At 70.2% G+C, this 109333-nt stretch carries 108 protein-coding genes, 4 tRNA genes and 1 pseudogene (1 of these 113 cut by a window edge); 51 read left to right on the top strand and 62 right to left on the bottom strand.

Annotation, left to right across the window (positions count from 1 at the left end; translation table 11 throughout):
• The 5 genes from HDC36_RS13560 to HDC36_RS13540 all read right to left on the bottom strand — a co-directional run.
• Window positions 1–229: the start of an ABC transporter ATP-binding protein gene (locus HDC36_RS13560; protein WP_179568309.1), read on the bottom strand. The gene continues 635 nt to the left of window position 1, outside the view; 229 of the gene's 864 nt are visible here — the first part of the coding sequence; its start codon is at window positions 227–229; the stop codon falls past the left edge of the window.
• 1 nt (window position 230) lies between these two features.
• Window positions 231–1295, bottom strand: coding sequence for an ABC transporter substrate-binding protein (locus HDC36_RS13555; RefSeq protein WP_179568307.1), 1065 nt, complete (start codon window positions 1293–1295; stop codon window positions 231–233).
• 55 nt (window positions 1296–1350) lie between these two features.
• On the bottom strand, window positions 1351–2244 hold the full coding sequence (locus tag HDC36_RS13550; RefSeq protein WP_179568305.1) for a TauD/TfdA family dioxygenase: 894 nt from the start codon (window positions 2242–2244) through the stop codon (window positions 1351–1353).
• Window positions 2245–2521: 277 nt separating this feature from the next.
• On the bottom strand, window positions 2522–5005 hold the full coding sequence (locus tag HDC36_RS13545) for an FtsX-like permease family protein (RefSeq protein WP_179568303.1): 2484 nt from the start codon (window positions 5003–5005) through the stop codon (window positions 2522–2524).
• The gene (locus HDC36_RS13540; protein WP_004426017.1) at window positions 5002–5604 is read right to left on the bottom strand and encodes an ATP-binding cassette domain-containing protein; all 603 of its coding nucleotides are present in this window, start codon (window positions 5602–5604) and stop codon (window positions 5002–5004) included. The genes HDC36_RS13545 and HDC36_RS13540 overlap by 4 nt, the downstream gene beginning before the upstream one ends.
• Window positions 5605–5729: 125 nt before the next feature.
• Here HDC36_RS13540 and HDC36_RS13535 point away from each other — a divergent pair, with 125 nt between their 5' ends.
• The 3 genes from HDC36_RS13535 to HDC36_RS13525 all read left to right on the top strand — a co-directional run bounded on the left by HDC36_RS13535 (window position 5730) and on the right by HDC36_RS13525 (window position 8607).
• Window positions 5730–6395 (top strand): arylesterase, encoded by a 666-nt coding sequence (locus tag HDC36_RS13535; RefSeq protein ID WP_179568301.1) that lies wholly within the window; start codon window positions 5730–5732, stop codon window positions 6393–6395.
• A gap of 92 nt (window positions 6396–6487) precedes the next feature.
• On the top strand, window positions 6488–7201 hold the full coding sequence (locus HDC36_RS13530; RefSeq protein ID WP_003481607.1) for a response regulator transcription factor: 714 nt from the start codon (window positions 6488–6490) through the stop codon (window positions 7199–7201).
• A gap of 125 nt (window positions 7202–7326) precedes the next feature.
• The gene (locus tag HDC36_RS13525) at window positions 7327–8607 is read left to right on the top strand and encodes a HAMP domain-containing sensor histidine kinase (protein ID WP_179568299.1); all 1281 of its coding nucleotides are present in this window, start codon (window positions 7327–7329) and stop codon (window positions 8605–8607) included.
• Between the two features lie 108 nt (window positions 8608–8715).
• Here the strand turns inward: HDC36_RS13525 and HDC36_RS13520 are convergent, their stop codons facing one another.
• The 6 genes from HDC36_RS13520 to HDC36_RS13495 form a co-directional block, all read right to left on the bottom strand.
• On the bottom strand, window positions 8716–10155 hold the full coding sequence (locus HDC36_RS13520; protein ID WP_179568297.1) for an efflux transporter outer membrane subunit: 1440 nt from the start codon (window positions 10153–10155) through the stop codon (window positions 8716–8718).
• Window positions 10142–11314 carry an efflux RND transporter periplasmic adaptor subunit gene (locus tag HDC36_RS13515; protein ID WP_179568295.1) on the bottom strand — a complete coding sequence of 391 codons (1173 nt, stop codon included), beginning with the start codon at window positions 11312–11314 and terminating at the stop codon, window positions 10142–10144. The genes HDC36_RS13520 and HDC36_RS13515 overlap by 14 nt, the downstream gene beginning before the upstream one ends.
• On the bottom strand, window positions 11304–14516 hold the full coding sequence (locus tag HDC36_RS13510; protein ID WP_179568293.1) for an efflux RND transporter permease subunit: 3213 nt from the start codon (window positions 14514–14516) through the stop codon (window positions 11304–11306). The genes HDC36_RS13515 and HDC36_RS13510 overlap by 11 nt, the downstream gene beginning before the upstream one ends.
• Before the next feature lie 136 nt (window positions 14517–14652).
• Window positions 14653–16125, bottom strand: coding sequence for a HAMP domain-containing sensor histidine kinase (locus HDC36_RS13505; protein ID WP_179568291.1), 1473 nt, complete (start codon window positions 16123–16125; stop codon window positions 14653–14655).
• Window positions 16103–16789: a response regulator transcription factor gene (locus HDC36_RS13500; protein ID WP_179568289.1), complete on the bottom strand. Its 687-nt coding sequence runs from the start codon at window positions 16787–16789 to the stop codon at window positions 16103–16105. The genes HDC36_RS13505 and HDC36_RS13500 overlap by 23 nt, the downstream gene beginning before the upstream one ends.
• A 79-nt stretch (window positions 16790–16868) precedes the next feature.
• On the bottom strand, window positions 16869–17579 hold the full coding sequence (locus tag HDC36_RS13495; RefSeq protein ID WP_179568287.1) for an SGNH/GDSL hydrolase family protein: 711 nt from the start codon (window positions 17577–17579) through the stop codon (window positions 16869–16871).
• A 202-nt stretch (window positions 17580–17781) separates the two neighbouring features.
• Between HDC36_RS13495 and HDC36_RS13490 the strand changes: the two genes are divergently transcribed.
• The 8 genes from HDC36_RS13490 (at window position 17782) to HDC36_RS13455 (ending at window position 24070) form a co-directional block, all read left to right on the top strand.
• The gene (locus HDC36_RS13490; protein WP_179568285.1) at window positions 17782–18162 is read left to right on the top strand and encodes a diacylglycerol kinase; all 381 of its coding nucleotides are present in this window, start codon (window positions 17782–17784) and stop codon (window positions 18160–18162) included.
• A gap of 39 nt (window positions 18163–18201) precedes the next feature.
• A complete protein-coding gene (locus HDC36_RS13485; protein ID WP_179568283.1) occupies window positions 18202–18951 on the top strand; it encodes a TerC family protein in 750 nt (249 codons plus the stop codon).
• Window positions 18952–19027: 76 nt separating this feature from the next.
• Window positions 19028–19657, top strand: a complete 630-nt coding sequence (locus HDC36_RS13480; protein ID WP_179568281.1) for a LemA family protein — start codon at window positions 19028–19030, stop codon at window positions 19655–19657.
• Between the two features lie 244 nt (window positions 19658–19901).
• On the top strand, window positions 19902–20801 hold the full coding sequence (locus tag HDC36_RS13475; protein ID WP_255432770.1) for a TPM domain-containing protein: 900 nt from the start codon (window positions 19902–19904) through the stop codon (window positions 20799–20801).
• Window positions 20801–21292, top strand: a complete 492-nt coding sequence (locus tag HDC36_RS13470) for a TPM domain-containing protein (protein ID WP_179568277.1) — start codon at window positions 20801–20803, stop codon at window positions 21290–21292. Before HDC36_RS13475 ends, HDC36_RS13470 begins: the two co-directional genes overlap by 1 nt.
• Window positions 21293–21837: 545 nt before the next feature.
• The gene (gene lgt / locus HDC36_RS13465) at window positions 21838–22719 is read left to right on the top strand and encodes a prolipoprotein diacylglyceryl transferase (protein WP_179568274.1); all 882 of its coding nucleotides are present in this window, start codon (window positions 21838–21840) and stop codon (window positions 22717–22719) included.
• Window positions 22716–23510: a thymidylate synthase gene (locus HDC36_RS13460; RefSeq protein WP_179568272.1), complete on the top strand. Its 795-nt coding sequence runs from the start codon at window positions 22716–22718 to the stop codon at window positions 23508–23510. The genes lgt and HDC36_RS13460 overlap by 4 nt, the downstream gene beginning before the upstream one ends.
• Window positions 23511–23527: 17 nt before the next feature.
• Window positions 23528–24070 (top strand): dihydrofolate reductase, encoded by a 543-nt coding sequence (locus tag HDC36_RS13455; RefSeq protein WP_179568270.1) that lies wholly within the window; start codon window positions 23528–23530, stop codon window positions 24068–24070.
• 134 nt (window positions 24071–24204) lie between these two features.
• On the opposite strand, the gene HDC36_RS13450 is transcribed toward HDC36_RS13455, so the two are convergent.
• The 9 genes from HDC36_RS13450 to HDC36_RS13410 form a co-directional block, all read right to left on the bottom strand.
• The gene (locus tag HDC36_RS13450) at window positions 24205–25128 is read right to left on the bottom strand and encodes a symmetrical bis(5'-nucleosyl)-tetraphosphatase (RefSeq protein WP_179568268.1); all 924 of its coding nucleotides are present in this window, start codon (window positions 25126–25128) and stop codon (window positions 24205–24207) included.
• 10 nt (window positions 25129–25138) lie between these two features.
• Complete coding sequence (gene apaG / locus HDC36_RS13445) at window positions 25139–25522, bottom strand: Co2+/Mg2+ efflux protein ApaG (protein ID WP_145705570.1); 384 nt, start codon at window positions 25520–25522, stop codon at window positions 25139–25141.
• A gap of 214 nt (window positions 25523–25736) precedes the next feature.
• Window positions 25737–26531, bottom strand: a complete 795-nt coding sequence (rsmA, locus tag HDC36_RS13440) for a 16S rRNA (adenine(1518)-N(6)/adenine(1519)-N(6))-dimethyltransferase RsmA (RefSeq protein ID WP_179568266.1) — start codon at window positions 26529–26531, stop codon at window positions 25737–25739.
• A gap of 109 nt (window positions 26532–26640) precedes the next feature.
• Window positions 26641–27618 (bottom strand): 4-hydroxythreonine-4-phosphate dehydrogenase PdxA, encoded by a 978-nt coding sequence (gene pdxA / locus HDC36_RS13435; protein ID WP_179568264.1) that lies wholly within the window; start codon window positions 27616–27618, stop codon window positions 26641–26643.
• A 3-nt stretch (window positions 27619–27621) separates the two neighbouring features.
• Window positions 27622–29001 carry a peptidylprolyl isomerase gene (locus HDC36_RS13430; protein ID WP_179568262.1) on the bottom strand — a complete coding sequence of 460 codons (1380 nt, stop codon included), beginning with the start codon at window positions 28999–29001 and terminating at the stop codon, window positions 27622–27624.
• Window positions 28998–31391 (bottom strand): LPS-assembly protein LptD, encoded by a 2394-nt coding sequence (gene lptD, locus HDC36_RS13425; RefSeq protein WP_179568261.1) that lies wholly within the window; start codon window positions 31389–31391, stop codon window positions 28998–29000. The genes HDC36_RS13430 and lptD overlap by 4 nt, the downstream gene beginning before the upstream one ends.
• 61 nt (window positions 31392–31452) lie before the next feature.
• Window positions 31453–32358, bottom strand: a complete 906-nt coding sequence (locus tag HDC36_RS13420) for a histone deacetylase family protein (protein WP_179568259.1) — start codon at window positions 32356–32358, stop codon at window positions 31453–31455.
• A 34-nt stretch (window positions 32359–32392) separates the two neighbouring features.
• Window positions 32393–32947 (bottom strand): cob(I)yrinic acid a,c-diamide adenosyltransferase, encoded by a 555-nt coding sequence (locus HDC36_RS13415; protein ID WP_179568257.1) that lies wholly within the window; start codon window positions 32945–32947, stop codon window positions 32393–32395.
• Between the two features lie 21 nt (window positions 32948–32968).
• Window positions 32969–33553: a hypothetical protein gene (locus HDC36_RS13410; RefSeq protein WP_179568255.1), complete on the bottom strand. Its 585-nt coding sequence runs from the start codon at window positions 33551–33553 to the stop codon at window positions 32969–32971.
• Between the two features lie 423 nt (window positions 33554–33976).
• Between HDC36_RS13410 and HDC36_RS13405 the strand changes: the two genes are divergently transcribed.
• From HDC36_RS13405 to HDC36_RS13370, 8 genes are read left to right on the top strand one after another with little or no spacing between them, the layout of a single operon-like run.
• Window positions 33977–34486: a GspH/FimT family pseudopilin gene (locus HDC36_RS13405; protein WP_255432745.1), complete on the top strand. Its 510-nt coding sequence runs from the start codon at window positions 33977–33979 to the stop codon at window positions 34484–34486.
• The gene (gene pilV, locus HDC36_RS13400) at window positions 34479–34958 is read left to right on the top strand and encodes a type IV pilus modification protein PilV (RefSeq protein WP_179568251.1); all 480 of its coding nucleotides are present in this window, start codon (window positions 34479–34481) and stop codon (window positions 34956–34958) included. Before HDC36_RS13405 ends, pilV begins: the two co-directional genes overlap by 8 nt.
• The gene (locus tag HDC36_RS23660) at window positions 34955–35869 is read left to right on the top strand and encodes a PilW family protein (protein WP_179568249.1); all 915 of its coding nucleotides are present in this window, start codon (window positions 34955–34957) and stop codon (window positions 35867–35869) included. The genes pilV and HDC36_RS23660 overlap by 4 nt, the downstream gene beginning before the upstream one ends.
• Complete coding sequence (locus tag HDC36_RS13390; protein WP_241093165.1) at window positions 35866–36405, top strand: PilX N-terminal domain-containing pilus assembly protein; 540 nt, start codon at window positions 35866–35868, stop codon at window positions 36403–36405. The genes HDC36_RS23660 and HDC36_RS13390 overlap by 4 nt, the downstream gene beginning before the upstream one ends.
• On the top strand, window positions 36402–39692 hold the full coding sequence (locus HDC36_RS23505) for a PilC/PilY family type IV pilus protein (RefSeq protein ID WP_179568247.1): 3291 nt from the start codon (window positions 36402–36404) through the stop codon (window positions 39690–39692). The genes HDC36_RS13390 and HDC36_RS23505 overlap by 4 nt, the downstream gene beginning before the upstream one ends.
• 2 nt (window positions 39693–39694) lie before the next feature.
• Window positions 39695–40117, top strand: a complete 423-nt coding sequence (locus HDC36_RS13380) for a type IV pilin protein (RefSeq protein ID WP_179568245.1) — start codon at window positions 39695–39697, stop codon at window positions 40115–40117.
• Between the two features lie 51 nt (window positions 40118–40168).
• The gene (ubiH, locus tag HDC36_RS13375) at window positions 40169–41383 is read left to right on the top strand and encodes a 2-octaprenyl-6-methoxyphenyl hydroxylase (RefSeq protein WP_179568243.1); all 1215 of its coding nucleotides are present in this window, start codon (window positions 40169–40171) and stop codon (window positions 41381–41383) included.
• Complete coding sequence (locus HDC36_RS13370) at window positions 41380–42558, top strand: UbiH/UbiF family hydroxylase (RefSeq protein WP_179568241.1); 1179 nt, start codon at window positions 41380–41382, stop codon at window positions 42556–42558. Before ubiH ends, HDC36_RS13370 begins: the two co-directional genes overlap by 4 nt.
• Before the next feature lie 142 nt (window positions 42559–42700).
• On the opposite strand, the gene HDC36_RS13365 is transcribed toward HDC36_RS13370, so the two are convergent.
• From HDC36_RS13365 to HDC36_RS13350, 4 genes are all read right to left on the bottom strand, one after another.
• Window positions 42701–43018 (bottom strand): hypothetical protein, encoded by a 318-nt coding sequence (locus HDC36_RS13365; RefSeq protein ID WP_179568239.1) that lies wholly within the window; start codon window positions 43016–43018, stop codon window positions 42701–42703.
• Between the two features lie 139 nt (window positions 43019–43157).
• Window positions 43158–43568: an EF-hand domain-containing protein gene (locus HDC36_RS13360; protein WP_179568237.1), complete on the bottom strand. Its 411-nt coding sequence runs from the start codon at window positions 43566–43568 to the stop codon at window positions 43158–43160.
• A 49-nt stretch (window positions 43569–43617) separates the two neighbouring features.
• The gene (locus tag HDC36_RS13355; protein WP_179568235.1) at window positions 43618–44340 is read right to left on the bottom strand and encodes a hypothetical protein; all 723 of its coding nucleotides are present in this window, start codon (window positions 44338–44340) and stop codon (window positions 43618–43620) included.
• A gap of 96 nt (window positions 44341–44436) precedes the next feature.
• Window positions 44437–45351 carry an SMP-30/gluconolactonase/LRE family protein gene (locus HDC36_RS13350; RefSeq protein WP_179568233.1) on the bottom strand — a complete coding sequence of 305 codons (915 nt, stop codon included), beginning with the start codon at window positions 45349–45351 and terminating at the stop codon, window positions 44437–44439.
• A gap of 133 nt (window positions 45352–45484) precedes the next feature.
• Between HDC36_RS13350 and HDC36_RS13345 the strand changes: the two genes are divergently transcribed.
• Window positions 45485–46600 (top strand): Gfo/Idh/MocA family oxidoreductase, encoded by a 1116-nt coding sequence (locus tag HDC36_RS13345; RefSeq protein ID WP_179568231.1) that lies wholly within the window; start codon window positions 45485–45487, stop codon window positions 46598–46600.
• Window positions 46601–46779: 179 nt separating this feature from the next.
• Here the strand turns inward: HDC36_RS13345 and rlmM are convergent, their stop codons facing one another.
• The 7 genes from rlmM to HDC36_RS13310 form a co-directional block, all read right to left on the bottom strand.
• Entirely contained in the window at window positions 46780–47820 is a 1041-nt protein-coding gene (gene rlmM / locus HDC36_RS13340; protein WP_179569387.1) for a 23S rRNA (cytidine(2498)-2'-O)-methyltransferase RlmM, read from the bottom strand.
• A gap of 34 nt (window positions 47821–47854) precedes the next feature.
• On the bottom strand, window positions 47855–48415 hold the full coding sequence (locus tag HDC36_RS13335; protein WP_179568229.1) for a nucleoside deaminase: 561 nt from the start codon (window positions 48413–48415) through the stop codon (window positions 47855–47857).
• Window positions 48415–48795: a hypothetical protein gene (locus HDC36_RS13330; RefSeq protein ID WP_179568227.1), complete on the bottom strand. Its 381-nt coding sequence runs from the start codon at window positions 48793–48795 to the stop codon at window positions 48415–48417. The genes HDC36_RS13335 and HDC36_RS13330 overlap by 1 nt, the downstream gene beginning before the upstream one ends.
• A 61-nt stretch (window positions 48796–48856) precedes the next feature.
• Window positions 48857–49090: an STN domain-containing protein gene (locus HDC36_RS23500; protein ID WP_338123743.1), complete on the bottom strand. Its 234-nt coding sequence runs from the start codon at window positions 49088–49090 to the stop codon at window positions 48857–48859.
• A 201-nt stretch (window positions 49091–49291) separates the two neighbouring features.
• Window positions 49292–50245: a DMT family transporter gene (locus HDC36_RS13320; RefSeq protein WP_179568223.1), complete on the bottom strand. Its 954-nt coding sequence runs from the start codon at window positions 50243–50245 to the stop codon at window positions 49292–49294.
• 70 nt (window positions 50246–50315) lie between these two features.
• Window positions 50316–51059, bottom strand: coding sequence for an AraC family transcriptional regulator (locus HDC36_RS13315; protein WP_179568221.1), 744 nt, complete (start codon window positions 51057–51059; stop codon window positions 50316–50318).
• Window positions 51060–51204: 145 nt separating this feature from the next.
• Entirely contained in the window at window positions 51205–52959 is a 1755-nt protein-coding gene (locus HDC36_RS13310) for a glutamine--tRNA ligase/YqeY domain fusion protein (RefSeq protein WP_179568219.1), read from the bottom strand.
• Window positions 52960–53057: 98 nt separating this feature from the next.
• Between HDC36_RS13310 and HDC36_RS13305 the strand changes: the two genes are divergently transcribed.
• Together HDC36_RS13305 and HDC36_RS13300 are read left to right on the top strand one after the other, a co-directional pair.
• Complete coding sequence (locus HDC36_RS13305) at window positions 53058–53699, top strand: glutathione S-transferase family protein (RefSeq protein WP_179568217.1); 642 nt, start codon at window positions 53058–53060, stop codon at window positions 53697–53699.
• Between the two features lie 9 nt (window positions 53700–53708).
• Window positions 53709–53936, top strand: coding sequence for a DUF2007 domain-containing protein (locus HDC36_RS13300; RefSeq protein ID WP_010340670.1), 228 nt, complete (start codon window positions 53709–53711; stop codon window positions 53934–53936).
• Window positions 53937–54032: 96 nt separating this feature from the next.
• Here the strand turns inward: HDC36_RS13300 and HDC36_RS13295 are convergent, their stop codons facing one another.
• The 3 genes from HDC36_RS13295 to HDC36_RS13285 are packed head-to-tail and all read right to left on the bottom strand — an operon-like array spanning window position 54033 to window position 57096.
• Window positions 54033–54494, bottom strand: a complete 462-nt coding sequence (locus HDC36_RS13295; RefSeq protein WP_179568215.1) for a response regulator — start codon at window positions 54492–54494, stop codon at window positions 54033–54035.
• The gene (locus HDC36_RS13290; RefSeq protein WP_179568213.1) at window positions 54491–56401 is read right to left on the bottom strand and encodes an ATP-binding protein; all 1911 of its coding nucleotides are present in this window, start codon (window positions 56399–56401) and stop codon (window positions 54491–54493) included. Before HDC36_RS13290 ends, HDC36_RS13295 begins: the two co-directional genes overlap by 4 nt.
• A complete protein-coding gene (locus HDC36_RS13285; protein WP_179568211.1) occupies window positions 56398–57096 on the bottom strand; it encodes a LuxR C-terminal-related transcriptional regulator in 699 nt (232 codons plus the stop codon). Before HDC36_RS13285 ends, HDC36_RS13290 begins: the two co-directional genes overlap by 4 nt.
• Before the next feature lie 127 nt (window positions 57097–57223).
• Here HDC36_RS13285 and HDC36_RS13280 point away from each other — a divergent pair, with 127 nt between their 5' ends.
• Entirely contained in the window at window positions 57224–57739 is a 516-nt protein-coding gene (locus tag HDC36_RS13280) for an SgcJ/EcaC family oxidoreductase (protein WP_179568209.1), read from the top strand.
• Window positions 57740–57865: 126 nt separating this feature from the next.
• Window positions 57866–58516: a peptide-methionine (S)-S-oxide reductase MsrA gene (msrA, locus tag HDC36_RS13275; RefSeq protein WP_179568200.1), complete on the top strand. Its 651-nt coding sequence runs from the start codon at window positions 57866–57868 to the stop codon at window positions 58514–58516.
• 69 nt (window positions 58517–58585) lie between these two features.
• Here the strand turns inward: msrA and HDC36_RS13270 are convergent, their stop codons facing one another.
• The 7 genes from HDC36_RS13270 to ahpC form a co-directional block, all read right to left on the bottom strand.
• On the bottom strand, window positions 58586–59155 hold the full coding sequence (locus HDC36_RS13270) for a type 1 glutamine amidotransferase family protein (RefSeq protein ID WP_179568198.1): 570 nt from the start codon (window positions 59153–59155) through the stop codon (window positions 58586–58588).
• Window positions 59156–59464: 309 nt separating this feature from the next.
• The gene (tal, locus tag HDC36_RS13265) at window positions 59465–60430 is read right to left on the bottom strand and encodes a transaldolase (protein WP_179568196.1); all 966 of its coding nucleotides are present in this window, start codon (window positions 60428–60430) and stop codon (window positions 59465–59467) included.
• Between the two features lie 47 nt (window positions 60431–60477).
• Window positions 60478–60906, bottom strand: coding sequence for a nucleoside diphosphate kinase regulator (gene rnk, locus HDC36_RS13260; RefSeq protein ID WP_179568194.1), 429 nt, complete (start codon window positions 60904–60906; stop codon window positions 60478–60480).
• A 98-nt stretch (window positions 60907–61004) separates the two neighbouring features.
• A complete protein-coding gene (locus HDC36_RS13255; protein WP_179568192.1) occupies window positions 61005–61799 on the bottom strand; it encodes a tetraspanin family protein in 795 nt (264 codons plus the stop codon).
• 103 nt (window positions 61800–61902) lie between these two features.
• The gene (locus HDC36_RS13250) at window positions 61903–62868 is read right to left on the bottom strand and encodes a LysR substrate-binding domain-containing protein (RefSeq protein ID WP_179568190.1); all 966 of its coding nucleotides are present in this window, start codon (window positions 62866–62868) and stop codon (window positions 61903–61905) included.
• A 100-nt stretch (window positions 62869–62968) separates the two neighbouring features.
• Window positions 62969–64558, bottom strand: coding sequence for an alkyl hydroperoxide reductase subunit F (gene ahpF, locus HDC36_RS13245; RefSeq protein ID WP_179568188.1), 1590 nt, complete (start codon window positions 64556–64558; stop codon window positions 62969–62971).
• 202 nt (window positions 64559–64760) lie between these two features.
• Window positions 64761–65324 (bottom strand): alkyl hydroperoxide reductase subunit C, encoded by a 564-nt coding sequence (gene ahpC, locus HDC36_RS13240; protein WP_039007575.1) that lies wholly within the window; start codon window positions 65322–65324, stop codon window positions 64761–64763.
• Window positions 65325–65539: 215 nt separating this feature from the next.
• Here ahpC and prmC point away from each other — a divergent pair, with 215 nt between their 5' ends.
• Both prmC and pip read left to right on the top strand, forming a co-directional pair.
• Window positions 65540–66373, top strand: a complete 834-nt coding sequence (gene prmC / locus HDC36_RS13235; RefSeq protein ID WP_179568186.1) for a peptide chain release factor N(5)-glutamine methyltransferase — start codon at window positions 65540–65542, stop codon at window positions 66371–66373.
• 128 nt (window positions 66374–66501) lie between these two features.
• Complete coding sequence (gene pip, locus HDC36_RS13230) at window positions 66502–67443, top strand: prolyl aminopeptidase (RefSeq protein WP_179568184.1); 942 nt, start codon at window positions 66502–66504, stop codon at window positions 67441–67443.
• A gap of 142 nt (window positions 67444–67585) precedes the next feature.
• Here the strand turns inward: pip and HDC36_RS13225 are convergent, their stop codons facing one another.
• The 6 genes from HDC36_RS13225 to HDC36_RS13200 all read right to left on the bottom strand — a co-directional run bounded on the left by HDC36_RS13225 (window position 67586) and on the right by HDC36_RS13200 (window position 72922).
• Window positions 67586–68641 (bottom strand): hypothetical protein, encoded by a 1056-nt coding sequence (locus HDC36_RS13225; RefSeq protein WP_179568182.1) that lies wholly within the window; start codon window positions 68639–68641, stop codon window positions 67586–67588.
• A gap of 15 nt (window positions 68642–68656) precedes the next feature.
• Window positions 68657–69550, bottom strand: a complete 894-nt coding sequence (locus tag HDC36_RS13220; RefSeq protein ID WP_179568180.1) for a transglutaminase family protein — start codon at window positions 69548–69550, stop codon at window positions 68657–68659.
• 77 nt (window positions 69551–69627) lie between these two features.
• A complete protein-coding gene (locus tag HDC36_RS13215; protein WP_179568178.1) occupies window positions 69628–70413 on the bottom strand; it encodes an N-formylglutamate amidohydrolase in 786 nt (261 codons plus the stop codon).
• A gap of 7 nt (window positions 70414–70420) precedes the next feature.
• Window positions 70421–70972: an NUDIX hydrolase gene (locus HDC36_RS13210; RefSeq protein WP_179568176.1), complete on the bottom strand. Its 552-nt coding sequence runs from the start codon at window positions 70970–70972 to the stop codon at window positions 70421–70423.
• Window positions 70973–71426: 454 nt separating this feature from the next.
• Window positions 71427–72350, bottom strand: coding sequence for a 5'-3' exonuclease H3TH domain-containing protein (locus tag HDC36_RS13205; protein ID WP_179568174.1), 924 nt, complete (start codon window positions 72348–72350; stop codon window positions 71427–71429).
• Window positions 72347–72922 (bottom strand): nitroreductase, encoded by a 576-nt coding sequence (locus HDC36_RS13200; RefSeq protein WP_179568172.1) that lies wholly within the window; start codon window positions 72920–72922, stop codon window positions 72347–72349. Before HDC36_RS13200 ends, HDC36_RS13205 begins: the two co-directional genes overlap by 4 nt.
• Window positions 72923–73077: 155 nt before the next feature.
• Between HDC36_RS13200 and HDC36_RS13195 the strand changes: the two genes are divergently transcribed.
• The 3 genes from HDC36_RS13195 (at window position 73078) to HDC36_RS13185 (ending at window position 79185) form a co-directional block, all read left to right on the top strand.
• Complete coding sequence (locus HDC36_RS13195) at window positions 73078–75318, top strand: DUF1631 family protein (protein WP_179568170.1); 2241 nt, start codon at window positions 73078–73080, stop codon at window positions 75316–75318.
• 223 nt (window positions 75319–75541) lie between these two features.
• Entirely contained in the window at window positions 75542–77872 is a 2331-nt protein-coding gene (locus HDC36_RS13190) for a DUF1631 domain-containing protein (RefSeq protein WP_179568168.1), read from the top strand.
• Window positions 77873–78105: 233 nt separating this feature from the next.
• Window positions 78106–79185 (top strand): NAD(P) transhydrogenase subunit alpha, encoded by a 1080-nt coding sequence (locus tag HDC36_RS13185; protein WP_179568166.1) that lies wholly within the window; start codon window positions 78106–78108, stop codon window positions 79183–79185.
• A 465-nt stretch (window positions 79186–79650) separates the two neighbouring features.
• Here HDC36_RS13185 and HDC36_RS13180 read toward each other — a convergent pair whose 3' ends face one another.
• From HDC36_RS13180 to HDC36_RS13170, 3 genes are read right to left on the bottom strand one after another with little or no spacing between them, the layout of a single operon-like run.
• Entirely contained in the window at window positions 79651–80139 is a 489-nt protein-coding gene (locus tag HDC36_RS13180; RefSeq protein WP_179568164.1) for a DUF3106 domain-containing protein, read from the bottom strand.
• A 5-nt stretch (window positions 80140–80144) separates the two neighbouring features.
• Window positions 80145–80501 carry a hypothetical protein gene (locus HDC36_RS13175; protein WP_179569385.1) on the bottom strand — a complete coding sequence of 119 codons (357 nt, stop codon included), beginning with the start codon at window positions 80499–80501 and terminating at the stop codon, window positions 80145–80147.
• A 38-nt stretch (window positions 80502–80539) separates the two neighbouring features.
• On the bottom strand, window positions 80540–81121 hold the full coding sequence (locus HDC36_RS13170; RefSeq protein WP_179568162.1) for an RNA polymerase sigma factor: 582 nt from the start codon (window positions 81119–81121) through the stop codon (window positions 80540–80542).
• A 169-nt stretch (window positions 81122–81290) separates the two neighbouring features.
• On the opposite strand from HDC36_RS13170, the gene HDC36_RS13165 reads away from it, so the two are divergent.
• Genes HDC36_RS13165 through HDC36_RS13155 form a run of 3 tightly spaced genes read left to right on the top strand, consistent with a single transcriptional unit; the run spans window position 81291 to window position 83529 of the window.
• The gene (locus HDC36_RS13165; RefSeq protein WP_145705660.1) at window positions 81291–81590 is read left to right on the top strand and encodes an NAD(P) transhydrogenase subunit alpha; all 300 of its coding nucleotides are present in this window, start codon (window positions 81291–81293) and stop codon (window positions 81588–81590) included.
• A complete protein-coding gene (locus tag HDC36_RS13160) occupies window positions 81587–82084 on the top strand; it encodes a hypothetical protein (protein WP_179568160.1) in 498 nt (165 codons plus the stop codon). Before HDC36_RS13165 ends, HDC36_RS13160 begins: the two co-directional genes overlap by 4 nt.
• The gene (locus tag HDC36_RS13155) at window positions 82081–83529 is read left to right on the top strand and encodes an NAD(P)(+) transhydrogenase (Re/Si-specific) subunit beta (protein ID WP_179568158.1); all 1449 of its coding nucleotides are present in this window, start codon (window positions 82081–82083) and stop codon (window positions 83527–83529) included. Before HDC36_RS13160 ends, HDC36_RS13155 begins: the two co-directional genes overlap by 4 nt.
• Before the next feature lie 101 nt (window positions 83530–83630).
• On the opposite strand, the gene HDC36_RS13150 is transcribed toward HDC36_RS13155, so the two are convergent.
• On the bottom strand, window positions 83631–84050 hold the full coding sequence (locus HDC36_RS13150; protein WP_179568156.1) for a hypothetical protein: 420 nt from the start codon (window positions 84048–84050) through the stop codon (window positions 83631–83633).
• Window positions 84051–84156: 106 nt separating this feature from the next.
• Here HDC36_RS13150 and sufT point away from each other — a divergent pair, with 106 nt between their 5' ends.
• The 4 genes from sufT (at window position 84157) to HDC36_RS13130 (ending at window position 90347) form a co-directional block, all read left to right on the top strand.
• The gene (sufT, locus tag HDC36_RS13145; protein WP_179568154.1) at window positions 84157–84708 is read left to right on the top strand and encodes a putative Fe-S cluster assembly protein SufT; all 552 of its coding nucleotides are present in this window, start codon (window positions 84157–84159) and stop codon (window positions 84706–84708) included.
• A 101-nt stretch (window positions 84709–84809) separates the two neighbouring features.
• Window positions 84810–85910, top strand: coding sequence for a branched-chain amino acid aminotransferase (locus tag HDC36_RS13140; protein ID WP_179568152.1), 1101 nt, complete (start codon window positions 84810–84812; stop codon window positions 85908–85910).
• Window positions 85911–86494: 584 nt separating this feature from the next.
• The gene (locus HDC36_RS13135; RefSeq protein WP_179568150.1) at window positions 86495–88258 is read left to right on the top strand and encodes a S8 family peptidase; all 1764 of its coding nucleotides are present in this window, start codon (window positions 86495–86497) and stop codon (window positions 88256–88258) included.
• Between the two features lie 385 nt (window positions 88259–88643).
• Window positions 88644–90347, top strand: a complete 1704-nt coding sequence (locus HDC36_RS13130; protein ID WP_179568148.1) for a S8 family peptidase — start codon at window positions 88644–88646, stop codon at window positions 90345–90347.
• A 6-nt stretch (window positions 90348–90353) separates the two neighbouring features.
• Here the strand turns inward: HDC36_RS13130 and ybaK are convergent, their stop codons facing one another.
• The 4 genes from ybaK to wrbA form a co-directional block, all read right to left on the bottom strand.
• Complete coding sequence (gene ybaK, locus HDC36_RS13125) at window positions 90354–90827, bottom strand: Cys-tRNA(Pro) deacylase (RefSeq protein ID WP_179568146.1); 474 nt, start codon at window positions 90825–90827, stop codon at window positions 90354–90356.
• A 6-nt stretch (window positions 90828–90833) separates the two neighbouring features.
• Window positions 90834–91319: an asparaginase domain-containing protein gene (locus HDC36_RS13120; RefSeq protein ID WP_179568138.1), complete on the bottom strand. Its 486-nt coding sequence runs from the start codon at window positions 91317–91319 to the stop codon at window positions 90834–90836.
• Between the two features lie 79 nt (window positions 91320–91398).
• Window positions 91399–91767 (bottom strand): DUF2069 domain-containing protein, encoded by a 369-nt coding sequence (locus HDC36_RS13115; RefSeq protein WP_179568136.1) that lies wholly within the window; start codon window positions 91765–91767, stop codon window positions 91399–91401.
• Complete coding sequence (gene wrbA / locus HDC36_RS13110) at window positions 91764–92360, bottom strand: NAD(P)H:quinone oxidoreductase (RefSeq protein ID WP_179568135.1); 597 nt, start codon at window positions 92358–92360, stop codon at window positions 91764–91766. Before wrbA ends, HDC36_RS13115 begins: the two co-directional genes overlap by 4 nt.
• Before the next feature lie 80 nt (window positions 92361–92440).
• On the opposite strand from wrbA, the gene HDC36_RS13105 reads away from it, so the two are divergent.
• From HDC36_RS13105 to HDC36_RS13095, 3 genes are read left to right on the top strand one after another with little or no spacing between them, the layout of a single operon-like run.
• Window positions 92441–93715, top strand: a complete 1275-nt coding sequence (locus HDC36_RS13105; RefSeq protein ID WP_179568133.1) for a YihY family inner membrane protein — start codon at window positions 92441–92443, stop codon at window positions 93713–93715.
• Window positions 93712–94347, top strand: a complete 636-nt coding sequence (locus tag HDC36_RS13100) for a TlpA disulfide reductase family protein (RefSeq protein ID WP_179568131.1) — start codon at window positions 93712–93714, stop codon at window positions 94345–94347. Before HDC36_RS13105 ends, HDC36_RS13100 begins: the two co-directional genes overlap by 4 nt.
• A complete protein-coding gene (locus tag HDC36_RS13095; protein WP_179568129.1) occupies window positions 94347–94613 on the top strand; it encodes an acylphosphatase in 267 nt (88 codons plus the stop codon). The genes HDC36_RS13100 and HDC36_RS13095 overlap by 1 nt, the downstream gene beginning before the upstream one ends.
• A 285-nt stretch (window positions 94614–94898) precedes the next feature.
• Here HDC36_RS13095 and ppk2 read toward each other — a convergent pair whose 3' ends face one another.
• The 7 genes and pseudogenes from ppk2 to hemA all read right to left on the bottom strand — a co-directional run bounded on the left by ppk2 (window position 94899) and on the right by hemA (window position 101628).
• Window positions 94899–95675, bottom strand: a complete 777-nt coding sequence (gene ppk2, locus HDC36_RS13090; protein ID WP_179568127.1) for a polyphosphate kinase 2 — start codon at window positions 95673–95675, stop codon at window positions 94899–94901.
• Window positions 95672–96010: a helix-turn-helix domain-containing protein gene (locus HDC36_RS13085; RefSeq protein WP_046980479.1), complete on the bottom strand. Its 339-nt coding sequence runs from the start codon at window positions 96008–96010 to the stop codon at window positions 95672–95674. Before HDC36_RS13085 ends, ppk2 begins: the two co-directional genes overlap by 4 nt.
• A gap of 13 nt (window positions 96011–96023) precedes the next feature.
• Complete coding sequence (gene moaB / locus HDC36_RS13080) at window positions 96024–96542, bottom strand: molybdenum cofactor biosynthesis protein B (RefSeq protein WP_053841088.1); 519 nt, start codon at window positions 96540–96542, stop codon at window positions 96024–96026.
• Between the two features lie 98 nt (window positions 96543–96640).
• A complete protein-coding gene (locus HDC36_RS13075; RefSeq protein ID WP_255432743.1) occupies window positions 96641–97267 on the bottom strand; it encodes a hypothetical protein in 627 nt (208 codons plus the stop codon).
• A 255-nt stretch (window positions 97268–97522) separates the two neighbouring features.
• A pseudogene (locus tag HDC36_RS13070) lies at window positions 97523–99238 on the bottom strand (tetratricopeptide repeat protein); the annotation flags it as partial.
• 43 nt (window positions 99239–99281) lie between these two features.
• Window positions 99282–100367: a peptide chain release factor 1 gene (gene prfA / locus HDC36_RS13065; RefSeq protein WP_053836197.1), complete on the bottom strand. Its 1086-nt coding sequence runs from the start codon at window positions 100365–100367 to the stop codon at window positions 99282–99284.
• Complete coding sequence (gene hemA / locus HDC36_RS13060; RefSeq protein ID WP_179568123.1) at window positions 100345–101628, bottom strand: glutamyl-tRNA reductase; 1284 nt, start codon at window positions 101626–101628, stop codon at window positions 100345–100347. The genes prfA and hemA overlap by 23 nt, the downstream gene beginning before the upstream one ends.
• Window positions 101629–101694: 66 nt before the next feature.
• Between hemA and HDC36_RS13055 the strand changes: the two genes are divergently transcribed.
• From HDC36_RS13055 to HDC36_RS13000, 12 genes are all read left to right on the top strand, one after another.
• Window positions 101695–103392 (top strand): tetratricopeptide repeat protein, encoded by a 1698-nt coding sequence (locus tag HDC36_RS13055; RefSeq protein ID WP_179568121.1) that lies wholly within the window; start codon window positions 101695–101697, stop codon window positions 103390–103392.
• Window positions 103389–104042 (top strand): lipoprotein insertase outer membrane protein LolB, encoded by a 654-nt coding sequence (lolB, locus tag HDC36_RS13050; protein ID WP_179568119.1) that lies wholly within the window; start codon window positions 103389–103391, stop codon window positions 104040–104042. The genes HDC36_RS13055 and lolB overlap by 4 nt, the downstream gene beginning before the upstream one ends.
• Complete coding sequence (ispE, locus tag HDC36_RS13045) at window positions 104039–104902, top strand: 4-(cytidine 5'-diphospho)-2-C-methyl-D-erythritol kinase (RefSeq protein WP_179568117.1); 864 nt, start codon at window positions 104039–104041, stop codon at window positions 104900–104902. The genes lolB and ispE overlap by 4 nt, the downstream gene beginning before the upstream one ends.
• Window positions 104903–104916: 14 nt before the next feature.
• A tRNA-Gln gene (locus tag HDC36_RS13040) sits at window positions 104917–104993 on the top strand.
• A gap of 148 nt (window positions 104994–105141) precedes the next feature.
• Window positions 105142–106101 (top strand): ribose-phosphate diphosphokinase, encoded by a 960-nt coding sequence (locus tag HDC36_RS13035; protein WP_179568115.1) that lies wholly within the window; start codon window positions 105142–105144, stop codon window positions 106099–106101.
• 167 nt (window positions 106102–106268) lie between these two features.
• Window positions 106269–106916, top strand: a complete 648-nt coding sequence (locus HDC36_RS13030) for a 50S ribosomal protein L25/general stress protein Ctc (protein ID WP_179568113.1) — start codon at window positions 106269–106271, stop codon at window positions 106914–106916.
• Window positions 106917–106970: 54 nt separating this feature from the next.
• Window positions 106971–107555 carry an aminoacyl-tRNA hydrolase gene (gene pth / locus HDC36_RS13025; RefSeq protein ID WP_179568111.1) on the top strand — a complete coding sequence of 195 codons (585 nt, stop codon included), beginning with the start codon at window positions 106971–106973 and terminating at the stop codon, window positions 107553–107555.
• Window positions 107556–107629: 74 nt separating this feature from the next.
• Window positions 107630–108721, top strand: coding sequence for a redox-regulated ATPase YchF (gene ychF / locus HDC36_RS13020; RefSeq protein ID WP_179568109.1), 1092 nt, complete (start codon window positions 107630–107632; stop codon window positions 108719–108721).
• A 168-nt stretch (window positions 108722–108889) separates the two neighbouring features.
• Window positions 108890–108975 (top strand) — tRNA-Tyr (locus tag HDC36_RS13015).
• A 32-nt stretch (window positions 108976–109007) separates the two neighbouring features.
• Window positions 109008–109081: transfer RNA gene (locus HDC36_RS13010), tRNA-Gly, on the top strand.
• Between the two features lie 30 nt (window positions 109082–109111).
• Window positions 109112–109187, top strand: a tRNA-Thr gene (locus HDC36_RS13005).
• A 45-nt stretch (window positions 109188–109232) separates the two neighbouring features.
• Window positions 109233–109333, top strand: a 101-nt coding sequence (locus HDC36_RS13000; RefSeq protein WP_031270842.1) for a GTP-binding protein, incomplete at its 3' end; no start/stop codon positions are given.

Here is a 109333-nt window from a genome sequence, read left to right as displayed (position 1 = left end):
GTCCGTCCAGGCGGATCTGTCCCTCGCTCGGTGCGACGAAGCCGGCGATGGCCTTGAGCAGGGTCGATTTGCCGCATCCCGACGGGCCCAGCAAGATCAGGCGGTCGCCGGCGTACACGTCGAAGCTGACCTGGTGCGTGGCACGCACCACGCGCTGTCCGGTGGCGTATTCCAGGCTGACCCGCTCGACCTGCAGCAGCGGCGCCGGCGCCAGTGCGAATGCGCTCATCTCAGCTGCCTCCGGCGACCTGCGCGCTGTCGAAGAAATACTCCTTGACCGCGCCGGGCGCCTGCTTGATCGCGCCGATCCGGTACAGGAACTGGCCGAGCTTGAGCGTGTTCTGCGGTGCGGTCTTGAACTGCACCTTCGGGTCCTTGAGGATGCGCAGCACCAGCGCGCGGTCGATCTTGCCGCCGTTGGCGCGCACGAACAGGTCCGCCGCCTGTTCCGGCTGGCGCTGCACGAAGCTGGCGGCCTCGGCCAGCGCGGCGACGAAGGCCTGGTAGGTCTTGGGATTGTCGCGGCGGAATTTCTCGGTGGCGTACAGCACCGTGGCCGAGGTCGGGCCGCCTTCGATCGCGTACGAGTCCAGCACGATGTGCGCCTTCGGATTGCGCGCCAGTTCCTGCTCCTGGAACGGCGGGCTGGCGAAGTGCGCGGTGATCTCGGTGCCGCCGCGGATGATCGCCGCGGCCGCGTCGGGATGCGGCAACGCCACCTGTTGCGTATCCAGCCGGTTGTAGGCCTTCTCGCCCCAGCGCTGCGCCGAGGCGTGCTGCAGCAGCCGCGATTGCACCGACACGCCGACCGCCGGCACCGCGATGCGGTCGCGCGGGCCGAAGTCGTCCAGGGTCTTGATCCGCGGATCGTTGCTGATCAGGTAGTAGGGAAAGTTGCCCAGCGAGGCCACGCCGCGCACGTTCTGGCGGCCGCGGGTGCGGTCCCACAGCGTGAACAGCGGGCCGACCCCGGCGCCGGCCACGTCGATCGAGCCGGACAGCAACGCATCGTTGGCGGCGGCGCCGCCGGACAGCTGCACGGTTTCCACCGCGATGTCGATGCCGGCGGCCTTGCCGTGCTTCTCGATCAGCTTCTGCTGCTGGGCCACGTCCAGCAGCAGGTAGACGATGCCGTACTGCTTGGCGATGCGCAGCCGGCCTTCGGCGTGCGCCGGCAGGCTGTGCAGCAGTGCGATCGCCAGCAGCGCGGCGGCGCACCAGAGCGGCCTGCGCTGCGGCGCGGCAGCGGACCGCGATGCGGCCAGGGAAACAGCAGGTGAATCGAAAGCGGTCATGCGTCGCTCCGTTGCGGGGAAGGGCGGAGTGGCGGGGCAATGCGCTGTTGCTGGGCTAGAACGGCACGTCGCCTTCGATGGTGGTGCGGTGCAGGCGCCGGCGCAGATGGTCCGGGGTGCCGCCGGCCAGGTGGGTGACCGCGCGGTTGTCCCAGAACACCATGTCGTGCGCCTGCCAGCGATGCCGGTAGACCAGCGGATCGGCGCTGCTATGGGCGAACAGCGCCTGCAGCAGCGCATCGCTTTCGTCCTGCGGCAGGCCGACGATGCGGGTGGTGAAGTGTTCGCTGACGAACAGCGCGCGGCGCCCGGTTTCCGGATGGGTGCGCACGATCGGATGGCGCACCGGCGCCACCTCGTCGATCTGCGCCTGGGTCAGCGGCGGCCGCCACGGATTGCGCGCACGCAGCGCTTCGTACTTGGCCAGGTAGCTGTGCTCGGCCAGGCGGCCGTCGACTGCGCGCTGCAGTTCCGGCGGCAGCGTGTCCCAGGCCAGGTGCTGGTTGGCGAACAGGGTATCGCCGCCCTCGGCCGGCAGCTCCTGCGCCAGCAGCATCGAGCCCAGGCTCGGGGTCGGCTTGTACGACAGGTCCGAGTGCCAGTAGTGCCCGGCGTCGCCCAGCCCGATCGGCTGGCCGTTCTCCTTGATGTTGGACACCACCAGCACTTCCGGCTGCTCGCGCAGCTGGAACTGGCGCAGCACATGGATCTGCAACGGGCCGAAGCGGCGGCTGAAGGCCACTTGCTGTGCCGGGGTGATGCGCTGATCGCGGAACACCAGCACGTGATAGTGCAGATGCGCGCGATGCAGCAGCGCGAACGTGGCCGCGTCCAGCGGTTGCGACAGGTCCAGACCCAGCACCTGCGCGCCCAGCGGCGCAGCGAACGGTTCGATGCGGACTGCCGATGTCGCGGGGGCAGGCCGTGTTGCGGTGGAGGCGCGTGCCATCGTCTGACCTCGTCTGCGAAAGATGCAGCGCCGCGCGCACGGCACGCGGCATCGATTGCACTGTAGGCAGGGTCAGGCGTGCGCTGAAGCAACGATTCGGATGGTGCTTATACGCAACGGGCATATGTTGCTTGCGCGGGATTGGGGATTGGGGATTGGGGATTCGTAGTGCACCGCCGATCTCCATCGGCGGTGCACATCGCTGCTGCCGGCCGCGAGCGTGCGTTAGCCGACGCCTGGGCCTCGCCACGCACACGCATGCCGGGCCGCGCTGCGCTCAGTTCTCGCGCAGCGCCAGTGCCGGCGGCGTGCGCAGGATGCGGCGCGTGCCCGACCAGCCGGCGAGCAGGCTCAGCAGCACGCCGCCGACCCCGCCCAGCAACAGCGCCGGCCACGGCGGCGACAGCGTCAGCTGGAACGCCTGTTTCGCCACCACTACGCCGATCCCCGCCGCCGCGCCGACCGCCAGGATCGCCGCGAGCAGGCCGAGCGCGCCGAATTCCACCAGCACCGCGCCGCGCAACTGGCCGCGGCGCGCGCCCAGCGTGCGCAACACCGCACTGTCGTAGCGGCGCTCGCCGGCGGTGGCCTGCAGCGCCGCCAGCAACACCAGCACGCCGGCCAGCAGGCTGAAGCCCATCACCAGCTGCACCGCCTGCGCCACCTGGTCGATCACCTCGCGCACCCGCCCCAGGATCGCGTCGATGTCCAGCAGCGACACGTTCGGATAGGTGCGGCTGAGGCCGCTCAACTGCGCCGCGGAACCGCGCGGCAGGTGGAACGCGGAGATCAGGTTGTACGGCGCGTCCTGCACCGCGCCGGCGTTGAGCAACAGGAAGAAATTGACCCGGAACGAATCCCAGTCGGCCTTGCGCACACTGGTGACGGTGAAGCTGCGCTGCTGCTCGCCGAGCAGAAGGGTGATGCGGTCGCCGAGCTTGAGGCCGTAGCGCTGCGCCCAGGCTTCCTCCACCGACGCTTCCGCCGCGGTGCTGTCGGCGGCCCAGAAACGGCCCGATAGCAGGCGGTTGGCGGCGGGGAATGCGTGCCGCCAGGAGAAGTTGATCGGGCGATCGACGCCATCGCCGTCGTCCTCCGGGCCTTGCTCCTGGCGCTGCGGCGGCTTGCCGTTGATGGCCACCAGCTTGCCGGTGCTGAACGGCTCCACCGCCGCGTCGGTGACGCCGAGTCCGCGCAGCGTGCCGAGCACGTGCTCGGCCTGGTCGGGCTGGATGTTCATCAGGAAGTAGTTCGGCGTGTCCGCCGGCAGCCGGTCGCGCCATTGGCCGAGCAGGCCCGGGCCGATCACCGCCAGCAGCAGCAGCGCGCACAGCGACAGCGACAGCCCGACCAGCTGCACCACGCTCAGCGCGCGGCGCCGGGTCAGCGCCGCCAGGCCCAGCTTCCAGGGCCCGCGCAGGCGCGACTGCAGCCGCCGCAGCAGGGCCAGCAACAGGCCGCCGACCGCTGCGGCGAGCGCGGCCAGCAGGGTCAGCCCGCCCAGCACCCAGGCCGCGAGCACGCCATCGCCGGTGGCGTACACCGCCAGCACCACGGTGGCGACCAGCGCGGCGGCGTAGACCAGCAGCGAGGTCGGCGGCAGCGCGGCGAAGCTGCGGTTGAGCACGCGCATCGGCGGCACGTTGCGCAGCCGCAACAGCGGCGGCAGGCCGAAGCCGAGCAGCAGCAACAGGCCGATGCCGGCGCCGGCCAGCGCCGGGGTCGCCTGCGGCAGCGGCAGCCGGTTCGGGATCAGGCTGCCCAGCGCTTCGACCAGGCCGATCTGCGCCAGCATGCCCAGGCCCACGCCGAGCGCGCAGGCCGGGATCGCCAGCAGCAGCAACTGCAGCGCCAGCGCGCCGAGGATGTCGCGCTGGCGCGCGCCCAGGCAGCGCAGCACGGCCACGCTGTCGATGCGGCGCAGCGCGAAGCGGTTGGCCGCCAGCGCGGTGGCGACGCCGGCCAGCAGCACCGCCAGCAGCGCGGTCAGGGCGAGGAAGCGGCCGGCGCGGTCGAACGCGCCGCGCACGCCGCGCTGGGTGTCCTCGATGCCGACCAGGCGGAACGCCTTGGCGCGCGGCTGCAGCCATTCGCGCAACGCGGCGATCTCGCCCGGCGCGCCGGCGAACATCAGCCGGTACGAGGCGCGGCTGCCGGGGCCGAGCAGGCCGGCGGCATCGACGTCGGCGCGGTTGACCAGCAGCGGCGGCGACAGCTGCATCAGTTCGCCGGAAGCGTCCGGCTCGGCGCGCAGCACCCGGGTCACGCGCAGCGTGCCGGCACCGAATTCCAGGTCGTCGCCGAGCTTCAGCCCCAGCGCTTCGAGCAGGCGCGGATCGGCGTAGGCCTGGCCGCGCGGCGGCGGGCCGGCGCGCTCGCTGCCGGCGCCGGCGGTGTCGCGTGCGACCAGCAACTCGCCACGCAACGGATAGCCGACGTCGACCGCCTTGATGTTGGCCATCTGGCTGGCATCGCCATGGAACAGCACGCTGGGAAAGCTGACCAGGCGCGTGTGGCGCACGCCGCGGCGCTGCGCCTGTTCGGCGAACGCGGCGGGGATGTCCTGGCGCCCGGTCACGCCGAGGTCGCCGCCGATCACCTCGGCGGCGCTGCCGGTCAGCGCCAGGGTGACGCGATCGACCAGGGTGCCGACCGCGGTCATCACCGCCACGCCCAATACCAGCGCGGCGAACACGGTCAGCAGGTCGCCGGCGAACAGCTCGCGGCGCAGCGCGCGTGCGGCGTGGCGCAGCACGTTCATGCGTCGGCCACCGCTTCGGCCTGGCGCAGGCGCCCGCGGTCGAGCCGGTAGCGGTGTTCGCAACGTTGCGCCAGGCGCAGGTCGTGGGTGACCAGGACCAGGGTGGTGTCGCTGCCGGCGTTGAGCGCGAACAGCAGGTCGCTGATCTGCTGGCCGGTGGCCTGGTCGAGGCTGCCGGTGGGTTCGTCGGCGAACAGGATCCGCGGCCGCGCCACGAACGCGCGCGCCAGCGCCACGCGTTGTTGCTCGCCGCCGGACAGCTGCCGCGGGTAGTGCCGCGCCCGCGCGGTCAGGCCGACCGCCTCCAGCACCTCGCGCACCCGCGCCGGGTCCTCGCGCCCGGCCAGTTCCAGCGGCAATGCGATGTTTTCGGCGGCGGTCAGCGACGGCAGCAGGTGGAAGCTCTGGAACACGAAGCCGACCTCGCGCGCGCGCAGCGCGGCGCGCGCTTCCTCGTCCAGCGCGTTGAGCGACTGCCCGGCGAGCACGATCTCGCCGCGCGTCGGCAGGTCCAGGCCAGCGAGCAGGCCGAGCAGGGTAGTCTTGCCGGAACCGGAAGCGCCGACGATGGCGACGCTGTCGCCTTCACCGATGGTCAATCCGACGTTGTCGAGAATGTGGACCGTGCCCTCCGGTCCGCTGACGGATTTGCCGACATCGCGCACGTCGATCGCGATGCCGGTGTGGGGAGTGGGGGCCAGACTGTCGATGAGGAAATCTCCGGATGCGTGGCAACGATACGAAAGGAACGCCTGCCTGGACGCGCAGCGCCTGGCTCCTGGCCTGTCTGGCATGGTGTCTGCTGCTGCCCGCCATCGCCTGTGCCAAAGGTGCGACGGGGCCGGTGCTGGTGGTCGGCGACAGCCTCAGCGCTGCGCACAACATCCCGGTCCAGTCCGGCTGGGTGGCGCTGCTGGAGCGCCGCCTGCAACAACAGATGCAGGCGCCACCGGCCGTAGTCAATGCCAGCATCAGCGGCGAGACCTCTTCCGGCGCGCTGACCCGGCTGCCGGCGCTGCTGCAGAAGCACCGGCCGGCGGTGGTGGTGATCGAGCTCGGCGGCAACGACGCGCTGCGCGGGCTGACCCCGGCGGAGCTGCGCGGCAATCTGGAGAAGATGATCGTGCTCAGCCGTAATGCCGGCGCGAAGGTCTTGTTGCTGGGGATCGACGTGCCGCCGAACTACGGGCCGGCCTACCGGCAGCGGTTGCGTGCGGTCTACGCCGACCTGGCCAAACAGTACCAGACCGAGTTGCTGCCGTTCCTGCTGGAGGGCGTGGCGCTGAACCCGGCGCTGATGCAGGACGACGGCCTGCATCCCACCGCCGCCGGCCAGCCGAAGGTGCTGGACAATGTGTGGCCCAAGCTCAAACCCTTGATCGGCGGGTGATTCTTGCGCCGGTCAGGCATATGAAGCGGTCTTCACGCGGTCACCACCGGGTTTCCGGCATGTTTCACAAAGCTGAAGACTGAGGAAGCTCTATGCGTCAGACCAAGGAAACCTCCGGACTCGTTCTGGTCGTCGAGGACAACCGCAACATCTCCGAAATGATCGGCGAATACCTGGAAGGCCGCGGATTCGAAGTGGATTACGCCTGCGATGGCCTGGACGGCTATCGCCTGGCGGCGGAGAACAGCTACGACGTGGTGGTGCTGGACCTGATGCTGCCGCGTCTGGACGGCATCGAGGTGTGTCGCCGTTTGCGCAACGATGCGCGCAAGTCCACGCCGGTGCTGATGCTGACCGCGCGCGACACGCTCGACGACAAGCTCACCGGCCTGGGCTTCGGCGCCGACGATTATCTGACCAAGCCGTTCGCGATCCAGGAACTGGAAGCGCGGCTGCGTGCGTTGATCCGCCGCGAGCGCCGCCAGGTGGGCTCGGAAGTGCTGAAGGTGGCCGATCTGGTGCTGGATCCGGTGAGCATGCGGGCGACCCGTGCCGGCACCGAGCTGCAGCTGTCGCCGATCGGCCTGCGCCTGCTGACCATCCTGATGCGCGAATCGCCGCGCGTGGTCACCCGCCAGGAGATCGAGCGCGAGATCTGGGGCAACGGCCTCCCCGATTCGGACACGCTGCGCAGCCATCTGTACAACCTGCGCAAGATCATCGACAAGCCGTTCGACCGGCCGTTGCTGCACACCGTGCAGAGCGCCGGCTACCGCATCGCCGACATCGCCCAGCCGATGAGCTGAGCGGCGCCGGCTTTCGTTAAGAGCCGGCGTTCGTTACGCGGCAGGCCCCGGCAACGGGGCCTGCTTGCACGGCGGATTCACCATTCGCCCTCCTATAATCGCGGCGACGTCACACGGAAGCTGTAATGCCGCACGGTTTGCCGCGCAAAATCCGCCTTGCCCTGATCGCCCGGATCCTGTTCGCTGGCTGCATCGTCGCGTTGGGCAGTTACCTGGTGGTGGCGGTCGTGCAGCACTCGCTGGTGGGGTCGGTGATGCGGCAGGAAGCCGCGCACTATTGGCGCCTGTACGCGCAGTCTCCCTCGCAGCCGCCGCCGAACAGCCACACCCTGCACGGCTACCTGGTGCCCGCCGGGCAATCGGATGCGGCGGTGCCGGCGAATCTGCGCGGCCTGGAGCCTGGCCTGCACGAGAACCGCCCCGGCGGCGAGATGGTCCTGGTCGACGACACCAAGGCCGGGCGCCTGTACCTGGTGTTCCTGCGCGCGCAGGCGCAGCGCCTGGCGTTCTGGTTCGGCATCGTGCCGGCTCTGCTGACCCTGGTCGCGGTGGTGGTGGTGGGGTGGCTGACCCATCGCGCCTCGCGGCGCCTGCTGTCGCCGGTGAACTGGCTGGCGCGGCGCGTCTCGCAATGGGACCCGCGGCATCCGTCCACCGCCGACCTGGCGCCGGAAAACCTGCCGGCCGACGTGCAGGGCGAATCGCGGCAACTGGCCGCCGCGCTGCATGCGCTGGCCCTGCGCGTCACCGACCACGTGTCGCGCGAGCGCAACTTCACCCGCGACGCCAGTCACGAATTGCGCACGCCGCTGACCGTGATCCGCGTCGCCAGCGACATCGCGATGACCGATCCCGACCTGCCGCCGCGGCTGGGCCGCAGCCTGCAGCGCATCCAGCGCGCCGGCCGCGACATGGAGGCGGTGATCGACGCGTTCCTGATCCTGGCGCGCGAGGCGGACGTGGTGCCGCAGAGCGAGACCTTCGAGGTCGCCGACGTGGTCGAGTACGAGGCAGAGAACGCACGCGAGCTGTTGACCGGCAAGCCGGTGACGCTGAGCGTCAGCGTGCTCGCCGCCACGCGCCTGCACGCGCCGCCGCGGGTGCTGCACGTGGTGGTCAGCAACCTGCTGCGCAACGCCTGCAGCTATACCGATGCCGGCAGCATCGTGGTCGAGATCGACAGCGACCGGATCAGCATCCGCGATACCGGCATCGGCATGTCGCACGAAGCGCTGCAGCGCGCGTTCGAGCCGTTTTTCCGTGCCGAGCCCGACCGCCCGCAGGGCACCGGGCTGGGGCTGTCGATCGTGCGCCGGCTGTGCGAGCGCTTCGGCTGGCGGATCGGGCTGGAAAGCACGGAAGGCGGCGGTACCACCGCCACGGTCAGGTTCGATCCAGCCAAGTGACCGGCGCTGGCGTGACGCGCCTTCGGCAGGGCGTTTTCTGGGGCGATCGCCATTGCAGGCCCACGCCGGCGACAAGGCAGGATGTTCCCGGGCGCGATCGACGCCACGTCAGGTTTTTTCGCCTGCCTCCCAGCCGCCACCCAGCGCGCGGATCAAGGCGACGCTGGCCCGCAACTGCCGGGTTTCCAGATCGATGACGCTGCGCCGCGCATCGAGTTCGGCCGTCTGCGCCTGCACCACCTCCAGGTAGCCGACGGCACCCTCGCGGTAATGATTGAGCGACAGGTCGACCGAGCGCTGCGCGGCATCGGCCGCCGCGCGCTGATCGGTCAACGCCGTGCCCAGGTCGTGCAGCAAGCTGAGGTTGTCCTCGACCTGGGCGAAGGCAGTGAGCACCACGTCGCGGTATTTCGCGCCGGCCTCGGCGGTCGCGGCCTGCGCCGCTTTCACGCCTGCCTTGCGGCGACCACCATCGAACACGTTCAGCAGCAGGCTGGGGCCGATGGCCCAGAACCGGTTGGGCGCGGTGGCGATGCTGCCCCAGCGATCGCTCTGCCACCCGCCTTGCCCGTCGATGGTCAGTTGCGGGAAGAACGCGGCGCGCGCGATGCCCACCTGGGCGTTCGCCGCTGCGGTACGCCGCTCCGCGGCGGCGATGTCCGGGCGACGCTGCAACAGCGTCGAAGGCACCTGCAGCGGGATTGTCGGCACCGGCACCCGCACGGTGTTGGCCGCGAGCTGGAAGCTGGACGCGGAATCGCCGACGAGCGCCGCGATGCCATGCAGCACCAGCGCGCGTTGCGCTTGCGCCTGCGTGCGCTGCGACTTGGCGTTGGACAACTGCGTCTGCGCGCGCGCCACGTCCAGGGCCGAGGCGATCCCCCCGGCATGACGCGACCGGGTGAGCTGCAAGGCCTTGCCGAACGCGTCGATGCTCTCGCTCAACACCTGGATCTGGCGGTCGTAGCCGTTGAGTTGCAGGTAGCTGTCGGCGAGCTGCGCCTGCAGGCTCAGGCGCGCCTGTGCGAGATCGGCGGCGGAGGCGGCCTGCTGCGCTTCGCCAGCGGCGACGGTGTCGCGCACGCGGCCCCACAGGTCCACTTCGTAGTCGAACTGGGCACCGACGGTGTACGCGTCGTAGTAGGCCGGCGAAGTGGCGCCGCGCAGCGGACGCGTATCCGATTGGCGGTTGCGCGTGGCGCTGCCGTCGAGGCCCAGGGTCGGGAAGTACCCGGCGCGGGCCTGCTGGGTGAACGCCTCGGCCTGCTGGTAATGGGCAAGCGCGGCGGCCAGCGTGGCGTTGTTCGCCAGCAGGCGCGCCTGCAACTGGTCGAGCCGGTCGTCGCCGTAGACCTTCCACCAGCCGTCGCGGTCGAGACGGTCGGCGGGCTGCGCTTCCACCCACGGCGACCGGGAATCGCTGTACTGCGCCGCCACCGGCACCTCGGGTGCCTGGTAGGTGGGCGCCAGCGAGCAGGCCGCCAGGCCCAGCGCCGCCAGTACCGCGGTCGCGGCAAGCCGTGCGCGGACGCGATCAGACCTTTGCATGTTCGCCTGCCGGCTTGGGCGCAGCGATGCGCACGCGATCGCCTTCCGCCAGGCCATCCGGCGGGCTCTCGATCAGACGGTCGCCGGCGGCGATGCCCGAGCCGAGCTGCACGGTCTTGCCGAAGTCGCGGGCGATGGTCACGGTCTTGAACGCCACCGTGTCGTGCGCATCGACCACCGCCACGCGCAGGCCCTTGTCGTCGAACACCAGCGCGCTGGCCGGAACGCGCAGCAGCGTGGCGTTGGCGGCAAGCGCGAAGGTGACGCTGGCATAGCCGCCCGAAAGCAGCTTGCCGTCCTGGTTGTCCACGGCCACCTGGACCAGCGTGGTGCCGGAGGCGGCGTTGATCGCCCCCGACGACCTGTCGACGACACCGGCGAAGGTCTGGCCCGGATACTCCGGCACCGTCAGGGTCACGCTGGTGCCCGGGCGCACCGACGGCGCGTAGTTCTGCGGCACGTTCACGTACATGCGCAGCTTGCGCGTGTCGGACACCACGAACAGTTCCTGGCCGCCGCCGCCGGCGTTGACCAGCGCGCCGACATCGGTCTCGCGCGCGGTGACGGTGCCGTCGAACGGCGCCACCAGCTTGGCGAAGCCCTTCAGCGCCTGGATGCGTTCGACGTTGGCCTGCGCGGCCTGCGCGAGCGCGCGCTTGGCCGCGTAGTCGCCGCTCTTCTCGTCCACTTCCTGCCTGGAGACCGAGTCGGAATTGCCCATGGCCTGCCAGCGCCTGGCGGTGGTCTGCGCCAGTGCCGCGTTGGCGCGGGCGCTGGCCAGGTCGGCCCTGGCCTGGAGCAGTTGCTGGTCCAGGTCGGGGGTTTCGATCTCGGCGAGCACGTCGCCGGCCTTCACCTTGCTGCCGATGTCGGCCTTCCACCATTTCAGGTAGCCGCTGGTGCGGGCGTAGATCGGCGCGCGCGCATACGCCTGCAGGCGGCCCGGGAGGTTGAGCGCGCTGTCGCCCTGGCCAGCCTCCGGGGTCACCAGTTGCACCGTCGGCATGGCCTGGTCGTCGGTCCACACGCGCAGCGTGCGTGCGTCGTTGGCGCGCGTGGCGACCCCGGCGACGACGATGGCCAGGACCACGATCAGCGCGATGATGCCGGCCAGGCGAAGGCGGCGCGGTGGCCGGGTGTGCGGGATATCAGGCGACATGCAGGGACTCTCCGGAGGCGTTCGCCGGGGGGGAAGACGGATGGGCGCGACGGCTGTGGATCATGCTGAAGACGATCGGCACGAAGAACAGCGTGGCCGTGGTGGCGAAAATCAGGCCGCCGATGACGGCGCGGCCCAGCGGCGCGTTCTGCTCGCCGCCTTCGCCCATGCCCAGCGCCATCGGCGCCATGCCGATGATCATCGCCAGGGCGGTCATGAGCACCGGACGGAAGCGGACGAAGCCGCCCTCGAGCGCGGCCTTGGCCGCGTCGCCGTGCTCGGCCAGGCGCTCGCGGCAGAAGCTCACCACCAGGATCGCGTTGGCCGTGGCCACGCCCATGCACATGATGGCGCCGGTCAGCGCCGGCACCGACAGGCTGGTATGCGTGGCGAACAGCATCCACACGATGCCGGCGATCGCCGCGGGCAACGCGGTCACGATCACGAACGGATCGCTCCACGACTGGAAGTTCACCACGATCAACAGGTAGATCAGCACGATCGCGCCGAGCAGGCCGAAGATGAGCCCGGAGAACGCGTTGTTCATCGTCTGCACCTGGCCGAGCAGTGCGGTGCTGGACGCCTTGGGCAGGAACTTCTGGTTGGCGTCGACGATCTTCTGGATGTCGGCGGCGACCGCGCCGAGGTCGCGGTCCTGGGTGGCGGCGAAGATCTCCACCATCGAATTGATGTTGTACTGGCTGACCACCGCGTTGGTCGCGGTCCGCGACACCGTCGCCAGGCCGCCGAGGATCTGCGCGCCGCTGCTCCCCGAGCTGGGGCTGATCGGCACGTTCTCCAGGCCCGGCAGGCTGTCGAGGCTGTACTGCGGCGTCTGCATCACGATCGGATACGACACGCCGTTCTGCGGATTCAGCCAGAAGGTCGGCGCGATCTGGCTGGAACCGGCCAGGTTCACCCCCAGGCTGCTGGTGACGTCGCGCTCGGTGATGCCGACCTGTTGCGCAAGACTGCGGTCCACGTTCACGTTGAAACCGGGGCTGGCCTGCGATTGCTGGATGCGCGCGTCCACCACGCCCGGCACGCGGCGGATCTCGCGCAGCAGGCGGTTGGCGTAGCCGAAGTTGGCCGCCAGGTTCGGGCCGCGGATCTGCAGGTCCACCGGCGCCGGCGAACCGAAGTTCAGGATCTGGCTGATGATGTCGGCCGGCGGGAACGAGAACACGACACCGGGAAACTGGCGCGGCAGGGTCTGGCGCAAGCGGCGCACGTAGTCGGCGGTGGGCGCGTGGCCCTCGTTCAGCGCGATCTGGATGTCGCCATCCTGCGAGCCGATGGTGCCGGTGTTGTTGTAGGCGTTGTTGATGCCCGAGGACGACAGGCCGATGTTGTCGACGACGCTGCCGAGCTGCTCCTTCGGAATCAGCGCGCGCACCGCGCCGGTCACGTCGGCGAACAGGCGTGCCGTCTCCTCCACCCGCGTGCCGACCGGCGCACGCACGTGCATCAGGATCTGGCCGGAATCCACCGACGGGAAGAAGTTGCGGCCCAGCATCGGCACCAGCAGGAACGACAGCGCAACGAAGGCCACGAAACCGGGCACGAACATCCTGCGTCGCACCAACGCGGTTTCGAGCAATGCGTGGTAGCTGGCCCGCAGGGCCTCGAAGCGCTTCTCGAAACCGCGCTGAAAGCGCAGCAGCGGATTGCGCGAAGGCGGTTGCCCATGGCCGTCGCCGTGCAGGTCGGTATGCGGCGCGTGCGGGTGCAGCAGGTATTTCGCCAGCGTCGGCACCAGCGTGCGCGAGAGCACGAACGAGGCGATCATCGCGAACATCACCGCCTCGGCCATCGGCACGAACAGGAAGCGCGCCACGCCCTGCAGGAAGAACATCGGCACGAACACGATGCAGATGCACAGCAGCGAGACGAAGGCGGGCGTCACGATCTGCGCCGCGCCGTCCAGGATCGCCGTCTCCACGTCCTTGCCCTGCTCCAGGTGCCAGTTGATGTTCTCGATGGTCACCGTGGCATCGTCCACGAGGATGCCGACCGCCAGGGCCAGACCGCCCAGCGTCATGATGTTCAGCGTCTCGCCGATCGCCGACAGCGCGGCGATCGAGCTGAGGATCGCCAGCGGGATCGAGGTGGCGATGATCAGCGTCGAACGCCAGCTGCCGAGGAACAGCAGGATCATCAGGCTGGTCAGCGCTGCGGCGATCACGCCTTCGCGCGCGACCCCCTCGATGGCGCCGCTCACGAACAGCGACTGGTCGCCGATGGGGACGATCTTGAGGTCGGCCGGCAATGCATCCTTCATCGCCGCGACCCGCTCCTTGACCCCGGCGATGATCGCCAGCGTCGACGCCGAGCCGTTCTTCAGCACCGTCATCAGCACCGAACGGTCGCCGTCGACGTGCACGATATTGCTCTGCGGCGGCGCGCCGTCGCGGACGTGGGCCACGTCGCGGATGAACACCGTGGCGCCGTCGACCACCTTCACCGGCAGGTTGCCCAGTTCCTCGATGTCGGACGGCGAGTTGTTCAATTGCAGCGTGTATTCGTACCTGCCGATCTTCTGCGTCCCCACCGGGGTGATGAGGTTCTGCGCGGCGAGGGCGTTGGCCACGTCCTGCGCCGACAGCCCGCGCGCCAGCAGCGCCGGCGGATCGATATCGATCTGCACCTGGCGGGTCTTGCCGCCGAACGGATACGGGATCGCCGCGCCGGCCACCGAGGTGAGCTGCGGACGGATGATGTTGAGGCCGAGGTCGGCCAGGTTCTGTTCGGTGAGGCCTTCGCCCGACAACGCCAGCTGGATGATCGGCACCGTGGACGCGTTGTAGTTGAGGATCAGCGGCGGCGTGGTGCCCTGCGGCAACTGGCGCAGCATGGTCTGCGCGACGGCGGTGACCTGTGCGTTGGCGGTGCGGATGTCCGCGCCCGGCTGGAAGAAGATCTTGACGATGCCGAAGCCCTGGATCGAGCTGGCCTCGATGTGCTCGACATCGTTCACCGTGGTGGTGAGCACGCGCTCGAACGGCGAGGACACGCGCCCGGCCATCTGCTCGGGCGGCAGGCCGTTGTACTGCCAGACCACGGCGATCACCGGGATCCTGATGTCGGGGAAGATGTCCGTGGGCGTGCGCAACGCGGCCAGCGGTCCCACGATCAGGATCAGCAGGGCGAGAACGATGAAGGTATACGGTCGCGTCAGGGCGATCCGGACGATGCCAATCATGGAGGGCGGGTTCCGTGCGCGAATGTTGCGTCGCGGCGGATTCTGCTCCCGGACCTTCCCTGGGCGTAGTTAAGATTTATTTAGACGCGCGGGCGGCGGCCGAAAAAACGCGATGGCTGAAGGGCTTGCCTGCCGATCACGGCGCCAGTGGGCGTGCATCCGGCACGCTTTCGCCCAGTGCGTCGAGGCTGGCCGGTTTCGCGCGGCAGGACATGGCCGCGCGGCTTTCCGGCGGCGGGGCGGCGGCCGGGCAGAGCACCGAGAACACCGCCCCGCGCGCGTCGCCACCCACGCGCAGCGCATAGCCATGCAGGCGCACGATGGCGCTGACGATCGCCAGCCCCAGTCCGCAGCCCGGTTTGGCACGCGTCTGGTCGCCCCGGTAGAACCGGCGGAAGACGGCCTCGCGCTCCTCGGGCGGAATGCCGGGTCCGGTATCGGCGACATCGATGCGGGCGTTGCCGGTCTGGTCGGTGAATGCGATCAGGCGGATCGTTCCCCCGTCTGGCGTGAATTTGATGGCGTTGCCGACCAGGTTGGCCAGTGCCTCGAACAGCAGATGGGGGTCGCCGCGCACGGCCGGCAGTGGCTCCAGCGCCAGCTCGAAGGCCTGCCCGCGGTCCTCCGCCAGCGGTGCATAGAAGTCATGGACATCGTTCAGCAGGGCGCCGAGGTCCATCGTCGCGAAGCAGGCGCTGCGCTGGCGGTCTTCCAGCTCCGATACCCGCAGCAGGGCGCGGAACCGGGTCAGCACGGTGTCGATCTCGCCGACGCAATCGTCCAGTTGCTCGCCTTCGGGACGTCCGGCGAACTGCTGCTGCAGGCGGTACAGGCGCGTGCGCATGCGCGTGAGCGGGGTGCGCAGGTCGTGGGCGATGTTGTCGGTGACGCCCTTCACTTCGCCGAGCAGGCGCTCGATCTCGCCGAGCGTCTGGTTCACGGTGGCCGCGAGCAGGTCCACCTCGTCGCCGCCGCGCGACACCGGCAGGCGCACGCTGAGGTCGCCCTGGCGAATGGGGTCCATGGCGTGCTGGATGGCGCGGATGCGCCGCGCGGGGCCGCGCGCGATGAGGATGCCGCCGAGCACGCCGGGCAGCAGGGTCAACGACAGTCCCCACAGCAGTCCGCGGCAGATGATCCCGCTGAGCCCGTCGATGACGGTGCTTTCCTTGGCCACCACCAGGCGCCGGCCGTCCGGTAGCTGCCGGGCGATGCCGCGCGCGCGGGTCTGGCTGCCGTGCCCGGCGTCGATCAGGCTGGCCTCGATGGGGCTGACCGTCCCGTCCTCGGCCATGCCCTTGGGCACCGCGTTGATGTTGCCGGCGATGCGGCGCCCCTGCGCGTCGAACAGGCCCACCCACATGAAGCCCTGGATATCGATGGCGCTGGCCGCGGCCACGGTGTCGGCCAGGCGCCTGGGATCGGTGTTCTCCAGGTAATGGATGCGCGCGGCCAGCATCTGGTCGACCACGTTCGACAGGTAGCGCGAGGACTCCCACTGCACCACGCCGAGCAGCACGATGCACCACACCGCGAACAGCGCCCCATAGATGAGGATCAGCCGCGAGGTGGCCGAACGCCAGGCGTCACTCAGCGGGCGCAAGCACATACCCCGAGCCGCGCATCGTGCGGATGAGCGGCGGCTGGCCGTTGCCGTCGATCTTGCGCCGCAGGCGGCCGAGATGGACGTCGATCACGTTGGTGCCCGGATCGAAATGGAAGCCCCACACGTGCTCGAAGATCATCTGCCGGGTCACCACCTGGCCGGCGTTGCGCATCAGGAATTCGAGCAGGCGGAATTCGGTGGGCAGCAGCGCGAGCGGCTGGCCGTTGCGCAATGCGTTGTGGCGGACCAGGTCGAGTTCGAGGTCGGCCACGCGCAGGCGGGTTTCCGGCGTGGCGCTGGCATTGCGACGGCGGCGCAGCAGCACTTCGGCGCGCGCGGCGAGTTCGTCGGGCGAGAACGGCTTGGTCAGGTAGTCGTCGCCGCCGGCGCGCAGGCCGCGCACGCGCTCGTCCACCTCCGACAGCGCGCTGATCATCAGCACCGGCGTTTCCACCGCGCGCTTGCGCAGTTCGGAGACGACGTCGATGCCGTCCATGCCGGGCAGCATGCGGTCCAGGGTGATGATGTCGTAGCCGTCGGCCAGCGCGTGCTGCAGGCCGTCGCGGCCGTTGGCGATCCATACGGCGGTGAAGCCATGCGCGCCGAGTTCCGCGACGATGTCGCGGGCGGTCACTTCATCGTCTTCGATGACCAGGGCCCTGGGCATCCTGTGCAACTCCACGCTGGGGATAACGGAAAACGCCCGCCAAGGGTAGCCCTTCGGGCGGCCGGGCGGGCGCTATGTCCTATTTGCGCTGCAGGTACGGCCGCACCGTGTCGCGCCACAGCGCATAGCCGGCGGCGTTCATGTGCAGGTGGTCCGGGCCGAACAGTTCGCCGCGCGGTTGCCCGTCGGCGCCGAGCATCGGCGTGGACACGTCGATGAAGTCCACCCGCTTCAGTCCGGCGGCGGCCTTGCGGATCAGCGCATTGGCTTCGGCCACCTGCGGCAGCAGCGCCGCGCGCGCCGGGCTCGGCTTGATCGAGATGTAGGCGATGCGGGTGGTGGGCAGGTCGCGGCGCACCCGCGCGACGAAGGCCAGGAAGTCGTCGCGCAGCTGCTGCGGGCTGCGGCCGCTGTTGAGGTCGTTGTCGCCGGCGTAGAACACCACCAGGCGCGGTCGGTACGGCACCACGATGCGGTCGGCATACCAGGTGCTGTCGCGGATCTCCGAGCCGCCGAAGCCGCGGTTGAGCGTGTCCACGCCGGGGAAATCGCTGGCCAGCGAGGTCCAGAAGCGGATCGAGGAACTGCCGACGAACAGCACGCCGCCGGGCTTGGGCGGATGCGCGGCATCGGCCTGGGCGAAGCGCTGCATGTCCTGTTCCCAGTCCGGGCTGGAGACCTGTTGCGGAATCTGCGGCGGTGGCATCAGGGTGAGCGCCAGGGCCGACTGCAGGCCCAGCAGGAACAGGCAGGTGGCGAGCAGCGCGGTGCGCAGCGGCGAACGGGGCATGAAGCACCTCCTAACGACAACGGAGCGGCGATGGTGCCGCAGGCGCCGCGCCGCAGGCAAATCCGCCGCCGGCGGCGGCCCGGCTCAGCGGCGAACGGGGGCTTGTGGCAAAATTGGCGCCTAGCCCGCTTCGCCATCGCCCATGACCGTTCCCTTCCGGCCGTCGCCGTCGCGTCTTCGTTCCCCAGGCCGGGCCTGAGCCATGGCCGATCAATTCGGGCACCTGCCGCGCGGACCGCGCCGGATGCTGATGGCACTGCGCTGGTCGTACCAGGGCCTGCGCGCGGCCTGGCTGCACGAATCCTCGTTCCGGCTGGAAGTGTGCCTGTTCGTGCTGCTGGCGCCGCTGGCGCTGTGGCTGGGCGACGGAGCGGTGCAGCAGGCGCTGATGATCGGCTCGCTGCTGCTGGTGCTGGCGGTGGAACTGCTCAATTCCGCGATCGAGGCGGTGATCGAGCGCTATGGCCCGGAACACCACGAACTGGCCGGTCGCGCTAAGGACATGGGCTCGGCGGCGGTGCTGCTGATGCTGGCCAATGTCGTGCTGTGCTGGGGCCTGATCCTGCTGCCGCGCGTGCTGTGACGTCCGCCTGTCTTTTTTACCGTTAAAGGATTCGACCCCATGGCTTTCGAGTTTCTCGCCGATCCCAACACCTGGCTGACGCTGCTGACGCTGAGCGCGTTGGAAATCGTGCTGGGCATCGACAACCTGGTGTTCATCTCCATCGCGGTGGGCAAGCTGCCGGAGGCGCAACGCCCGGCCGCGCGCAAGTTCGGTATCGCGGTGGCGTGCCTGACCCGCATCGCGCTGCTGGTGTCGCTGGCGTTCCTGGCGCGGATGCAGGGCGAGCTGTTCAGCGTCGCCGGCATGGGCATCTCGGTGCGCGACCTGGTGCTGATCGTCGGCGGCGTGTTCCTGCTGGTGAAGGGCACGATGGAGATCCGCGAGATGATCACCGGCGGCGAAGACGCCGACCCGACCACCAGCAAGGCCTCGGGCGTGTTCTGGATGGTGATCGCGCAGATCGCGGTGATCGACATCGTGTTCTCGCTGGATTCGGTGATCACCGCGGTCGGCATGGCCCAGCACATCCCGGTGATGGTGGCGGCGGTGCTGCTGGCGGTGGCGGTGATGCTGCTGGCGGCCAACCCGCTGGGCCGCTTCATCGACGCCAACCCGACGGTGAAGATGCTGGCGCTGGCGTTCATCCTGATGATCGGCGTGGTGCTGATCCTGGACGGCCTGGACGTGCACGTGCCCAAGCCCTACATCTACGCGGCGATGGGCTTCTCGGTGCTGGTGGAATGGCTGAACCTGCTGATGCGCCGCCGCGCCGCCGCGCACAACGTGCCCGGCGCCGGCCAGTGGTGAACGGCTGACGCCGCCGCGGCTGCGTTTTCACGGGGGGCGTGGCAAGCTGCGCCCTGTCTTTACCCCGGAGAGCGCCATGCGCCTGTTGTCCCGCTCGTTGTTCCTCGCCGCCGTGGTGGCGCTGTTGTCCGGTTGCGGCTACAACGCGATCCAGCAGAAGGACGAGGCGGTCAAGGCCGGCTGGTCCGAGGTGCTGAACCAGTACAAGCGCCGTGCCGACCTGATCCCGAACCTGGTCAACACGGTCAGGGGCTATGCCGACCAGGAGCGCCAGGTGCTGACCGACGTGACCAATGCGCGCGCGCGGGTCGGCCAGGTCCAGGTCAACGCCGACGATGCGGCCTCGCTGCAGCAGTTCCAGCAGGCGCAGGGCCAGCTGTCCAGCGCCCTGTCGCGGCTGCTGGTGGTCACCGAGAACTACCCCAATCTCAAGTCCGACCAGTCGTTCCGCGATCTGCAGGCGCAGCTGGAAGGCACCGAGAACCGCATCACCGTGGCCCGCGGCCGCTACATCCAGGCGGTGCAGGACTACAACACCTACATCCGCTCGTTCCCGCAGGTGATCACCTCGAAGATCTTCGGCTACAAGGAAAAGCCGAACTTCAGCGTGGCCAACGAGGCGCAGATCTCCGAGGCGCCGGCGGTGAATTTCGGCGGCCAGCCGGCGCAGACTGCGCCGCAGCCGCAGCCGGCACCGGCGCAGTAAGCGCGCTGCAGCGCATCGCGGTGCCGACGCTGGCGCCGCGTCGCGCCGGCCCGCGCTGCGGCGTTCAGCCGGTGTGTGCAGCCGGGCCGGCGGCGTGAGCCCGCCGGTCGCTTCCCGGGCCACGCCACCGTTGTGGTGTCCACCCTTCGATGCCGCCGCGCGATTGCGTCGGCAGGAGTCCGCAATGCGCGATACCACCACCCGCCACCGCCCCGCGCGCCGCGGCCGGCATGCCTGGCTCGGGATGCTGCTGCTGGCGCTGTTGCCGCTGCTGGCCTGGGCGCAGGCGACCGGCGAGGCGCCGATCCCGCCGCTGGACACGCCGGTGGTCGATACCACCGGCACCCTGCAGCCGACCCAGCGCCTCGCGCTGGAGCAGCAGGCGGTGCAACTGCAGCAGCGCAAGGGCAGCCAGCTGCAGGTGCTGGTGGTCGCGACCACTGCGCCGGAGACCATCGAGCAGTACACCCAGCGCGTGTTCGACCAGTGGCAGATCGGCCGCAAGGGCGTGGACGACGGGGTGCTGCTGGTGGTGGCCAAGGACGACCGGCGCGTGCGCATCCAGCCCGGCTATGGCCTGGAAGGCGCGATTCCCGACGCCACCGCCAACCGCATCATCCAGGAGTACCTGGCGCCTCGCTTCCGCGCCGGCGACTACGCCGGCGGCATCGCCGAGGCCACCGCGATGCTGGTCAAGCTGATCGACGGCGAACAGTTGCCGCCGCCGGTGAGCACGCATGCGGCCGAAGGGCGCTCCGGCGGCAAGCTGCCGTTGGGCTTCTTCGCCGGGCTGTTCGCCGCCTTCGTCGCGCAACTGCTGTTCGCGCGCGCGCCGCGGCTGCTGCGCGGCGTGCTGGCGGCGCTCGCCGGCGGCGGGGTGGGCCTGTTGCTGAGCCTGTCGCTGTTCGTCGGCGCGCTGACCGGCGCCATCGGGCTGGTGCTGGGCCTGCTGTCGGGCATCTCGCCGGGCCGCTCGGTCGGCGGCGGTGGCGGCGGTGGTTGGGGTGGCGGCGGATTCGGAGGCGGCTTCGGCGGCTTCGGCGGCGGTGGTTTCGGAGGGGGTGGTGGTTTCGGCGGCGGCGGAGGCGGCTGGGGTGGTGGCGGCGGCAGTTCGGGAGGCGGTGGCGCCTCGGGGAGTTGGTGATGCGGCTGTTGCGCCATCTGTTCGCGCCGGCGGCGCGCACGTTGTTTCCCAACGCCAGCCTGGAGCGCATCGGCGCGGCGATCGCCGACGGCGAGCGCACGCACCGCGGCCAGGTGATGTTCGCGGTCGAATCGGCGCTGGCGCCGGCATCGCTGCTGCGCGGCATGGCGCCGCGCACGCGCGCCGAGCAGGCCTTCGCGCAGTTGCGTACCTGGGACACCGAGGCCAACAACGGCGTGCTGATCTACCTGCTGCTGGCCGACCACCGGATCGAGATCGTGGCCGACCGTGGCCTGCGCGGGCGCGTCGACGCCGCGCAATGGCGCGACGTCTGCGCGCTGATCGAGCGCGACATGCGCGCCGGCCAGCCCGAGCAGGCGGTGATCGCCGGGGTGGCGGCGGTGTCGGCCTTGCTGGCCACGCATTTCCCCGCGCAGCCGGGCCAGGCCGAGCCCGATGAATTGCCGAACATGCCGCACCTGCTCGATTGAGCGCTGCCGCGGCATGACCCCCGCTGTGGTGCGGGTCGCGTCTATCCGCGCATGAAGCGCGGCGCCGCCGAGTCGACCGCGCCGCGGCGGTGGCCGGCGCCGATGGCAGACGCTTGCGCCTGCCGGCAGACGAAGCCTGGCGCAGTCCAAGTCGACCAAGACCACGGCAGTGGCCGGCGCCGATGGCAGACGCTTGCGCCTGCCGGCAGATGAAGCCTGGCGCAGTCCAAGTCGACCAAGACCACGGCGGTGGCCGGCGCCATGGCAGACGCTTGCGCCTGCCGGCAGATGAAGCCTGGCGCAGTCCAAGTCGACCAAGACCACGGCGGTGGCCGGCGCCGATGGCAGACGCTTGCGCCTGCCGGCGGATGAAGCCTGGCGCAGTCCAGGTCGACCAAGACCACGGCAGTGGCCGGCGCCGATGGCAGACGCTTGCGCCTGCCGGCAGATGAAGCCTGGCGCAGTTCAAGTCGACCAAGACCACGGCGGTGGCCGGCGCCAGTGGCAGAATAGGCGACCCCCCGCACTCCGGCCGACGTTCCCGCATGACCTATCTCCACCAGATCGACCCCATCGCCTTCTCGCTCGGCCCGGTGAAGGTGCACTGGTATGGGCTGATGTACCTGGCCGCCTTCGCCTCGGCGTGGTGGCTGGGCCGGCGGCGCATCCGCGCCGGCCGCCTGCCGGGCGTGGACATGGAGGGATTCTCCGACCTGCTGTTCTACGCGATGCTCGGCGTGGTGCTCGGCGGGCGCATCGGCTACATGCTGTTCTACGCGCTGGGCGATTTCCTCGCCAACCCGCTGCTGATCTTCAAGGTCTGGGACGGCGGCATGAGCTTCCACGGCGGCCTGATCGGCGTGCTGGTGGCCGCGGCCTGGTGGTCGCGCAAGGCGCGCCTGCATTTCTTCGACACCATGGATTTCGTCGCGCCGCTGGTGCCGCTGGGGCTGGGCTTCGGCCGCGTCGGCAATTTCGTCGGCGGCGAGCTGTGGGGCAAGTTCACCGGCGCCGGCTGGGGCGTGATCTTCCCGCGCGCGCCGGAGCTGCAGGACTGGCCGCTGGCGCAGATCCAGGCGCAGTACGCCAGCGGTGCGCTGGACAAGTTCGCGCGGCATCCGTCGCAGCTGTACGAGGCAGTGCTGGAAGGCCTGGTGATGTTCGTGGTGCTGTGGTCGTTCTCGCTGCGGCCGCGCGCGCGCTACGCGGTGTCCGGCATGTTCGCGCTGCTGTACGGCGTGTTCCGCTTCGCGGTGGAGTTCGTGCGCGTGCCCGACGCGCCGATCGGCTATCTGGCGTTCCATTGGCTGACCATGGGCCAGATCCTGAGCACGCCGCTGATCCTGCTCGGCCTGTTCCTGCTGTGGCGCTCGCGCGGCGCGCCGGTGCTGCAACCGGTGCCGCTGGCGGCGGACGCCAAGCGATGAAGGCCTACCTGGACCTGTTGCGCCACGTGCTCGAGCACGGCGCTGAGAAATCCGACCGCACCGGCACCGGCACGCGCAGCGTGTTCGGCTGGCAGATGCGCTTCGACCTCAACGCCGGCTTCCCGCTGGTGACCACCAAGAAGCTGCACCTGCGCTCGATCGTGCACGAACTGCTGTGGTTCCTGAAGGGCGAGACCAACATCGCCTACCTCAAGGACAACAAGGTCAGCATCTGGGACGAGTGGGCCGACGCGCAGGGCGAACTCGGCCCGGTGTACGGCAAGCAGTGGCGGCGCTGGACCGGCGCCGACGGCCGCGAGATCGACCAGATGCAATGGCTGGTGGACGAGATCAGGCGCAATCCGGATTCAAGGCGCTTGGTGATCAGCGCCTGGAACGTGGCCGAGCTGCCGCAGATGGCGCTGATGCCGTGCCACAGCCTGTTCCAGTTCTACGTGGTCGACGGCAAGCTCAGCTGCCAGCTGTACCAGCGCAGCGGCGACATCTTCCTCGGCGTGCCGTTCAACATCGCCAGCTACGCGCTGCTGACCCACATGGTGGCGCAGGCCACCGGCCTGGGCGTCGGCGATTTCGTGCACACGCTGGGCGATGCGCATCTGTATTCGAACCACTACGAGCAGGCGCGCGAACAGCTGGCGCGCACCCCGCGGCCGCTGCCGACGCTGCGTCTGAATCCCGCGGTCAGCGACCTGTTCGCGTTCACCTACGACGACATCGCGATCGAGGGCTACGACCCGCATCCGGCGATCAAGGCGCCGGTGGCGGTGTGAGCGGCGGGGAATCGGGAATGGGGAATCGGGAATCGGCGAGCGCCACTGCGGCGCCACGACTGACGCTGATCGCCGCGCTCGATCGCGCCAATGCCATCGGCCGCGACAACGACCTGCCGTGGCGCCTGCCGGACGACCTGAAGCGCTTCAAGGCGCTCACCCTGGGCAAGCCGGTGCTGATGGGGCGCAAGACCGCGCAGTCGCTGGGCCGCGCGCTGCCGGGGCGCTTGAACCTGGTGATGACGCGCTCGGGGCAGGTGCCGTTCGAGGGCATGCAGGCGGTCGCCTCGCTGCAGGCGGCGATCGAGCTGGCGCAGGCGAGCGGGGCGGAAGAACTGTCGGTGATCGGTGGCGGCGACATCTTCGCGCTGGCCCTGCCGCAGGCCGACATGCTGTACCTGACCCATGTGGACACCGTGGTCGAGCGCGCCGATGCGCATTTCCCGGCGTTCGATCCGGCGCAGTGGGAGGTCGTGGCGCGGCAGCCGCATGCGGCCGATGCGAAGCATGCGCTGGCGTTCGAATTCGTCGATTACCGGCGCAGGCGTAGCGCGCCATAGCGTAGGCGCGGAGTGTTGGAGGAGCGGCTTCAGCCGCGACCGGACGTTACCGGGGAGATACTGTCGCGGCTGAAGCCGCTCCTACATGTGGCAGCCTGCGTGGCCGTCACCCGCTTGCCTGCCGCCAGCCATCGTCATTCCTGATCGGGCGGCGGCGGCGACGCAGCAGCACCCGCACCGCGGCCACCGCTGGACCTGCGCCGCGGCGGCCGTGCGCGCGGCACCGGCGGCGGCCCTTCGATCGGGCGCCCCGGTACCTGCACCACCTGCAGGTCTTCGCTGTCCAGGCGCAATGCGGTGAGCTTGCCGCCCCACACCGCGCCGGTGTCGATCGCGTGCACGCCCTGGGTGATGGTCAGGCCCAGCGTGGACCAGTGGCCGCAGACGATCTTCAGGTCGCGCTCGGCGCGGCCCGGCACCTCGAACCACGGATACAGGCCCTGCGCCTGGGTGCCCGGGGTGCCCTTCTCCTCGATCGCGATGCGCCCGCGCGGGGTGCAATAGCGGGCGCGGGTGAACAGGTTGATGATCGCGCGCGAGCGGTCGTAGCCGGTCAGCCCCGGCGACCAGGCCGGGCGGTCGCCGTACATGTTGCGGAACAGCTTGCGGTAGCCGCTGCCGTGCAACTGCTGCTCGACTTCGCGCGCATGCTTCTCGGCCAGGGTGGTGGTCCACTTCGGCGCCAGGCCGGCGTGGATCATCATCCAGCCCAGCTCGCGGTCGGCGTGCAGCAGCTTCTGCATGCGCAGCCAGGTCAGCAGTTCGTCGCGGTCCTCGGCCAGCACGATGCGCTGCAGGTCCGGGTTGACCTTGCGCTGCTCGTCCGGGCTGCGCTCGCCGATCGCCAGCAGCGACAGGTCGTGGTTGCCCAGCACCACCTCGCTGTGCGCGCGCAGCGAGTGCACCAGGCGCAGGGTTTCCAGCGACTGCCCGCCGCGGTTGACCAGGTCGCCGCAGAACCACAGCCGGTCCACCGCCGGATCGAAGCGGATCTTTTCCAGCAGCCGCTGGGTGATGTCGTAGCAACCCTGCAGGTCGCCGATGGCCCACACGCTCATGCGGGCGCCATCAGTGCAGGGTCCGCGGCACGGTCAGCACGAACGGCGCGACCGGCGCGACGAAATGGGTGCCGTCGTCGGCTTCCATGTCGTAGTGGCCGCGCATCGTGCCGTGCTCGGTTTCCAGCATCAGCCCGGAGGTGTAGCGGAAGTCCTCGCCGGGCCGCAGCCGCGGCTGTTCGCCGACCACGCCGTCGCCGTCCACGCGCTCCACGCGGCCGTTGCCGTCGGTGATTTCCCAGTGCCGGGCGATCAGCCGCGCGGCGACGCGGCCACGGTTGTGGATGCGGATCGTGTAGGCGAACGCGTAGCGTCCGTCCTCCGGCGCCGATTGGTCGTCGAGGAACCGGGGCGACACTTCGACCTCGATCCGATAGGGGGCGTCATCGTTCATGCCTCACAGTGTAAGCAAAGCCGGCGCAGGAATGGACTGCGAGCCGTCTACCGGCGCACTGCGGGCAGCGCGCGCTGCGGCCGCTGCGCGTGGCGAGGCATGGCGCCGGCTGGCCGCGCAGTGCGATCTGCGACCCGCGCCGTTGCGATGTCTGCGCTGTGGCGTGCGCGTGGAGCGGATACGCGGATCGCGCCGCGACGCGCGGACCCGGGGCTCAGGCCTGCGCCACGTTGGCCAGGCGCACGAAGTCGGCGACTTCCAGCTGCTCGGCGCGGGCATCCGGGCGTACCCCGGCGGCCTCGAACTGGGCCGCATCGCAGACCCCGCCCAGCGCATTGCGCAAGGTCTTGCGGCGCTGCCCGAACGCCGCGCGCACCACGTCGGCGAAACGCCGCCGGTCGGCGATGCCGATGTCCTGCGGCGCATGCGGCACCAGCCGCACCACCGCCGAATCCACCTTCGGCGGCGGCCGGAACGCGCCCGGCGGCACCACGAACAGCGAGGTCACCTCGCAGTACGCCTGCAGCATCACGCTGAGCCGGCCGTAGACCTTGCTGCCCGGCCCTGCGGCCATGCGGTCGACCACTTCCTTCTGCAGCATGAAGTGCATGTCGGCGATCGCCGCGGCATGGTCCAGCGCATGGAACAGGATCGGCGAAGAGATGTTGTAGGGCAGGTTGCCGACCAGGCGGATGCGGCCGTCGCCGGCCAGTTCGGCGAAATCCACCGACAGCACGTCGCGGTTGAGGATGGTCAGTGCGCCGACCCCTTCCGCCGCGGCGGTCAGCGGCGCGATCAGGTCGCGGTCGAATTCGATCACGGTCAGGCGGCCGTGGCGGCGCAGCAGCGGGAAGGTGATCGCGCCCTGGCCGGGGCCGATCTCGACCAGCAGGTCGTCGGGCTTGGGATTCACCGCGCGCACGATGCTGTCGATGTAGTGGCGATCGCTGAGGAAGTGCTGGCCAAGCGATTTCTTGGCGGGGGCGCTGAAGCCGGAATAGGAAGTCATGCGGGCATCTTATCGGGATGGGGCCGGGATGGCGTGCGCCTTCCTGTAGGAGCGGCTTCAGCCGCGACAGCGCGTTACCGGTAACGCCCTGTCGCGGCTGAAGCCGCTCCTACAGATGCGCGCTGCGCGCGACCAGCTGCGCGCATTGCGCGACCGCGGCGAACAGGCTGGACGGGTCGGCGATGCCGCGGCCGGCCAGCTCCAGCGCGGTGCCGTGATCGACCGCCACGCGCGGGTAGGGCAGGCCCAGGGTCAGGTTCACCGCCTGCTCGAACCCGCTGTACTTGAGCACCGGCAGGCCCTGGTCGTGGTACATCGCCAGCACCGTGTCGAAGCCGGCCAGTTTCTGCGGCAGGAATGCGGTGTCGGCCGGCAGCGGGCCGACCAGGCGCATGCCTTCGGCGCGCAAGACGTCCAGCACCGGTGCCATCACCTCGATTTCTTCGCGGCCCAGGTGGCCGTCTTCGCCGGCATGCGGGTTCAGCCCGAGCACCGCGATGACCGGCGCGGCGATGCCGAATTCGCTGCGCAGCGCGGCGTGGACGATGCGCAGGCAGCGTTCCAGCAGCGCGGGCGTCAGCGCGTCGGCGACCGCGCGCAACGGCAGGTGGGTGGTGGCCAGGGCCACGCGCACGATGTCGTTGGCCAGCATCATCACCACCTCGCGCCCGGCATGGCGGGCGAGCAGTTCGGTGGTGCCGGTGTAGGCGATGCCGCCGTCGTTGATCGCCGCCTTGTGCACCGGGCCGGTGACCAGGCCGGCCAGTTCGCCGCGCAGGCAGGCGTCGGCGGCCTGGGTCAGCGCGCCGATCACCGCGGCGGCATTGGCCGGTTCGGTGTGGCCGAAACGGCTGGCCACGGCATTGCCGACCGTGCGCAGGCGCAGGTCGCCAGGGGCCACGGCAGGCGCGGATTCGGGAAGCAGCTGCAGCGGCAGCGACAGCGCCGCAGCGGCGGCGCGCAAGGTGTCGGGATCGGCGAATGCCAGCAGTTGGCAGTCGCGTCGCGGCTGTTGCGCCAGCCGCACGCACAGTTCCGGGCCGATCCCGGCCGGCTCGCCCGGCACCAGCGCGAGCGAGGGCAGCACGGCTTACGGCTTGGTGGCGGCCGGTGCCGGGGTCGCCGCCGGCGCGGTGGCATCGGCAGCGGGCGCGGCGGAGCTCTCGGCACCGCCGACGCGCAGGTTCACATAGGCTTCGCCGCGCATTTCCTGCAGGAAGCGGTTGTACTCCTCCTCCAGCTTGCGGCGGCCGATGGTCTCGCGGACCTGGGCACGCTGGGTGTCGCTGGTCACGTCGGTCTGGCGCGTGGCGACGCGCTGCACGATGTGCCAGCCGGCCTCGGTGCGGAACGGCTGCGAGATCTGGTTGTCGCTCAGGCCTTCGATCTGGTGGCCGAAGTCCGGGCCGAACGCGTCGGCCGGGAACCAGCCCAGGTCGCCGCCCTGACCGCGGCTGTTGGCGTCGTCGGAGGATTCCTTGGCCACGGCCTGGAAGTCGGCGCCGCCGGCGATGCGCGCGCGCAGGGTCTCGATCTTGGCCTTGGCGGCGGCATCCGGCTGCGCCTCGTTGACGCGGATCAGGATGTGGCGGGCGTGGTACTCGGTGACCGTCTTCTTTTCCGGGTTGGCCGAGGCATCGCGGATCTCGACCAGCTTCAGCAGCTGGAAGCCGCTGGGTCCGCGCAGCGGGCCGGCGACCTGGCCCGGCTTCATGTCGCGGATCAGCTGCGCGAAGGCGTTCGGGATCTCGTCCAGGCTGCGCCAGCCAAGGTCGCCGCCTTCCAGCGCGTTGGGGCTGTCCGAATAGCGCACCGCAGCCGCGCTGAAATCGATCTCGCCCTTGTCGATCAGGGTCTTGACCCCGTCGATCTTGCTCTGCCCGGTCTTGATCTGGTCGGCGGTGGCGCCTTCCGGCAGGCCGACCAGGATGTGCGCCAGGTGGTACTGGGCACCGGTGGTGGCCTGCTGCGCCAGCGCCGCATCGACTTCGCTCTCGCTGACGTTGATACGGCTCTGCGCGAAGCTCTGGCGCAGGCGCTGCACGGTGATCTCGTCGCGCACCGAGTTGCGGAAGTCGTCGAACGCCATGCCGTCGGCGGCGAGCTTCTTGCGCAGGCCGTCGACGTCGGTGCCGTTCTGCTGGGCGATGCTGCCGATGGCGCGGTTCAGTTCGTCGTCGCCGACGCGGATCCCGGTGCTGTTGGCGCGCGCCACCTGCAGCTTGACCAGCACCAGTCGCTCGAGCACCTGGCGTTGCAGCACGTTGTCCGGCGGCAGCTGCGCTTCGCGGCCGGAATACTGCGCCTTCACGTTGCGAACGGCACGATCCAGTTCGCTCTGCAGTACGACATCCTCGTCGACGACCGCAGCGATGCGGTCCAGTGGTTGGGTTTGTTGCGCGGCCGCCGGAGCGGACACGCCGGCGATCGCCAGCAAGGTGACGAGGAAAGCAGAGAGGGTATTGGTCATGGAATCAGGTTCGGATCGTAAGCGTCCGGATCGGTCGTGGTGTTGCTGGGCGGGACCAAGTACAGGTCGTCGCGGTTGTAGCCGAGAATAGCACGGCGCAGAACGCGGTCCGTGTCCTGGCCAAGCGAGGAGAGTCCCTTCAGCACGAACTCGACCTGGAACGCGGTGTCCAGATCGCCTTCGCGGTTGCGCACGTAGCGCCGCGCCAATGCGCGCACGGCGAGGCAGCAGCTGTCCCACTGCACGCCGGCGATGATTTCCAGCGGCTTGCTGTCTTCCAGCGAATAGTAGTGGCGCCCGACCAGGCTCCAGGTCGGGTTGATCGGGTAAAGCACCGACACGTCGGTCTGCTCCAGCAGGTCGCGGCGGAAGCGGTAGCTGACGTTGATGATGCCGTCGCCCGGCAGCAGATAGCGGGTGCGGAAGCTGGCCAGGTCCTTGCGCCGGTACTTGGGGTCCCACTGGTAGGTGGCGCCCATCGTCCAGCGGTCGTTGATCATGTAGTTGGCGTCGGCGATCCACGCCGACTTGCCCTGCTCGATGGTGGTGTTGCTGCCGGGAAGGCTGACCCTGGAATCGTTGAAGTACAGGATCTGGCCGAGGCTGACCGACAGCTTTTCCTTGCCGTCGTCCTGGCGCAGCAGGCGCGAGCTCAGCGCCAACGTCATCTGGTTGGCGTCGTTCTGACGATCGGCGCCGGTGTAGCGCGAGTCGCGGAACAGCTGGCCCCAGCTGAAGGTGAATTCGCGCGTGTCGAAGATCGGCAGGTCGTCCTGGTTGCGGTACGGCGTGTACAGATAGAACAGCCGCGGCTCCAGGGTCTGCAGGTAGCTGGTGTCGCCGAACTTGGCGTCGCGGTCGAAATACAGGCCGGCATCGACGGTGGTGATCGGCAGGCTGCGCGAGGGCGAGGTGTCGCCGCCCAGCGTGGCAGCCAGATCCTTGTCCAACTGATAGGCGGTGTAGCGCCAGGCCACGGTCGGCTTCAGGAACCAGGCCGCGCCGGCCAGCGGCATCGAGATGTAGGGCTTGAGATCCAGGCGGCTGCCGCCGGGCATTTCCGTGGTCACCCCGGTCCGCTCGTACAGCGCGTCCTTGGCATGCACGTCGTCGTGCACGAAGCGCACCGCTTCGCTGTAGATGCCGGCTTCGAAGTAGTTGCCGAAGGCCTGGTCCCAGTTGAAGAAGGCGCGCGGCTGGCGGTTGTACGGCAGCGCGGACTCGGTCAGGGTGTAGTCGGTCAGCTGCCAGCGGTCGGCCATCAACCCGGCGGTCCAGGTCTCGCCGGTGCCGTAGATGCCGACCGTGCTCTGCAGATTGGAGACCGCGTTGCCGAGCAGGCGGTTGGAGAAGTCTTCCGTATAGCGCTCGTCGCTGACCCAGGCCACCGAGGCGCGGGCCTGCCAGTGCGAATCGATGTTGTGGTAACCCTGGTATTCGAACTTGCCGCGGTCCTTGTCGCGCAACTGGTCGTCGGGCATGTAGGTCGCCTCGATCTCGCCCTTGCCGCCGTCGTACAGGTAGCGGAACTCGCTGCCGAGCATGAAGCCGCGCGAACTCATGTAGCGCGGATACAGCGTGGCATCGTAGTTCGGCGCCAGATTGAGGTAATACGGCTGCATGTAATCGAAGCCGTTGCGGCTGGACATGCCGATCGCCGGGAACAGGAAGCCGCTGGTGCGACGGTCGTCGATCGGGAACTTGAACCACGGCGCGTACAGGATCGGCACGTTGTAGATCTTCAGGATCGCGTTGCGCGCGGTACCGAAACCCTCGTCGTTGTCGACGTCGATCTCCGGCGCATGCAGCTCCCACACCTGCTGCGAGGGATCGCAGGTGGTGTAGGTGGAGCGGTGCATCTGCCCCAGCGCGCCCTGCAGGTCGACCGAGTCGGCCTTGCCGTTGCCGCGGCGCTCGATCAGCTGGTAGCGGATGTTGGTGATCTTGTGGGTGTCGGTGTCCTGGTTGCCTTCGGCGCGGTCGGCGACCATGCGGATCGACGAATCCTGGTAGCGCACGTGGCCCTCGGCAATGTAGTTGCCGGTCTCGGTATCCACGCGCAGGCTGTCTGTGCCCATGAACTGGTCGCCGCGCTTGAGCGCGACGTTGCCGGTGTAGTTGGGAACCGTGGTGGTGCCGGACAGCTTGTCGCCGACGATATCGGTCGGCTGCTGATCGCGGATCGCGGCCAGTTTCGGGTCGACCTTGGGCGCGTCGTCGAACTTGGGCAGCACGTCCGGGGTCGGGCACAGGCCCCAATTGGGCGGCTTCTCGGCCGCCATCGCCGGCAGGCAGAGAGCGATACTGAACGGAAGGGGTAGCAGGCGGAGGGCTCGGCGCACGCGCGTCAGGTATCGGGCTAAAACGACCGCTAGCTTGCCCCATCCCATGCATGGGGGCAATGAAGACGTCCCCCGGCCGGGGGACGGGGTTCATCCGCCCGGGCCTGCCTCAGCGCAGCGCGTCGACGTGGGCGACGCTGCATTCGCGCAGCGCCTGCAGGTCGTAGCCGCCTTCCAGCAGCGACACCACGCGGCCGCGCGCATGCCGTTCGGCCAGCGCGCGCAGCTCCGCGGTAAGCCAGCCGAAGTCCTCGGTCTCCAGCATCAGGTCGGCCAGCGGGTCGCGCATATGCGCGTCGAAGCCGGCCGAGATCAGCAGCAGCTGCGGCTTGAACGCGTCCAGCAGCGGCAGCATCTGGTCGGCCCAGGTGTTGCGGAAACGGAAGCCGCCGCTGCCCGGCGGCAGCAGCGCGTTGTGCAGGTTGCCGACGCCGCGGTCGTGGACCCCGCCCGAGTTGGGGAACAGCCCGGACTGGTGGGTGCTGAAGTACTGCACGTGCGGATCGCGCTCGAAGATCGCCTGGGTGCCGTTGCCGTGATGCACATCGAAGTCGACGATGGCGATCCGTTCCAGGCCGTGCGTGTCGCGCGCGTGGGCGGCGGCCACGGCGATGTTGTTGAACAGGCAGAAGCCCATCGCGGTGGCGGCGGTGGCGTGATGGCCGGGCGGGCGCACCGCGCAAAAGGCGGTGTCGGTCTCGCCGCGCATCACCGCGTCCACCGCAGCCAGGCCGGCGCCGGCGGCGCGCAGCGCGGCGGCGCGCGAGCCGGGCGAGATCACCGTGTCCACGTCGAGCATGCGCTTGCCGTCGATGTCGGCCAGCACGCTGTCGATCAGCTCGCGCTCGTGGACCCGGGCCAGGTCGCCGAGCTTGGCCAGCGGCGCCTCGCGCCATTGCAGGTCGGGAAAGGCCTCGCGCAGCGCCGCGGTGACGGCCTGCAGGCGTTCCGGCCGCTCCGGATGCTCCGGGCCGGGGTCATGGCCCAGGCACGCGGGATGGGTATAGATCAGCATGCCTGCCGCCCGGTCCGCGCGCCGCCGCTGCCGCTCAGGCCTGGCGGCGGTCGTGGCGCCACAGCACTTCGCCCTGGCCATCGGCCCGGGCCAGCACCCGCGCCAGCACGAACAGCAGGTCGGACAGGCGATTGAGGTAGCGCACCGCCTCCGGCCGCACCGCGTCCTGGCGCGACAGCGCCACCGTCTCGCGCTCGGCGCGGCGCACGATGGTGCGCGCCAGGTGGCAGCGCGCCGCGGCCTCGCCGCCGGCCGGCAGGATGAAGTCCTTCAGCGCGGGCAGGGTGTCGTTGTAGCGGTCCAGGTGCTGCTCGAGGGCGTCGATGTCGGCGTCGTGGATCGCCGCATGGCCGGGAATGCACAGCTCGCCGCCCAGGTCGAACAGCTGGTGCTGGATCGCGGTCAGCAGGGTGCGGACGTCGTCGGCCAGCGCACAGGCCAGGACCACGCCGATCGCCGAATTGGCCTCGTCGACGGTGCCGTAGGCGGCCACCCGCGCCGAATCCTTGCCGACCCGGTTGCCGTCGCCCAGGCCGGTGCTGCCGTCGTCGCCGGTGCGGGTATAGATCTTGGAGAGACGATTGCCCATCGGCGGCGACCCGGCCCCGGCTCAGTGGCCGGCGGGCTGGCCGCGCTGGCCCAGCCGCGCCAGCTGCTCGACGCCGACCTGGACCGCCGCGGCCAGCGCGGTGTACAGCGCCGCACTGCCCAGGTACGGCAGCAGCCAGTCGCTGTAGTTCTGCCACCAGCCGGAAACGGTCGGGTTCGGCACGCTGCGGCTGACCCAGTAGAAACTGCCCTGCGCGATCAGGTGGCACACCGCCACCGCCACCACCAGGCTGGCGGCGGTCAGGCCCAGCGCGCGCCAGTCGGCGCCGCGGTAGCGCCGCGCCAGCCAGCTGCCGCCGGCCCACAGCGCAAAGTAGGCCGGGATCAGGCACCAGTATGCCGGCGACACGCAGTAGTGCTGCCAGAAGCTCAGGCCCTGGCCACGGATCACCAGGTAGTCGACCAGCACCGCCAGCGCCATCAGTCCCGGGAACGCCCAGCGGGTCCAGCCGCGCAGGTAGAAGCCGCCGACGAAGAACACCGCCCAGGAGGCGTCCGGAATCGCGCCGAAATGGTTGATGCGGGTCGCGGCCAGCAGCGCTGCCAGCAGGAGCAGGGCGGGAAGGCGGTGGCTGGAAGGGGTCATGGCGGATCACGGCGGGCGGCGGATGGGGCCGATTCTACTGGAAGCGCCGCGCGGCGGTGGCGCGCCATCGGGGCGCCGGGCCGGAGCGGCCGGTCTGCGGCGTGGCGGGCACCGCGGACAAGCGCGGCGGAGCGTGTGCCAGAGCGTTGCCGGCAAGCGCACATCCTGGCAATGGCCTGCCACGCCCGGGCACTAGATTCGCAAGGCGCGGTGTCGCCGCTGGGTGCGGCGGTACGCCGGCGCCGTGGGATTCATGTCGATTCGTATCCAAGACGAGACGGTCCGGTCGTTCGCTGGCGGGAGGGCTTTGCCGCCCGCCAGCGACAGTGGATCGACGGGGGAGGGGGCATGCGGTATCGAGCCAAAGGCCAGGTCTGGCCCAGGGCCGGCGGGTGCGCTGGCGGATTCAGCCTGATCGAGTTGATGGTGACGATCGCCGTGCTGGCGATCGTGCTGGCGATGGCGGTTCCCGCCTTCGCCGCGCTGATCAACGGCAATCGCCTGGTGGCGCAGGCCAACGAACTGGTGGCATCGCTGCAGCTGGCGCGCTCGGAAGCCGTGCGTCGCAACGCCAAGGTGGCGCTTTGCCGCAGCAGCGACGGCAGCAGCTGTGCCGGCGCTGGCGTCGCCTGGTCCGGGTGGATCGTGCGCGTCTCCAGCAGCGGCGAGCTGCTGCGGGCGAACCTGGTCAATCCCTCGGTGCAGGTGCACGCGAGCCCTGCGGTCAACGACAACGGCGCCGCGGTCGTGTTCTATCCCGATGGCCTGGCGCGCGACGCCAGCAACGGCCTGCTGGCGGCCAGCATCGCGGTGTGCATGGCGGTCAGCCGTCCCGAGAACAACCAGCGCCGGATCGGCATCGCGGCCGGCAGCCGGGTGGCGATCAGCAGCGAGAATACCGAGGCGGCCTGTGCCGTGCCCGCCGATGAGTGAGCGTTTGCCGCCACGCACGCCGGGGCTGCGCCGCCAGGCGGGCGAGTTGCTGCTGGAAGTGCTGATCGCGGTGTTGATCCTGGGGATCGGCCTGCTCGGCATCGCCGCGATGCAGGCCACCGCGCTGCGCAACAACCACAGCGCGATGCAGCGCAGCCAGGCGGTGGTGCTGGTCACGACCCTGCTGGACGCGATGCGGGTGAACCGCAGCGTGTCCCTGACCGGAGGCTATGCGCTCAGTCGCACCTGCACGGTGCCCGCCGCCGGCACGCTGGCCGCCACCGACCTGAACGGGTGGATGCAGTCGCTGCACAGCATGGTCGGCGCCAGCGCCTGCGGCACGGTCAGCTGCAGCAGCGGCCTGTGCACGGTCACCGTGGACTGGGACGACAGCCGCGCCAGCGATGCGTCGGCCAGCGGCGTCGGCAGCGGCGCGGCGCGCTACACCGTCAGCATGAGCACCCAGCTGTGAGCGCCCGGGCGTGTTCGCGGCAGGGCGCGGCGGGATTCGGCCTGATCGAGTTGATGGTCGGGATGATGCTCGGCCTGATGGTGACGATCGCGGCGATCGGGATCTTCCTCAGCAACCAGCAGACCTACCGCAGCACCGAAGGCCTGAGCCGCATCCAGGAAAGCGCACGTACGGCCTTCGACCTGATGTCGCGCGACCTGCGCGTGGCCGGCGGCAGCGCCTGTACCAGTCGGGCCTTGACCAACACATTGAGCAGCAGCGCGTGGTGGGGCAGCCTGAGCCGCTGGGGCGACGCGCTGAAGGGCTATTCCTCCAGCACCGAGTTTTCCGATGCCACGCCTGCCTTCGGCAGCGGCAAGGGCGCGCGCGTGGCCGGCACCGCGGCGCTGCAGATGTTCTCCGGCAGCGACTACGTCGCCTCCGTCGCCGCCGACAGCGGCACCGTCTTCACCTTGAACGGCAGCGTGCACGATTTCGTCAGCGGCGACGTGCTGCTGGTGTGCGACGGCAACACCAGCAGCGTGTTCGCCGCCTCCAGCGTCGCCACGACCAGCCTCTCCCATCCCGGCACCATCAGCTATGCCGCCAATGCCGCGGTGGCGCGCTTCAATGCGCTGCGCTGGTATGTCGCCTACAACGGCAACGGCAGCACCTCGCTGTACCGCAGCCGCCTGTATGCCGGAGCGCTGAAGCAGGAAGAGGTGGCGCAGGGCGTGTCGGCGATGGCGCTGAGCTACCTGGTCAGCGGTGCGAGCGGCTATGTCGATGCGGCGGCGGTCAGCGACTGGTCGAGCGTGGTCGCGGTGCGCATCGCGCTGACCGTGGACAGCCCGGACAAGGTGGGCAGCGACGGCAAGGTGCTGCAGCGATCGCTGGTGCACGTGGTCGGCCTGAGGAATCGCGGCGGATGAACATGCCGAAAACCCCGGTCCCGGGCGCCGCGCCGCAACGCGGCATTTCGCTGCTGGTGGCGCTGATCCTGCTGTTGATCATGTCGCTGCTCGCGGTGGCGGTGCTGCGCAGCACCGCGCTGGAGGAACGGATGAGCGCGAATCTGCTCGATCGCACCCGCCAGTTCCAGTCGGCCGAGTCGGCGCTGCGCATCGCCGAGACCGCGATCTCCGCCGGCATCAGCGTGCCCAGCAGCGGGTGCAACGGCGGCGTGTGCGCCACGCCGCTCGCGGGCGCGACCGATCGCTGGCTGGACAGCGGCTTCGGCGGCTGGGCGACGGCGAGCAAGACCGGCAACAACGATGCGGCCATCACCACCAGCTACATCGTCGAGTACATGGGCGACGGCGCCTACGGGCCGAACTGCACCACCTCCAAATCCACCGCGTCCACCGATGCCAACTGCGACATGCGGCGCTACCGGATCACTGCGCGCAGCGCCGGCAACGACCGCGCCGCGGTGATCCTGCAAACCAACTACCTGGTGGCCAAATGAGCGCAATGGCGCGCGTGCGCGGCATCCGCATCGGTCTGACGCTGTTGTGCCTGCCTGTGGTGGTCTCGATGCCTGCCTCGGCGGCGACCAGCGGCCTGGAGCTTCCCGACAATCCGCTCATCACCGACACCACGGTGGCGCCCAACATCCTGTTCATCCTCGACGATTCGGGGTCCATGGACTACACCTACATGCCGGACAGCGTGCCGGCGACCAGCACCGTGTCCGACGTCGCATCGAAGACCTATGCGCGCAATACCATCTACTACAACCCGGCCACCAGCTATGCACCATGGGTGGACTCGACCGGCACGGAAATGACCGGCGGCACCAGCTACGACAGCGTCTACAGCAGCCTGGAATCCGCCTCCGGCAGTACCACCAGCCTGTATGCGAGCGTACAGACCTTCTACGTCCCCAAGAACACGGCCAGCACCGATACGGCGGTATATCTGGCCAACGGCGCCAATTACTACCGCTACCAGATCCTGACGAGCGGGGCGATCTACCGCAGCGAGTACACCACCTACAGCGCCGCCAACACGCCTGCCGGCGCCTCCTCGATGGGCTGCGCCACCTCCACGTCGGGCAGCGGCTGGCGCAACTGCGTCAGGACTACGCCGACCGGGCGCAGCGAGGCCGCCGAGCGCAGCAACTTCGCGATCTGGTACTCGTATTTCCGTACCCGCAACAAGGTCGCCAAGGCCTCGGCCGGGCGTGCGTTCAGCGAATTGGGCTCGAACGTGCGGGTCGGATTCCGCACCATCTGGGCGCGGCAACTGCATACGCTGTCCAGCAACTACATCACCAATGCGTATCCGATCCCGGTCAACAACAACGATGGACTGTTCGTCGACCCGAACGGGACCACCGGCGCCAACAACAACCGCACGCTGTGGTACGACCGCCTGTACAGCGCCAATGCCAGCGACAGCACGCCGTTGCGCGGCGCGCTGGCCTCGGCCGGAACCTACTTCAGCAGCACCACGTCCGCCGGCTCGTACGGCCCGGAGTCGGACACCAACCAATACGCGTGCCGGCAGAACTTCGCGATCCTCACCACCGACGGCTACTGGAACGAATCCGGCTACACCCCGGCCGCCGGCGAGCAGGACAACGCCAGCGGGTCGACGATCAGCGGACCCAGCGGCAATACCTATACCTACACCCCGGCGCGTCCCTACAGCAGCGCCTATGCGGACACGCTGGCCGACGTGGCGATGCGCTACTGGAAGAACGACCTGCGCAGCGACCTGTCCAACATCGTGCCGACCAACAGCGACGATCCGGCGTTCTGGCAGCACATGGTCACCTTCGGCATCTCCATCGGTGCGGCGGGCACGCTGGATCCGTCCACCGACCTGGCGGCGATCACCGCCGGCACCCTGTCCTGGCCGAAGCCGGTCAACAACACCATCGTCAACATCGACGACCTGTGGCATGCCACGGTCAACGGCCACGGCTCGTTCGTGGTCGCCAGCAATCCGGACAGTTTCGTCACCGCCTTGCAGTCGGCACTGGCCGCGATCACCGAGCGCACCGGCTCCGGATCCAACATCAGCGCCACCTCCACCAGCCTCAGCAACAGCACCCAGCTGTTCTCGGCGCTGTACGTCTCCGGCACCTGGAGCGGACAGTTGCTCGCCTGCGCGGCCACGGTCAGCACCTGCAACGCGAGCAGTGCGTCCTGGCTGGCGACGGCGGGCATGCCGGCCGCCACCGCGCGCACCATCGTCACCTACGAGAACGCGGCCGGCGCCAGCTTTCCCACCACCACCCAGCAGACCGCGCTCGGCGGTGCCGATATCGCCAGCTACCTGCGCGGCGACCAGAGCAACGAGAAGCAGAACGGCGGCACGCTGCGCAACCGCAGCACGGTGCTCGGCGACATCGTCGATTCCACGCCGGCCTACGTCGGCGATACCGGCACCGTGTACGTGGGCGCCAACGACGGCATGCTGCACGCCTTCAATTCCAGCACCGGCGCCGAGCTGTTCGCCTACGTGCCCGGGGCGCTGGCCATGCGCGATCTGGCCACGCTCGCCGATCCCGACTACACGCACCAGTTCTTCGTCGACGGTCCGGTGGTGGCCTCCACGCGGACCCAGACCAGCGGCAGGAACATCCTGGTCGGCGCCCTGGGGCGCGGCGGCAAAGGCCTGTACGCACTGGATGTCAGCAGCCCGACCGCGTTCTCGGCCAGCTCCGTGCTGTGGGAGAAAACGGAAACCTCCGCCGGCAACATGGGCCAGGTGCTCGGCCAGCCGTTCATCGCCAAGCTCAACAACGGCGTGACCGCGCTGGTGACCGGCAACGGCATCAACAGCGGCAATGGCCATGCCGTGCTGTTGGTCTACAACCTGAGCACCGGTGCGCTGATCCGGGAGCTGGACACGGGCAGCGGCGGGACCACCACCGCCACCAGCAACGGCCTGTTCGCCCCGACCGGCTGGGATGCGGACGGCAGCGGCACGGTGGACTATGTGTATGCGGGGGATCTGCAAGGACATGTCTGGAAGTTCGACCTGTCCGCCAGCGCCGCCGCGTCCTGGTCGGTCGGCAACGGCGCGGCGGCGCTGTTCAGCGCAACCAGCAGCGCCGGCGTGGCGCAGCCGATCACCGGCGGCGTGCTGGTCGCCGAGGATCCCGGCACGTCGGCCACCTGGGTGTTCTTCGGCACCGGCCGCTACCTGGTCAAGAGCGACCTGCAGGACACCTCGGTGCAGACCATGTACGGCATCATCGACGCCGGCGCCACCGTGGCGCGCAGCGGCCTGACCGCGCGCAGCATCGCGGTCAGCACCACCAGTTCCGGCTACAGCGTGCGTGGCTTCCAGAGCTATGCCGCGTTGCCGGCCGGGTCGCAGGGCTGGTCGCTCGACTTGCTGACCGACGCCAGCAACCCGCAGGGAGAGCGCGTCGTCGGCACTCCGGTGATCTCCGGCACGACCCTGGTGTTCAGCAGCATCATTCCCAGCAGCAGCGCCTGCCAGTCCAACGGCACCAGCTACGTCAACGCGATCAGCGCATTCACCGGGACCAGCACCAAGACCGGGTATTTCGACCTGGACGGCAACGGCAGCACCAGCAACGACACGCTCACCACCAGTGCCGGCGCCAGCGTCGCGGTCGGTTCGGTGGCGATAAGCGGCGGCATGGCCAGCGTGGCGGCGCTGCTCAACGGCAAACTGGTGGTCAGCGACTCCAGCGGTACCAGCACCAGCCTCGCCACGTCGGCGATCAGCCCGAGCCGCGTGTCCTGGCGCGAGGTCATCAAGGAGAAATGAGCATGCAGCGCCAGCGGCACCCCCAGCGGCGGCGGATCGCCGGTTTCACCCTGATCGAACTGATGATCGTGGTCGCGGTGATCGGGATACTGGCGGCGATCGCCTATGCCAGTTACACCGCTTCGATTGTCACGTCGCGGCGGCGCACGGCGGCGGCCTGCCTGCAGGAGCGCGCCCAGTTCATGGAGCGCTACTACACCACCAATATGACCTATGCCGACGCGCCGGATCCGGCGCAGTGCGAAGCGGTCTCCAATTTCTACAGCGTCGCCTTCAGCGGCACGCCCAGCGCCACCGCGTTCAAGATCGTCGCCACCCCGCTCGCCGGCCAGGCCGTCGCCGATACCGCCTGCGCCGCGCTGGGCATCGACCAGACCGGGACGCGCAGCGCGACCGGCAGCGCCAGTGCCGGCAGCTGCTGGTAGCGCAACGGCGGCGTGTTCGTGGTCTGACGGCGGCGGTCGTATCATGGCCGCATGAGCAAACGACATGACGTAGTGATCGTCGGCGGCGGCCTGGTCGGCGCCAGCCTGGCCATCGCGCTGGACCGCCTGGGCGTGGACGTGGGCCTGATCGAGGCCGCGCCGCCGGGCGCGCTGCCGCCGGTGTTCGACCAGCGCAATCTCAGCTTCGCCGCGGCCACGGTCAACGCGCTGGGGGCGCTCGGGGTGATGCAGCGGCTGCGCACGCCGACCGGCCCGATCCGGCGCATCCACGTCAGCCGCGAAGGCGATTTCGGCCGGGTGCGGCTGGACGCGGCCGACTATGGGCGCGAGGCGTTCGGGCAGGTGGTGGTGGCGCGCGACTTCGGCGAGGCGCTGGAGGCGCGATTGGCCGAGGCGACCCATGTCAGCCGCTACCGGCCGGCGCAGTTCCTGGCGCTGGAGCCGGGCGAAGACGCGTCGCTGCGGCAGCTGCGCATCGCCCAGGACGGCGCCACCCAGGTGCTGCAGGCGCGCCTGCTGGTCGGTGCCGACGGCAGCGCCAGCGCGGTGCGCGGCGCGCTGGGCATCGAGGCTGCCCGTCACGATTTCGGCCAGACCCTGTTCGTGGCGCGGGTGCGCGGCAGCCGCCAGCCCGACGGCACCGCCTACGAGCGCTTCCGCGACGACGGCCCGACCGCGCTGCTGCCGCGCGGCGACCGCCACTACGGCGCGATCCATGCGGTCGCCGCCGAGCAGGCCGACGCGGTGGCCGCGCTCGACGAGGCCGCCTGGCTGCAGCGCCTGCAGGAGGCGCTGGGCTGGCGCGTCGGCCGCCTGCTGGGCAGCGGCGAGCGCAGCGCCTACCCGATCGTGCAGGTGCTGGCCGGGCGCCTGACCGATGCGCGCGCGGTGCTGCTCGGCAACGCCGCGCAGACCCTGCACCCGCTGGGTGCGCAGGGCTTCAACCTGGGCCTGCGCGACGCGCTGACCCTGGCCGAACTGATCGAGCGCGACCGCGCCGATCCGGGCGCGCCGGCGCTGCTGCAGCACTACGCGCAGCGCCGCGAACAGGACCGCCAGCGCACCGTGACCTTCTCCGGCGGGCTGGCGCGGCTGACCGCCAACCCTGCGCCGCTGCTGCGCCCGCTGCGCAGCCTGGGCCTGCTGGCGGCCGCGCAGGCCGCACCGCTGCAGTCGTTCCTGGTCGGCGGCGCGATGGGCTTCCGCGGCGAAGTGCCGCAGCTGTGCCGGGAGGCGACGGCATGAGCCGGCGCGGCGTGCTGGACGTGGTGGTGGTCGGCGGCGGCGTGGTCGGCGCCGCCTGCGCATTGGCGCTGGCCGCCGAAGGCCTGGCGGTGGCCCTGGTCGAGGGCCGCGAGCCGCCGCGCTGGTCGCCGGCCGAGCCGGACCTGCGCGTGTACGCGTTCGCCCCGGACAACGCCGCGCTGCTGCAGGCGCTGGGCGTGTGGCCGCAGGTGCTGGCGCGGCGCGCACAGGCCTACCGGCGCATGCGCGTGTGGGATGCCGGTGGCGGCGGCGAGCTGGACTTCGATGCCGATGCGCTGGGCCGCGATCAGTTGGGCTGGATCGTCGAGCACGCCTTGCTGGTCGAACAACTGTGGGCGGCGCTGCCGGCGGCCGGAGTGCAACTGCACTGTCCGGCGCGGGTCGAGGCGGTGGAACTGGCGGAGGAGCGCGTGCGCCTGCGCCTGGACGACGGCAGCCGGCTCGACGCGCGCCTGGCGATCGCCGCCGACGGCGCCGATTCCACGCTGCGCGGCCTGGCCGGACTGGACGCGCCGGCGCACGACTACGGCCAGCGCGGCGTGGTCGCCTTCGTGCACACCGAAGTGCCGCACCAGGACACCGCCTGGCAGCGCTTCCTGCCCGGCGGCCCGCTGGCGTTCCTGCCGTTCGCCGACGGTCGCAGTTCGATCGTGTGGACGCTGCCCGAGGCCGAGGCGGCGCGAGTGCTGGCGCTGGACGACGCCGCGTTCGGCGCCGAGCTGACCCAGGCCTTCGGCGCGCGGCTGGGCGCGGTGCGCGCGCTGTCGCCGCGGCTCGGTTTCCCGCTGCGCCGGCAGCTGGTAGAGGACTACCACCGCGGCCGCCTGCTGGTGCTGGGCGATGCCGCGCACGTGGTGCATCCGCTGGCCGGGCAGGGCGTCAACCTCGGCCTGCGCGACGTCGCCGCGCTGGCCGCGCAGGTGCGCCAGGCGCAGGCGCGGCGGGTCGACTGGTCGGCGCCGCACCGGCTGGCGCGCTGGGCGCGCGGCCGCCGCAGCGACAACACCGTGGCCGCCTACGGCTTCGATGCGATCAACCGGCTGTTCTCCAACGACGAGATGCATCTGACCCTGCTGCGCGGCCCGCTGCTGGGCCTGGCCGGCAAGCTGCCGCTGCTGATGCACGGGTTCTGGAAGCGCGCTTCGGGGGTGTAGCGCGGCGCACCGGGTGCTGCGCGCTAGCGCCAGTGCCGTGCGATTGGCGCACCCGAAGCGACGCGCGCCAGGCGCGGCCTGGTCGGTGGTGCGTGCGCGGTGTGGCGTCCCGCCGGCGCAGCAGCGCCGGCGGTTGCAACGGTCACTGGATCCAGCCCTTCAGGTCTTGCTTGCTGAGGCGGCCGCGGTGATGCGCGTCCACCGCGTCGAACTCCGCCGCCAGGGTCGGGTCGGCCTTGGCCTCGGCGCGGCTGATATAGCCGTCGTGGTTCTTGTCGAGGGCGGAAAAGTCGATGCGGTACTGGCCGACGATCGAGTTCGGTTCGACCGACGTGACCTGCACGGTCTGGCCCTTGTCCTGCAGGGTGACGCTATTGCCGCCGGACTGGGCCAGTGCCAGCGTCGGGATGCTCAGCAGGCCGAGCGCGAGGGGAAAGAGTGGAGCAACGACAGATTTCATGGCACGACTCCTGTGGTGGGAAAGGAGCCATGAACATAGGCCTGGCGAAATTAAGCGGATTTGAAAAAAGCGCCTCGCCACACATGTCCACCGAAGGCGTTTAGCGCCGGTTTCCACTCGCCGCCGCCGCGGTCGCCGCTTACGACGGCGGCAGCAACCAACCGGCCAGCTGCTCGCGGCTCAGGCGCCCGCGCCGTTGCGGATCCAGCGAATCGAATTCGTCGGCCAGCGCCGGGTTGGCCTGCGCTTCGCTGCGGCTGATGTAGCCGTCGTGGTCGCTGTCCAGCGCGTCGAAGTCGATGCGGTAGTTGCCGGCGACGGTGTCGGGCTGGAGCGTGCGCACGGTGACCGGCGCCTGGCCATGCGGGACCTCGAGCCGCACCTGGTGGGTCACCTCGCCGCTGCTCAGCGGCTGCGCCTGCACGATGCTCGCCGGCACGTCGCGCAACGGCTCGGTGACGACGCTCGAGGTCGGGTTGAGGTTCTGCGCGGCGGCCGGGACGATGGCGGCGGCCAGCAGACAGGCGGCGAGGGACGAACGGCAGTGCATGGACACAACGGACTCCGATGGTTCGAATGATGGGACGGCGCGGGCAGGCTCAGCCAGGAATGAACGGGAACGCCAGTTTCAGCAATCCCTTCAGCCCGCCCTCGGCGGTGCTGGCGATGGCCTTGGCGCCGAGGCTGTTGAGCGCGCGGCGCACGTCCTCCCAGCGTAGCTTGCCCACGTCCTTCTTCAACAGGTCCGCCACTTCCTCGGCGGTCGGGGTGAGCTTTTCCAGCTCGCGCACCACCTTCTCCGGTTCCGGTTGCAGGTAGCCCCAGCGCTCGGCGATCTTCAGCAAGGTGTCGAAGCGCACCGCGACCACGTCGCGGTTGCGCTCGTACACCGGCATCGCACCCACATCGACGATGGCCTGCTCGAAGCGCTGCTGGTCGTCCGGATGCTCGATGCGGATCGCCAGGAAGCCTTCCTTCTTGCTGCGTTCGCTGACGTGCTTGGCCCCGGCGCGCAGATTGTCTTCGGTGAGCACCGTCGCCACGATGCGCTCCAGGGCCGCGTCGCCGTCTTCGGGCACCAGCGCGCGCCAGCGCGCATAGCCGTCGCGGCGCAGGCCCTTCACCTTGGCCGGGGTCACCCGCAGGCGCAGCGCCACCGCGTTGTTGGAGTCGCTGCGCGAGATCGCGCCGTCGCGTTCCAGCAGCACGAAGATCAGCAACTCCAGGTCGCGCTTGGTCAGCGACTGGAACCCCTGCAACAGGGTCAGGCGCAGGAATTCGTCGGCGAAGCCGGCCGGGTCTTTCAGTTCGATCGGCTGCATGTGCGCGGCTCTCCAGTCAGTGCAGGCAGGATGCCCGACCGCGATTGCGTGGACTGAGACGACGATGCGATGCGCATCCCAGCGCCATTGTATGGACTAACGTCCGTATTCGCGCCCGCGGCGATCGCTGCGGAAGGTCTCGATCGCGCCGCGGTCCTGCAGGGTCACGTACACGTCGCGTCCGTCCTTGCCGCCGAAGGCCACGTTGGTGGGCTTGGCGCCCTTGGTGGCGATCTCGTGCAGGATCCTGCCGGCGGGATCGAGCACCAGCACCTTGCCGGCGTCGTAGCGGGCCAGGTACAGATTGCCGTCGGCGTCGCAGCGCATGCCGTCCAGGCCGAAATCGGGGAACGCCAGCAGCAGGCGCTTGTTGGACAGGGTGCCGTCGCCGGCGCGGTCGTAGACCCACACTTTGCGCTGCACGCTCTCGTTGACGTACAGGCGCTTGCCGTCGGGGCTGACCTCGATGCCGTTGGTGGTGCCCATGCCGGTCTCGATCAGGTGCGCGCTGCGGTCGCGGTCGATGCGCCACAGCTGGCCGCCGTTGCCTTTCCAGTCCGGGTCGCTGGCGTACAGGGTGCCGTCCGGCGCCATCGCGATGTCGTTCGGCTGGAACGCGCCGGGCAGCGTGGCATAGACCTCGATGCGCTTGCTGGTCAGTGCGATGCGCAGGATGCGGTGCTGGGCGTAGTCGGCCACGTACATGCGCCCCGCACGGTCGAAACGGATGCCGTTGCCGATGCTGCCCGCGGGCAGGTCCACGAACAACGCCGCCTGCGCGCGGCCATCGGCGGCGACGCTGACCCGGCCGATGCTGCCCTCGTGGCCGAAGTTGACCGCGTACAGCGCGCCGTCCGGGCCGCTCGCCGGGCCTTCGATGCCGTGGGTGAACACGCCGTCGCCGATCAGGTCGCGGGCGCGGAACAGGTCGGCGTTCGCTGCGGAGGCCGCGGTGCAGGCGAGCAGCAGCGCAATGCCTGCAGCGGCGGGAAACGGCAGGCGAATGGACATGGACAGACTCGAAGCGGTGCAGGGCCGGGCAGTGTGCCAGAGGTGCCGGCGGCGCCGGGATGGCGCTCACAACGCCGGGCGCTGGATGCGTTAAGGTTCGGGCGGTCCGTGTCCGGCCGCCAGGGAGATCCGCATGTCGCTGTCCTCGCCGAATCGTCGCCGTGTGCTGCTCGCCGGGTTGTCCGCCGCGGGCGCAGGCCTGTTGGGATCGCCGTTGTTGGCGGCCCCGCGCGGCAAGCCGAAGAAACCGCTGGGGGTGGCGCTGGTCGGATTGGGCGATTACGCCAGCACGCGCCTGGCGCCGGGCCTTGCGCTGACCAGGCACTGCCGGCTGGCCGGCATCGTCACCGGCTCGCCGCACAAGATTCCGCAGTGGCAGTCGCGCTACCGCATTCCCGATCGCAACGTCTACAGCTACGACGACCTGGAGCGCATCGCCGACAACCCGGACATCGACGTGGTCTATGTGGTCACGCCGACCTCTCTGCACGCGCCGCTGAGCCTGCGCGCGGCCGCCGCCGGCAAGCACGTGTGGTGCGAGAAGCCGATGGCGATGCATGCCGACGAGGCGCAGTCGATGATCGCCGCCTGCGCGCGCAACAAGGTGCGGCTGAGCATCGGCTACCGCATGCAGCACGAGCCGAACACGCGGCGGATCATCGCGCTGGCCGGCGAGCGCCCGTTCGGCGCGCTGCGCACGGTGCGTGCCGAGGCCGGCTACAACGGCTACGGCGACACCGATCCGGCGCAGCGGCCGTGGCGGCTGCGCGCGCAGTTCGGCGGCGGCGCGATGTACGACATGGGCGTGTATTCGCTCAATGCGGCGCGCTACACGGTCGGCGCCGAACCGCTGGCGGTCAGCGCGCACCGTTCCACCGACCGGCCGGCGCTGTTCGACGAGGTCGACGAACACATGCAGTTCAAGCTGGAATTCCCGCACGAAGTGCTCGCCGACTGCGCCACCAGCTTCGGCCGCAGCATGAACCGGCTGCGCGCCGAGTGCGAGCGCGGCTGGTACGAACTGGCGCCGTTCCAGAGCTACGACGGCATCCGCGGCAGCGCCAGCGACGGCCGCGTGTTCGACGCGAAGGTGCGCCACCAGCAGGCGCTGCAGATGGACGAGGACGCGCTGGCGATCCTCGACGGCACGCCGCTGCGCGCGCCGGGCGAGGAAGGCCTGCGCGACATGCGCGTGATCGACGCGATCCAGCGTTCGGCGCGCGAGGGTGGCAAGCGGATCGTGCTGTAGCGGTGGCGCGTGGTTGCTGGCCGCAGTCGGCCGATGCCTGGGCGCTTTTCCTCGCGGCTATTTCGATTTCCTGTAGGAGCGGCTTCAGCCGCGACAGGATCTCGCCGGTAACGCCCGGTCGCGGCTGAAGCCGCTCCTACAGGAGGCGCTGTTGGCGGGCGCAGTGGGCGCCCGCAACGTCAGGCCGGCATCGCCAGCACGGTGATCTCTTCGCGGTCGTGGTAGAGCTGCTTGGCGCGGATCTGCAGCGGGCGCTCGGCGCGTTCGGCGAACAGGTCCAGGCACAGCTGGGTCTCGTCCCAGCGCTTCTTCATCGGCAGTTTGAGGTTGAAGATCGCGTGCCGGCACCAGCCTTCGCGGAACCAGGTGCCCATGCGTTCGGCGACGCGGCGCGGCTGTTCGACCATGTCGCAGACCATCCAGTCCAGCGCCTGCGGCGGCTTCCAGTGGAAACCGTCGGCGCGCAGGTGATCGACCAGGCCGCTGTCGAGTACGTGCTGGCGCAGCGGGCCGTTGTCGACGCTGGTCACGTGCAGGTGCTGGCGGGTCAGCACCCAGGTCCAGCCGCCGGGCGCAGCGCCGAGGTCGGCGGCGCGCATGCCCGGCTTGAGCAGCGCCTCGCGCTCTTCCGGCGCTAGCAGCGCTAGCAGCGCTTCTTCCAGTTTCAGCGCCGAGCGCGAGGGCGCCTCCGATAGCAGCTTCAGGCGCGGAATGCCTAGCGGCCACGGCGCGCTGTCGTCGCTGTCGGCGACGGCCAGCAAGGCGTGGGTGCCGGCGAGGAAGCACACGTGCAGGCGCGGCAGCTTCGGCTGCGGCTTGTCGCTGAGCAGGCCGGCCTTGCGCAGCGCCGGACGCAGCGCATTGCCGAAACTGCGCGCCAGCCCGGACAGCTGCTTGCCTTCGTCCGAATCCGGGTGCTCCACCCACAGGTCGCCGAAGCGGCTGTGCCCGGCCAGCGCCTGCAGCATCGGCGCGATCCGGTCGGCTGGGTCCAGTTCGCGCAGTTCGGCCAGCAGGCGCAGCTTCTGCCGCGCGAAGATCAGCCCGCGCCACGGCAACGCGCGCGGCGGCAAGGCGGTCTCGCAGACCAGCAGCGCGTAGCCGCTGTTGCGTTCGGTGCGCGCATAGGCCGGCAGGTCGGCGCGCGCGGCGCGATCGTTCAGTTCGGCCGCCAGTTCGGGCTCGAAGCCTTGCCGGCAGTAGCACAGCAGGCCGTTCAGGGAGGACATGGAGGAAGCCTTCGCCGGGCGGCGGTCAGTAGCGGGGGCTGTCGAGCTCGCCGTAGCGGCGCAACACCGCGCAGGCGGCGTCGCGATGCAGGCCGCGCACCACCTCGATGCCGCGGCGCTCCAGTTCGCCGATCCAGTCCGCCGGCAGCGGGCCTTCGTCGAACGGGGTCAGCGCCATCACGTCCTCGGCGCTGGCGCCGATCAGCAGGCGGTCGATGCCGGCCCAGATGGTGGCGCCGTAGCACTGGCAGCACGGTTGCGCCGAGGTCGCCAGGGTCACCGGCGACAGCGCCGCGTTCAGCCGCGGCGTCTGCAGGCGCTGTTGCGCGAGCATGTAGGCCATGTTCTCGGCGTGCGCCAGCGACGTGGTCTGTGGCACCACCCGGTTCACCCCGACCGAGATGATGCGGTGGTCCGGGCCGAACACCGCCGCGCCGAACGGACCGCCGCTGCCGGCGTCCACGTTCAGCCGCGACAGTTCCACCGCCAGCGCCACCTTGTCGGCATCGCCGGGATAGACCGCCTGCGGATCGACCGCCTCGTGGATCCAGGCGGGCAGGGTGAGGTGGACTTGCGCGTAGAGCATCAGCGGACGGGTTCGGCAGGCTGGGGGTCGCGCAGTGTATCGGCTTGCGCGCCCTTGGCGCTGCATTGCCCGGCCACGCACTGGCAGCCGCTGATCGCGCGCGAGCCGCACACGCTCATGCGGCCGCTGGCCTGGCATTGCGCCATCACGCCCTGCGGATCGGTGGGGCTATCGCGGTTGACGCAGGCCGGCATCGCGCCGCAGCAGTTGCCGACGTCCTTGACCGCGCAGTCGGCGTCGCTGCGGCAACTGGTGTCCACCTTCACCGGCAAACCGGGCGCGGCGGGCTTGGCGCCTTCGCTGCGCGCGCAGCCGCTGAAGACGAGGGTGCCGGCGAACAGGCACAGGCAGCACAGCAACAGCGCGAGACGAGTGGACATGGCGACCTTCCGTGCGAGAGACCGCTGCCATCCTAACGCGCATGGCAGCGGCGCCGGCAACTCAGCGGCGGCCGACGGCGATCGTATCGGCGGTTTCCTGCTTGACCTGGAGCGCGGTGCCGTCGATGGCCTGGTGGATCGCCTGGCGGATGCTGATCCGGCCCTTCACCGCATTGACCTGCACCGGCGACAGCGACTGGTCGTCGTAGACGATGCCGCAACCGGTGGCATGCGCCAGCTGCTGTGCGGTTTCGTCGAAGCGTGCGGCCGGCATGTCGTAATCGTGGTCGGGCACGGCGTCGCACTTGCCTTGCGCCGCTGGAGGCGCAGATGCCGGCGCGGGTGCGGGCGTCGCGGCGGCTTGCGAGGGAGCGGAAGACGCTGCCATGTCGCACCCGGCGAGCAACGCAAGGCTGATGCAGGAGGTGCGCAACGCAGCGGACATGGCGGGATTTCCTGGTGCTGGGGACGACGCGTGAAGTCTAGGCGGCGTGCCTTAACCCAGGGTTGCATCCGGCTTGCGCACCGGCGCAGGCGCGTGCAGCCAGGCGCACCACAGCACGCCCACCAGCAGGCAGGCGATCGCCAGGGTTTCCAGCGCGGTGGGCCAGCGCGCCTCCCACAGGAAACCGTAGAGCAGCGCGAAGACGGTTTCGAACACGATCATCTGCCCGACCAGGGTCAGCGGCAGCAGCCGGCTGGCGTGATTCCAGCAGGCATTGCCGATCACCGAGGCGAACACGCCCAGCACGATCGCCACGCCCCAGAACCGCGCCCAGTCCGCCGCCGCATGGCCGTGGCCGAACGCGAACGCGGGGATCGCCAGGGTCAGCGCCAATGCGCCGGTGACCACGCCGGTCAGCATCGACCAGTCGCGCCCGGAGATCTCGGGCCGGCGCGCGAGCCAGCCGGCGTTCTTGACCGAATACGCCGCCCAGCACGCCAGCGCGCCGACCGCGCACGCCAGCCCGGCCGCGCGCGTGCCCACGCTGGTCTGCGCCGGGTGCGCGGCGTCGAGCGTCTGTGCCGCGACCAGCGCCACGCCGAGCACGCACAGCGCGCATGGCGCGGCCAGCCGGCGCAACCGCATCGCGCCGGCCGCGCGCGAACCGAGCACGGTGACCACCGCCGGCAGCAGGCCGATGATCAGGGCCGTGGCCGCGCCGCCGGCCCATTGCACCGCGCTGCCCAGCAACACGTAGTAGACGATGTTGCCGAGCAGGCTCAGCCGCAGCAGCGCCCACCATTCCGGCGCCCCGAGCGCCGCGGTGGCGGCGCGCCAGCGCGGCGCGAGCAGCAGCGCGGCGACCGCGCCGTAGGCCAGGTAGCGCGATACCGACAGCTGCAGCGGCGAGAACCCGGCCAGCAATTGCGGCGCCAGGAACACCAGTCCCCACAACGCGCCGGCCGCCACGCCGCTGCCCACTCCCGCCCACAAACGCTTGCGCATGCCGTGTCCTGTTGCTTCGTTGCGTAGTGCGCCAGCATGGCTTGCGCGTGCCGCCCCGGCTTGTCCCAGGCTACTGGTCCGGCGCCACGGTGGCCGCCCGATGGCGTCGGCGATAGGCGGCAGGGGTGTGCCCGGTCTGGCGCCGCAGCGCGCGGGTCAGCGCGCTCTGGTCGGCATAGCCGCTGTCCAGCGCCAGTTGCGCGATCGGGCGCTCGCCGTACGCCAGTTGCCGCCGCACCCAGTCCAGCCGCCGCGCCGACAGCCATGCCTGCGGCGTGCGCCCCAGCGCTTCGCGGAACAGCGCATGCAGGCGGCTCACGCTCAGGTGCGCGGCCTGCGCCATGCGCTCCACCGGCCACGGCTGGCCCGGGGCGTGCTCGATGCGCAGGCACAGTTCCTGCAGCCGCGCCCATGCGCGGCGCTGCGTGCGCAGCTGGCGCAGCGCCAGGGCTGCGCAGGCCGCAGCGCCGGTGCCGGTGCCGTGCTGCACGGGGTCGAGCGAGGCCAGCAGGCGTTGCAGTTGCGGCGTCAGGTCCAGGAAGGGCGCGCGCTGCAGGCGTTCGAGTGCGTGGTCGTCGAACCCGGCCGCATCGCAGTCCAGCACCAGGAAGCGGTTGTCGCCTTGTGCCGACTGCGCGTGCGAGGTGTGCGGTGCGACGACGGCCGCGCGGAACGCATCCAGGCGGCTGCCGCGTCCGCCCACCTCGATTTCCAGTTCGCCCTGCAGCGGCAACACGATCTGCACGTGTGCGTGCTGGTGGGCATGGCCGTCGCGGCCGTAGCTGCGCAGGCTGAGGGTGGGGGCGGGCGACATGGACGCTACGCTAACGCGCCGGCAATGCCGTTGGAAAGCGCGACGCTGGCGACCGTTGCGCCGTTGCGCCGTTGCGCCGTGGCGGCACGGCATGCGCTCAGGCAGCGCATGCCGGAAACCGCGCCGGTGGCGCGGCGCGATCGGGTCAGGCTGCGCCCTGGCCACCGGTCCAGGTGTCGCGCAGGGTCACGCTGCGGTTGAACACCGGCGTGGCCGCGCTGTGGTCGTAGCGATCGGCGACGAAGTAGCCGCTGCGCTCGAACTGGAACGCCTGCTCCGGCGCGGCCTGTGCGGCGGCCGGCTCCACGTAGCCGCGCACGCTGCGCTTGGACGCCGGGTTCAGATGGTCGCGGTAGGTCTTGCCGTCGGATTCGTCGTCGGGCTTCTCCACCGAGAACAGGCGGTCGTACAGGCGGATCTCGGCCTCCAGCGCATGCGCGGCGCTGACCCAGTGGATGGTGCCCTTGACCTTGCGGTTGGCGCCTTCCATGCCGGGACGCGACTCCGGATCCAGCCAGCCGCGCAGCTCGACGATCTCGCCGGCATCGTTCTTGATCACCTCGTCGACGCGGGCGATGCCGGCGCCGCGCAGGCGCACTTCGCCGCCCGGCACCAGCCGCTTCCAGCCCTTGGGCGGGACTTCGGCGAAATCCTCGCGCTCGATCCACAGTTCGCGCGAGAACGGCACCTCGCGCGTGCCGAAGGATTCGTCCTTGGGATGGTTGGAGAAGCTCAGCGTCTCGCTGTGGCCTTCCGGCAGATTGCCCAGCACCAGCTTGAGCGGGTCGATCACCGCCATGCGTCGCGGCGCGGCGGCATCCAGGTCCTCGCGCAGGCAGCCTTCCAGCACCGAGAAGTCGATCACCGAGTTCTGCTTGCTGATGCCGACCCGGTCCACCAGCAGGCGCAGCGCCGCCGGCGTGTAGCCGCGCCGGCGCAGGCCCTGCAGGGTGTACATGCGCGGGTCGTCCCAGCCGTCGACCAACTGCTCGGCCACCAGCTGGGTCAGCTTGCGCTTGCTCATCACCGTGTAGTTGATGTTCAGGCGCGAGAACTCGATCTGCCGCGGCTTGGCCGCCTCGCGCGGCAGGCCCTTGTCCAGCAGCGGCTGCAGCAGCTCGGGATGGCCGGCCAGGTCGACCTTGTCCACGCACCAGTCGTACAGCGGGCGGTGGTCTTCGAATTCCAGCGTGCACAGCGAGTGGGTGATGCCTTCCACCGCGTCGCCCAGCGAGTGCGCGAAGTCGTACATGGGGTAGATCGGCCAGGCGTTGCCGGTGTTCTGGTGCTCGACGTGCTTGATCCGGTACAGCGCCGGGTCGCGCAGGTTGATGTTGCCGCTGGCCATGTCGATCTTCGCGCGCAGGGTGCGCGCGCCGTCGGGGAACTCGCCGGCGCGCATGCGCCGGAACAGGTCCAGGTTCTCCTCGACGCTGCGCTCGCGGTAGGGCGAATTGCGGCCAGGTTCGGTGAGCGTGCCGCGGTATTCGCGCACCTGCTCGGCGGAGAGGTCGCAGACGAAGGCGTGGCCGTCGCGGATCAGCTTCTCGGCAGCCAGGTAGTACACCTCGAAATAGTCCGAAGCGTGGCGCAACTCGGCCCAGTCGAAGCCCAGCCAGCGCACGTCGTCCTGGATCGCGGCGACGAACTCGGGGTCTTCCTTGGCCGGATTGGTGTCGTCGAAGCGCAGGTTGCAGCGCCCGGCGAACTCGGCGGCGATGCCGAAATCCAGGCAGATCGCCTTGGCGTGGCCGATGTGCAGGTAGCCGTTGGGCTCGGGCGGGAAGCGGGTGCGGATGGCCGCGTGCTTGCCGCTGGCCAGGTCCTCGCGGACGATCTGGCGGATGAAGTCTTTCTTCTCGGCCGGGGCGGTGGCGTCGGTGGCGGGGGTCTCGGACATGCGCGCTTCAGCAGAAAGTAAAGCGCAAGTTTAGCCGAGCTGGCCGCTGGCCGCCCCGCCGCGTACGCTGCGGGTCCGTCCATCCCCGAGATCGCGCCATGCCGCTCCCCCGTCTGGTCATCGGCGACAAGAACCTGTCCTCGTGGTCGCTGCGGCCGTGGCTGCTGCTGCGGCACTTCGCGGTGCCGTTCGAGGAAGTGCCGCTGCCGCTGGACACGCCCGAGTTCGCCGCGCGCATCGGCGCCTACTCGCCGACCGGGCGGGTGCCGGCGCTGTGGGACGGCGAGTTGCAGATCTGGGATTCGCTGGCGATCTGCGAGTACGCCAACGAGCGCTGGCTGGGCGGCCGCGGCTGGCCGGCGGCGCTGGAGGTGCGCGCGCAGGCGCGGGCGGCGGCCTGCGAGATGCATTCCGGGTTCCTGGCGCTGCGCCGGCAGCTGCCGATGCAGGCCTGCCGCCAGCCCGACGGCGAGCACTGGGACGCCGAGGCGCGGGCCGATATCGCGCGCATCGTGCAGCTGTGGGCGATGCTGCGCGAGACCCACGGCGGCGGCGGGGCGTTCCTGTGCGGCGACTTCGGCATCGTCGATGCGATGTTTGCGCCGGTGGCGGTGCGTTTCGCCGGCTACGGGGTGGCGGTGCCGGCGCAGGCCGCGCAGTACATGGCGGCGCTGGAGGCCTTGCCGGCGATGCGCGAATGGCGCGCCGGCGCGGCCGCCGAAGTCGCCGTGCGCGGCTGAGGGCGGGCCATGCAGATCGCCTATCGTGCCCAGCACCTGATCGATGCGCACCTGGCCAAGCACGCGCTGGAGGATGCCGGCATCACCGCGTTCGTGTTCGGCGAGGCGCTGCTCGGCGGCGCCGGCGAACTGCCGTTCGGCGTGGTGCAGGTCTGCGTGGCCGACGAACTGCTGGAGAAGGCGCAGGAAGTGCTCACGGCACTGGGCCTGGGCGGCCAGGTCACGCGGGCGATGTAGGTTTGGGGCCGGGATTGGGGATTCGGGATTGGGGATTCGCAAGAGCCGCAGGCCCGCTTTTTCGAATCCCCAATCCCGAATCCCCAATCCCGGCCCTCAATCGGCGCGCCAGCCTGGCGGTGCGGCTTCCGGATCGGCCAGGGCGCGCAGGCGCTTGAACAGCACGGTGGTCTCGGCCACGTTCCAGACCCGCAGCGCGACTTCGAAGGTGTCCAGCGGCTTGGTCAGGAAGTCCTTGGCGCCCAGGCCGAGCGCGCGGTGGCGCGCGCTGCGGCTGGGGTCGGCGGTGAGCACGATCACCGGCAGGAAGCTGGACGCGCCGGCCAGCCGCGACAGCTGTTCCAGGATCGCGTAGCCGTCCAGCTCCGGCATCATCAGGTCGAGCAGGATCAGGTCCGGCGCGAACGCCGAGACCAGGCCCAGCACGCGTTGCGGATCGGTGGTCGCCACCACCTGCTGGAAGCCTTCGCGCTGCAGCAGGTCTTCGAGCAGGCGGACGTTGGCCGGTTCGTCGTCGACGATCAGGATGCGCGAGGCGAGGACATCGTTGCGGGTCATGCGAGGTGTCGGTCCAGAACGGTGAAGAATTCGGCCACGTCCAGCGGCTTGGTCAGGTAGGCGCGCACGTTGTCGCCCTGCACCCGCGCCAGCGTGGCGGGCGTCGCGTCGGCGCTGACCACCACCACCGGGATCGCCGCGGTGTGCGGCTGCGCGCGCAGTTGCCGCAGCAGGTCCTCGCCGTTGCCGTCGCTCAGGTGCAGGTCGAGCAGGATCAGGTCGGGGCGGGCCTGTTGCAACTGCGCGCGCGCCTGCGCCAGCGTCGCCGCCTCGTGCAGGCGCCAGTGCGGTCGGCGCTCGGCCAGGGTGCGGATCAGTGCCTGGTTGGAGGGATTGTCCTCGACGCTGAGCACGCTGCGCTGGCCATCGCCGGCCGCGGTCGCGGCGATCGCCGGGTGCGGTGCCGGCGCGTCGGCGGGCCGGTCCAGCGGCAGCGCGATCCAGAACCGCGAACCCTCCGGGCTGCTTTCCACCACGATGCGCCCGCCCATCGCTTCGGTCAGGCGCTTGCTCAACGCCAGGCCCAGGCCGGTGCCTTCGATCGCCGAGCGCTCCGCGCCGAGCCGCTCGAACGGGGTGAACAGGCGCTGCACCTGCTCGGCCGACAGGCCGTGGCCCTGGTCGTGCACGGCGATGCACAGGAACTCGCCCTGCTGCTCGGCGCTCACCCGCACCGCGCCGCCGGGGCGGTTGAACTTGATCGCGTTCGACAGCAGGTTGATCAGCACCTGGCGCAGGCGCTGCGGATCGGCGCGCACGGTCCGGGCGGGCGGGACCTGCAGCGGCTGCAGGGCGATGCCGCGGGTCTTCGCCTCGGGCGCGACCAGGCCCAGCGCTTCCTCGATCGCCGCGCGCACCGGGACCGGCTGCGGGCTCAGATCGAGCTGGTCGGCCTCGATGCGGGCGATGTCCAGCAGCTCGGTGATCAGCCCGAGCAGGTGCCGCCCGGCGCCGAGGATGTGCTGCAGCTGGCCGCGCTGCGCGGCGCCGGGCAGGTCCATCTCCAGCACCTGCGCATAGCCGAGGATGGCGTTGAGCGGGGTGCGCAGCTCGTGGCTGCTGCGCGACAGGAACTCGGTCTTGGCGCGGTTGGCCGCCTCGGCCTCGCGCCGCGCCGACTGCGCTTCGGCGGCGCGTGCGGCGAGCAGGGTGCTGGCCTGGTCCAGGCGTTGCGCGACCTGGCCCAGTTCGTCGCCGGTGCGCAGTTGCGGCGCCAGCGGCAGGCCTTCGCCCAGGCGGTCGGCATTGGCGGAGAGCACGCGCAGCCGCCGCGACAGCGAGGAAGCGAACCAGGCCACCGCGAACACCGCGCCGAGTCCGCCGAGCATCGCCGCGCACAGGGTGATCAGCAGGTTGCGCTGGCGCAGCGCCTGCGCCTTGGCGGTGCGGACCTGCAACTGCGCGGTCTCGTAGTTGCGCAGCTCGCGCAGTTCGGCGCGCAGGATGTCGAGCTTGACCTTGCCTTCGCTGAGCTGGCGGATCTCTTCCTCGCGGCTCAGGTCCGGCGCCAGCAGCCGGCGCCAGCCCTGCATCTTCTCCGCGAACAGCGGCTGGATGCGCGCGAAGCGCTGCGCCTGCCGCGGATCGGTGATGCGCTGCGCCAGGCGCTGCACCACGGTCTGCAGGCGCGGCTCGGCGTCGCGGTACGGGGTCAGGAACGCGTCCTGCCGCACCAGCCGGTAGCCGCGCACGCCGGCCGCGGTCTCGGCCAGCAGCGCGTGCGCCTCGTACAGGTCGCTGAGCACTTCCAGGGTCTGGCGCACGTCGTTCTCGGCGGCGATGTTCTGCCGTTCCACGCTGTAGATCGCCACCAATGCCGCCAGCAGCAGCAACAGCGGCAGCGCGACCACCGCCAGGCTCTTGCGGGTCAGCGGCCAGTCGTTCCAGCGCAGCGTGGCCGCGCTCACAGCGCCATCCCCGCCTGCACCGCATACACCGCCGCCTGGGTGCGATCGGACACCTGCAGCTTCTGCAGGATGCGCTCCACGTGGACCTTGGCGGTGCCGGCGGAAATGCCCAGTTCCGCGCCCAGCCCGGCATTGGTCAGGCCGCGCGGCAGCAGCGCCAGCACCTGCCGTTCGCGCGCGCTGAGCGCGCCGAGCCGGTCCGGTTGCGCCGGCTTGCGGCGCCGCGGCGCGCGCGCCGGTTCGGCCACCGCCGGCGCCAGCAGCGCGGCGATGGTCGCGATCGCCTGCACGTCGCCCGGTGCCGGCGCCATGCGCGCGTTCCAGCCCAGGCATAGCGTGCCCAGCGTGGCGCCCAGCGCGGCGATCGGCACGCACAGCTCGGCCGCGTCGCCCGCGCGCGCGGCCAGGCGCCAGGACAGGGCAGGGCCATCGGTGGCGACGCTGGCGCCGGGCGGCAGCGCGTCGCCATGGCTGGCCAGCACCAGGCTGCGGCTACCGCGCAGCGCCAGCACCGCGGCGTGCGGCGCATCCAGCAGCTCGCGCGCCAGACGCAGCGCTTCCGCTCCGGCCTGCTCGGCGCCCGCGGCGCGAGTCACCGCGTCGGCGGCGTCGGCCACCGCCTGCCAGCGCGCGCTGTCGGCCGCTTCGCGGCGCAGCGCCTGCCGCCACTGGCCCGCATTGAGAGGGGGTTGCATGACGCTCTCCACTATGCCGATCGGCATATTCGAGGATATGCCGCCCAGCGGATTTTGCGCAAGCCACCGCTGCCAATACTGGCTTCGCCCCGAGACGGCATTCCCTCATCCACAGCGGAGATCCACCATGCGTCGCATCCTGTTCACCCTGGTCCTGAGCCTGTCCGCCACCGCCGCGCTGGCAGCCCCGGCGATGCACTACGACGCCCGGCCGTCGCTGCCGGCGGCGGGCGAGGAGCGCGAGATCGCCGGCCTGTTCGACCGCTGGAACGCGGCGCTGGCCACCGGCAACGCCGACCGCGTCGCCGACCTGTATGCCCGCGACGGCGTGCTGCTGCCGACCGTGTCCAACCAGGTCCGCGCCAGCCGCGCCGAGATCAAGGACTACTTCGACCACTTCCTGGCGGCCAAGCCGCGCGGCGTCATCAACTACCGCCAGGTGCGGCTGCTCGACGACGACAGCGCGGTCGATGCCGGCGTCTACACCTTCACCCTGACCAATCCGGACGGCAGCACCCGCCAGGTGCAGGCGCGCTACACCTTCGTCTACGAGAAGCGCGACGGCCGCTGGCTGATCATCAACCACCACAGCTCGGCGATGCCGGAACTGGCGGACGGCGGCAGCAGGACCGCGGCGCACTGACCTGGCGGACGCGTGGCGTGGGCCCGTGGCGGCCCACCGCCACGGAAGGGCGCCGCACGCACCTTGAAAGCCGGTGCCGGCAGCGCCATCCAGGAGGCATCCCTTTCGATGCCAGGAGTCCGCGCCATGTTGGGAATCGGTGCCTTCAAGCAGCGCCTGCCGCGCCCGGGCGAAAGCCTGCCCGGCCGCGCGGAGCCGCTGCCGCTGCACAACCGCCACTTCGTCAATGGCCACCCGCTGCTCGACGCGTTCGCCGGCCTGCAACAGGTGCAGTTCGGCCTGGGCTGCTTCTGGGGCGCCGAGCGCAAGTTCTGGTCGCTGCCGGGTGTGTTCAGCACCGCGGTCGGCTACGCCGGCGGGCAGACGCCCAACGCCACCTACCGGGAAGTGTGCTCCGGCCAGACCGGCCACACCGAGGCGGTGCTGGTGGTGTTCGACCCGCAGGCGCTGCGCTTCGAGCAGTTGCTGCAGACTTTCTGGGAGAGCCACGATCCGACCCAGGGCATGCGCCAGGGCAACGACACCGGCACCCAGTACCGCTCGGCGATCTACTGCAGCACGCAGGCGCAGTACGACGCGGCCATCGCCAGCCGCGACGCCTATCAGCAGCGCCTGCGCGCGGCCGGCTACGGCGAGATCACCACCGAGATCCTGTTCCCGGCGCCGCCGTTCTACTACGCCGAGGACGAGCACCAGCAATACCTGGCAAAGAACCCGGGCGGTTACTGCGGATTGGGCGGTACGGGGGTCAGCTGCTCGCTCGGCCTGGAGGCCTGAACCGGCCGCGCAGCGCCCACGCGCTGCGCGGTCGTCGCGTGAGCCGGGTCCAGGCCGGCGCGCGCTGCGTCACACGAACTCGGCAGCGAACATCTGCCGCATCTGCGCGATCTGTTCTTCGCGCTCGGGATGCAGTTGGCGCAGACACTCCAGCGCGAAAGTGACCGGGCTGGTGCCGGGTGCGGTGATCAGCCCGCCCGCATTGACCGCTTTCTGCTCGAGGTAGTGCGCGGTGCCGGCATAGACGCCCACGTGCTCGCGCAGGAACGCCTCGGAACTGCTGGTATGCGCCCGCGTATCCAGCAGTCCGGCATAGGCCGGCGCGATGGTGGCGCCGCAGATCGCCGCGACCGCGCGGCCGGCGTCGATGCGTTGCTGCAGCAAGCCGCTGAGTCCGGGAATCTCGCCGGCCTGCCAGCGATCGCTACCCGGCAGCAGCCATAGATCTGCCTCCAGCGGCGCCAGGTCCGACAACGCGTACTCCGGATGCAGGTTCAGTCCGCCGATCGAGGTGACCGGTTTGCCGTCGATGCTGGCGACCCGGATCTCGTCGCCGAACCAGGCCCGCGCCGCCGGCAGGACGGTGCCGATCTCCCAGTCCGCCACGCCATCGACCATCACTACCGCGATCGTTGCCATTGCCGTCCCTCCGCTGTGAGGTAGGCAGCATAGCGAGCGGAGAGTTGCGGCGGCGCCAACGCTATGCCGCACGACCGCTGTCACGCGTGCATCGGGTCTGTGCGTGTCCTTGGCGTCAGACCGTGTTGCCGCATCCACGCTGTGTGCAGCGGGCTATCGCGCCTCAACTACGATGGAGTCCGCAGCGAATCGGGAATCGAACGCAAAGCGGAGACCCGCTTCGCCCATTCCCCATTCCCGTTTTCCCATTCCCCGCGAAAAAAGAGCGGCGTTGCCGCCGCTCCTAGGTCGTGCCGTTGCAGGCTGCGCTCAGGCCGCCAGCTTCTGCCGGATCGTGTCGCGCAGCGCCTGCAGGTCCTTGGCGAAGGTGTCGATGCCGCTGGCCAGCTTCTCGGTCGCCATCGGATCGGCGGCCAGGTCGGTGGCGAACTGCCTGGCATCGATCGGTGCGATCTGCGCGCCGTCGGCCTGGCCGGGCGACAGCTTGCGCGGCAGCTCGCCATGGTCGGCGTCGAGCTTTTCCAGCAGCTCCGGCGAGATGGTCAGGCGGTCGCAGCCGGCCAGCGCCTCGATCTGCGCGGTGGAACGGAACGAGGCGCCCATCACCACGGTCTGCGAGCCGCGGCGCTTGAACTCGGCATATACGCCGCGCACGAACTGCACGCCCGGGTCGTCGTCGATGCTGGCCGGGGTCTGCCCGTTGGCCACGTACCAGTCCAGGATGCGACCGACGAACGGCGAGATCAGGAACACGCCGGCCTCGGCGCAGGCCAGTGCCTGGGTGCGGTTGAAGATCAGCGTCAGGTTGCAGTCGATGCCGTCCTTCTGCAGCTGGCGCGCGGCCTCGATGCCTTCCCAGGTCGCGGCGACCTTGATCAGGATCTTGTCCTTGGGCACGCCGCGTTCGGCGTACATGGCGATGAACTTGTGCGCCTTGGCGATGGTCGCGGCGGTGTCGTGGGCCAGGTCGGCGTCCACCTCGGTGGACACCCGCCCGGGCACCAGCGCGCTGAGCTTGCTGCCCACGCCGATGGTCAGGCGGTCGGCGATCTCGTCGACCAGGGCGGCGTGGTCGCCGTCCTGGCTGCGCGCCCAGGCGAGCGCCTCGTCGATCAGCTCGGCGTAGACCGGCAAATCCAGGGCTTTCTTCACCAGGGTCGGGTTGGTGGTGCAGTCGACCGGCTTGAGCCGCTTGATCGCATCGTAGTCGCCGGTATCGGCCACGACCACGGACAACTCGCGCAGCTGGGCCAGTTTGGAAGGAGCGGAAGACATCATCGGTATCTCTCGGACGGATGAAATGGAGGATAAACCCGCGCACGTTAACCCGCCGCAGGCGCGAAGTCGCTTGCGGCCTGCACCGCGAGCACGCGCAGCCGCAGCGCACGGCCGCCGGGGCCCTGCCAGTCGATCGACTGGCCCACGGCCAGGCCGAGCAGGGCGCTGCCGACCGGCGCCAGCACCGAGATGCGGCCTTGCGCGGCATCGGCTTCGTGCGGATAGACCAGGGTCAGTTGGTGGCGTTCGCCGTGCAGTTCGTCTTCGCATTCCACGCGCGAGTGCATGGCGACGATGCCGGCGGGAATCTGTTCGGGCGGCACCACCGTGGCGCGGCCGAGTTCTGCGCCCAGCGCGAGCGCGGCCGGGTGCTGCTGCAATGCGGGGGATTCGAGCAAGGCCTCCAGACGGGCCAGGTCGTGGCTGGACAAGATCAGTGAAGGGGGCAGGCCGCTTTGCGGTTGAGAGGACATGGCAAACTCCTTGGGTCATGAAAAAGGCGGCGCTGCGAGGCGCCGCCCGGATGGCGCTGGCTGCCGCGTGGCATCGGCCGCAGGGCCGATGGCCGCGCTCAGACAGCAGTAACGTGCGGTTGCGTGGGCAGCAGTTGCTCCAGCAACGCCAGCAGCAGCGGGCCGTCGAACAGGGCGGTGTAGCTGACGCTGACCTTGCTGCCGCCGCGCAACTGGAACTGCAGGCGCGAGGTCCACGCCGACACGTCCATGCCGACGATGTCGTCGATGCGGACCTCGTTGCCGGCGAAGGCGATGCGCTCGCGGCTCAGCTGCACCGTTTCGAGCGGACCGCGGGTGAAGCCCTTCATGTTGACCGCGAATTCGCGGCGGATCGCGCCGGCGGTGGTGACCATGCGGAAACTCAGCGTCTGCCCGGCATCGAGTTTGGCCATCAGCACCGGCACGCGCGCCTGCAGGTAGCCGTGCATGAAGCGGTCGAGGAACTTGTAGTAGCCGCCGATGTTGCCGTTGGCGGCCTGCCACTGTTCCTGGCCTTCGCGCCGCCAGCCCAGGTTGACCGACAGGCCGGCACGGTAGAACTGGCAGGTCTCGACGATGTCGCGATAGAGATAGGTGCCGTCGCTGTGCTCGGGGAACTGGCGCACGCCCAGCTCGCCCTGTTCCCAGCCGCCGCGACGGATCGCCCAGCCCAGCAGGAGGGTCAACACGCCGACCACGGCCAGGCCGAGCATGATCCATTGCAGCGTCTGCGCCGCTTCCGGCGCGACCTTGTCGCGCACCGCGAACAGCAGCACGCCGCAGGCCAGCAACGCCACGCCGAACAGCATGACCAGGATCGACAGCGTCGCATTGTTGCGATGGCGGCCGAGCACGGTTCCAATAGACGTCATCCGCATTCCTCTACACAGGTAATCGCGGGATTGTCGCACCGTCGGCCGTAAACCGGGCGTTAGCGTCGCCCGCGCGCCTTGCGCCAATGGCGCGGTGCCGTGCTCAGAGCGTCGCGGCGCGGGGCAGCGCGGCGGCCGTCGGGGCGAGCGCCGAAGGTGCGGCCTTGGCCGACAGCAGCGCCTCGGGCAGCGCCTTGAACAGTTGCGCCAACTGCTCCAGGAAATCGCTCATCGCCGAGCTGCGGCGCCACAGCATCGCGATGCGCCGGCTCGGGCCGGAGGCATCGTCGAAGCGCAGCAGGTGGATATTGGACGAGTTGGTCACCGGCGGCTGCACCGCCAGCAAGGGCAGCAGGGTCACGCCGACATTGGCGGCCACCATCTGCCGCAGCGTTTCCAGGCTGGTGGCCTGGAATTCGGCCTTTTCCAGCGCACCGGACAGGTGACAGACGTCCAAGGCCTGCTCGCGCAGGCAATGGCCGTCCTCCAGCAGCAGCAGTCGTTGCTGGTGCAGTTCGCTCAGGCTCAACGAATCGCGCTTGGCCAGCGGATGGCTATCCGGCACCGCCAGCACGAACGGTTCCTCGAACAGGAATTCGGTATGCAGTTGGTCGTCGTGCAGCGGCAGCGCGAGCAGCGCCGCATCCAGCCGGCCTTCGCGCAATCGGGTCAGCAGCACGTCGCTCTTTTCCTCGATCAGCAGCAGTTCCAGTTGCGGGAAGCGCTCGCGGATGCCCGGGATCACGTGCGGCAGCAGGTACGGGCCCAGCGTCGGGAAGATGCCCAGGCGCACCGTGCCCGCTTCCGGGTCCTGGCTGCGCCGCGCCGCCTCCTTCATCTGCTCGATCTCGGCGACGATGCCGCGCGCGCGGCTGGCCGCCTCGCGCCCGGCCGGGGTCAGCATGACCTTGCGCGGCGCGCGCTCGACCAGCGGCACGCCCAGTTCGTCCTCGAGCTTCTTGATCTGCGTGGACAGCGTCGGCTGGCTGACGAAACAGGCCGCCGCGGCGCGCCCGAAATGCTTGTGATCGGCCAGCGCCACCAGGTATTTCAGATCACGCAGGTTCATCGGCAGGTTCCTTGGCGGTGCGTTCGGCGCGGCGTGGGGCCAGTCGCCCCCCGGGACAGCATAGGCCCCGCGCCGGGTCGCGGCGCGGGGCGGTCGCGCATCAGGCCGCTTCGGCGACCGCGCTGCTGACCGGCGCGCTGCTGCGGATCAGATGGTCGAACGCGCTCAGCGCCGCTTTGGAGCCTTCGCCCATGGCGATGATGATCTGCTTGTACGGCACCGTGGTGGCGTCGCCGGCGGCGAACACGCCGGGCAGCGAGGTCTGGCCGCGGTCGTCGACGACGATCTCGCCGCGCGGCGACAGCGCCACTGTGCCCTGCAGCCATTCGGTGTTGGGCAGCAGGCCGATCTGCACGAAGATGCCTTCCAGCGCCACGCGGTGGACGTCGCCGCCGACGCGGTCCTTGTAGACCAGTCCGGTGACCTTGCTGCCGTCGCCCAGCACCTCGGTGCTCTGCGCGTTGACGAGGATGTCCACGTTGCCCAGGCTGCGCAGCTTGCGCTGCAGGACTTCGTCGGCGCGCAGCTTGGCGTCGAACTCGACCAGGGTGACGTGGCTGACGATGCCGGCCAGGTCGATCGCCGCCTCCACGCCGGAGTTGCCGCCGCCGATCACCGCCACGCGCTTGCCCTTGAACAGCGGGCCGTCGCAGTGCGGGCAATAGGCCACGCCCTTGTTGCGGTACTGGTCCTCGCCGGGCACGTTCATCTGCCGCCAGCGCGCGCCGGTGGACAGGATCACGCTGCGGCTCTTCAGCGACGCGCCGTTGGCCAGCCTGATCTCGACCAGGCCGTCGGCGCCGGCCGAAATCAGCTGCTCGGCGCGCTGCAGGTTCATGATGTCCACGTCGTACTGGCGCACGTGCTGCTCCAGCGCCGCGGCCATCTTCGGGCCTTCGGTCTCCTGCACCGAAATGAAGTTCTCGATCGCCATGGTGTCCAGCACCTGGCCGCCGAAGCGCTCGGCCGCCACGCCGGTGCGGATGCCCTTGCGCGCCGCATAGATCGCCGCCGCCGCGCCGGCCGGGCCGCCGCCGATCACCAGCACGTCGAACGGCGCCTTGGCCGCGATGTTGGCCGCGTCGCGCTTGGCCGCGCCGGTATCGAGCTTGGCCACGATCTGCTCCAGGCTCATGCGGCCCTGGTCGAACACTTCGCCGTTGAGGTACACGGTGGGCACCGACATGATCTGCCGCGCCTCCACCTCGTCCTGGAACAGCGCGCCGTCGATCGCCACGTGCTTGATGTTCGGGTTCAGCACCGCGGCCAGGTTCAGCGCCTGCACCACGTCCGGGCAGTTCTGGCAGGACAGCGAGAAATAGGTCTCGAACACGTACTCGCCGGGCAGGTTGCGCACCTGCTCGATGACCTCGGCGGTGGCCTTGGACGGATGCCCGCCGACCTGCAGCAGCGCCAGCACCAGCGAGGTGAACTCGTGGCCCAGCGGCAGCCCGGCGAAGCGCAGGTGGATGTCGTGGCCGGGGCTGCCCAGCGCGAACGACGGGGTGCGCTCGGCGCTGTCGCGGTGCACGTCCAGGCTGATCTGGTCCGACAGCAGCACCAGGTCCTCGAGCAGGTCGAGCATCTCGCGCGACTTGGCGCCGTCGTCCACCGACGCGGTGATGTGGATGGGCCGAACGACCCGCTCCAGGTAAGCCTTCAACTGGGTTTTCAGATCGGCATCCAACATGGCGGACTCCTGACGATGGGCAAAGCGAGGGGAAGGCGTTGCTGCCGCGGGGGCAGAGCGCCGTAGAGAATTGGGAGGAGGGGTGAACCGCAGCCGGCGCGCGCTGCCGGTGGCTGGCGTGAGGCGGGCGTACCGACCGCGACGCGGGCTGCGGTTCACCCCCACCCCCGCCGAAACGGCGGAGATGGGAGTGGGGCGCGGCTTAGATCTTGCCGACCAGGTCCAGCGACGGCTTCAGGGTCTTTTCGCCTTCCTTCCACTTGGCCGGGCACACTTCGCCCGGATGCGAGGCGACGAACTGCGCGGCCTTGAGCTTGCGCAGGGTCTCGGTGACGTCGCGGGCGATCGCGTTGTCGTGGATTTCCAGCGTCTTGATCACGCCTTCCGGGTTGATCACGAAGGTGCCGCGCAGGGCCAGGCCTTCCTCGTCGATGTGCACGCCGAACGCGCGGGTCAGCTGATGGGTCGGGTCGCCGACCAGCGGGAACTGCGCCTTGCCGACGGCCGGCGAGGTCTCGTGCCACACCTTGTGCGAGAAATGGGTGTCGGTGGTGACGATGTAGACCTCGGCGCCGATCTTCTGGAACTCGGCGTAATTGTCGGCGGCGTCTTCCACTTCGGTGGGGCAGTTGAAGGTGAAGGCGGCCGGCATGAAGATCAGCACCGACCACTTGCCCTTCAGGTCCGCGTCGGTGACTTCGATGAATTCGCCGTTCTTGTAAGCGTTGGCCTTGAACGGCTGGACCTGGGTGTTGATCAGAGACATGGAGTTTCCTCGTGGTTGCGAAGGGGAACGGGGGATAGAACGAGGCTCATCATAGGAGGGGTCGATAGATATCTCAAATCGATTGATGGAATTGAATAGATAGGTTTTGCCTATTGCTGTTCAAGCCTGGCTCTTTGCTGCGCTGCGGTGGACGCACACCGTTCAATGGTTCTACCACGTTGGCTTTTCCAGGCCGCTGCGGCATCGTGACGCCGATGAACGCCCCCACCCCCGAGTCCCTGCTGCGCGCGGCCAGCGCGCGGATCGACCGCGCCGATGCCGAAGCCTTGCTGATCCACGCCCTGCAGCGCGACCGCGCCTGGCTGTTCGCGCACGCCCGCGATCCGTTGCCCACGGCGGCGGCGGAGCGCTTCGATGCCCTGCTGGCGCGGCGCGCGCAGGGCGAACCGGTGGCCTATCTGACCGGCCGTCGCGGCTTCTGGACCCTGGACCTGGCGGTCGGCCCGGCCACGCTGATCCCGCGCGCGGACACCGAGCGCCTGGTGGAACTGGCGCTGGAGCGGCTGGACACGGCGCCGGGCCGCCGCGCCGCCGACCTGGGCACCGGCAGCGGGGCGATCGCGCTGGCGCTGGCCAGCGAACGGCCGCAGGCGCAGGTGCTGGCCACCGACCTGAGCGACGCGGCGCTGGCGGTGGCGCAAGCCAATGCGCGCACGCACGGCCTGCACAACGTCCGTTTCGCCCACGGTCCCTGGCTGGCGCCGCTGGCCCGTCAGCGCTTCGACCTGATCGCCAGCAACCCACCCTACATCGCCGCCGGCGACCCGCACCTGGCGCAGGGCGACCTGCGCTACGAACCGGCCAGCGCACTGGCGTCCGGCGCCGACGGGCTGGACGACATTCGGCTGATCGTCGCCGGCGCATCGGCGCATCTGTTGCCGGGCGGCTGGCTGCTGCTGGAGCACGGCTGGGAGCAGGGCGAGGGCGTGCGCGCGCTGCTGGCGGATGCCGGCTTCGCTGCCGTGGCCACCTACCAGGATCTGGAAGCGCGCGACCGGGTCAGCCTGGGATGTTGGCCGGCTGGCTGAGGCGCGCGCCGCCAACCATGTCTGCGCCGGAAGCCGGCGTGAGCGAACGGCGACGGCGCACGCCGCAGGGCCACGCCATCCGCGGGTAAAATCCAGTTTTCAAGCACCGTTTTCGAGCAGGAGCCGCCATGCGTACGCTGTATCCCGAGATCGAACCGTTCGACAGCGGCATGCTGCCGGTGGACGCCCGCCACACGCTGTACTACGAACAGTGCGGCAACCCGCAGGGCAAGCCGGTGGTGCTGCTGCACGGCGGGCCGGGCGGCGGCTGCAATGCCAAGATGCGCCGCTTCCACGATCCGGCCAAGTACCGCATCGTGCTGTTCGACCAGCGCGGCTCCGGCCGCTCCACCCCGCATGCGGACCTGGTCGACAACACCACCTGGGATCTGGTCGCCGACATCGAGACGCTGCGCGAGACGCTCGGCATCGCGCGCTGGCAGGTGTTCGGCGGCAGCTGGGGTTCGACCCTGGCGCTGGCCTACGCGCAGACCCATCCGCAGCGCGTCACCGAGCTGGTGCTGCGCGGCATCTTCATGCTGCGCCGCTGGGAACTGGAGTGGTTCTATCAGGAAGGCGCCAGCCGGCTGTTCCCCGATGCCTGGGAGCACTACGTCGCCGCGATTCCGCCGGTGGAGCGCGCCGACCTGATCTCCGCGTTCCATCGCCGCCTGACCAGCGACGACCAGGCCACGCGCCTGGCCGCGGCGCGCGCGTGGAGCGTGTGGGAAGGCGCCACCAGCTTCCTGCACGTGGACGCGGATTTCGTCAGCGGCCACGAGGACGCGCAGTTCGCGCTGGCGTTCGCGCGCATCGAGAACCACTACTTCGTCAACGGCGGCTTCTTCGAGGTCGAAGACCAGTTGCTGCGCGACGCCGGCAGGATCGCCGACATCCCGGGGGTGATCGTGCAGGGCCGCTACGACGTGGTGTGCCCGCTGCAGAGCGCCTGGGAGCTGCACAAGGCCTGGCCTAAGGCGACGCTTGAGATCACCCCGAGCGCGGGCCATTCCGCGTTCGAGGTCGAGAACGTCGACGCCCTGGTGCGCGCCACCGACGCCTTCGCCTGAGGCGGGGATGCCGTGCGCCGCACCCGCGGCGTACGGCATGCGGCAACGTCCACGCCGTGGGCCTGGATCGGGCCAGGTTGCGCGGCATCCGCGATCGGCTTGCGCCTGCGCGCCGCCGGCGTTGCAGGCGCCGCGACGCGGCTCAACCCTTTCGTTTTGCGGCGTTTCCGCGGTGGTACACGCGATCGACCTCGAACACCCCGCCGCGCTGCGATTCGGCATGGCCTTCGGCGCGGATGTGCACGCGCAGGCTGTCCGCATCCTGCGCATCGGTGGTGTAGCGGTAGGACACGCGGATGCCGTTGCTGGTGCTGATTTCCACCACCATGCCGTCGGGGTTGTCGTGCAGCAGCGCCTGCACGCCGGGCGCGATCTGCACGTGCGCGCCGGACAGCGGCAGGATCACCACGTCGCTGCTGCCGGGGCGGCCGAACACCACCGATTCGCGGGTGCGGTACAGCAGCAGCGTATCGGTCAACGGCGCGGCGAAGTCCATCTCCGGACGCAGCATCTGCAGCGGACCGCTGGCGCGGCGTGTGCCGGATCCACCGCCGGGGGGGGCGCCCGGCGGGCCGCCTTCGCCGCCTGGACCGCCCGGGCCTCCCTGACCACCGCCCGGGCCTTCGCCGTCAGGCGCGGGTCCGCCGGCGGCGGCCGTTTGCCGCGGCACCGCGCGCTCGGCGGCCTTTTCTGCCTGCTTGGCGGCTTTCTTGTTGGCCTTGGCGTCGGCTTGCCATTGCGTCGGCGGGTCGGTGGCGACCTGTTGCGCGAACGCCGGGACCTGCAGCATCAGCACCAGCAGCAGAAGAGGGGGACAGCGACGGCGAACGGGCACGGCAAGACTCCGACTGGCAACGAGTCCGACGATGCTACGGCGCGGCGTTCGCGCGCTCTTGCCGTGGTGTGTCGCCGCCGGCCACGCAGCGCGCGCCGCTTCCTTTTCGCCGCGGGACCATGGTGCCGTTTCGGGGAAGGTTCCCGGCGGGCGGATGAAATGGCGACCGAAGCCTGGCGGTTCGCTGCAGTCGGGACTGAAGTCCCTCCCACAAACGGCCGGCCCGTCCAGCGCCTGGCCCCATGTTCCCGAAGGCGCGACCGCCGGGATGGTTTCGGGCCACCGGTTGCGCCGGACGCTGTCGATGCAGCCCGTCGCGACCACTGCGCCGATCCCGCAAGCCACTGCGGGATGCGGCCGCATCTGGGCGAAACCGCCCTACAGGTAGAGTCCCTCGGTCCGCAGCGCCGCAGCGCCGTTGCCGGCGACCCCCGCGGCGCTGGCAGGACGCGGATCCAGCCGTGCCTGGTCGGTTTCGTCGGTCCACACCACGAACGATTCCAGCGTGTTGTAGCCGAAGGTGTTGCTGATCGCCACGTCGGCGGCGTCGCGGCCGCGCGCGATCAGCACCCGGCCGATGCGCGGCAGGTTGTGGCGCGCATCGAAGGTGTACCACTGCCCGTCCAGGAACGCCTCGAACCAGCCGGAGAAATCCATCGGCGCGGCCGAGGCGGGCACGCCGATGTCGCCCAGGTAGCCGGTGCAGTAGCGCGCCGGGATGTTCATGCAGCGGCACAGCGCGATCGCCGAGTGGGCGAAGTCGCGGCACACGCCGCGGCCTTCCTGCAGCGCCTGCGCCGCGCTCTTGGTCGGGCGCGCGTGCTCGTAGCCGAATTCGATCTGCGCATGCACGTAGTCGCAGATCGCCTGCACCCGCGCCCAGCCGGTCGGCGCGCTGCCGAACAGGTCCCAGGCCATGCCGCTGAGCAGGTCGGTCTCGCAGTAGCGGCTGCCGAGCAGGTACATCAGGGTGTCGTCCGGCAGCTGCTCCACCGGGGTCTGCGGCGCGTCGTAGCGGTACTGGTCGGGCAGGCCGCTGTCGCGCACCACCGCGTCGGCGCGCAGGGTCAGCACGCCGGCCGGGGCCAGCATGCGCGTGCAGCTGTTGCCGAACTGGTCGCGATAGCCGCGCAGCGGGATCGCCGGCTCGGTCTGCAGCGCGGTGGCCACGACGATGTCGGTGCGGCGGCTGTCGTGGATGTCGAGCATCGCCAGCACCGGGGTAGGCTGCAGGAAACGGTAGCGGATCTCGTAGCCGAGGCGGATGAGCATGGGGGCAGGGGGTCCGGTGCATGCAGCGAGGGGGCGTCCGATTGGACGGCGATGCACCGAGAGTGCGCAGCCTGCGCTCAGCCCGGTGTGAAGGCAGCTTGCAACCGATTCAGCATGCTGAGCAAGCGCTGCGCCCATTGCCGCTGTCCTGCACGGTCGGCGATCAGGTCCTGGCGGATCTCCAGTTCCACGTGCGCCAGGCCGCGCGCCTCGGCGTGCACCGGGATCGCGTAGTCGGTGGCGTCGCTGACCGAATACGGCTGGTTGTCGCCGACCACCAGGCCCGGCTCGGCGCGCAGTTCGGCCAGCAGCGCCTGCGCGAAGCGCGCATCGCGCTGGTACAGCACGCCGGCATGCCAGGGCCGGGACTCGCCCGCCATTGCCGGGGTGAAGCTGTGCATCGCGATCAGGATGGTGGTCAGGCCGGCGTCGCGGCGCCGGTCCAGTTCCGCGGCGATGCGCGCGTGGTAGGGCGTGAAGATCGCGCTGACGCGCGCCGCGCGCGCGGCGGCGTCCAGCCCCTGGTTGCCCGGCACCACGGTGCCGTCGCTGACCTCGGCGATCGAACCCGGCGCCGACAGCGGCCGGTTGCAGTCGATCACCAGCCGCGAATAGGTCTGCACGATCGCGAACGCGTCCAGCACCTGCGCCAGGTCGGCGGTGACGCCGGCGATGCCGATGTCCCAGCCGATGTGCCGGTCCAGTTCGCGCTGCGGCAGGCCCAGGTCGGCCAGCGCCTGCGGCACCCGCTGCCCGGCGTGGTCGGCGATCAGCAGGTAGGGCGAACGGCCGTGCGCCTGGTACACGGTGTAGGGCGGCGGATCGCCGGCGCCGAGCAGGGACGGCGCGGCATCCGCGTGCATCGTCGGCTCAGCCACGCGGGGTGCCGTCCAACTGGTGCTCGATCATCCACAGCCCGGCCCACAGCTTGGCGTCCAGCTCGTAGCCTTCGCCCATCTTCTGCACCAGCCAGGCCGCCGCGCGGGCGCGCGGCACCGTGTGCACGGTGATGTCCTCGCTGGCATCGCCGCCGCCGTCGCCGACCTTGCGCAGGCCGCTGGCACGGACGAAGGCGACCTTTTCGTTGCTGGCGCCGGAGGAGGTCGGGCCGATCATCAGCACCTCGGCGTGGTCGGCGGTCCAGCCGGTCTCTTCCTCCAGTTCGCGCACCGCCGACACTTCGATCGATTCGCCCGCGTCGATGTCGCCGACCAGCCCGGCCGGCATCTCGATGGTGCGCGCCTGCAGCGGCACGCGGAACTGCTCGACGAACAGCACCTCGTCGTCCGGCGTCACCGCGACGATGATCGCGGCCAGGCCGCCGGCGTGCACCCGTTCGGAATACTCCCAGGTGCCGCGCACCACCATGCGCTGGTATTTGCCTTCGTAGACGATGCGGGGCGGGGAATCGTGGCGGGTCATGGGTAGCGTTCGCTCGGTTCGGAAGAAGAAGGCGTGGCCGCGTCGGCGCGCAACCCGGCTGTCCTGAAGTGTAGAGGCATCGGTGTCGCGATGATGCGCGTGCGTTTGTGGGTTTGCAGGTTTTCGGAGCGGTTCCGCAGGCCAGGTGCGTCGGTTCCGACGCCGCGACGGGCGTCGCTCCGTTGGTTACGGCTGAAGCCGCGTCTACCGCGACTTGCGGCGAGCTGTCGGGTGCATTGTGGGTGGGCCTGACTGGAGCCGCGGAGGTCCACCGCTCCGTTCGTCGCGGCTGAAGCCGCTCCTGCAGGGGCTTGCGGCACGCCTGCTGGGTGCGCTGTAGGAGCGGCTTCAGCCCCGACCTCGCCGAGGTCAACACGCTTGTCGCTTGGCGACGGCCCGAGACCATCCGGCGTCGCTCTGCAAGCGCGTCATCCGTATCGCGTTGCGCCGACGCCTAGCCGACGGGACCGTCCAGCCCCGCCGCCTGCAGCAAGCGGCGCCGGGTCAGCGGGCCGAAGCGCAGCGCTTCGCACAGGCCGTGCAGCATGTCGGCGTCGGCCTGGCCGCGGGCGAAGCCCGGTGCGGCCGAATGCAGCGGCGCGTCCAGTGCGATGGTGGCCAGCTGTCGCCACAGCAGCGCGTGCTCGCGCTGCTCGCGCAGGCGCACCGCCATCTGCGCCGCGCCGCGCAGGCGCAGGAACGCCACTTCGTCGATCCGCGCCAGCAGCGTGTCCAGGTCGCCGAAATGCGCCAGCAGGATCGCCGCGGACTTGGCGCCGATGCCGGTGACGCCGGGAATGTTGTCGATCGCATCGCCGGTCAGCGCCAGGTAGTCGGCGATCTGGTGCGCGTGCACGCCGTGCCGCGCCTTGACCCCGGCCATGCCCCAGCGCTGGCCGCGCGCGTAGTCCCACTGTTCGTCGAAGTCGAGCAGCAGCAACTGCGACAGGTCCTTGTCGGCGGACACGATCACGCCGTGGAAACCGGCGCCGCGCATGCTGTGCAGGGCGCTGCCGATCAGGTCGTCGGCCTCGTAGTCGTGGTGCGCCAGCACGCCCAGGCCGAGCGCCGCGCACAGCGCCTTGCAGTGCGCGAACTGGCGCCGCAACGCGTCCGGCGCCGGCGCGCGATTGGCCTTGTAGGCCGGATACAGGCGATTGCGGAAGCAGCTGTCCAGTGCTTCGTCGAAGGCGATCGCGATGTGCTGCGGGCGCTCGCGTTCGAGCAGGTCGAGCAGGAAGCGGGCGAAGCCGTGCACCGCGTTGGTCGGCCAGCCCTGCGCGTCCTGGAACTCGTCGGGGATCGAGTGCCAGGCGCGGAACACGTACAGGCTGGCATCGACCAGGTACAGCGGCCGCGTCGGCGCCGCTGCGTTCACGGCGTCCAATCGCTCAGCAGCTGCTGCGGATCGGGACGCTCGCGCTCGGGCACCTGCATGCGCGGGGTGCCGATATGGATGAAACCGGCGATGCGCTCGTTCTCGGCCAGGCCCAGCCGCGCCGCCACCGCGTCGTCGTAGGCCATCCAGGCGGTCAGCCACTGCGCGCCGAAGCCGTAGGCCTGCGCCGCCTGCAGCAGCGCGAAGCAGACCGAGCCGGCGGTCAGCCATTGCTCGATTTCCGGCACTTTTTCCTCGCGCTGCAGCCGCGCGATCACCGCGATCGCCAGCGGCGCATGCGCGAAACGTTCGCGATCCTTCTCCACCGCGGCGGGCGGGGCGCCCGGGTCGCGCTGCAGCGTGCGCTCGGCAAGGAAGTCGCCCAGCGCCAGGCGCGCCTGGCCGGCGATGCGCAGGAACCGGAACGGCACCAGCTTGCCGTGATCGGGCACGCGCACCGCCGAGCGCAGCATCGCCAGCAGGGTCGCCGCGTCGGGTCCCGGCTCGCCCAATTGCTTGGACGGCACCGAACGGCGCTCATCCAGCGCTTGCAGCGAATGAAGTGTGCGCATAGTCTCGATTCCGTGGGGCGGGCGCCGAATTATAGTCGCGTGCCCAAAAGCGGCAGCGGATGCCGCGGTTACACGGAGAGTCAAGCTTCATCCTCGATCTGCCGCTAACTTCCGAATTGACGTCGGTCTCACTTGCGCTTGCGTATCACACTGCCATGACAATCGCCGAATATGCCGAGGAGCTGCTGCCCAGCCGCAATTCGGACCTGCTCGACCAGGTCCGGGACGTGGTCTCGGTGCCGCTTGCAGAGGCGTTCGGCGAGGTCCTGGACGTGCTCGCCGATGCGCTGTTCCGCATGGCCGAGCGCGCGGGGCCGACCCAGAACGACTATTTCGAGGCGATCCAGCTGCTGCGGCAGCAGCGCGAGCCGATCGCGGCGCGCTTCCGCGGGCACCTGGCGCAGGCCTGGCAGGCCCTGGAAGCCGGTCGCCCGCTGTCGGTGGAACGCACCCTGGCGCGCGAGCGCGGCGACCTGAGCCTGGTCTCCGAACAGGAGCTGGACGTGCGCCTGGCGGTGCGCAACCTGGCCGGCGCGATCCAGCACCGCTGGCGCCCGGAACTGATGCGGCTCAACCGGTTCCTCGGTTTCATCGCCGGCGGTCAGCGCATCGATGCCGACAACAACCCGTTCGGCCCCGAGCATATCGGTGCGGCGGTGTATGCGGCGCTGCACGGTCTGGTGCTGGCGCCGCAGGTGCAACTGGCGATCGTCAAGATCTGCGAGCAGGAACTGCAGGAGCGGGTCGGCGAGCTGTACGCGCGGCTGGAGCAGCGCCTGGACCAGGTCGCGCGGGCGCGTTCGCTGCCGATGGGGCGCACCCGCCGCCGCGCCATCCCGCGCAACGGCGCCAGCGGCGACGAAGCGGCGCCGGACTGGATCAGCCGCTTCTTCGAGAGCTGGCATGCCGCCGCGCCGCTGTCGGCCGCGCAGCGGCGCGCGGCGCGCGTGCTGGACGCGCATGCCCGCGACGACCATGAGGTGCTGCCGCCGGCGCTGCGCGCCTTGCTGCACGAAGCGCAGCCGGTCGCACCCGATCCCGCCGACGATGCGCGCCGCAGCCTGTCGCCGCGCGAACTGCTGTCGGTGCTGTCGCTGCTGCAGACCACGCCGCTGGCCGGCTTCGCCGCGATCGCCGAACACGGCGAATCGCTGGCGCAGGGGCTGCGCCGGCAGGTGGTGGCGATCGGCGCGTCGCTGGGGCTGGATCCGGCCAGCACCCGCCTGGAGCCGGCCGATGCGGACACGCTGGACCTGGTCGGCCTGCTGTTCGAGGTCATGCTCGACGAATGCGTGCTGCAACCGGCGCAACGCGAGCTGCTCGGGCAGATGCTGGTGCCGCTGGCCAAGGTGGCGCTGATCGACGGCCGCCTGTTCGTGCGCGACGGGCATCCGGCGCGGCGCCTGCTCAATCTGCTGGCCGATGCCTGCGACGGCAATGCCGGCGACAGCGCGATCGAGCAGGTGCTGCAGGCGCAGGCGCAGGCGGTGGTGGAGCGGGTGGTGAGCGATTTCGACGAGCACCTGGCGGTGTTCCTGACCCTGGAGGCGGAATTCGGCAGCGCCTACGAGCAGTACCGGCGCCGGGTGGAGATCGCCGAGCGCCGCGCGGCCGAGCTGCAGCGCGCCGAGGAACGCCGCGACAAGGCACGGCGCCTGGCCGCACAGGCCGTGGACGAACGCGTGCAGGGCGACGCGGACGGTGCGGCCTTGCCGTTGCCGATCGACACCTTCCTGCGCCAGCCGTGGTGCCAGTACCTGCAGCAGTCGGCGCTGCGCGACGACGGCCATGGCGCGGCGGTGAGCGCGGCGCTGGCGCTCGGCGACGCGGTGCTGGCGCAGTGCCGCCAGGCGCAGACCGGCGGCGGCGTGCCGGCGGGCGGCTGGCTGCAGCCGCAGCGCGCCGAGCTGTTGCGGCTGTGGACCAGCGTCGGCCTGGATGCGGCCGCCGCCGACGCCGCCTGGCTGGGCTTGCAGGCGGCCCTGGACGATGTGGCGCATGCGCGCCCGCTGCAGGCGCCGGCACCTGCGCCCGCGCCGGCCGCTGCCGAGACGCCGGCGGCCGAGACCGTGCCGGCGTTGCCCGAGCCGGCGCAGGCGGCCGATTTCGACCACACCACCGCCGAGTATTTCCGCACCCTGGCGATGGGGACCTGGCTGGACTTCGTCGATCGCGAAGGGCGCGTGCAGCCGGGCAAATTGTCCTGGGTCAGCCCGATCTCGTCGCGGCTGATGTTCGTCAACCGCCGCGGCGGCCGCCTGTGCGTCGCCTCGCCGGAGGCGCTGGCGATGATGGTGCAGCTGGATCGCTTGCGCCTGCATCGCGATGACGATGCGTTCTACAGCGCGATGCAGGGTGCGGTGGACCGGTTGGAACGGGTCGCGGTCGCGGCCTGAACGCGCCTGGGTAGGCGCGTTTCGCACGGTCTTGCAGGTGACGTTACGTAAAGACCGCCTAGGATGACGGACGAGGTCACGTTCCGGAGCGTAAAATGTGTAGCGCGTCACGGTTGCTGTTCAGGTACCTTGCCTACCATGCAGAGGCGGAAACAGGGGCCGTGTCCGTTCGACTTCCTTTTACTCTTTTCCTAGCGCCGCTCCCGGCGCGGAGCCTTCGCGCATGAGTTTCAGCCCCAGCTCGCCGCACGCACATCCCGCGCGCGACCCGCATCTGCTGATGCAGGCGCGCGACGGCATGCTGCCGGTGCTGGGGCAGGCGTTCGCTGCCGCGCTGGCGCATTTCGACGACGTGCTGTTCGACCGTGCGGAGAGCGCCGGCGCCTCGCAGCTGCTGTTCCTGGACGGCATGCGCGAGCTGCGCCGCCGCCGCGACGAAATCGGCGTGCGCTTCCGTGCGCAACTGGACCAGGCCTGGCAGGCGCTGGAAGCCGGCGCGCCGCTGTCGGCCGAAGTGGCGCTGGCCGGCTACGGCCAGGGCCTGAGCCTGGTGTCCGAACACGAACTGGAATCGCGGCTGGCGGTGCGCAACCTGGCCAGCGTGCTGCTGCGCGAATGGAAACCGGTGCTCAGCCGCATCGACCGCCGCCTGGGCTGGATCGCCGGCGGCCTGGAACTGGACGCCGACACCAATCCGGTCGGCCCCGAACACATCGGCGTCGCGGTGCATGCCGCGTTCTCCACCAGCGATTTCGCCCCGGAAGTGCGGCTGGTGCTGATCAAGCTGTGCGAGCGCGACCTCACCGGCGGCATCGGCAAGCTCTACCAGGAACTGGACGACAGCCTGGCGCGGGCCGGGGTGATGCCGGAAATCTCGCGGCCGCGCCCGCCACCGCCGCCGCGCCGCGCGCCGTCGCCGCCGGAAGAGCGCCAGGCACGCGGCGACACCCCCGGGTTCGGCGAGGATGGCGGCGCTGCCGGCGAGGCGGGCGAGTACGACGAGCAGTACGCGCCGGCCTGGGCCAGCCGCTTCGTCAATCGCTGGGCCGAGAGCCGCGGCCGGCTGCAGGCCACCGATGGCTACGCCGAGGCCGGCGCCAACCTGCCCGGCGGCAGCCAGGGCGTGTTGCTGGAGGCGCTGCACGAACTGTTGCAGCAGACCCGCAGCGTGCGCGAGAACGCCACCTCCGCGGCCAGCGCCGCGGTCGGCCAGCAGCGCTCGTTGAGCCAGCGCGAAATGATCTCGGTGCTGTCGCTGCTGCAGGCCACGCCCAGCGCCACGCTGCGCGCGGCGATCGGCGACGACGGCGAATCGCTGGCGCAGCGGCTGAAGAGCGAGGTGTTGTCCAACGCCACCCAGTTCGGCGTGGATCCGGCGCATGCGCGGCTGGATCCGGTCGACGAGGACGCGATCGACCTAGTCGGCATGCTGTTCGACGTGATGCTCGACGAACGCGACCTGGAAGGGCGCTCGCGCGAGCTGATCGGGCGGCTGGTGGTGCCGTTCGTCAAGGTCGCGCTGCTGGACCGGCGCATGTTCGTGCAGAAGACCCACCCGGCGCGGCGCCTGCTCAACTCGCTGGCCGAGGCCTGCGAAGGCAATACCGGCGAGAGCCCGGCCGAGCGCGTGCTGATGGGCAAGGTCGAGGAGATCATCGAGCGGCTGGTCGCCGAGTTCAACGAGAACCTGGCGATCTTCCTGACCCTGGAAGAGGAATTCCGCGAGTTCCTGGCCCAGCACCGGCGCCGCATCGAGATCGCCGAGCGCCGCGCCGCCGAGACCCAGCGCGGCCAGGAAAAGCTGGAACTGGCGCGGCAGCGCGCCGAGGCGGAATTGCAGGCGCGCTTGCAGGGCCGGCAATTGCCGCGGGCGCTGGACGACTTCCTGCGCCAGCCGTGGCAGCACCATCTGACCATGGCGGTGCTGCGCGAGGGCGAGGACGGCGCCGGCGTGCGCGACGCGCTGGCGCTGGCCGACGGCCTGCTCGAGGAAGCGGCCGAGGCGCAGCGGCACATCGTCGGCAAGCCCTGGCTGCAGGCCTGGCAGGGACCGCTGACCAAGGTCTTCGCCAGCGTCGGCCTGCATGCCGAGGCCGCCGCTTCGGCGATCAACGTGCTGCACGACACGCTGCAGGCGGTCGCCGAACTGCGTCCGGAACTGGAGCGCCCGCTGCCGGAACTGCCGCAGGTGACGCTGCCGCAACCGCCGGTGCAGGAGGCGCAGCCGGTGGAACTGACCACGCCGGAAACCGTGGACGACTTCGACAACGCCGATGCCGACCGCTTCCGCAAGATGGCGATCGGCACCTGGCTGGATTTCATCGACCGCGACGGCAAGGTGCAGACCGGCAAGCTGTCGTGGGTGAGCCCGATCTCGGCGCGGCTGCTGTTCGTCAACCGCCGCGGCGTGCGCTTCTGCGTGGCCTCGCCGGAGGAACTGGCGGTGATGGTGCGGCTGGGCCGGCTGCGCAGCCATATCAACGATGGCGCGTTCGACAGCGCGATGCAGGGCGTCATCGACCGGCTCGATCCGCAGAACGCGACGCTGCATTGAGGGCCGTTGGCAGGAGACGGATAGATTCTGTCTCGCCGCCTTCCCAGGCTCTGCGCGCGGTGCATGCCCTTGTAGGAGCGGCTTCAGCCGCGACCGGGCGTTCCCGGGAATGCCGTCGCGGCTGAAGCCGCTCCTGCAAAAACCGCCTGCGAACCGCTCGCCCGGCGCTGCCATCGCCGCGCGGACCCTGTAGCATCGGCGCCGACTAGGGCGGGCAACGCACGGGGAATCGCATGGCAGTGCAGGTGCTGGTGGTGAAGGAATCGGCGCACGGCGAACGCCGCGTGGCGGCGACGCCGGAGACGGTGAAGAAGCTGGTCGCGCTCGGCGCGCAGGTGCATGTCGAACCCGGCGCCGGCGTGTCCGCCGGCTTCGTCGATGCGGCCTATCTCGCGGCAGGCGCGCAGCTCGCCGATGCCGCGACCCCGGCGCAGGCCGACCTGGTGCTGTGCGTGCAGCCGTTGCCGGTCGTCGCGCTGAACCAGCTCAAGCCCGCCGCCGGCGTGGTCGGCATCCTGCAGCCGCAGGCCGACCCGGCGCGCGCCGAGGCGATGCAGGCGCGGCAATTGGTCGCCTTCCCGCTGGAACGGCTGCCGCGCACCACGCGCGCCCAGGCGATGGACGTGCTCAGCTCGCAGGCCGGCATGGCCGGCTACAAGGCCACCCTGATCGCCGCGCAGCTGGCGCCGCGCTTCTTCCCGATGCTGACCACCGCCGCCGGCACCATCCGCCCGTCCAAGGTGCTGATCGTCGGCGCCGGCGTCGCCGGCCTGCAGGCCATCGCCACCGCCAAGCGCCTGGGTGCGCAGGTCGAAGGCTTCGACGTGCGTCCGGAGACGCGCGAGCAGATCGAATCGCTGGGCGGCAAGTTCCTCGACCTGGGGGTCAGCGCGGCGGGCGAGGGCGGCTACGCGCGGCAGCTGACCGAGGAGGAGCGCGCCGAGCAGCAGCGGCGCCTGGCCGAGCACCTGAAAGGCATCGACGTGGTGGTCTGCACCGCCGCGGTACCCGGGCGGCCGGCACCGAAGATCCTCAGCACGGCGATGGTCGAGGGCATGAAGCCAGGCAGCGTGGTGGTGGACCTGGCTGCCGAGACCGGCGGCAACTGCGAACTGACCCGCCCCGGCGACACCATCGAGCACGCCGGCGTGGTCGTCGCCGGCCCGCTCGACCTGGCCAGCATGGGCGCCGTGCACGCCAGCGAGATGTATGCGCGCAACGTCTACAACTTCGTCGCGCTGTTCCTGAAGGACGGCGCGATCGCCTACGACTGGGACGACGAGTTGCTGGCCAAGACGCGCTGGACCGGTTGATCGGTGCTGTCGGCCGCGTGCCGCGCCTGCCACGGCGGCCGGCACCGACGCCGCGCGCCGATGCGACAGGTGCCGGCGCTGCCAGAGCGTTGTCTCCCGACATTCCCCGCATCGTGCCGGCCCCAATGAGGCAACGGCCAGCTGCAAGTTGCAGGCGGTGGGCGAGCTGCGGGAGCCAACTGTGGGAGCGACTTCAGTCGCGACGGGCATTGCCGATGACGCCAGTCCCGAATGATCGCTCGGTGGCCGCCGGGAAGCGCGCCCACCCCTGCAAAGTCTCCGAGCAAGGCCCTGCGCCGGCGCATTTCCGCCTCTGACGGTGGTGCGACGCAGCCTGGCGTTGCGTCGCGACGGATTCGATCGGCGGCCGCGTCGCGATCGATGCTCCAGGCCGGCCCCAGTCGCGACGGCAGCGTTTAGACAGCGATAGAAAAGCGCCGCCGCCTCGACGCGCTTACGGGACGGTCACCTGGAACCCGGCACAGGCCTGCTGGTGTCCGGACTGGCGTTGGCCTTGATCCAGGCGTCGCGCTGCTGCGGGGTCATCGCTTCCCAGCGATCGCGCAGCGCCTTGCGTTGCTCCGGCGGCAGCGCCCGCATGCGTTCGAACAGGACCCGCGCCTCTTCGCGCTGCTGCGGCGTCATGTCTTCGTAGCGGCGCGCGCCCTTGCGCGCGCGTTCGCGCTGCTCGGGGGTCATGCTTTGCCAGCGCTGCGCGTGCTCGAACATCCTGCGCCGCTGCTGCGGCGCATCGTTCCAGCGCTGGCGCATCGGCGCGATCAGCAGCTCGCGCTGCTGCGCGCTCAGGTGCTCCCAGTCCGGCAGCGGCGGACCCGCATCGGCGTCGGTATCCGCCGGCGGTGGCGGTGGCGGTGGCGGCGCGGCGAACGTCGCCAGCGGGGTGGCCCCGGCCAGCAGGGCCAGCGCCAGGGACATGCGGATCAAGCGGTTCATCGTGTTCATTCCATCGCCAGCGAAGTATCGGAACCCAGCCACAGATACAGGTCGGGGTTTTCGTCGAGCAGGCCGGCCACGGCGTCGTCGCCGTCGCCTTGCGCGGCGACGCTCGCGGACACCGCGGCCGCGGCGGGAACGCCGGCGACGCTCGCCGCCTGGACCGCGACGGGCAGCGCCGGGCGCAGCAGCAGATGCATGCCGAAGGTGGCGCCGAGCAGGGCCGGGGCCGCCGCCAGCAGCCAGCCCCAGCGTCGCGCCGGCGCGGCGTGGGGGCGGCTGGCGGCGTGGCGGGCGGCGCGCAGTCGCGCCAGGGTCGGTGCCGGCAACGCCTGCAGCGAGGCCTGGTGCGCGCGGCGCATCTGCGCGTCGAACGCGGCCGAATGTGTGGTGTCGGGTTTCACCGGACGTCCTCCAGAAGTTTCTGCAACGCCTCGCGGGCGCGCGACAGATGGGTCTTGACCGAGCCTTCGGAGCAGCCCATCGCGCGTGCGGTGGTGGCCACGTCCAGCTCCTCGAGCACGCGCAGGGTGAAGGCTTCGCGCTGCCGCGCCGGCAGCGCGCGCAACGCCGTGACCAGGCGCGCATGCGTCTGCCGCTGCTCGTGGCGCTGCGCCGGCGTCGGGCCTTCGTCGGCCCAGTCCGGCTGGCTGTCCTCGCCGTACTCGCTGGCCGGCGCCCAGAAGCGCAGGCGGAAGCCGCGGCGGCGCTGCAGGTCGATGATGCGCCGGCGCAGGATGCTCCAGAACAGCGGGGTCCATTCCTGCGCCGGCCGCTCGCGGTAGGCGAGCAGCTTGATCATCGCGTCCTGCACGGCATCCAGCGCATCCTCGCGCTGGCGCAGGCCGGCCTCGGCGAAGCGGAACGCGCGCGGGCCGATCTCGGCCAGGAACGCGTCCAGCGACGCCGGCAGCGGACGCGCGGCGTCTTCGCTGTCGAGGTCGGTCGTCGGGGGATCGAGGGCGGGCGTGCTCACCAGCACAGCTTAGCTTCCTGGCGCGGGGATACCGTGGATAACGCGTTGCCGCCGCCGGGGTTGACCTGGCGACGGCCCCGTTCGCCGCCGCTTGCCGCCGCAGACAGCCATCGCCCACCGATTCAGCACCCGGTTATGATTGCGGCGGTCGGGCGCGGCGCCCGGGAGAAGCGGAATGAGCGACGGTTTCGTGGCCTTGTACATCTTCATGCTGGCGGCCATCGCCGGGCATGTGATCATCTCGCGGGTGCCGGTGATCCTGCACACCCCGCTGATGTCCGGTTCCAACTTCATCCACGGCATCGTGCTGATCGGCGCGATGGTGGTGCTCGGCCATGCCGACACCACGCTGGAGAAGGCGGTGGGCTTCCTCGCGGTGCTGCTCGGTGCCGGCAATGCCGCCGGCGGCTACGTGGTCACCGAGCGCATGCTGGAGATGTTCAAGAGTTCCAAGAAGCCGGGGGACAAGCCATGAGCGCCGCGCAGCCGGCGCTGGTCGCGGCGCGCCCGCAAGGCGCCAGGGTCTGGTTCCAACTGTTGAGCTACCTGCAGTATCCGGCGCTGATCGTGGCCGCGGTCTACGCGGTGAAGCCGCTGTTCGCCGGCATGGTCGGCATGTTCGACGACTGGAACTACGCCTTGCTCTACGCCGGCGTGGGCGTGGGTCTGTCCTCGCTGCAGGACCCCACCCGCACCCAGAACAAGATCTCTCACCGGGTCTGGCAGGACCCGCGCAAAGGCCGGCTGATGCTGTGGCTGCTGTCGATCGAGGCGCTGCTGCCGGTCGTGATCGGTCTGGTCGGCGCCTACCTGGCCAGCACCACCGCGCTGAACCAGCTGTCGCTGGGCCTGGTCGCGTTCGGCCTGGGCATGGTGGGGCTGCTGAAGACCGCGATCGAGATGTTCGAGCACCATCGCCTGGATCGTCAGCCGGATGCCGCAGCGCCGCTGGCAGGGGAACCCGCATGAGCACCGCCGAAGCACTGTCCTGGCTGGTGAAGGCCAGCTACCTGGTGGCCGCCACCCTGTTCCTGCTCGGCCTGCAGCGCATGGCCTCGCCCAAGACCGCGCGCAGCGGCATCCATTGGGCCGGCTTCGGCATGCTGCTGGCGACCGCGGCGACGTTCCTGCTGCCCGGCCTGCACAACCTGACCCTGATCCTGCTGGCGATCGTGATCGGCACCGGCGCGGCCTGGATCTCGGCCAAGAAGGTCGCCATCACCGACATGCCGCAGATGGTCGCGCTGTACAACGGCATGGGCGGCGGCTCGGCCGCGGCGATCGGCGCGGTGGAACTGCTGCGCTTCTCGTTCCTGGCGCACCGCGACACCTCGCACTGGAGCGAGAGCGCGATCGCCGCGCTGGCCGCGCGCCAGCCCGATGCGACTACGCTGGCGCTGGCCATCGTCGGCTCGGCGATCGGCGCGATCTCGCTGTCCGGCTCGGTCATCGCCTGGGCCAAGCTCGACGGGCGGCTGGACAAGCGCGTCACCTTCCCCGGGCAGCAGGCGTTCAACCTGCTGGTGTTCGTGGCGATGCTGGGCCTGGGCGCCTGGGCCGCGATCGGGCTCAGCCCGGTGGCGATCGTCGCCTTCTTCGCGGTGGCGCTGGCGCTGGGCGTGCTGATGACGCTGCCGATCGGCGGCGCCGACATGCCGGTGGTGATCTCGCTGTACAACGCCTTCACCGGCCTGGCGGTCGCGTTCGAAGGCTACGTGCTCGGCAACGAGGCGCTGATCATCGCCGGCATGATGGTCGGCGCGGCCGGCATCCTGCTGACCCGGCTGATGGCCAAGGCGATGAACCGGCCGATCAGCGGCGTGCTGTTCTCCAACTTCGGCGGCGGCGGCCAGGCGCAGGAGATCAGCGGCGCGCAGAAGCCGATCGAGGCCGGCGACGTGGCGGCGATGATGGCCTACGCCGAACGCGTGGTGATCGTGCCCGGCTACGGCATGGCGGTGGCGCAGGCGCAGCACAAGATCTGGGAGCTGGCGCAGCGGCTGATCGAGCGCGGGGTCAAGGTCAAGTTCGCGATCCACCCGGTGGCCGGACGCATGCCCGGGCACATGAACGTGCTGCTGGCCGAGGCCGGTGTGCCCTACGACCTGATCGCCGACATGGACGACATCAATCCCGAGTTCCCCAGCACCGACGTGTCGCTGGTGATCGGCGCCAACGACGTGGTCAACCCGGTCGCCAAGACCGATCCGGCCAGCCCGATCTACGGCATGCCGATCCTGGACGTGGTCAATTCCAAGAACGTCGTGGTGATCAAGCGCGGCAAGGGCACCGGTTTCGCCGGGATCGAGAACGCGCTGTTCTACGCCGACAACACGCGCATGCTGTACGGCGACGGCGCCGAGGCGGCCGGCGCGCTGGTCAGCGAATTGAAGGCGCTCGACGGCGGGCATTGAACCGGCGCCGGCGATCGGCGCCCATGGATGCTGTCGCGGCTGAAGCTACTACAGGGCTTGCGGGAACACTGTAGGAGCGGCTTCAGCCGCGACCATTGCCTTCAGCGCGCGCTGAAATAGGCCACGACCAGGCCGATGCCCAGCCACAGCACGTCGCCGGGGCGGTTGGCCAGCACGGTCAGCGTCCACGCGTAGCGCGCGCCCAGTTTCAGCGACGAATCCCAGGTATCCAGGCCCAGCCCGGCGCCTACGTGCGCGGCGGCGATGCCCCAGTTGGCGGCGACGATCACCAGCGCGGTGGCGAGCACCGCCACGGCGATGCGCAGCTTGCCGCGCGGCAGCGTGCCCAGGCGCAGCATCCACGCGACCTCCAGCGCCACCAGCACCGCCATCCAGCCGGATTGGTGGCCCAGGCTCAGCGCGACCAGCATCCAGGCGATCAGGGCGGTGAAACAGCCCAGGCAGAGCAGCAAGGGCCATAGCCAGTGCGAAGTCCTGGCCGGCGTGGAAGAGGGCGGCATGCGATGTTCCCGGAGAATCCGTACAGGATACCCTTCGCCGCGTTCGCCGCGCACTCGGATAAACTGGACGACTTGCACCGGCGGGGCCAGCCCCCATATCGCCCCCATGTACTCACGCAGCAGCGAACCTGTCCAATTCGAACGCGATTGCGCGGCGGTGATGGTGCCGCAAGGCGACGCGGTCACCCTGCCGGCCGGCAGCTACGGCTACATCACCCAGGCGCTGGGCGGCAGCTATACGGTGTTCGTGGAAGGCAACCTGTTCCGCATCGCCGGCAAGGACGGCGACGCGATCGGCAAGGAACCGCCGCCGGGCCTGGAGCTGCCGGAAGGCGCCGGCGACGAGCAGGTCGAGGCGCTGATCTGGCAACAGCTGCGCACCTGCTTCGATCCGGAGATCCCGTTCAACATCGTCGACCTGGGCCTGGTCTACGAAGTCGACATGCAGCCGCGCGAGGACGGCCAGCGCATGGTCGAGGTGAAGATGACGCTGACCGCGCCGGGCTGCGGCATGGGCGACATCCTGGTCGACGACGTGCGCAGCAAGCTGGAGCTGATCCCGACCATCGCCGAGGCCGATGTCGAACTGGTGTTCGATCCGCCGTGGGGCCGGCATATGATGTCCGAGGCCGCCCGCCTCGAAACCGGCATGCTCTGACCCGCGCGCGACTGCGCGACCTGGGGCCGGGACAAGGCGCCGCCGCTGCGCTTCGATGATGCAGCGGCACGGCCGTCCCTCGACTACCACAGGAAACCCCGGTGTCCGCTACCGAGCCGTCTTCGCAGTTCCGCCTGATCCCGTCCACCACCGCACGCAGCGCCGACGCGCGCGCGCAGATCCTTGCCGCGCCGGGCTTCGGCAACTACTTCACCGACCACATGGTCGCCATCGAATGGGACCGCGAGCAGGGCTGGCACGACGCCCAGGTGCGCGCCTACGGCCCGCTGGCGCTGGATCCGGCCGCCTCGGTGCTGCACTACGGGCAGGAGATCTTTGAGGGCATCAAGGCCTATCGCCATGCCGACGGTTCGATCTGGACCTTCCGCCCTGACGCCAACGGCAAGCGCCTGCAGCGCTCGGCGCAGCGCCTGGCGCTGCCGGAGCTGCCGGTGGAGCTGTTCGTCGAATCGCTGCGCCAGCTGATCGCGGTCGATGCCGCGTGGGTGCCGTCGGCGCCGGAGACCAGCCTGTACTTCCGTCCGTTCATGATCGCCAACGAGGCGTTCCTGGGCGTGCGCGCGGCGCAGAAGGCCGGCTACTACGTCATCGCCAGCCCGGCCGGCGCCTACTTCGCCAAGGGCGTGGCGCCGGTGGCGATCTGGCTGTCCACCGACTACGCGCGCGCGGCCAAGGGCGGCACCGGCGCGGCCAAGTGCGGCGGCAACTACGCCGCCTCGCTGCTGCCGCAGCAGCAGGCGCAGGCGCAGGGCTGCTCGCAGGTGCTGTTCCTGGACCCGGTCGAGGGCAAGTACCTGGAAGAGCTGGGCGGCATGAACGTGTTCCTGGTGATGCGCGACGGCAGCCTGGTCACCCCGGCGCTGTCCGGCAGCATCCTCGAGGGCATCACCCGCGACAGCATCCTGCAGTTGGCGCGCGATCGCGGCATGCAGGTGGTCGAGCGCCAGGTGACCATCGACGAGTGGCGCGACGGCGTGGCTTCCGGCGCGATCGCCGAGGTCTTCGCCTGCGGCACCGCCGCGGTGGTGACCCCGATCGGGCAGCTGAAGGGCAAGGATTTCGAGGTCGGCGACCTGACCGCACCGGCCGGCCCGGTGACCCTGTCGCTGCGCCAGGAACTGACCGACATCCAGTACGGCCGCGTGGCCGACCGCCACGGCTGGCTGTTGCGGCTGGGCTGAGTCCAGGCGTTCTCCCGCCCGCCGGCACTGCTGGCGGGCGCCGAGCTGGGCGTGGCGCAGGCTGCGCCCAGCTTCGATCCCCGGGGACGTCGTCCGTTCCCGGATGTGCCACGGGCGGCCCGTAGGCCCGCCCCGGCACACCGCCCGGCGCGTGCGGCCGCGCATCGCCGCGACGTCCCCAATGCGCGCCGCGACCCGGCGCTACCGCTGCGCAGGGCGTTCGCTGGCCCTGCCGCCGTTCAGCGCACCCGCTTCTACGGATGGGCGGCTGTCTGCATTGGCGCGTGACCATGCCCGCGCCGCGCAAAAATGTCCCGGGACTGTCTTCTCGGGTCATCGTCATTGCCTTCGTGTCGCAAAAAGATAAAGCGCAGCCCGTCTTTATGTTGACAACCGTCACGCTTATGAATTTTGGACGATCAAAAGTTGGTCCATACGCGTCTGTATTGGGATAGCGTCCGATGAACGGCTGGCAACAGGGGGCCGGCCTGGGAGTCGCGCTGCACTCGGATTCAGTGCCTGTTTAGGCCTCCGCAGCGCGAAAAATCGCCGTCAGGTGGCAATCAACGAAAAGGAAGTTCCGAATGTCCGAAATTTCGCAACGTGGTTCGCGCCAGCGTCCTTGGCTGATCGTGCTGGGAGCGTCCGCATTGACTTCGCTGTTGCTGGCGACCCCGGCATTCGCCGGCGACGTCAACCTCTCCGGCCTGAACGCCGAGCCGACCGTGCAACGTTTCATCGTCAAGACCCGCGATGCCGCCCCCGTCGGCGTCGCCAGCACGTCCGCCGCCGCCACCTCGGCCTCGCTGCGCGCGACGCTGCAGTCGGTCGCCGCGGCGATGCCGGCCAAGAACGGCCGCGCACTGGGGCTGACCAGCCTGCGCCGCCTGGCGGTCGGCCCGGAAGTGATCCAGTCCAACCGGCCGCTCGACCACGCCGAGGCCGAGACGCTGATGCGCCAGCTGGCCGCCGACCCCAATGTCGAGTACGTCGAAGTCGACCAGCGCATGACCATCGCGCTGACCCCGAACGATCCCAGCCTGTCCAACCAGTGGGCCTTCGGCACCACCACCGCCGGCATCAACGTGCGTCCGGCCTGGGACCAGGCCACCGGCAACGGCGTGGTCGTGGCGGTGATCGATACCGGCATCACCAGCCATCCCGATCTCAACGCCAACGTCCTGCCGGGCTACGATTTCATCAGCGTCGCCGCCGACGCGCGCGACGGCAACGGCCGCGACAGCAATCCGGCCGACGAAGGCGACTGGGCCGCGGCCAACGAGTGCTACTCCGGTTCGCCGGCGTCCAATTCCAGCTGGCACGGCACCCACGTGGCCGGCACCATCGCCGCGGTGACCAACAACAGCACCGGCGTGGCCGGTACCGCCTTCAATGCCAAGATCCTGCCGGTGCGCGTGCTCGGCAAGTGCGGCGGCTACACCTCCGACATCGCCGACGCGATCACCTGGGCCTCCGGCGGTACCGTCAGCGGCGTGCCGGCCAACACCACCCCGGCCGAAGTGATCAACATGTCGCTGGGCGGCAGCGGCACCTGCTCGACCACCTACCAGAACGCGATCAACGGTGCGGTCGGCCGCGGCACCACCGTGGTGGTGGCGGCCGGCAACAGCGCCGCCAACGTCTCCGGCTCGGTGCCGGCGAACTGCGCCAACGTGATCGCGGTGGCCGCGACCACCTCCTCGCGCGCCAAGGCCAGCTACTCGAACTACGGCACCGGCATCGACATCTCCGCACCGGGCTCGAGCATCCTGTCCACGCTCAACGACGGCACCACCACCCCGGGCAATGCCAGCTACGCGTCCTACAACGGCACCTCGATGGCGACGCCGCACGTGGCCGGCGTGGTCGCGCTGATGCAGTCGGTCGCGCCGTCCCCGCTGACCCCGGCGCAGGTGGAGAGCACCATCAAGAGCACCGCGGCCAGCTTCTCCTGCTCGCAGGGCTGCGGCGCCGGCCTGCTCGACGCCAATGCCGCGGTGACCGCTGCGCTGGGCGGCGGCACCACCACGCCCCCCACCGGCAACACGCTGCAGGACGGCGTGCCGGTCACCGGGCTCGGCGCCAGCAGCGGCTCGGAGCTGAACTACACCGTGACGGTGCCGTCCGGCGTCAGTTCGCTGACCGTCACCATCTCCGGCGGCAGCGGCGATGCCGACCTGTACGTGCGCCTGGGCAGCGCGCCGACCGACAGCACCTATGGGTGCCGCCCGTATCTCAACGGCAACAACGAGACCTGCACCTTCAACGCGCCCAGCGCCGGCACCTACTACGTGCGGCTCAAGGCGTACAGCACGTTCTCGGGCGTCACCCTGACCGCGAACTACTGATCCGCACGCGGCGCGGCGCTCGCTTGGACGGCGGCGCCGCGTACGCCGCGAATGCCGAACGGATCGGCAGGGCAGGACGCCCTGGACGCTGCAGATGCGACAGCCCCGCGCCCCGGCGCGGGGTTTTTTGTTGCGCGGCGTCCGTCGCCGTCGCCGTTGCGCGGAGATCTGCTTCTGCAGTCCGCAACACGGGTGGCCTGCTGTCACAGATCGGCACATTGGCAGCACGTTCCCCTGCGCCGGCTGCAGCCAGCGCCGATATGGAGGATGCAGGACCGTCTTCACCGGCTGCGGCGGCGATGCCGTCGCGGCCCAAGCGCGCTTGGCGGCGTCCGCCCAGCGCCAGGCACGGCCGACTGCGCCATGCGCCACAGGGGGGAGTCCGATGTCCAAGCATGCAATGTCTCGCCGTGCCCGCTGCGCTGCGATCGTCTCCATCCTGTCGTTGGCGGCCTGCGCAGGCGCTGCCGCCGCCGGCGAGATCGGTCTGCAGGGCCTGGCCTCGACGCCGAATCCGCAGCGTTTCATCGTCACCTACCGCGACGGCGCCCGTCCCGCGCTGTCGGCGCGCACGGCACCGCTGGCGGACGCGGCACGCATCCTGCCGGCGCGGCGCGGCCGCGCGCTCGGCCTGGCCTCGCTGCGGCGCCTGGCGACCGGCGCCGATGTGGTCGGTGCCGATCGCGCGCTGGACCGGGTCGAGGCCGAGACGCTGATGCGCCGCCTGGCCGCCGATCCGGCGGTGAAGAGCGTGGAGGTCGACCTGCTGTTGCGGCCGACGCTGGTCCCGAACGACCCCGGCCTGTCACAGCAGTGGGCGTTCGGCACCACCTCGGCAGCGATCAACGTGCGCCCCGCCTGGGACGTGGCCAGCGGCAAGGGCGTCGTGGTGGCGGTGATCGACACCGGCATCACCGCGCATCCGGACCTGGCCGCGAACGTGCTGCCAGGTTACGACTTCATCAGCGCCCCGCTGGTCGCCGGCGACGGCGGCGGCCGCGATGCCAATGCGGCCGATCCGGGCGACGGCTATCCGGCCAATACCTGCGGTGCCGGCACGCCCGGCGCATCCTCCAGCTGGCATGGCACCCACGTCACCGGCACCATCGCCGCGGTCAGCAACAACGCCGCCGGCGTGGCCGGCACTGCGTTCAATGCCAAGGTCCTGCCGGTGCGCGCGCTGGGCAAGTGCGGCGGTTACCTGTCCGATGTCGCCGATGCCATCGTCTGGGCGTCGGGCGGCAGCGTCGCCGGCGTTCCCGCCAATCCAACCCCGGCGCAGGTGATCAACCTGTCGCTGGGCGCCAGCGGCACCTGTTCGGCGACGATGGCCAATGCCATCGCCGCCGCCGTGGCACGCGGAACCAGCGTGGTGGTGGCTGCCGGCAACAGCAACGGCAACGTCGCCGGCAGCGTGCCGGCCAACTGCCCGAACGTGATCGCGGTGGCCGCGACCACCTCCGCCGGCGCGCGCGCCAGCTTCTCCAACTATGGCGCCGGCGTGGATGTCGCCGCGCCAGGACAGGGCATCCTGTCCACGCTCAACACCGGCACCCTGGCGCCGGCCGCGGCCGGCTACGCATCCTATAGCGGCACCTCGATGGCGGCGCCGCATGTGGCCGGCGTGGCCGCCCTGGTGCTGTCGGCAGCGCTGAACCCGCTGACCCCGGCGGAACTGGAAGCGCGGTTGAAGGCGACCGCCAGTGCATTGCCGGTGGCCTGCACGCTGGGTTGCGGCGCGGGCCTGGTCAATGCCGGCGCGGCGGTGGCGGCGACGCTGAAGGCGCAGACCCTGGTCCGCGGCGTGCCGCTGGGCAGCCTGGCGCTCAAGGCGGGGACTTCGCTGTACTACCAGGTCACCGTGCCGGCCGGCACGCCCTGGCTGAAGCTGGCCCTGGCCGGCGGTACCGGCAACGCCGACCTGTATCTGCGCGCTGGCGGCCTGCCGACCGACACCGTCTACGGCTGCAGGTCGATCGCGACGGCCAATGCCGAGAGCTGCACGCTCAACCTGCCTGCCGGGACCTACTACGTGCGGGTGAAGGCGGTGACCTCGGTGGCCGGGGTAGGCGTGACCGCTAGTTACTAGGGAACCTCACTCGCATAGGTCGCACGCGCGGGCCTGCAATACGTCAAGCAGGCGCTCGGCGTCGATTTCCAGCAGCAAGCCGCGCTGCCCGGCGTTGAACCACACGCTGCCCGGGGCCAGCGCCGATTGCTCGACCAGCACCGGCGCCGGCCGCTGCTGGCCCAGCGGACTGATGCCGCCGACCTTGTAGCCGGTGCGGCGCTCGGCCTCGGCCACTTCCATCATCCGTGCCGATTTGCCGGCGCCGGCTGCGGCGAGCTTCTTCAGCTGCACGCGGCGATCGGAGGGCACCACCACGCACACGGCGTTGTGGTCGATCCACGCCATCAGGCTCTTCAACACCCGTGCCGGCGGCAGGCCGAGCGCCTGCGCCGCCTGCAGGCCCTTGGCGCCGGCTTCGGCTTCGTAATCGTAGGGATGCAGGCGATAGGCGACGCCGGCCGCGTCCAATGCCCTGGTTGCGCGGGTGGCTTTGGACATCGCGGCTCAGACGGGCTCGAAGCGGTTCGCGGCCACGTTCTTGCGCACCTTCTGCGGATCCCAGATCTGCCCGTTCATGGCGATGTAGACCCCGGCCGGCAGCGACTGCACCGCGCCGACCGCGCAACCGATGTTGAATTCGGCATCGGAGCCGCGGAACCGCGCCGGGTTCAGCGCGCCGGTCATCACGATGGTCTTGTCCGGGATCGTCTGCAGCACCTTGCCGGTCTGCACCATCGAGTCGGTGCCGTGGGTGAGCAGCACGTGGCGCGCGGACTGCGCGGCGACGGTGGCGCGGATCAGCTCGCGGTCCTCGTCGGTGATGTGCAGCGAGTCCTTGCGGATGATCGGGATCACGGTGAAGCGGAAGGTCACGCCCAGTTCCTTGAGGATCTGGCCGATCTGCGGATCGCCGATCTGGTAGTCGGACTTGTCGTCGAAATAGATCTTGTCGATCGTGCCGCCGGTGGTGACGATCAGGAGTTCTTCCATTGCCGGTTCCTAGAGCATGACGGGGCGCGGCCGCGGTCGCGCAAGGCCGCCATGATACCGGCAGGCCGGCGGCGGCCGCTCAGGGCGTGTCGCCGCCGGGCGGCCTGGCGCCGCGCTTGCGGGCGAAACGCGCGCGCAGTCCCGGCGCGCTGGACAGGCCGATCGCCAGCAGCGCCAGCAGCAGTTCGGCCCAGGCGTAGGCGCGCTGCGGCGGATGGCTCCAGGCGGCCATCACCCCGTGGCTGAACCAGAACAGCCCGAACACGCCGGCCCAGAAGCGCGCCACCGCCGAGCCGCGCAGCACGCCGATCGCCAGCAGCAGCGGCGGCAGCGCGAACACCAGCAGCGCGGCGAGACGGTGGCGGTCGTCGTGGAACCAGGCCGCGTACAACAGCGCCAGCACCAGCAGCGTGGCTGCCAACGCATGACGCAGGCGGGTGGTGCTCATGGCGCCGCCAGGCGTTGCGCGATGCCGGCCAGGCGCCGGCCCAGCGCGCGCGCCAGCTGCGCTTCTTCCTCGCTGGGTTGCGGATCGTCGTCGGCGCCGGCGACGTGGCTGGCGCCGTACGGGGTGCCGCCGCTGCGCGTGCTGCTGAGCAACTGCTCGGTGTAGGGAATGCCGACGATCACGCAGCCGTGGTGCAGCAGCGGCAGGTGCATCGACAGCAGCGTGGCTTCCTGGCCGCCGTGCAGCGAGGCGGTGGAGGTGAACACTGCCGCCGGTTTGCCGGCGAGGGTGGCGCTGGCCCATTCGGCGCCGAGCCCGTCGATGAAATGCTTGACCGGCGCGGCCATGTTGCCGAAGCGTGTCGGGCTGCCCAGCGCAAGACCGACGCAGTCGCGCAGGTCGCTGGCGTCCACATACGGCGCGCCGCTGTCGGGCACCGGCGGCGCGCTGGCCTGGGTGACCGCGGCCACCGGCGGCACCGTGCGCAGGCGCGCGGCCATGCCAGGCACTTCGCCGACGCCGCGCGCGATCTGCCGCGCCAGGCGCGCCACCGAACCGCCACGGCTGTAGTACAGGACCAGGATCTCGGCCATGCGGCCCTCGCTTGCTTGCACCAGAACGGCCGCCAGTATCGGCGATGCCGGCATCCGTGCGCATCGGGTACCCTTGCCCGATGCAGCCTTTGGACACGGTCAATCTCTGGACGGAGCGGGTGCGCGACCGCGCGCGGATGCGCAGCTTCGCCGGGTTCCTGTGGCGGCGCTTCCTCGACGACCGCCTGTTCCAGGCCGCCGCCTCGCTGGCCTACACCACGATCTTCGCGCTGGTGCCGCTGGCGATGGTGGTGTTCGGCGTGCTCTCGGCGTTCCCGGTGTTCGACCGCTGGAGCGACCAGCTCAGCGACTACATCTTCTCCAACTTCGTGCCGGCCGCGGCGCGCTCGGTGGAGGCCTATCTGCGCCAGTTCTCGGCCAGCGCCGGGCAGCTGACCAGCGCCGGCACCATCGCGCTGATGGTGTCGCTGCTGATCACCTTGAACAGCGTCGAGCAGACCTTCAACCGGATCTGGCGGGTGGTCTCGGCGCGGCCGCGGCTGACCCGCTTCCTGGTGTACTGGACGGTGCTGACCCTGGGGGCGCTGCTGGCCGCGGCGTCGCTGGCGGCGTCGGCGCGGTTCTTCGCGCTGCCGCTGTTCCGCACCAGCGAGGGCCGGCTGCTGGCGCAGATGGCGCTGGGCCTGGCCCCGGTGCTGATCGAATTCGTCTGCATCACCCTGGTGTACCGGGTGGTGCCGCACCACACGGTCAAGCTGCGCCACGCGGTGCCCGGCGCGCTGCTGGCGGTGGCCCTGCTGGAACTGGTGAAGTGGGGGCTGAGCCTGTATCTGGGCAGCTTCCAGTCCTACCAGCGCATCTACGGCACGGTCGCATTCGTGCCGATCTTCCTGCTGTGGACCTACCTGAGCTGGATCGGGATCCTGCTCGGCGCCTCGCTGGCATCCTCGATCGCCGCCTTCCGCTACCAGCCGGCGTCGATGCGGCTGCCGGCCGGCTACGAGATCTACGGCTTGCTGCGCCTGCTCGGGCGCTTCGCGCAGGCGCGCAAGGACGGCCACGGCCTGCACGAGGATCAGATCCTGCAGCTGGAGCCGATGCTGACCGATTCGCTGGTGCAGGAACTGCTGTGCGAACTGGAGCGCAGCCGCCTGCTCAGCCGTGCCGAGCACGGCGAATGGCTGCTGGCGCGCGACCTGGCCGACGTGCCGCTGACCGAGCTCTACGAAAACTGCCAGCTGCGCATCCCGATCGCCGAAGCCTACCTGCCGTGCCGCGACGACGCGCTGGGGCAGGCGGCGTGGCGCGCGCTGGACGAATTGCGCATGCCGCTGCGCGACGTGCTGAAACGGCGCGTCGGCGACCTTTACACCGATATCGGAGACCTCGCATGACCCCGCGCATCCTGTTCCCGTTGTTCGCCGCTGCCGCGCTGCTGGCAGGCTGCGATCGGCCTCCTTCGCCCGCCGATGGCGCCGCGCCGGGCGCGCCGGCGCCTGCGGCTCCCGCCGCCCCGGCGGCACCTGCAGCGCCAACTGCCCCGACCGCGCCCGCCGCTGGCGAAGGAGCGAACGTGGTGCAGGAAACCCGGCCGCAGCCGACGCTGAAGGTGAAGGCGGTGGACGGCAGCGAGTACGACCTGGCCGCGCATCGCGGGCAGTGGGTGGTGGTGAATTTCTGGGCCACCTGGTGCGCGCCGTGCCTGAAGGAAATGCCAGAGCTTTCGGCGTTGCACGTGATGCGCGACAACATCGAAGTGGTGGGCCTGGCCTACGAGGACATCGAGCCGGCGGAGATGCAGGCGTTCCTGAAGGAACATCCAGTGGCCTACCCGGTGGCGATCCTCGACACCTATGCGCCGCCGGCCGATTTCGCGACCCCGCGCGGACTGCCGATGACCTACCTGATCGCGCCCGACGGCAAGGTCGCCAAGCAGTTCCTGGGTCCGGTCAATGCGCACGACATCGAGGCGGCGATCGCCGCGGCCGGCGGCAAGATTGCCGGCCAGGCGAAGGCGGCCGGTTGATGGGGGCCGCCCGCTTCCTGGTCTCCGGCCGGGTGCAGGGCGTGTATTTCCGCGCCTCCACCCGCGAACGCGCGCTGGCGCTGGGGCTGGATGGGCACGCGCGGAACCTGGCCGACGGAAGCGTGGAGGTCATCGCAGCAGGCGAGGCCGCGGCGCTGGAGGCGCTGGCCGAATGGCTGCGGCACGGCCCGCCGGCAGCGCGGGTCGAGCAGGTGCTGCGCGAGCCGTGGCCGGAGCCGGTGGTGGCGGGCTTCGCGATCGGGTGACATCGCGGAAATCTTGGCGGCTCGCGGGGGAGGGGCTTCAGTCCCGACGAGTCCTTGCCGGTAGCGCGTCGGGACTGAAGTCCCTCCCACACCACCGCCCGCCGCTGCAGAAGGCGTTTCAATCCGGCCGCGTCGTTGCGGACGCGTCCGGTCGCGGCTGAAGCCGCTCCTACAGGAAACCATTGCGCCGTCGGGCGCGGACCGCATCATCGAGTCTCGAGTCTCGAGTCTCGAGTCCCGAGTCCCGAGTCCCGAGTCCCGAGTCCCCAATCCCCAATCCCGGCCTCAAACCGGATACGACGCGATCGGCTGCAACACGCCGAACTTTTCCTTGCGCGGTTTGTGCTTCAGCGGCGGCAGTTCCAGTTCCGGCTCCTGCAGCGGGGTGCCGGGTAACTGGTCGAGCAGATGCCGGATCAGGGTCAGGCGGCCGCGCTTCTGGTCGTTGAAGTCGACCAGCGTCCACGGCGCCTGGTCGCGGTGGGTGGCGTCCAGCATCGCCTCGCGGGCGCGGGTGTAGTCGGCGTACTGGGCGCGCGACTGCAGGTCCACCGGCGACAGCTTCCAGCCCTTCAGCGGATCGTGCAGGCGTTCGGCGAAGCGCTTCTCCTGCTGGTCCTGGTCCACGCACAACCAGTACTTGAACAGGCGGATGCCGTCGTCGACCAGCAGTTGCTCGAACAGCGGCGCCTGGCGCAGGAAGGCCTGGTATTGCGCGTCGCTGCAATAGCCCATGACCCGCTCCACCCCGGCGCGGTTGTACCAACTGCGGTCCATCAGCACCATTTCGCCAGCGGCCGGCAGATGCGTGGCGTAGCGCTGGAAATACCACTGCGTGCTTTCGCGGTCGGTCGGCTTGGGCAGCGCCACCACCCGGCATTGGCGCGGATTCAGATGTTCGGCGATGGCCTGGATCGCGCCGCCCTTGCCGGCGGTGTCGCGGCCTTCGAACAGCACCAGCATGCGTTCGCCGCTGTGCTGCAGCGCTTGCGCCAGCGCCGTCAGCTCCAGTTGCAGCGGTTGCATCAATGCCTGGTACTGCTTGCGCTTGAGTTTGCTCATTTGCTGCGTCTCGTGCGGGTGCCGGCCATGCTGCGCGCCACTTCCAGCAGCGCGCCCTGCTGGCGGCTGTCGAGCGCGCGATAGGCCTGCAATAGGTCGTGTTCGCCGCGGGTGCGGGCCGGGTCGAGCTGGCTGGCCAGTTCGCCGAGCAGCGCGCCCGCGGGAACGCCGAAGGCGCGCGCCAACGCATTGAGCTGGTCGCGGCCGGGCATCTTCTCGCCGGCCAGCCAGGCCTTGACCGTGGCGGCGCCGGCGCGCGGGATGGCGGCAGCGATGTCCGCGGCGGTCATGCCGCTGGCTTTGGCCAGCAGGCGCAAGGTGGTGTCCAGGGGCATGCGCGGTTCCAGGTCATTCCTTCAGGCGTGGGCGCAGCGTGGCCAGGTTGCACGGCCGGGTGCGCGCGTCGAGCTGCGCGGCGACGATCCTTTCCCAGGCGGTGCGGCAGGCCGAGGTCGAGCCGGGCAGGCAGAACACGAAGGTGGCGTTGGCCAGGCCGGCGAAGGCGCGCGACTGCAGCGAGGAGGTGCCGATCTCCTCGAAGCTGATCGCGCGGAACAGTTCGCCGAAGCCGGGCATCTGCTTGTCCAGCAGCGGCAGCAGCGCCTCGGGGGTGGAGTCGCGGCCGGTGAAGCCGGTGCCGCCGGTGACCAGGATGCCGTCGACCTGCGGGTCGGCGATCCACGCCGAGACCACCGCGCGCATCCGGTAGCGGTCGTCGGGCAGCAGCTCGCGCGCGTACAGGCGGTGGCCGGCCTCGCCGAGCACCGACACCAGGTAATCGCCGGAACTGTCTTCGGCCAGGCTGCGCGTGTCCGAGACGGTCAGTACGCACAGGTTCAACGCGATGAAATCGGCTTTGGCGCTCATGCCCGAAGCCTAGCGGCTCGCCCGGTCGGCGTATAGCCTGCGGGCGCGCATCGGCGGCGTCCGTACAGGCGCCGTCGCAGAAGCAGGGCGATGCCGGTTCAGGCGGTTGCGTGCGCGGGCTGCGTCGGGGTGCCGGGCAGGGTCAGCGCGCGCGGCCGGTAACGGCTCACGCTGGCCGCGGGATGGGACGCCAGGGGCAGGCGCTCGGGTTCGCGCTGCAAGGCGCGACGCTGCGCGTCGGCGCTGCTCCATTCGGCGTAGTCGAGCAGGCTGAGGCCGTCGTCGGACAGGTGCAGGTGCGAGGCGATCAAGCCGCGCAGCGCGTGCGCGCCGTTCTGCAGCGCGGCGAACGCCGCGCTGGCGTGGAGTTGCGCCTGCGCGGCATCGCGGGTCGCCAGCCTGGTCACCACGACGCAGCCGGGCACGCGCTGCGGATCGGACACCCCGCTGCGGATGCGCCGGTAGCGTTGCAGCGTCAGTCGCGGCGCCGGCGCGCGCGGGTGCAGGCTGCGGCCGAGCTGGGTGGTGTCGTCGCCGCAGCATTGTGCGTACAGCAGATCTGGCGCGGCGCTCAGCGATTCCAGCCAGGCCAGGGCATGCAGGCCGCCACCGGGGTTGGCGTGCAAGCGGGCGAGCAGCGTCGCGCAGACCGGCGCCGAGGCGTGGGCGACCAGTACGCTGCGTGCGTGCGGGGAGGTGAGGTCGGGCGACAGGCGTGACGGCATCGGGGCGTGCGCGAACGGAAGGCGCGCAGTGTCGAACCTCAACCGCGCTTCAGGTCAAGCGCGTTCGTGCATGGGGGCGCTTCGGCAGCACGCGGCGATGTGCGTGTCGTCAGCCGCGGTCGGCTGCCGCTCGCGCTGCGTTGAAGAAGCGCGAGCACCGATGCCGGCAACCTGTCGGAAGGTTCGGTCTGGCTGCGAACGCATCCGCTCCCGCGCGCCAGGTGTCGGCGCCACCAAGGCCTGGCGATTGGCGAGCTACTGCGGCCCGCTCCAGCCGTGCCGGCGCGCGGTATCGCGCAACACGTCCGCGAAGTCCGCAGCGAAGCCTTGCATGTCGAACAGGCCGGCGCTGGCGCGGCGCTGCTGCAGCGTGTCGCGCAGTGCGCGCAGCGCCGCCGGATCGCGGCCCAGCTGCACCGCCCTGGCGACGAAGGCATCGTCGTCGGCGACGTTTATCGCGTCCATGCCCAGATGATGGTTGAGACTGCCGGCCACGCGTGCGGCGAAAGTCGCGCCGGGGCAGGTCAGCAGCGGGCAGCCGGCCCACAGCGCGTCGGAGGCGGTGGTGTGCGCGTTGTACGGGTGCGTGTCCAGGAACAGGTCGGCATGCCGGTAGCGGGCCAGGTAGTCGGCATGCGCCAGCTTGGGCATGAAGCGCAGCCGCGCCGGATCCACTTCGGCACGGCGCGCGACATCGCGCAGCCGCGCATCGGCCTGGCCGGGCCCGGACAGCAGCCACAGCACGCTGTCCGGCACCTGGCGCAGCACCGCGAGCATGCGCGCCATGCTGCGCGGGGTCAGCTTGTAGCTGTTGTTGAAGCAGCAGAACACCGTGCCGTGCTCGGGCAGCCCGCAGTCGCGGCGCGACGGTGGCGCGCCGACGTGGCGGCTGTCGTCCGAGGGCTGGAACGCGCGCGGCAGGCGCAGCACGCGCTCGCTGTAGTGCGCGGCCAGCGCATCGGGCAGCGCGAACGCATCGCCGATGACGTAGTCGATCCACGGCGCGCCGGACGTGCCCGGGTAGGCCAGCCAGTTGATCTGCAGCGGTGCCGGACGCAGCGCCAGCACTTCCGGCGCACCGCCGCCGCCCCAGCCGCGCAGGTCGAACAGGATGTCGATGCCGGCAGCGCGAATGCCTTGCGCGATCGCCCGGTGCGGCTGTCCGGCGACGTCGTGCCAGGCGTGCGCCGCGGCGCGCAGGCGCGTGCGGATCGCGCTGCCGTCGTCGCGGTTCAATGCGAACAGCTGCACGCGCAGGTCGGCGTGCGCGCGCAGCCGTTCGAACAAGGCCACGGTCAGCAGCCCGGTGGGATGCGCGCCGAAGCCGTTGGACAGGAAGCCGACCTGCAAGGGGCCGGCGCGGCGCAGCGTCGCCGCCGGCAAGGGCGCCAGCGTCTGCGCCAAGGCGAGCGCACGGTTGCGCGCGCAGTGCAGCTGCTCGGCGGCGGTGGCGTCCTCGTTGAGGAACGCGAACGGTTCGATCGCCGGATGGCCCTGGCGCACCGCGCCGCGGACCTGCTGCGACAGCGCATCCAGCGCGCGCCAATCGCACAGTTTGCGCCGCCAGTTCAGCAGGTGCGCGGCGATCGACGGCTCCTGCGGCAGCAGCGCATGCGCGTGCGCATAGGCCTGCGCGGCGGCTTCAGCTTCGCCGTTGTCCTCCAGCGCATGGCCCAGCCACAGGGCGATGCCCGGGTGTTGCGGCGCGTGCTGCAGCGCCTGGCGCAACGCGGCGGCGGCTTCGGCATGGCGGCCCTGGGTCCAGCGGACGCGGCCCAGCCGTGCCAGGGCTTCCGGATGCGTCGGGCGCAGCTGCAACGCGCGCAGGGCGGCCTGTTCGCCGGCGGCGATCGCCCCGGCGCCGAGTTCGGCGTCGGCCAGCATCACCCAGGCGATGAAGTCCTGCGGGTCGCGGCGCACCGCGTCCTGCAGCTGGCGCAGTGCGTCCAGCGCGCTGCCGCTCACGCGCGCGCGGTGGCCGGCGCGTGCGCAGCGGCGCGGCGCATGCGCACGCTCACGGGCTGTCGCTCAGCCGCGCCAGTTCGTCGACCTGGTGCTCGTGGCTCAGCCGCTCGATCAGCGCATCGAGGTCGCCTTCGATCACGTTCGGCAGGTCGTACAGGGTCAGGCCTTCGACCCGGTGATCGGTGATGCGGCCCTGCGGGAAGCTGTAGGTGCGGATGCGCTGGCTGCGGTCGCCGCTGCCGACCTGCAGCTTGCGGTCCTGCGCCTCGGCCGCGGCCTGCTTGCTGCGCTCGGCGTCGAGCAACTGCGCCTTCAGCCGCTTCATCGCCTTGTCGCGGTTGGCGTGCTGGCTGCGCTCGGTCTGGCATTCGACCACCACCCCGCTCGGCACGTGGGTGATGCGGATTGCCGACTCGGTCTTGTTGACGTGCTGGCCGCCGGCGCCGGACGAACGGAACGTATCCACCTTCAGGTCGGCCGGGTTGATCGCGATCTCTTCCACGTCGTCGGCTTCGGGGATGATCGCCACCGTCGCCGCCGAGGTGTGGATGCGGCCCTGCGATTCGGTCGCCGGCACCCGCTGCACGCGGTGCGTGCCGGATTCGAACTTGAGCTTGGAGTAGGCGCCGCGGCCGACGATGCGCGCCACGATCTCCTTGTAGCCGCCGTGCTCGCCGGGGCTGTCCGATTCCACTTCCACCTTCCAGCCCTGGCGCTCGGCGTAACGCGCGTACATGCGGAACAGGTCGCCGGCGAAGATCGCCGCCTCGTCGCCGCCGGTGCCGGCGCGCACTTCCAGGAACAGGTTGCCGTCGTCGCGCGGATCGCGCGGCACCAGCAGCAGCGCCAGTTGTTCGTCCAGTGCGAGCAGGCGCGCGTGGGCGGCGGCGATCTCCTCTTCAGCCAGTTCGCGCAGTTCCGGGTCGCCGCGCATCGCCTCGGCCGCGGCCAGGTCGGCCTTGGCCGCGGCCTCGTCGGCCAGTGCGGCGGCGACCGGCTCCAGCTGCGCGAATTCGCGCGAGTAGTCGCGGAAGCGGGCGTTGTCGCTCACCACCTCAGGATCGGACAGCAGGCGTTCGAGTTCTTCGCGACGCTCGGCCAGCGCCTCCAGCTTACGGCGCAGGGTCGGTGTCATCGGTCTTCAGAATGGGATGGAAATAGCCCGGTTTTTCCGGGAACAGGCGCTCGGCGGCGCGGGCCAGGTCGGCATCGCCGCTCAGCGCCGCCTCGCGCAGCGCCGCGGTGGGCGGATGCAGCAGGCGGTTGGTCAGGGTATTGGCGAGGAATTCCAGCACTTCGTCGGCCGGCTTGCCGTTGGCCAGCTGCTGCCGCGCCTTGGCCAGCACGTCGTCGCGGGTGCTGTCGCCGTGCGCGCGCAGGCGCTTGAGCGGCGCCTGGCGGGTGCTGGCCTGCAGCGTCTCGATGTAGCGCAGCACCTGCAGGTCGATGATCGCCTCGGCGGCCTCGGCCGCTTCGCGGCGGCCGCGGCGATTGTCCTCGACCGCGCGTTCCAGGTCGTCCACGGTATACAGATAGGCATCGGCCAGCTCGGCCACGCCGGCCTCGATATCGCGCGGCACGGCCAGATCGAACAGCAGCATCGGCTTGTGCTTGCGCGCGCGCAGCGCCTGCTCGACCTGCGCCCGGGTCACCACCGGCTCGCGCGCGGCGGTGGCCGAGAACACCACGTCGGCTTCCTGCAGATGCCGTTCCAGCTCGCTCAGCGGCAGCGCCACGCCGCCATGCCGGCTGGCCAGCTCCTGGGCGTGGGCGAGGGTGCGGTTGGCGATCAGCAGGCGCCGCACGCGGCCTTCGCTGAGGTGCTTGGCGGCCAGCTCGATGGTCTCGCCGGCGCCGACCAGCAGCACCGTCGATTCGCTGAGCCGGGCGAAGGAGTTCTGCGCCAGGCGCACCGCGGTGGAGGCCACCGAGACCGGATTGGCGCCGACCCGGGTGTCGGTGCGCGCGCGCTTGGCCACCGAGAAGGTCTGCTGGAACAGCCGGTCCAGGCGGTTGCCCATCGCCCCGTGCTCGCGCGCCAGCGCCCAGGCGTCTTTCACCTGGCCGAGGATCTGCGGCTCGCCCAGCACCATCGAGTCCAGCCCGGTGGCGACGCGGAACAGATGCCGCACCGCGTCGGCATCCTGGTGCTGGTACAGATAGCCGTGCAGGCCGGCCGCGTGCGAATCCAGCCAGTCGGCCAGGCTCTGCGCGTCGTCGGCGATCGCGTACAGCTCGGTGCGGTTGCAGGTGGACAGCAGGGCGGCCTCGGCGACGTTGGGCAATGCGCGCAGCGACTGCAGCGCGCGCGGCAGCGCATCGCCGGCGAACGCCACCCGTTCGCGCAGGTCGACCGGCGCGGTCTGGTGGTTCAATCCGAGCACCCACAACGTCATCTGTTCAGTTGCTTGCGATAAGCTGCTGGCCATTCAGGGCCCCATTTTACGGCCCGGTTGCCCCCGATGCCCGCATTGATTCGCATCCGTATCGTTCTATTGCTGTCGGCGCTCGCCGCTTTGCCCGCCATCGGCGCCCCCGCCGCCGCGCCGACGGCCGCCGCCAAGGTGCCGCCGAGCGCCGCGGCGTCTTCGTTGACGCCGGTGCTGGCCGGCGAATTCGCGCTGCAGGCCGGGCAGCTGGCCGATGCCTCGCACTGGTACCTGCAGGCGGCGAACGAGGCGCCCGGCGATGCCGGTCTGGCCGAGCGTGCGACCCGTATCGCGATGCTCGCCAACGACAATGCGGCCGCGGCGCAGGCCCTTGCGCTGTGGCGTCAGCGCGCGCCGGAGTCGCTGCCGATGCGCGGCGCCGAGGCGGCGCTGGCGCTGCGCAACGGCAATCTGCGCCAGGCGCGCGGCCTGCTGGTGGCGCTGCTGCGCGACAAGGACGCGCGCGGCTGGCGCTACGCGCTGGTGGCGCTGGTCAGCGGCAACCGCGATCCGGAAGTCGCTGCCAAGGTGCTGGACCAGCTGCTCGACGCCAATGCCATCCCCGACCAGCTCGAGGCCTGGCAGGAGTTCGGGCGCCTGGCGCTGCGCCTGGAACAGCCGAAGCTGGCCGAGCGCATCGTCGATCAGCTGGTCAAGCGTTTCCCGGAGGAGCCGCGGGTGGCCCTGCTGCACGCCACCCAGCTGCAACAGGCCGGCAAGACCGAGCAGGCGCGCGCGCTGCTGCAGGGCGTGGAGCCCAAGGCGCCGCGCGATCCGGAACTGCGCGGCGCGCTGGCCTACGCCTACGACGCGATCGGCGACACCGCCGCGGCGGCGCGGGTGCTGGCGCTCGGTCCGCAGGACACCCAGAACTACGGCCTGCGCGCTTCGATGCTGGCCAAGCTGCAGGACAACGCGGCGCTGAGCGCGCTGTACGCGGAGCTGAGCAAGGAGACCGCGCAGCCGGATCCGGAGCGGCGCCTGCTGCTCGGCAAGATCGCCGAGTTCCTGAAGCGCTATCAGGAAGCGGTGACCTGGTACCGCGGCGTGCCGGCCGGCCCGTTGCGCAACGAAGCGCGGCTGCGCACCGCCGGGGCGCTGTACGAACTCGGGCAGAAGGATGCGGCCTTCGCCGAGGCGCGCGCGCTGCAGGACGATGCCGAGGCCGACGATGCCGCGCGCCGCGACGCCTACGTGCTGGAGGCGGAATTGCGCCAGCGCAGCGGCGACGACGCCGGCGAACTGCAGGTGTTCGAGCGCGGCCTGGCCGCCTATCCGGACGACAACGCGCTGCTGTACGCGCGCGGCCTGGCCTGGGAGCGGCGCGACCGCATCGACCGTGCCGAAGCCGACCTGCGCAAGATCCTGGTCACCGAGCCGGAGAACGTGGCCGCGCTCAATGCGCTCGGCTACACCCTGGCGGACCGCACCCATCGCTACCGCGAGGCGCTGCAGTTGATCGATCGCGCGCGTACCGCCGATCCGGACAATGCCGCGATCATCGACAGCTACGGCTGGGTGCTGTACCGGTTGGGCAAGACCCAGGAAGCGCTGGTGCAACTGCGCCGCGCCTGGACCCTGTTCAAGGATCCGGAGATCGCCGCGCATATCGGCCAGGTGCTGTGGGAACAGGGCAAGCGCGACGAAGCCACGAAATACTTCGACGAGGCGCGCAAGCTCGATCCGAAGAATCGCGCGCTGCAGCGGGCGATGGAAAAGGTCGCGCCGTGAGGTCGGCGTTGCGCGCGGCATGGGCGCTGACGGCGCTGCTGGTGCTGGCCGGCTGTACTTCGCTGGCGCCGCGGCAGGCGCCGCCGGCCGCGAGCGCACCGCTCGGCGAGGCCGCGCGCCAGGCCGAAGCGGCCCGCGGCGCATGGCTGCAGGCGCATCCGCAGTGGTCGTTCCAGGGCCGGGTGGCGATCACCAAGGGCCGCAATGGCGGCAGCGGCCGCATCGACTGGGCGCAGCAGCAGCGCCAGTACCGGATCGAGCTGAGCGCGCCGGTGACCCGGCAGAGTTGGCGCCTGACCGGCGACAGCCAGCGCGGGGGAGGCCGTCTGGAAGGGCTGGAGGGCGGTCCGCGTGCCGGCGATGACGCGCAGCAGCTGCTGCTCGAGGCGACCGGTTGGGAGATTCCGGTCAATCTGCTGCCGGATTGGGTGCGCGGACGGGTCGCGGCGGACGTGGGCGCACCCGAGCAGGTGAGCTACGACGCCGAGGGGCGCCCGCAGACGCTGCGGCAGATGGGCTGGGAGATCCAGTTCCAGGAGTGGTACCCGCCCAGCGACGGCCGTCCGGCCCTGCCGCGGCGCATCGAGGCGCGCAACGGCGACGCCAAGGTGCGCCTGTTGCTGGACCAGTGGGACTTCGCCGCGCCATGAGCGCCGTGGAAGAGGGCGGCTGGTCGGCGTGGCCGGCCCCGGCGAAGCTGAATCTGTTTCTGCAGATCACCGGCCGCCGCGCGGACGGCTATCACGAACTGCAGACCGTCTTCCGCCTGCTCGATTGGGGCGACACCGTGCATCTGCGCGTGCGCGCCGACGGCGTGGTGGCGCGGATCGGCGACTCCGTGGCAGGCGTCGCCGAGGCCGACGACCTGTTGGTACGGGCCGCGCGGCTGCTGCAAACGCACGCCAAGATCGCTCAAGGTGTCGACATCCGCGTCGAAAAGCGCATTCCTGCAGGTGGCGGTTTCGGTGGCGGCTCGTCCGACGCGGCGACCGCGCTGGTCGCGCTGAATGCGCTGTGGGGCGCCGAACTGGACGAGGATGCGCTGGCCGGCCTGGGTCTGGCGCTGGGCGCGGACGTGCCGGTATTCGTGCGCGGCCGCGATGCCTGGGCCGAAGGGGTGGGCGAACGGCTGACCCCGTTGCGCCTGCCGCCGGCCTGGTACGTGCTGGCAGATCCGGCGGTTCACGTGCCCACCGCGGCGCTGTTCCAGGCCCCGGATTTGACGCGGGATGCTGCGCCCGCGAAAATGGCCGACTTCGTTTCAGGTTTCCTGCTCGGCAATGCGTTCGAGCCGGTGCTGCTCCGCCGCGAACCGGCCATCCAGGCTGTGTTCCAGGCGCTTGCGCAGATCGGCACGCCGCGCCTTACCGGGTCGGGGAGCGGGTGTTTCGTCGAGTTCGCCGATCGCGCTGCCGCCGTGCGCGCGCTGGCGGCCTTGCCGGACGGGTTGCGCGCCTGGGTGGCCGGCGGCGTGACCCGATCGCCGCTGCTCGATGCGCTGGAGGCATAGCAACAGTTTCATGCAGGGGCGTCGCCAAGAGGCCCAAGGCACCAGGTTTTGATCCTGGCATTCGTAGGTTCGAATCCTACCGCCCCTGCCAATTGTGTCTGCAGATCCCTCTGCAAGAGCCCGCACATCCATGTGCGGGGGTTCAACAGGTAGAAGCCTTCTTCGCCTGAGTTTTCACAAGTTTCATGCTGTTTCTTCGTTTCGCAGTTCTTTCGCCGCCGCCGCCCGAGACACTCCTCATGCAAGATCAACGTAACCTGCTGGTGTTCTCCGGCAATGCCAACAAGCCGCTTGCCAAGAGCATCTGCAAGGAACTGGGCGTGCGTCCCGGCAAGGCGATGGTGTCGCGCTTCTCCGATGGCGAAGTGCAGGTGGAGATCGAGGAGAACGTGCGCCGGCAGGAAGTGTTCGTGATCCAGCCGACCTGCGCGCCCAGCGCGGAAAACCTGATGGAGCTGCTGGTGCTGATCGACGCGCTCAAGCGCGCCAGCGCCGCCAGCGTCACCGCGGTGGTGCCGTACTTCGGCTACTCGCGGCAGGACCGGCGCATGCGTTCCTCGCGCGTGCCGATCACCGCCAAGGTCGCGGCGAAGATGTTCACCGCGGTCAATGCCGACCGCGTGCTGACCGTGGACCTGCACGCCGACCAGATCCAGGGCTTCTTCGACATCCCGGTCGACAACGTCTACGCCTCGCCGCTGCTGCTGGCCGACATCTGGCGCGCCTACGGCACCGACAACCTGATCGTGGTGTCGCCTGACGTGGGCGGCGTGGTCCGCGCCCGCGCCGTGGCCAAGCGCCTGGACGACGCCGACCTGGCGATCATCGACAAGCGACGCCCGCGCGCCAACGTGTCCACGGTGATGAACATCATCGGCGACGTCGAAGGCAAGACCTGCGTGCTGGTCGACGACATCGTCGACACCGCCGGTACCCTGTGCGCCGCGGCCGCCGCGCTGAAGGCGCAGGGCGCGCTGAAGGTGGCCGCGTACTGCACGCATCCGGTGCTGTCGGGCCCGGCGGTCAGCAACATCAGCAATTCGCAGCTCGACGAGCTGGTCGTCACCGACACGATTCCGTTGTCGGACGCCGCGCGCGGCTGCAGCAAGATCCGCCAGCTCAGCGTCGCCGAGCTGCTGGCCGAAACCATCCGCCGCATCGCCTTCGGCGAGTCGGTGAGTTCGTTGTACGTCGATTGATTAGAGGCCGGGATTGGGGATTCGGGATTGGGGATTTGCAGAGCCGGCGCTGTTGCGAATCCCCAATCCCGAATGCCGAATCCCGGCTTTCCAACGACTCTTCTGGTCGCGGAAGAGTCCTCAAAACCGCCGCGAGGCGGTTCATTCAACCAAGGTAGTAAACGCAAATGGCAACCACACATGAAATCAAGGTTCAGCGCCGCGAGGTCGAGGGTAAGGGTGCGAGCCGCCGCCTCCGTCGCGACGGCCTGATCCCCGCCATCGTCTACGGTGGCGAACTGAAGCCGGTCAACATCGAGCTCAACCACAACGAAGTCTGGCTCGCCAGCCAGAACGACTGGTTCTATTCGTCGATCCTGAGCCTGAGCCTGAACGGCGACATCCAGAAGGTGCTGCTGCGCGATATGCAGCGCCACCCGTTCAAGCAGCTGATCATGCACATCGACTTCCAGCGCGTGAACGACAACGAGGCGCTGCACGCTTCGGTGCCGCTGCACTTCCTCAACGAGGACACCTCGCCGGCCGGCAAGTCGGCCGAAGTGGTCGTCACCCACGAGCTGAACGAGATCCAGGTCGTGTGCCTGCCGAAGGACCTGCCGGAGTTCGTCGAAGTCGACCTGTCCGCGCTGTCCGTCGGCGACGTGATCCACCTGTCCGACCTGAAGCTGCCGGCCGGCGTCGAGCTGCCCGAGCTGAAGTTGGGCAAGGAGCACGACGTGGCGGTGGTCATCGCCAAGCACGGCCAGATCGAGGCCGAGCCGGAAGCGACCGAGGCTCCGGCCGCGGCCGAGCCGGCGAAGAAGGACGGCAAGTAATCGCCTGCGCAGCGCCCGGGCCATCGGGTCCGGGCGCTGCGGCGATGCTGCGGCATGACTGGTCTGCGTCTGATCGTCGGTCTGGGCAATCCCGGAGCCGAACACGCGAACACCCGGCACAACGCCGGGTTTCGTTTTGTCGAACATCTGGCCGAGCGGGCCGGCGCGCGTTGGAGCGTGGACGCCAAGCTGTTCGGCGAAACCGCCAAGGTCGATGTGGCCGGGCAGGCGCTGTGGCTGCTGAAGCCGGCCACCTTCATGAATCTCAGCGGCAAGTCCGTGACCGCCGCGTTGCGCTACTGGAAGATCGAACCGGCGCAGGCGCTGCTGGCGCACGACGAACTGGATCTGGCGCCGGGCACGGCGCGGCTCAAGTTCGACGGCGGCCATGGCGGGCAGAACGGCTTGCGCGACACCATCCGCCTGCTCGGGCATGCCGGCTTCCATCGGCTGCGCATCGGCATCGGCCATCCCGGCCACAAGGATAAGGTCGTCCCCTGGGTGCTGGGGCGTGCGAGCAAGGACGACCAGATCCTGATCGACCGCGCCATCGACGACGCCATCGCGGTGCTGCCGCTGGCGGTGCAGGGCGATTTCAACGAGGCGATGAAGCGGTTGCATACGAGCAGGGATTCGTGATTGGGGATTGGGGATTCGCGGCCGTGCGGCATGGCGAATCTCCAATCCCGAATCCCAAATCCCGGAAGTGAACCATGGGCATCAAATGCGGCATCGTCGGCCTGCCCAACGTCGGCAAGTCGACTCTGTTCAATGCGCTGACCAAGGCGGGCATCGCTGCGGCCAACTTCCCGTTCTGCACCATCGAGCCCAACGTCGGCGTGGTGCCGGTGCCGGATCAGCGGCTGGGCGAGCTGTCCAAGATCATCAATCCGCAGAAGGTCGTGCCGACCGCGGTCGAGTTCGTCGACATCGCCGGCCTGGTCGCCGGCGCGGCCAGCGGCGAGGGTCTGGGCAACAAGTTCCTGGCGCACATCCGCGAGGTCGATGCGATCACCCACGTGGTGCGTTGCTTCGAGAACGCCGACGTGATCCACGTCAACAACAAGGTCGATCCGATCTCGGACATCGAGACCATCGATACCGAGCTGGCCCTGGCCGATCTGGACAGCGTCGAGAAGGCGTTGAACCGCGCCGAGCGCAGCGCCAAGGGCGGCGACAAGGACGCGGCCGCGCGCAAGCCGGTCCTGGCCAAGCTGCAGGCCGCGCTGGCCGACGGCAAGGCCGGGCGCAGCGCGGGCCTGGACGAGGAGGAGAAGGCGCTGGTGCGCGACCTGTTCCTGCTCACGCTCAAGCCGGTGATGTACATCGCCAACGTGCTCGAGGACGGCTTCGAGAACAACCCGCACCTGGATGCGGTGCGCGCGCGCGCCGCCACCGAGGGCGCCGAAGTGGTGCCGGTGTCGGCGGCGATCGAGGAAGAGCTGTCGCAGCTGGACGACGCCGACCGCGACACCTTCCTGGCCGACCTGGGTCTGGCCGAGCCGGGCTTGAACCGGGTGATCCGCGCCGCGTACTCGCTGCTCGGGCTGCAGACCTATTTCACCGCCGGCGTCAAGGAAGTGCGCGCGTGGACGGTGAAGGCCGGATCGACCGCGCCGCAGGCCGCCGCGGTGATCCACACCGATTTCGAGAAGGGCTTCATCCGCGCCGAAACCATCGCCTACGACGACTTCATCAAGTACAAGGGCGAAGCCGGTGCGCGCGAGGCCGGGCGGCTGCGCCTGGAGGGCAAGGAATACCGCGTGCAGGAAGGCGACGTGCTGCATTTCCGCTTCAACGTCTGACCCGCATGCGCGCGTTCGCGCCGTGCCACGGGCGCGGCGCGCGCGGTGCGCGTTTCCTGCGACATCGCGTCAAAATACTGTTGACAAGGCAGGGATGTCAGGGAAGAATAGCGGGCTGTTTCACCCCGGACTGATTTCGGCCTTGCGGCCTGGTCGGGACGGGTAGCTGGAGGGATACCCAAGCGGCCAACGGGGGCAGACTGTAAATCTGCTGGCTTACGCCTTCGGTGGTTCGAATCCACCTCCCTCCACCAGTTTTTTTGTTGTGGCAGTGCGGCATCCCGTAGCGGGAGTAGTTCAACGGTAGAACCTCAGCCTTCCAAGCTGATGGTGCGGGTTCGATTCCCGTCTCCCGCTCCATTGAACGCGCTTGTGTCACAATAGAACTACGCTCACGTAGCTCAGTCGGTAGAGCACCTCCTTGGTAAGGAGGAGGTCGAAGGTTCGATTCCTTTCGTGAGCACCATATTCAGTCTCCAAATCTTTCTACGATCACCGAGAAGAAGCAGCCATGGCCAAGGGTAAGTTCGAGCGCACCAAGCCGCACGTCAACGTCGGCACCATCGGTCACGTCGACCACGGCAAGACCACGCTGACCGCGGCGCTGACCAA

The organism is Xanthomonas sp. JAI131, assembly GCF_013410075.1.
Lineage (GTDB): Bacteria > Pseudomonadota > Gammaproteobacteria > Xanthomonadales > Xanthomonadaceae > Xanthomonas_A > Xanthomonas_A bonasiae.
This window is presented reverse-complemented; position numbering and strand designations above follow the sequence as displayed.

What these genes read in the sequence shown, in the direction of transcription:
- pip (WP_179568184.1), top strand. Translation starts at nt 66,502, where the DNA reads ATGCGTACGCTGTATCCCGAGATCGAACCGTTCGACAGCGGCATGCTG.
- HDC36_RS13175 (WP_179569385.1), bottom strand. Translation starts at nt 80,501, where the DNA reads ATGCGCCGCGCGCACCAGGCCTCGCTGCAGGCGTTGCCGGCACCGACC.
- HDC36_RS13490 (WP_179568285.1), top strand. Translation starts at nt 17,782, where the DNA reads ATGGCCGATCAATTCGGGCACCTGCCGCGCGGACCGCGCCGGATGCTG.
- HDC36_RS13035 (WP_179568115.1), top strand. Translation starts at nt 105,142, where the DNA reads ATGCAAGATCAACGTAACCTGCTGGTGTTCTCCGGCAATGCCAACAAG.
- HDC36_RS13495 (WP_179568287.1), bottom strand. Translation starts at nt 17,579, where the DNA reads ATGCCCCGTTCGCCGCTGCGCACCGCGCTGCTCGCCACCTGCCTGTTC.
- HDC36_RS13225 (WP_179568182.1), bottom strand. Translation starts at nt 68,641, where the DNA reads ATGCGGCCGCATCCCGCAGTGGCTTGCGGGATCGGCGCAGTGGTCGCG.
- lptD (WP_179568261.1), bottom strand. Translation starts at nt 31,391, where the DNA reads ATGGGATGGGGCAAGCTAGCGGTCGTTTTAGCCCGATACCTGACGCGC.
- HDC36_RS13480 (WP_179568281.1), top strand. Translation starts at nt 19,028, where the DNA reads ATGCGCCTGTTGTCCCGCTCGTTGTTCCTCGCCGCCGTGGTGGCGCTG.
- HDC36_RS13150 (WP_179568156.1), bottom strand. Translation starts at nt 84,050, where the DNA reads ATGCCGCCCTCTTCCACGCCGGCCAGGACTTCGCACTGGCTATGGCCC.
- HDC36_RS13415 (WP_179568257.1), bottom strand. Translation starts at nt 32,947, where the DNA reads ATGGGCAATCGTCTCTCCAAGATCTATACCCGCACCGGCGACGACGGC.
- HDC36_RS13300 (WP_010340670.1), top strand. Translation starts at nt 53,709, where the DNA reads ATGCAGATCGCCTATCGTGCCCAGCACCTGATCGATGCGCACCTGGCC.
- hemA (WP_179568123.1), bottom strand. Translation starts at nt 101,628, where the DNA reads ATGACGTTGTGGGTGCTCGGATTGAACCACCAGACCGCGCCGGTCGAC.
- HDC36_RS13530 (WP_003481607.1), top strand. Translation starts at nt 6,488, where the DNA reads ATGCGTCAGACCAAGGAAACCTCCGGACTCGTTCTGGTCGTCGAGGAC.
- HDC36_RS13295 (WP_179568215.1), bottom strand. Translation starts at nt 54,494, where the DNA reads ATGACCCGCAACGATGTCCTCGCCTCGCGCATCCTGATCGTCGACGAC.
- HDC36_RS13105 (WP_179568133.1), top strand. Translation starts at nt 92,441, where the DNA reads ATGCAGCCTTTGGACACGGTCAATCTCTGGACGGAGCGGGTGCGCGAC.
- HDC36_RS13525 (WP_179568299.1), top strand. Translation starts at nt 7,327, where the DNA reads ATGCCGCACGGTTTGCCGCGCAAAATCCGCCTTGCCCTGATCGCCCGG.
- HDC36_RS13160 (WP_179568160.1), top strand. Translation starts at nt 81,587, where the DNA reads ATGAGCGCCGCGCAGCCGGCGCTGGTCGCGGCGCGCCCGCAAGGCGCC.
- HDC36_RS13535 (WP_179568301.1), top strand. Translation starts at nt 5,730, where the DNA reads ATGCGTGGCAACGATACGAAAGGAACGCCTGCCTGGACGCGCAGCGCC.
- HDC36_RS13410 (WP_179568255.1), bottom strand. Translation starts at nt 33,553, where the DNA reads ATGACCCCTTCCAGCCACCGCCTTCCCGCCCTGCTCCTGCTGGCAGCG.
- HDC36_RS13100 (WP_179568131.1), top strand. Translation starts at nt 93,712, where the DNA reads ATGACCCCGCGCATCCTGTTCCCGTTGTTCGCCGCTGCCGCGCTGCTG.
- ahpF (WP_179568188.1), bottom strand. Translation starts at nt 64,558, where the DNA reads ATGTTGGATGCCGATCTGAAAACCCAGTTGAAGGCTTACCTGGAGCGG.
- prmC (WP_179568186.1), top strand. Translation starts at nt 65,540, where the DNA reads ATGAACGCCCCCACCCCCGAGTCCCTGCTGCGCGCGGCCAGCGCGCGG.
- prfA (WP_053836197.1), bottom strand. Translation starts at nt 100,367, where the DNA reads ATGACACCGACCCTGCGCCGTAAGCTGGAGGCGCTGGCCGAGCGTCGC.
- sufT (WP_179568154.1), top strand. Translation starts at nt 84,157, where the DNA reads ATGTACTCACGCAGCAGCGAACCTGTCCAATTCGAACGCGATTGCGCG.
- HDC36_RS13360 (WP_179568237.1), bottom strand. Translation starts at nt 43,568, where the DNA reads ATGCACTGCCGTTCGTCCCTCGCCGCCTGTCTGCTGGCCGCCGCCATC.
- HDC36_RS13255 (WP_179568192.1), bottom strand. Translation starts at nt 61,799, where the DNA reads ATGACGTCTATTGGAACCGTGCTCGGCCGCCATCGCAACAATGCGACG.
- tal (WP_179568196.1), bottom strand. Translation starts at nt 60,430, where the DNA reads ATGTCTTCCGCTCCTTCCAAACTGGCCCAGCTGCGCGAGTTGTCCGTG.
- HDC36_RS13165 (WP_145705660.1), top strand. Translation starts at nt 81,291, where the DNA reads ATGAGCGACGGTTTCGTGGCCTTGTACATCTTCATGCTGGCGGCCATC.
- HDC36_RS13420 (WP_179568259.1), bottom strand. Translation starts at nt 32,358, where the DNA reads ATGCTGATCTATACCCATCCCGCGTGCCTGGGCCATGACCCCGGCCCG.
- HDC36_RS13355 (WP_179568235.1), bottom strand. Translation starts at nt 44,340, where the DNA reads ATGCAGCCGATCGAACTGAAAGACCCGGCCGGCTTCGCCGACGAATTC.
- HDC36_RS13475 (WP_255432770.1), top strand. Translation starts at nt 19,902, where the DNA reads ATGCTGCTGCTGGCGCTGTTGCCGCTGCTGGCCTGGGCGCAGGCGACC.
- HDC36_RS13320 (WP_179568223.1), bottom strand. Translation starts at nt 50,245, where the DNA reads ATGCGCAAGCGTTTGTGGGCGGGAGTGGGCAGCGGCGTGGCGGCCGGC.
- pilV (WP_179568251.1), top strand. Translation starts at nt 34,479, where the DNA reads ATGAGTGAGCGTTTGCCGCCACGCACGCCGGGGCTGCGCCGCCAGGCG.
- msrA (WP_179568200.1), top strand. Translation starts at nt 57,866, where the DNA reads ATGTTGGGAATCGGTGCCTTCAAGCAGCGCCTGCCGCGCCCGGGCGAA.
- ahpC (WP_039007575.1), bottom strand. Translation starts at nt 65,324, where the DNA reads ATGTCTCTGATCAACACCCAGGTCCAGCCGTTCAAGGCCAACGCTTAC.
- HDC36_RS13315 (WP_179568221.1), bottom strand. Translation starts at nt 51,059, where the DNA reads ATGTCGCCCGCCCCCACCCTCAGCCTGCGCAGCTACGGCCGCGACGGC.
- HDC36_RS13345 (WP_179568231.1), top strand. Translation starts at nt 45,485, where the DNA reads ATGTCGCTGTCCTCGCCGAATCGTCGCCGTGTGCTGCTCGCCGGGTTG.
- HDC36_RS13075 (WP_255432743.1), bottom strand. Translation starts at nt 97,267, where the DNA reads ATGCCGTCACGCCTGTCGCCCGACCTCACCTCCCCGCACGCACGCAGC.
- HDC36_RS13510 (WP_179568293.1), bottom strand. Translation starts at nt 14,516, where the DNA reads ATGATTGGCATCGTCCGGATCGCCCTGACGCGACCGTATACCTTCATC.
- HDC36_RS13390 (WP_241093165.1), top strand. Translation starts at nt 35,866, where the DNA reads ATGAACATGCCGAAAACCCCGGTCCCGGGCGCCGCGCCGCAACGCGGC.
- HDC36_RS13335 (WP_179568229.1), bottom strand. Translation starts at nt 48,415, where the DNA reads ATGCTCTACGCGCAAGTCCACCTCACCCTGCCCGCCTGGATCCACGAG.
- ppk2 (WP_179568127.1), bottom strand. Translation starts at nt 95,675, where the DNA reads ATGAGCAAACTCAAGCGCAAGCAGTACCAGGCATTGATGCAACCGCTG.
- HDC36_RS13200 (WP_179568172.1), bottom strand. Translation starts at nt 72,922, where the DNA reads ATGCGCACACTTCATTCGCTGCAAGCGCTGGATGAGCGCCGTTCGGTG.
- HDC36_RS13270 (WP_179568198.1), bottom strand. Translation starts at nt 59,155, where the DNA reads ATGGCAACGATCGCGGTAGTGATGGTCGATGGCGTGGCGGACTGGGAG.
- HDC36_RS13135 (WP_179568150.1), top strand. Translation starts at nt 86,495, where the DNA reads ATGTCCGAAATTTCGCAACGTGGTTCGCGCCAGCGTCCTTGGCTGATC.
- HDC36_RS13120 (WP_179568138.1), bottom strand. Translation starts at nt 91,319, where the DNA reads ATGGAAGAACTCCTGATCGTCACCACCGGCGGCACGATCGACAAGATC.
- HDC36_RS13350 (WP_179568233.1), bottom strand. Translation starts at nt 45,351, where the DNA reads ATGTCCATTCGCCTGCCGTTTCCCGCCGCTGCAGGCATTGCGCTGCTG.
- HDC36_RS13195 (WP_179568170.1), top strand. Translation starts at nt 73,078, where the DNA reads ATGACAATCGCCGAATATGCCGAGGAGCTGCTGCCCAGCCGCAATTCG.
- HDC36_RS13130 (WP_179568148.1), top strand. Translation starts at nt 88,644, where the DNA reads ATGTCCAAGCATGCAATGTCTCGCCGTGCCCGCTGCGCTGCGATCGTC.
- HDC36_RS13545 (WP_179568303.1), bottom strand. Translation starts at nt 5,005, where the DNA reads ATGAACGTGCTGCGCCACGCCGCACGCGCGCTGCGCCGCGAGCTGTTC.
- HDC36_RS13330 (WP_179568227.1), bottom strand. Translation starts at nt 48,795, where the DNA reads ATGTCCACTCGTCTCGCGCTGTTGCTGTGCTGCCTGTGCCTGTTCGCC.
- HDC36_RS13220 (WP_179568180.1), bottom strand. Translation starts at nt 69,550, where the DNA reads ATGCTCATCCGCCTCGGCTACGAGATCCGCTACCGTTTCCTGCAGCCT.
- HDC36_RS13365 (WP_179568239.1), bottom strand. Translation starts at nt 43,018, where the DNA reads ATGAAATCTGTCGTTGCTCCACTCTTTCCCCTCGCGCTCGGCCTGCTG.
- HDC36_RS13555 (WP_179568307.1), bottom strand. Translation starts at nt 1,295, where the DNA reads ATGACCGCTTTCGATTCACCTGCTGTTTCCCTGGCCGCATCGCGGTCC.
- HDC36_RS13430 (WP_179568262.1), bottom strand. Translation starts at nt 29,001, where the DNA reads ATGACCAATACCCTCTCTGCTTTCCTCGTCACCTTGCTGGCGATCGCC.
- HDC36_RS13455 (WP_179568270.1), top strand. Translation starts at nt 23,528, where the DNA reads ATGGGGAATCGGGAATCGGCGAGCGCCACTGCGGCGCCACGACTGACG.
- HDC36_RS13155 (WP_179568158.1), top strand. Translation starts at nt 82,081, where the DNA reads ATGAGCACCGCCGAAGCACTGTCCTGGCTGGTGAAGGCCAGCTACCTG.
- HDC36_RS13115 (WP_179568136.1), bottom strand. Translation starts at nt 91,767, where the DNA reads ATGAGCACCACCCGCCTGCGTCATGCGTTGGCAGCCACGCTGCTGGTG.
- HDC36_RS13485 (WP_179568283.1), top strand. Translation starts at nt 18,202, where the DNA reads ATGGCTTTCGAGTTTCTCGCCGATCCCAACACCTGGCTGACGCTGCTG.
- HDC36_RS13460 (WP_179568272.1), top strand. Translation starts at nt 22,716, where the DNA reads ATGAAGGCCTACCTGGACCTGTTGCGCCACGTGCTCGAGCACGGCGCT.
- HDC36_RS13305 (WP_179568217.1), top strand. Translation starts at nt 53,058, where the DNA reads ATGCCGCTCCCCCGTCTGGTCATCGGCGACAAGAACCTGTCCTCGTGG.
- HDC36_RS13185 (WP_179568166.1), top strand. Translation starts at nt 78,106, where the DNA reads ATGGCAGTGCAGGTGCTGGTGGTGAAGGAATCGGCGCACGGCGAACGC.
- HDC36_RS13285 (WP_179568211.1), bottom strand. Translation starts at nt 57,096, where the DNA reads ATGCAACCCCCTCTCAATGCGGGCCAGTGGCGGCAGGCGCTGCGCCGC.
- HDC36_RS13210 (WP_179568176.1), bottom strand. Translation starts at nt 70,972, where the DNA reads ATGACCCGCCACGATTCCCCGCCCCGCATCGTCTACGAAGGCAAATAC.
- HDC36_RS13190 (WP_179568168.1), top strand. Translation starts at nt 75,542, where the DNA reads ATGAGTTTCAGCCCCAGCTCGCCGCACGCACATCCCGCGCGCGACCCG.
- pth (WP_179568111.1), top strand. Translation starts at nt 106,971, where the DNA reads ATGACTGGTCTGCGTCTGATCGTCGGTCTGGGCAATCCCGGAGCCGAA.
- HDC36_RS13450 (WP_179568268.1), bottom strand. Translation starts at nt 25,128, where the DNA reads ATGAGCGTGTGGGCCATCGGCGACCTGCAGGGTTGCTACGACATCACC.
- HDC36_RS13380 (WP_179568245.1), top strand. Translation starts at nt 39,695, where the DNA reads ATGCAGCGCCAGCGGCACCCCCAGCGGCGGCGGATCGCCGGTTTCACC.
- lgt (WP_179568274.1), top strand. Translation starts at nt 21,838, where the DNA reads ATGACCTATCTCCACCAGATCGACCCCATCGCCTTCTCGCTCGGCCCG.
- ybaK (WP_179568146.1), bottom strand. Translation starts at nt 90,827, where the DNA reads ATGTCCAAAGCCACCCGCGCAACCAGGGCATTGGACGCGGCCGGCGTC.
- HDC36_RS13095 (WP_179568129.1), top strand. Translation starts at nt 94,347, where the DNA reads ATGGGGGCCGCCCGCTTCCTGGTCTCCGGCCGGGTGCAGGGCGTGTAT.
- HDC36_RS13215 (WP_179568178.1), bottom strand. Translation starts at nt 70,413, where the DNA reads ATGCACGCGGATGCCGCGCCGTCCCTGCTCGGCGCCGGCGATCCGCCG.
- HDC36_RS13280 (WP_179568209.1), top strand. Translation starts at nt 57,224, where the DNA reads ATGCGTCGCATCCTGTTCACCCTGGTCCTGAGCCTGTCCGCCACCGCC.
- apaG (WP_145705570.1), bottom strand. Translation starts at nt 25,522, where the DNA reads ATGAACGATGACGCCCCCTATCGGATCGAGGTCGAAGTGTCGCCCCGG.
- rnk (WP_179568194.1), bottom strand. Translation starts at nt 60,906, where the DNA reads ATGTCCTCTCAACCGCAAAGCGGCCTGCCCCCTTCACTGATCTTGTCC.
- HDC36_RS13520 (WP_179568297.1), bottom strand. Translation starts at nt 10,155, where the DNA reads ATGCAAAGGTCTGATCGCGTCCGCGCACGGCTTGCCGCGACCGCGGTA.
- HDC36_RS13055 (WP_179568121.1), top strand. Translation starts at nt 101,695, where the DNA reads ATGCCCGCATTGATTCGCATCCGTATCGTTCTATTGCTGTCGGCGCTC.
- moaB (WP_053841088.1), bottom strand. Translation starts at nt 96,542, where the DNA reads ATGAGCGCCAAAGCCGATTTCATCGCGTTGAACCTGTGCGTACTGACC.
- HDC36_RS13085 (WP_046980479.1), bottom strand. Translation starts at nt 96,010, where the DNA reads ATGCCCCTGGACACCACCTTGCGCCTGCTGGCCAAAGCCAGCGGCATG.
- ychF (WP_179568109.1), top strand. Translation starts at nt 107,630, where the DNA reads ATGGGCATCAAATGCGGCATCGTCGGCCTGCCCAACGTCGGCAAGTCG.
- HDC36_RS13310 (WP_179568219.1), bottom strand. Translation starts at nt 52,959, where the DNA reads ATGTCCGAGACCCCCGCCACCGACGCCACCGCCCCGGCCGAGAAGAAA.
- HDC36_RS13180 (WP_179568164.1), bottom strand. Translation starts at nt 80,139, where the DNA reads ATGAACCGCTTGATCCGCATGTCCCTGGCGCTGGCCCTGCTGGCCGGG.
- HDC36_RS13500 (WP_179568289.1), bottom strand. Translation starts at nt 16,789, where the DNA reads ATGCCCAGGGCCCTGGTCATCGAAGACGATGAAGTGACCGCCCGCGAC.
- HDC36_RS13550 (WP_179568305.1), bottom strand. Translation starts at nt 2,244, where the DNA reads ATGGCACGCGCCTCCACCGCAACACGGCCTGCCCCCGCGACATCGGCA.
- HDC36_RS13250 (WP_179568190.1), bottom strand. Translation starts at nt 62,868, where the DNA reads ATGAACCTGCGTGATCTGAAATACCTGGTGGCGCTGGCCGATCACAAG.
- HDC36_RS13405 (WP_255432745.1), top strand. Translation starts at nt 33,977, where the DNA reads ATGGTGACGATCGCCGTGCTGGCGATCGTGCTGGCGATGGCGGTTCCC.
- rsmA (WP_179568266.1), bottom strand. Translation starts at nt 26,531, where the DNA reads ATGACTTCCTATTCCGGCTTCAGCGCCCCCGCCAAGAAATCGCTTGGC.
- HDC36_RS23505 (WP_179568247.1), top strand. Translation starts at nt 36,402, where the DNA reads ATGAGCGCAATGGCGCGCGTGCGCGGCATCCGCATCGGTCTGACGCTG.
- HDC36_RS13370 (WP_179568241.1), top strand. Translation starts at nt 41,380, where the DNA reads ATGAGCCGGCGCGGCGTGCTGGACGTGGTGGTGGTCGGCGGCGGCGTG.
- ubiH (WP_179568243.1), top strand. Translation starts at nt 40,169, where the DNA reads ATGAGCAAACGACATGACGTAGTGATCGTCGGCGGCGGCCTGGTCGGC.
- HDC36_RS13030 (WP_179568113.1), top strand. Translation starts at nt 106,269, where the DNA reads ATGGCAACCACACATGAAATCAAGGTTCAGCGCCGCGAGGTCGAGGGT.
- ispE (WP_179568117.1), top strand. Translation starts at nt 104,039, where the DNA reads ATGAGCGCCGTGGAAGAGGGCGGCTGGTCGGCGTGGCCGGCCCCGGCG.
- HDC36_RS13470 (WP_179568277.1), top strand. Translation starts at nt 20,801, where the DNA reads ATGCGGCTGTTGCGCCATCTGTTCGCGCCGGCGGCGCGCACGTTGTTT.
- wrbA (WP_179568135.1), bottom strand. Translation starts at nt 92,360, where the DNA reads ATGGCCGAGATCCTGGTCCTGTACTACAGCCGTGGCGGTTCGGTGGCG.
- HDC36_RS13505 (WP_179568291.1), bottom strand. Translation starts at nt 16,125, where the DNA reads ATGTGCTTGCGCCCGCTGAGTGACGCCTGGCGTTCGGCCACCTCGCGG.
- HDC36_RS13515 (WP_179568295.1), bottom strand. Translation starts at nt 11,314, where the DNA reads ATGTCGCCTGATATCCCGCACACCCGGCCACCGCGCCGCCTTCGCCTG.